The organism is Paludibacterium sp. B53371 (genome assembly GCF_018802765.1).
Lineage (GTDB): Bacteria > Pseudomonadota > Gammaproteobacteria > Burkholderiales > Chromobacteriaceae > Paludibacterium.
Genome location: NZ_CP069163.1, coordinates 1,433,079 through 1,546,056, shown reverse-complemented (window position 1 = coordinate 1,546,056; position 112,978 = coordinate 1,433,079). Strand labels below are relative to the sequence as shown.

The following is a 112,978-nucleotide window of genomic DNA, read 5'->3' as shown; positions in this document are numbered from 1 at the left end:
TAGCCGGATGCCAGCGCCTGGCCGGACAGTGCCGCGGCGCCGATGGTCATTACCGACAAACTAAGAAGCTTGAGTCTCATGTTATCCCTCTCGATGCATATAGTATTTGATTTCACATTTTTTATGAGAAACGCAAAACGTTTCTGCTGGGATACTACCAGAGAATTAGAGTCTGTCCACTAAAAAACCGAGCACTTGTTCCAAACGCGCGTTTTATATTACAGCTTTGCAACACCATAGCAACAACCCCTGTTTTCGCCGCAAAATCAGGCGATAACACGGGATTTCCCCTGCAAATCGACCGCCACATAGGTCATGATCACTTCTGTCACCGGCACAATGGCGCCATCCGACCGTTCGGCCGAGGCCACAATCTTCAAAACCAGCGAAGAACTACCCTTGCGCAGGCAATCTGCATAAAGTGACAACACATCGCCGAGATACAAAGGCACCTGCAGCTGAAAGGCATTGACCGATACCGCCGCCACCGGTCCGTGCGCCAGACGCTCACCGGCCAGAATGGCCGCCAGATCCATCTGACCGAACAACCAGCCGGCACGGACTCTGCCGCGATCGTCCAGGCTGTCCTGCAACACTGGCACCCGCAAAGCAGGTGCGCCTTGCGGCACCGTGATCATGCACTCTCCCCCGGTACCTTCGGATGGCGGACAGCCACCCGAAGGACACGAATGTTGCGCTGCACTAGAAAATCAGACGTTCCAGCAAGCCAGCGTCGTGTTGCTCAAGTTTCATGTCAAAGTCATCGACCATGATCACATCACGCTTGAGCTTGCGCGCACGACTGATGGCATCGAACTCCTGCTGGGTAATCAGCCCTTGCTGCAGGGCTTCGGCCAGACGTTCGCGCGCAGTCAGGGTATGGAACTTGCCTTCGCGTGCCAGCTTGCGCAGCTTTTGCTCCAGCGGTTCGGTATCCAGAATCGCTTGCAGGGCAATCGGCATCACACCAACGGCATCGCGCTCATCCTTGGAAACAAAGATGCCATGGGTCAGACGGGCACGTGCCGCACCCGGCTCCATGATGCTGCGTGCCACGCGGGTACCCAGCTTGTCGGACGGCGGCGTCAGGGTCAGGCCCCACGGGAAGATCAGGCGACGCAGCACCCAGGCCAGACCACGGCTCGGCAGATTGCTGAGGAAGCCGTGCATGGCTTGCTGCACGTCGTACAGCGCCGACTCGACCGCCCACTGCACCAGCGGCAAATCTTCCTTGTGGGCACCATCGCGTTCGAAGCGCTTCAGTGCTGCGGTCGCGATATACAAGCCGGACAGCATGTCACCGAGGCGGGCCGACAGCTTTTCGCGGAACTTGAGCGAGCCGCCGAGACTGAACATGGCCATATCCGACAACAGGGCAAAGGCACTGGAGAAGCGAGTGATTTGCTTGTAGTAAGCGGCCGTCGCCCCGCCCTTCGGGCTGCGCACCAGCGCGGCACCGGTCAGGCCCATCCAGAAGGCACGGACCTTGTTGCTGGCAATGAAGCCAATGTGTCCGGTAAAGGCGTCGTCGAACTCTGCCAGGTTGTTGTCCATGGCGGCACGCATTTCACGCAGCACGAACGGATGGCAGCGGATAGCGCCCTGGCCGTAGATGATCATCGAACGGGTGAGGATGTTGGCACCTTCCACCGTGATGGCAATCGGGATGGCCTGATAGGCACGGCCGAGATAGTTGCGCGGCCCCAGTACCACGGTCTTGCCACCATGAATGTCCATGGCGTCATTGACCACTTTGCGCATGCGCTCGGTGTTGTGATACTTCAGCACCGCCGACAGCACCGAGGGCTTTTCGCCCAGATCCAGGCCGGTCAGCGCCAGATCCTGCGCCGCCTCCATTTGATAGGTATGGCCGGCAACGCGCGCCAGTGCTTCGTCCACGCCCTCGAATTTGCCGACCGGCAGACCAAACTGATCGCGGATACGGGCAAAGGCACCCGTGACGAAGCTGGCCAGCTTGCCGGAAGCCACCGACATGGCCGGCAGCGAAATGCAGCGCCCCACCGACAGACACTCGACCAGCATGCGCCAGCCCTGGCCGACATACTCCTGACCGCCGATGACCCAGTCCATCGGGATGAAGACATCCTTGCCCCAGGTCGGGCCGTTCATGAATACCGCGCCACCGGGGAAGTGGCGACGACCGATTTCAACACCGGCGTGCGCCGTGGGCACCAGCGCGCAGGTGATACCGATATCGTGCTTGTCACCCAGCAACTTGTCCGGGTCAAACAGTTTGAAGGCCAGGCCGAGTACGGTCGCGACCGGTGCCAGGGTGATCCAGCGCTTTTCCCATGTCACGCGGATACCGAGTACGTTGTCGTGGTGTTCGCCGGTATGCGGGTCGGTGTAAGAACCACGGCAAACCACGCCGTAATCCGGAATGCTGCCTGCATCGGAACCGGCATAAGGGCTGGTGAGGGCAAAGCAGGGGATGTCTTCACCACGGGCCAGACGCGGCAGGTAGAAGTTCTTCTGCGCTTCGGTACCGTAGTGCTGCAGCAGCTCACCCGGGCCGAGCGAGTTGGGCACCATCACCGACACGGCGGCCGAGCCGCTGCGGGTAGCGATCTTGGTCACCACCTTGGCGTGACCGTAGTTGGAGAACTCCAGACCACCGTATTTCTTCTGGATGATCATGCCGAGGAAGCCGCTCTTCTTGATGAAGTCCCAGACTTGCGGCGGCAGATCTTTCTGCTCGTGGGTAATCGACCAGTCGTCGATCATGTTGCACAGTTCTTCAGTCGGACCATCGACAAAGGCCTGCTCTTCAGCCGACAGCTTGGGTGCCGGGAAGGATTCGAGGCGGCTCCAGTCCGGCTTGCCGGAGAACAGGTCACGATCCCACCAGACAGTACCGGCGTTGATGGCCTCCTGCTCGGTCTGCGACATGGCCGGGGTGATCTTCTTGAAGATGGCGAACACCGGACCGGTAAACAGCGCGCGACGCAGCGGCGTCAGATTGAGGATCAGGGCAATGGCAACAAACACGCCCCAGACCCACGGTGCAACGACCGTACCGGCCGCCAGGAAGGGCAAGGCGCCCAGCCAGCCGGCCACCACCACACTCCAGGCGAGCACCGGCGCGCGGAAGTAAGCCAGCGCGCCCAATAGTGCAATCAGGATGACAGCAGATAACAACATAGACTTCTCCTCGTGTTGAGCCTTTTTCCGGCTTGTCGGGTGTACTCACCCTGATCTGCCGGGATTATTGTGGGCCGGCGGGCAAGCCGGCCGGGACTGCAAAATCAGCTGCGGGCAGGCGCCACCAGCGCACTGACCACATAGGGCAGCAGGTGTTTGACGATCATGTCCGGATCCCGGGCACTGACCACCTGACTGCGGGTAAAGATCTTCAGCACGTCATTGCCGGCAAAGGCATTGAACATCACGCTGAAGGAGAAATGCATGCGCCAGGCCAGCTCTTCGGCCGGCAGTTCCGGCAGGACGCGACTGAAGGCGGCGCTATACCGTTCAACAAACACGCTGTACTGCTGCGACAGGGTATCGCGCAGTACGCGGTGGTTTTCCACCAGGGTCCGCGACAGCAGGCGCACAAACATGGCACCGCCCCGCGACGGATCCTTGGACAGCATCAGACAGGGACGAATGAAGCTCATCACCAAGCCTTCCACACCGGGTTCCGGCAGGGCTTCCAGCTGGTCCAGCTCGGACAGACAGGCCGAGATCAGGGGCGCCAGGCGGCGCAGAAAAACCGACTCGAACAACTTGTCCTTGGAGCCGAAGTGATAATTCACCGCGGCCAGATTGACCCCCGCCTGCTGGGTGATCATGCGCAGCGAGGTGCCCTCGAAACCATGCTCGACAAAAAGTCGCTCGGATACATCCAGTATCCGGCTCGTCGTATCGGGTTTGCTTGCGACTTCCATTGAATCTCCTGGTCCTGTCATTTTGTTTTGTTTGATTGTGTTCACTGCGTTTCGAACAGGTGTTTGAAACTTACGTTTTAATTTGACCCATGTCAATAGCCAACCATTCGAGGCCCGCTCTGGGACAAACGTTTGACCCTCTTGTGATGACAATATAATGAAAAACGGCAGCTTAACAAGCTGCCGTTTTAAACGCCCGAGCAAATACCCGATTGACGCGCTACAAGCCGCGCAGCAGGTCGTGTTTCAGGTCCTCGACATGCTCCAGGCCGACGGCCACGCGCAGCAAGCCTTCAACAATACCGGCGCGCTCGCGGGCCTCCGGCGTCACCCGGGCGTGGGTCGTCGAGGCCGGATGCGTCAGGGTGGTTTTGACATCACCCAGATTGGCAGTGCGCGAGATCAGCGTCACGCCGTCCACGACACGCCAGGCCGCTTCCCTGCCCCCTTTGACCACAAAGGACAGCACCGCCCCGCCCTGGCTTTGTTGCCGCATGGCCAGTTCATGCTGCGGGTGGCTGGCCAGCCCCGGATAGTAGACGCGCTCGACCTGTGGCAGCCCCTGCAGCCATTCGGCCAGTTGCCCTGCGGTGGCACACTGACGTTCCATGCGAATGAACAAGGTCTCCAGCCCCGAAAGCAAAACCCAGGCATTGAAAGCCGAAAGCGACGGGCCGGCGGTGCGGACGTGCAGATAGATGGGCTCGATCAGTTTGTCGCTGCCCACCACGGCACCACCCAACACCCGGCCATGGCCATCCAGGAACTTGGTGGCCGAATGCACCACCAGGTCGGCCCCGTGCCTGAGCGGCTGCTGCAGGGCCGGCGAGCAGAAGCAGTTATCCACCACCAACAGGGCGCCGTGTTCGTGCGCCAGATCCGCCAGGGCACGCAAGTCCGCCACCTCGGTCAGCGGATTCGACGGCGTTTCCACAAACAGGATCTTGGTATTCGGCCGCATGGCGGCACGCCAGGCGCCCAGATCCGTCGGGGCCACAAAAGTCGTATCGATGCCGAAGCGCGACAAGGTGCCGGCAAACAGGTTCAGCGTCGAGCCAAACAGGCTTTGCGACGACAGCAGATGGTCCCCGGCCTGCAGGTTGGTCAGCATCACGGCCTGAATGGCCGCCATGCCGCTGGCGGTGGCGATGGCGCGCTCGCCGCCTTCCAGCGCAGCCAGCCGCGACTGGAAGGCACTGACCGTCGGGTTGGTAAAGCGGGAATAGGTATAGCCCTCCTGCTCGCCGAGAAACAGACGGGCACCTTCTTCGGCACTGCCAAAAGTGAAACTGGAGGAGAGATACAAGGCCTGGCTGTGTTCGCCGAACGCGCTCAGCTCGCTGCCACTGCGAATCGCCAGGGTTTCCGGATGGTAACTTGGTTCGGTGATGCTCATGATGTCTCTTTCTTGTTTTCGGGGTATGGCAAAACAAATCCCCCGGCACGATGCCTGCCGACATCATACCGGGGGATCCGGTCTGTCACGGGGCCGGAGGCCGCCGTGCGACTCAGATCAGATTCTGCTCAGCCACGTTGAGGTTCAGGTCGATGAACTGTGACGTGGCCTCCTCGTCGCTGGCCTTGCCGGCCAGACGCGAGCATTCGACGGCCTCCAGATAGGCCTGCGAGATGTCGCCGGTAATGTAGTTGCCGTCGAAGCAAGAGGTTTCAAATTCGCTCAGTGCCGGGTTGACACTGTGCACCGCCGCCATCAGCGCCGAGAGATCCTGGTAGATCACGGCGTCGGCACCGATTTCCCGCGCAATCTCGTCCTCGGTGCGGCCGGTGGCCAGCAGCTCGGCACGAGTCGGCATGTCGATGCCATAGACATTGGGAAAGCGTACCGCAGGTGCCGCAGAAGCGAAATAGACTTTTTTCGCACCGGCATCGCGCGCCATCTGCACGATCTCCTTGGAAGTGGTACCCCGCACGATGGAATCGTCCACCAGCAGCACATTGCGCCCCTTGAACTCGGTGGCGACCGGGTTGAGCTTTTGTCGTACCGACTTCTTGCGCACGGCCTGTCCCGGCATGATGAAAGTCCGGCCGATATAGCGGTTTTTGATGAAACCTTCGCGATAGGGCAAGCCCAGGGTATTGGCCAGCTGCAGGGCACTCGGACGGCTGGTATCGGGGATGGGCATGACCACATCGATGTCGATTTCCGGCAGCACGCGCCGGACCTTCTCCGCCAGCATGGCGCCCATGGCGATGCGGGCCAGATAAACCGACGCGCCGTCGATCACCGAATCCGGGCGGGCAAAGTAGACATATTCGAACAGGCAGGGCGCCAGGCGGGTCGAGACGGCGCATTGCCGGGCATGCACATCGCCATCGAAAGTGACAAATACCGCCTCACCCGGCTGCACATCGCGCAGCAACTCGAAGCCCGAACAATCCAGCGCGACCGACTCGGAGGCAAACATGGTTTCGGTCTTGCCGTTTTCATGGGTATGCACCCCCATGACCAGCGGGCGAATGCCGCTTGGATCACGAAAGGCCACCAGACCATAGCCGGCAATCATCGCCACCACGGCATAGGCCCCCTTGACCCGGCGGTGCACGGCCTCGACCGCGCCGAACACGGCGTCAATCGACAGCTCGTAGCCTTCCACACGCTGGGCAATTTCGTGCGCCAGCACATTGAGCAGCACTTCCGAATCGGAGCGCGTGTTGATGTGCCGCAGGTCATGCCGGAACATGTCTGCCTTGAGCTCATCGGTATTGGTCAGGTTGCCGTTGTGCGCCAGCACGATGCCGAACGGCGAGTTGACATAGAAAGGTTGCGCCTCGGCCAGACTGGCAGCCGAACCGGCGGTCGGATAGCGCACGTGGGCGATGCCGGCCGTTCCCTGCAGGGAGCGCATATTGCGCGTACGGAAGACGTCACGCACCAGTCCGCTGCCCTTGTGCATGTGAAATGTCTTGCCGGAGGCCGTCACGATGCCCGCGGCATCCTGGCCACGATGTTGCAGCACCTGCAATCCGTCATACAGCAGTTGGTTGACGGCCGACTGGCCGACCACACCGAGGATTCCACACATACTCGCTCTCTTCCACGAAACCGAAATGAACATAAAAAAAAGCGGAAATCTTGAGTTGAAGATATCAAGATATTCCGCTTGTATCACCCGTTATCCGGGTAATGCAGACTGTCCGCCAATATGGGCGGCAGCCAGGGCCTTAATGCCAGCGCCCCGGATTCCAGCGGCGGGGCCAGCAGGGCATTGCGCCAGGCAGGCTCCCGGGGCAGATCGGTCAGTCCGGCAATCAGTGTCAGCACCACCAGCACCAGGGAGCCGCGCGCCAGGCCAAAGCCGGCACCGAGCAAGCGATTCACCCCGCCGAGCCCGGCCGAATCCAGCAGGCCGGTCAGCACGACCCGCAGCAGGCAGGACAGCAGCCAGACGACAAAAAAGACGGCCATGAAGGCCAGCACCATGCGCAAGCCTTGCGCGGCCAGCGCCTTGGGCACGAAATCGGTCACCACCGGCGCCAGTTGCTTGGCACACCAGAAGGCGATCATCCACGCACCCAGCGACAGCACCTCGACCACCAGGCCACGCACCAGCCCGACCACGACGGAACCGGCGAGGATGGCGAAGGCGATGTAATCCAGAACGGTCATGCGCTTATTGCCCCACCACAATGCCGGACACACCGGCGTTGGCCAGCTTCCTCAGGACGGCATTGGCCTCGCTGCGACTGGCGAACGGACCGACACGCACACGGGTGGCAGGCCCCTTGCTGGTTTGCACCTTGCTGAAGCGGGCATCGACACCGAGCCCGGCCAGCTTGGCCTTGAGTGCATCGGCCTTGGCCGGGTCGGACAGGGCGGCGAGCTGAATGACGTACTTGCTGCCGTCGGCGGACGGCTTGGCCGCCGCGACCGAGTCGGCACCATCGGCGCGACCTTCCAGAATGGCGGCAGGATCAACCGCCTTGTGCGGCTTGGCATCCGGGGTTTTCGGACGGGCAGGTTTGCCGTGGGCGGCAGAGGCCTCTGCCGGCTTCCTGTGCACCGCCGCCGAGGCTTCCTTGCCACGGGCGGCAGCGGTGACGTGCGGCGCGGAGCCGTCGCTGCGGGCGGCAACCGCCGGATTGACCGGTTCGGACAGGGTGGAGAGCGATTCGGGCAGCGCCGTGGCTTCTGGACGCGAGGCATCCTGCGGGGCCGAGGCGGCCGCACGCGCTGCCGGGGTCTTGGCGCCCGGCGCCGTCTGCGTGCCGCCGGAGGCGACCCCCACGACCAGCACCGACTCGGGACGCATCGGTTGATCCTGCACGCGCCCCAGCACCTTCCACAGCACCACGGTGGCGATCAGCACCAGCACAATGGCGCCCACCAGGCGGCGGCGTGCACGCTTCTTCATCAGCAGCAGCTCTTCTTGAGCAGACAGACCGGCCATGCAATCCTCAGGGTAGTGACTGCCGGGCAGACATCACCTCGGCAACAGTATGGAATGACCCGAAAACGACGATTCTATCATTCTCTGCCGCAACAGATAAGGCACTCTTCCAGGCATCGGAAACCGTATCGAACAGACGCAGGTTTTTCGCTCCGGCCGTTTTGAGGATCGCAGCGATCTCTTCCGCACGCTGACCGCGCGGCATGTGCAGCCCGCCAACGAACCAGCCGTCGAACTCGCCGGCGGCCAGCGCCGCGACGGCAGCCAGGTCCTTGTCGGCCAGCATGGAGAAAACGGCATAGCGGTTTTCAGCAAACGGCAGCTGGCGCAGATTGGCCACCAGCGCCCGCACGGCGTGGGGATTGTGACCGACATCCAGCACCACCTGCGGCCGGCCGGGCAGCACCTGGAAACGGCCGGGCCAGTCGACCTCCAGCAGCCCGCGCTTGATGGCGCCCAGATCGACCGGCAACTGCGTGCGCAGTTGCGCCAGCACGGCCAGCGCCGCCGAGGCATTCGCCAGCTGATAGCTGCCTCGCAGCGCCGGGAACGGCAAGGCATGCCAGTGACGCTCCCCCATGCTGAACGACCATTGCTGCTCCATGCGGGTAAAACCGAAGTCACGCCCGATCAGGAACAGCGGCGCACCGATGGCGGCAGCATGGTCAAGCAACTTTTGCGGCGGATGGGCATCGGCACAAATGGCCGGCTTGCCGGCACGAAAAATGCCGGCTTTTTCGAATCCGATGGTTTCCCGGTCATCGCCCAGATAATCCTGATGATCCAGGTCCACACTGACCACCACCGAAACATCGGGCTCAAAGACGTTGACGGCATCGAGCCGGCCACCCAGACCGACCTCCAGCACCATCACATCGACCTCGGCCTGCATGAAGCACTGCACGGCCGCCAGGGTGCCGAACTCGAAATAGGAGAGCGGCACCTCGGCGCGCCCCGCCTCGACCGCCGCAAAGGCCTCGACCAGACGGGCATCGTCCACCGGCTGCATGTCGATGGCGACACGCTCGTTGTAACGCAGGATATGTGGCGAGGTATAGGTACCGACCCGGTAGCCGGCACGCATCAGCATGGTCGAGAGCATGGCACTGACCGAACCCTTGCCATTGGTGCCGCCGATCATGATCACCGGACAGGCCGGCGTCAGCTTCATGGCGGCGCGCACACGCCCTACCCGCGCCAGCCCCAGGTCGATGACCTTGGTGTGCAGGGTTTCGAGATAAGAGAGCCACTCGGGCAAGGTACGGACGGTCATGATCGTGATACCTGATGCAGCGGCACCGCCGGGTGCCAGCGAAGAAAAACCCGCAGTCGGCGCAGGGCATCGGCTGCGGCGGAGTCGGCCAGCAGCACGCAATGGTAGCGCCGGCCGGCCAGGGTGTAGTGCAGGATGATCAGCCAGGGCAAGACCACACTGTCCGCCCCCGGCTGCACCGGCACCCAGTCGGCACCCTGGCGGACAGACAGCTGGCGGCCATCGCGCACGGCCAGTGCAACCGGTCCCTCACCCAGCTGCCACAGCCGCCACAGTGGCCACGGCAGCAGCAACAGCCACCAGACGGAAACCGTCCCCGGCCAGGCGAACAGCAAGATCAGGGCGCACAGCGCCAGCAGGACACGCCAGGCCAGCGAGGGGCGCAACGCGACACGGAAGTCGGCGGCGGATGCGCAGGCCACCGTGTACGGGGTCATTCCACCCCTTCGGCAGCCCGGTTGGTGATGTCGCCTTCGACGCTGTCAAAGACCTGCGAATGGATCTCGACATCAAACCACTCCCAGAAAGCCTTGAGCGACAGATCCTGCGGCCACAGGGCGCTGTCTTCGCACCAGCCTGCCAGCTCCATGCGGAAAAGCTGGTCGTAAATCTCGTCCAGATAGGCCACGCATTGCTCGGGCTCTTCGAAGTCCGGCAGCAGGATGGCATTGCAATTGCTGCGCAGGGTATCGAGCGTCAGATCCAGATCATTGTCCGGCAGGGCATGCAGCCACTGATGGAACGGTTGCTTCGGCTTGATGACTGCCACGGAGCGATCGACGAAATACATGGGGTCGTCCTTCTACTGTTTTGACCAGGTCGGCATTGTAGCAGCGACGGCGCATGGCCTGAACAAGTTATTCGGTTCCCGCGGCGGCGCACGCGGCAGAAGGCCCGGTCCGTGCTACAATCCAGCCGGTTTTCTCCCCCGGACTCACTCTGCAATGGCACTCATTACCGTCGAAAAGGCCTGCCTGGCCTTTGGCCACCACGCCCTCCTGGATCACGTCGATTTCGCCCTGGAACCGGGCGAGATTGTTGGCCTGATCGGCCGCAACGGCGCCGGCAAGTCCTCGCTGCTCAAGGCGATCGCCGGTACGGCCAGACTCGACGACGGCCGCATCAACATCAAGGGGGACATCCAGCTGGCCTATGTACCGCAGGAACCGGCGCTCAACCCCCAGCACACGGTATTCGAAGCCGTGGCCGAGGGGCTGGGCGAGCTGCAACAGCTGCTGACCGAATACCATCGACTGACCAGTGGCCTGGAGCAGCCCGATGCCGATCACGATGCCCTGCTGGCGCAAATGACGCCGATCCAGCACAAGCTGGAGGCCCTGGACGGCTGGCAATTCGATGCCCAGATCCAGACCACCCTCAGCCACCTGCAATTGCCGGCCGACACCCTGGTCAGCGCCCTGTCCGGCGGCTGGAAAAAACGCGTGGCCCTGGCCCGCGCGCTGTGCGCCCGGCCGGATGTCCTGTTGCTGGACGAACCGACCAACCACCTGGACGTGGAGGCCATCGTCTGGCTGGAAAACCTGCTCAAGTCCCATGGCGGCAGCGTGCTGCTGATTACCCATGACCGACGTTTCCTCGACAATACCGTCACACGCATCGTCGAACTCGACCGCGGCCTGCTGCGCAGCTATCCGGGCTCGTTCGCCAGCTATCTGAGCAAAAAACAGGAAGAACTGGCGGCGGAAGAGGAACAGAACCGCGTGTTTGACAAATTTCACGCCCAGGAAGAAGTCTGGATCCGCAAGGGCATCGAGGCACGACGCACGCGCAATATGGGTCGGGTGCGGCGTCTGGAAGAACTGCGGCGCCAGCGCGCCGCACGCCGTGAGCGGGTGGGTCAGGTCAACTTCCAGCTGTCCAGCGGCGAGCGCTCCGGCAAACTGGTGGCCGAGCTGGAGCATGTCGACAAGGGCTTCGGCGACAAGCAGCTGATCCGAGACTTCACCACCCGCATCCTGCGTGGTGACAAGATCGGCCTGATCGGTCCCAATGGCATCGGCAAAACCACGCTGCTGAAGCTGATCCTGGGCGAACTGGAGCCGGATCGCGGCACGGTTCGGCGCGGCACCAACCTGCAGATCGCCTATTTCGACCAGTTCCGCGAACAGCTGGATGAAGAGGCCAGCGTGGCCGACATCATCAGCCAGGGCAACGAATTTCTGGACATCGGCGGCCAGCGCAAGCATGTGATGAGCTATCTGGAAGACTTCCTGTTCGAGCCGGCCCGCGCCCGCAGCCCGGTGCGCTCGCTGTCCGGCGGAGAACGCAACCGCCTGTTGCTGGCGCGGCTGTTCACGCGTCCGGCCAACGTCCTGGTGCTGGACGAACCGACCAACGACCTGGATATCGACACGCTGGAACTGCTGGAAGAGCTGCTGGCCAACTACAGCGGGACAGTCTTCCTGGTCAGCCACGACCGTGCCTTCCTCGACAATGTCGTGACCCAGGTGATTGCCTTCGAGGGCAACGGTCGCCTGGAAGAAGCCCCGGGCGGTTATCAGGACTGGATCGACACCAAGGCCCGCATGGCCACCCTGCAGCCGGCCACCCCTGTCAAAGCCAGCCAGCCGGACAGCGCCAGGCCGCGCCAGGACAAGCCGAAAACCGGCAAGAGCAAGCTGTCCTACAATGAAAACCGGGAACTGGCCGAGTTGCCGGACTTACTGGAAAAACTGGAAACCGAACAGCAGGACCTGAACCAGCGTCTGCTCGACCCGAACTGTTATCGCGACACGCCGCTGGAGGCGCGCGCCTGGCAGGCTCGCATCGAAGAGATCGAATTGCTGCTGCTGGAAAAGCTGGCGCGCTGGGAGGAACTGGAGGCCAAACAGAAATGATGCGTCGTTGCGGCTACTACTGCTTGCTGATTGCCCTGCTGACTGCCTGCAGCAGTGCGCCACCGCTGAAACAGCATGCGCGCCCGCCTGCGGGCAGCCAGTATGGCCTGTCGCACCTGCAGGCCGATGGTGCCGGACGCGAAATTCTGATGTACACCCTCAGCCTGCTGGATGTCGGTTATCAGTTCGGCGGCAGCAATCCGGCGGCCGGCCTCGATTGCAGCGGCATGGTCAGCTACATCTATTACAACGCCGTCGGCGTGAAGCTGCCGCACAATGCGGCCCAGATCGCCGGCCTGGCCCGCCCGATCGACATCAACGACCTGCGCGTCGGCGATCTGGTGTTCTTCAACACGCTCAACCGCCCGTTCTCGCACATGGGCATCTATATCGGTGACGGCAAATTCGTCCACGCACCACGCAGCAACAGCGTGATCCGGGTCGACCGTCTCGACAACCGCTATTTCGCCAGCCGCTTCGAGGGCGCGCGCACGCTGTTCAGCCAAGGCTGAGCCCCCGGGCGGCAGACTGGCCTCGCCCGGGCTTTGGCGGTATGATCTGAATCATTGCGGCTTCATTTCTCACTCCCAGATCAGACCGATAGGAAACCAAAAGTGGAACTGTCCCAGCGCGTACTCGCCATCAAGGAATCCCCGACGCTCGCCATCACTGCCAAGGCGCAAAAACTCAAGGCCGAAGGCCGTGACGTGATCGCCCTGGCCGCGGGCGAACCGGATTTCGACACCCCGGATCACATCAAGGCTGCCGCCATCGAAGCCATCAACAAAGGCTTCACCAAATACACCCCGGTGGCCGGTATCCCCAGCCTGAAACAGGCCATCATCGCCAAGTTCAAGCGGGACAACGGGGTCGAGTACAACGCCAAGCAGATCCTGGTCTCGGTCGGTGGCAAGCAGAGCTTCTTCAATCTGTGCCAGGCACTGATCGGCCGGGGCGACGAAGTCATCATCCCGGCGCCTTACTGGGTGTCCTATCCGGATATCGTGCTGCTGGCCGAAGGCAAGCCGGTCATCGTCGAATGCGGCATCGAGCAAGGCTTCAAGCTGACCGCCGCACAACTGGAAGCGGCCATCACCCCGCACAGCAAGCTGCTGGTACTCAACAGCCCGTCCAATCCGACTGGCGCGGTCTACACGCTGGAAGAACTGCAGCAACTGGCCGAGGTACTCAAGCGCCACCCGCAGGTGATGATTGCCTCGGATGACATGTACGAGCATGTTCTGCTGGGAGACACCCGCTTCTGCAACATCCTCAACGCTGCCCCCGGGCTGAAGGACCGCACCATTCTGCTCAATGGCGTGTCCAAGGCCTATTCGATGACCGGCTGGCGCATTGGCTATGCGGGTGGTCCGGAGTGGCTGATCAAGGCCATGGAGAACATTCAGTCGCAATCCACCTCCAACCCGACCTCGATTTCGCAGGTCGCTGCCGAAGCGGCGCTCACCGGCGATCAGGGCTGCATCACCCCGATGCTGCAGGCCTTCAATCAGCGCCACGTCTTCGTGGTCGACTACTTCAACCGCATCCGCGGCCTGAAGTGCCTGCCGGCCGGCGGCGCGTTCTACGCCTTCGTCGATGCCCGTGACGCCATCCGCAACCTGCATGCCGAAGGCAAGATTGCCGAAGCGACCGATATGGCACTGGGCAGCTATCTGCTGGAAACACAAGATGTGGCCGTCGTACCCGGTTCGGCTTTTGGTGCCGAGGGTTATTTCCGCATCAGCTTTGCCACCAGCATGGGCAATCTGGAAAAGGCGCTGGCCCGTATCGAAAAAGCCCTGGCCTGAGCCCTTCTGCTGCCCGCGTACACCCCCTGACCTCAGGGGGTGTTTTACATTCCATGCCAGATAAATATTGATCCGCACCCGCCACCTTGTCTAAGCTTGAGACACCACAACGACAAGGAGAACCATCATGCGCAAGACCATCCTGCTATTCTGGCCCTCCTTCATCATCGCCTGCCTGGCTTCGGTCACGTTCTTTGCCCTGTTCGACCCGTACGAACTGAAGCTCCACGGCACCCAGCTGTTCAGTGACAAGCGGGCCGCCTATACCTTCTTCCTGCTGGCGGCCTGGGCCTTTGGCGCGCTCAATACGGCGGTCGTCTTCCTGCTGGAAAAAAACGCCCGCGAAGTGAACGGTTTTGTCCCCCAACCCCGTCCGGAGGCCAGCGTCGGCGACCCGGACGCGCCAAACTGACTGACCATCCAATAAAAAAGGCAGCCGAAGCTGCCTTTTTTCATGCGGCACATCACCGGCTCAGAACAGGCCCAGCCCCTTGAGCATCACCACCAGGATCAGCACGGGCGACACCCAGCGCAGAACGGTAAACAGCGCATTGAGCAAACCCTGATTCTGCAGTTGCCCCTGATTGCTCAAAGCCTCGCTCATGCGTTGCTTGCCCCATACCCAACCGACAAACAGACACAGACCAATGCCACCAAGCGGCATCATGACGTTGGAGGTGACAAAGTCGAACAGATCGAAGGTTGTCATGCCGAACAGCTTGACCCCCGCCATGCTGCTGTTGGACAAGGCGCAGGTTGAGCCGACCAGCGCCAGCATGGCCAGCGACAGCCAGGTGGCCACCGGGCGCTTCATCTTGAAATGCTCGCTCAGCAGGGCAATCGGCACTTCGAGAATCGACAGCATGGCGCCCATGGAGGCCACGGCGGTCAGTACGAAAAACACCACCATGAACAGATGGCCGAAAGGCATGTTGTGGAATACCGCCGGGATAGTGATAAACAGCAGCGAAGGACCGGCTGAAGGCTTGAAGCCGAAGGCAAACACCGCCGGAAAAATGGCAATGCCGGCCAGCATCGAAACAAACAAGTCGGCACACATCACCCGGAATGCGGTAGCCGGAATGTTTTGATCATCACGAAAATAGCTGCCGTACGTCATCATGGTACCCATGCCGATCGACAGCTTGAAGAACGCCAGACCGACCGCAGTCAGCACCACGGCGCCGGTAATCTTGCTGAAGTCGGGCTGAAACAGGAACTTCAGTCCTTCCGAAGCACCAGGCAGCATCAGACTGCGCACCCCGACCACCACCAGCAACACGAACAGCAGCGGCATCAGCTTCTTGGTTGCCGCCTCAATCCCCTTGGAGACACCCAGCAGCAGGATGCAGCCCATCAGGCCCAGCACCAGCCACTGCCACAGCAAGGACTGCCAGGGATCGGAAATCAGCTGGCCAAAAACCCCTTCCGTCACCTTGGGATCACTGGTCAGCAGGCCACTGCCCAGCGACTTGAACACATAGGCAAACACCCAGGCAGCCACTTCCGAGTAGAAGGCCATGATCAGGAAGGCCGCCAGCACCCCGGCGATGCTGATCAGCCACCAAGGCTGACCGGGAGGGGACAGCGTCTTCATGGTGGTGTAGGCATTGGCCTTGACCTTACGGCCCAGCATGATTTCGGCAATCATCACCGGCAGCCCCACCAGCAGGGTGGCCAGAATGTACACCACCAGGAAACCGGCGCCCCCGTTGGTACCGGTCAGATAGGGAAACTTCCAGATATTACCCAGACCGACAGCCGACCCCAGCGTGGCTGCCAACACCCCGAAACTGGAGGTAAATCCGTCCCGGGCGGCCACTGATGCGGCCTTTTTTTCATTTTTCATTTAATTTTGTCTCTCTTTACCCCGAATACATGGCCTGCTCAACCACCAGCAAGCCCCTTTGCCCAAAAAACCGTCGGGCAGGCGTGATTTTGCAGGATATCCACGCCGAGGCAAAGAGACTATTTGCCGCCGCCGGCCGATCGGCACACGATTTCTCGCAGACCATCGAGCCAGACCATGCATTCCTGCAGCTGCGTCCGCTCAATATACTCGTCGGGGCGATGCGCCTGCTCGATCGAACCTGGCCCGAGTACCACACTGGGGAACCCGGCCGCGCTGAAACAACCGGCTTCGGTGGTATAGGCCACAGCCTGATGTGACCTGCCCGGGCACAGCTCATGAATGTAGTCCAGCAACGAACTGCCCTGCGGTGACTCGAAGGGCTGACAATCTACCAACTGTTCAAAGGTGATGTCGGCTTCGGGCGCGGTACGACGCATTTCTTCAACCAGCGTGGCGGCGTAATCACGCACGGTATCGATATAACGTGCCAGCGGTTCGCCCGGCAGCCAGCGACACTCGAAGACAAACTCGCATTCACGCGGCACGATATTCGGCACGGTACCGCCGTGAATGGTCCCCGTCTGCAGCGTGGCATAGGGCACATCATAGAGAGGACGGGCGCGGCCAAAATGCGCTTCGGTATCCGCCAGTTTGCGGATATGGCTGATCAGTCGAGCCGCGTACTCGATGGCATTCACACCCTGCGGTGTCAGCGAGGAGTGCGCCGAACGCCCGGTCACCCGGCAGCGGAAGTGGGCGATGCCCTTGTGGGCAACGACCGGCTGCATCCGGGTCGGCTCGCCGATGATGCAACCGGACACAGGTATACCACGGGCAAGCAGATCGGCGATCAGCCGCGGCACCCCCAGGCACCCGACCTCTTCATCATACGAGAGCGCCAGACCGATCTGCTGCTGCAGTCGCCCTTCGGCATGCGCCGCCAGTACCGAAGGCAACCACGCCAGTACGCAGGCAATGAACCCCTTCATGTCGGCGGCACCGCGCCCGTACAGACGACCATCGCGCTCGCTGAGCACGAAGGGGTCGCTCGACCAGCTTTGCCCATCCACCGGCACGACATCGCTGTGACCGGACAAAATGAGCGCAGGCTGAGCGACCGGGCCGACCAGGGCAAAAAGATTGGCCTTGCTGCCATCATCGTTATAAGTCAGCTGGCTGGAGATGCCGAGCCCGGCCAGATGCTGCCGCACCCATTCGATCAGGCTCAGATTGGAATGGCGACTGGTGGTATCAAAGGCCACCAGCGTGGCGAGCAGGGATTCCGGTTCGTTGGACATGTCATTTTCCTGAAGGCAGTCTGGAACGCAGCGTAAGTCAGATTCCGATACCGACATCATACTTCGCTGAACATGAAATGGTAGACCCGGCAAAACGGAAAAAGATCGTGACACTTCAAGCCCGAGTGGCTATACTCTGCCTCTCTATGGCGGGTCTCCCCGCATTGCATCGTGGTTCACCTGGTCAGGTCCGGAAGGAAGCAGCCAAAATCACATCGTGCAAGTGCCGGGGGTCAGGCTCGCCACCCCTCCCCTCTCCCTATCATGCAAATTCATGTCATGCACGTATGTCATTGCGACATTGGCATAAAATCCCATTGTTCTCAACCATAAGATTCAGCTAACATTACGCAAAATTACTTACGCCAAGGCTTTACTATTTTTTTACAAAGTTTTGGGATACCCAATTTAGATATTTTGCTACTGTTAGATTGTCGGTCATGCCGAACAACTATTAGACAGCCGATTTCGCATTGCCAATGAGAGGACATCAAAAATGAAACTATTCGAAAAGATCACCAACCCGCGTGAAATCCGTCGCAAACTCGGCCTGAACCAACAAGAGTTCTGGAGCCGTATCGGCGTCACCCAATCCGGTGGCTCGCGCTATGAAAGCGGCCGCAACATGCCGAAGCCGGTGCGCGAACTGCTGCGCCTGGTGCATGTTGAACAGATTGACCTGTCGAAGGTTCGTCGCGAAGACTTCGAAATCGTGGAATATCTGAAAGAAACCCACCCGGACCTGTACAAGAGCCTGCGCAAGGCCGTACGTGCCAAGATGGAAACCCAGGAAGGCGGCGCAGAAGCGCTGCTGGGCTAAGCAGGCACGCCAGTCAGACAGACAGACAAAGGGCGGAAGCGCATGGCGCTTCCGCCCTTTTTCATGACCGACCGGTCACCCATTACTCGCCGTTATAGCGCACCAGCAGCACCGGCACATCGCAGGTCTTGAGCAGACCCTCGGCCACGCTGCCCATCAGCAGATGCATCACCCCGGTCCAGCCGTGGGTCCCCATGACCACCAGATCGGCCCCCCAGCTATTGGCATCCTCTTGCAACACCGAGGCAATCTTGTCGCCCCAGCTTTCCAGAATTTTGCACTCCGGCTTCACGCCCAGCGACTCGGCCTTTTCATGCGCCTGACGCAGCACCTGCTCGCCGGCCTCCTTGACCGATTTCTGCAATTCGGAGGCGTCGAGGAACTCGGTCCCTCCCCAGCCAAACTGCGCCAGGTCCACCACGTGCACCATACGCACCTGTGCGCCACACTCGCTGGCCAGCTTGCAGGCCTCTGTCAGCGCCAGATTCGAGGTTTCACTATCGTCTACCGGCACAAATATCCGTTGGTACATGATGCCCCTCCTTCATTGGGGAATGTGTCCCCTGTCAGTACCAGTCTAGCAAAGCGGGTTGCCAAACGGTTGATGCAGATTAAAACAGTCCATTAGACTGACGGCTTGCTACCGAGAGATGCCCATGGCCCGAATTCAGATCAGTTTACCCGACCCCGTGCTCTTCGAAACCCTGCTCGAAGTTCGCATCGGCGACATCAATTATGGCAATCACATGGCCAATGATGCAATTTTAAGATATGCACATGAAGCGCGACTGCGATTCCTGCAGTCGCTCGGCTATAGCGAACTGGACGTCGCCGGCAGTGGGATCATCATGGCAGACGCAGCCATCAGCTATAAGGCCGAGGTCTTTCATGGCAACCGCCTGCGCCTGAAGCTGGGCATTACTGATGTCAGCCACCATGGCTTTGACATGATTTACCAAGCTGTCGATGACAACTCAGGCAAAGAAGTGGCAAGATTGAAAACAGGTATCGTATTTTTCGATTACGCCCACAGAAAAATAGCGCCGATTCCGCCAGCTTTTCTGGCGAGACTGCCGCAGCTAGCAGGAGGAACACCCGCATGAGACCCTACCGCGTCAACTCCCCACAGGCGATGGCCCGCTTCATCGCCATGTTCATGATCACCGATGGTGAAATGGACGAGCGTGAACTCGATGCGCTGGAAAAGATCATGACCTACGACCTGCTCGGCCTGAGCCGCAAGCAGTTCACCCAGGTGCTGGTCGACTATTGCGATGATATCTCCGACGAGGCCGAGCAAGACGGCACCATCCATCTGATCGACCGCCAGCGCATCGACACACTGCTGGAAGAAGTCACCGACCGCAGCAAGCGTCTGCTGACTTGCGCCCTGGCCATGGACGTGGCCAAGGCGGATGGCGACATCAGCCCGCCGGAAATGGCCCTGCTGCGCTACCTGATGCAACGCTGGGACATCACCCTGAGCGACATCGAGGCCGCCATCATCAGAAAACCGCGGTCAGCCGGCAGCCAGCAACCGCAAAATGCCCTGGACTGAAGACTGCGCGGACTTTCTTGCCGCGCTGCAACGCGAAGGCAAGAGTCGCCATACCGTCGGCGCCTACCGGCGCGACCTGCACACCCTGACCGAGCTGGCCGGCGACAAGCCGGCCGGGCAGCTGAGCGTCAGCGACATCCGTCACTACATTGTCCGGCTACATGCCGGCGGTCTGTCCGGCCGCAGCATCGGTCGCATGCTCTCCGCCTGGCGCGGCCTGTTTGGCTGGCTGATCGGGCAGCAACGAGCCAGCCACAACCCCTGCCAGGGACTGCGCCCGCCGAAAGAAGGCAAACGACTGCCCCATGCCCTGGCCGTCGATGCCACGGCAGCACTGCTGGATGGGGTCACGCCGGACACCCCGCTGGCGCTGCGCGACAAAGCCATGTTTGAACTGATGTACTCTTCGGGATTGCGACTGGCCGAGCTGGCCGGACTGGACCTGGAAGATATCGACTTCGAGCAGTCGCTGGCACGCGTCACCGGCAAAGGCAACAAGACCCGCATCGTGCCGGTCGGCAGCGTGGCCAGGGCCGCCCTGCAGGACTGGCTGGGTCAGCGTCAGGCCGAACCGGGGGAAAGTGCCCTGTTCACCGGCCAGAGCGGCCGGCGGCTCGGTGCACGCCAGATCGAAAAGCGACTTGCCGAGTGGAGTCTCAAGAGCGGCGCCACACAGCACGTCCATCCGCACATGCTGCGTCATTCCTTTGCATCGCACCTGCTGCAATCCTCCGGGGACTTGCGCGCCGTACAGGAACTGCTCGGCCACGCCAACCTGTCGACCACCCAGATCTATACCAGCCTGGACTACCAGCATCTTGCCCAGGTCTACGATGCCGCTCACCCCAGGGCGCGCAAGCCGAAGACCTCAGACGACTGAGGTGGCGGCCGCGCAGCGTGCCAGCAAACGTTGCAACGCCATCAGCACGGTCTGCCCGCGCACCTCATCGCGATCGCCATCGAAATGGCAGACGAAAGCTTCATCACCATCCGGCCCTGCCAGGCCAAACCACACGGTACCGACCGGCTTGTCTGCCGAGCCGCCTCCGGGGCCGGCCACACCGGACACCGCCACCGCCCAGTCGGCTTTGGCCGCCCGGCAGGCCCCGCGCGCCATCTGGCGCACCGTCGCCTCACTGACCGCACCGTGGCACCGCAAGGTGTCGCCGTCCACGCCCAGCAATTGCTGTTTGGCTTCATTGCTATACGTCACAAACCCAAAACCGAACCAGGCCGAAGAACCGGGCACGGCCGTCAGCGCCCCGCTGATCAGCCCGCCGGTGCAGGACTCTGCCGTCGCCACGCATTGCGCGCGCGCCTGAAGTTGCAGCCCCAGACGCTGCGCCAAGGCCGCGGCCTGCTCAAACCAGTCTGCTGCACCATGCTGCATCGCCCTGCTCCTCTTGATGCCGTCCTTAACCGCGACGTTGCTGAAAATGCCGGATCAGTCCCTGCGTGGAACAATCATGGTGCGGATCGGCATCGCCGCCATCGAGCTGAGGCAGAATCACCCGGGCAAGTTGCTTGCCGTACTCCACCCCCCACTGATCGAAGGAGTTGATCCCCCAGATCACCCCCTGCACAAACACCTTGTGCTCATACATCGCCATCAGCATCCCCAGGGTATAGGGCGTGAGCTGATCAAGGGCGATGGTATTGGACGGCTGATTGCCCGGAAATAATTTCTGCGGCATCAGCATGTCGATCACATCGCCCGGCAGATCACCGATTTCCGCCAGGACCTCCGCTTCCGTCTTGCCATGCATCAGCGCCTGAGTCTGAGCCAGACAGTTGGCCACCAGCACCCGATGCTGCTGGTCACAGCCATCATGGCTGTTCATCGGCACGATGAAATCGCACGGCACCAGCCGGGTCCCCTGATGCAGCAACTGGAAGAAGGCATGCTGGCTGTTGACCCCCTCCTCACCCCAGATCACCGGGCCGGTATCGAAGTCCAGCCGCTCGCCATAGCGGCCGACCCGCTTGCCGTTGGACTCCATGTCCAGTTGCTGGATATGCGCCGGCAAACGGCGCAGGCCATGGTCATAGGGCATGATGGCATGGGTATGCGCACGGTAGAACGTGTTGTACCAGATCCCGAGCAAAGCCAGGATGACCGGGATATTGCGCACGAAGGGAGCTTCGAAGAAATGCCGGTCCATCGCATGACCACCGGCCAGAAACTCACTGAAACGCTCGAAGCCGACCGACAGCATCACCGGCAGACCGATGGCCGACCAGACGGAGAAACGCCCGCCGACCCAGTCCCAGAATTCGAACATATGCTGCGCATCAATACCGAACTGTGTGACGGCCTCGCGGTTGCTGGACACCGCCACAAAATGCTGTGCCACTGCGGCCTCGCCCAGATGACCGACCAGCCAGCGACGCGCCGCCTGGGCGTTGAGCAGGGTTTCCGGCGTGGTAAACGACTTGGACGCCACGATGAACAGCGTCGACTGCGGATCAAGCGGTTTGAGCGTGCGGGCAATATGCTGACCGTCGACATTGGAAACATAGTGAATGCGCAGCGTCTCGCTGGCATAAGGCGCCAGCGCCTCGGTCACCACCAGGGGGCCGAGATCCGAGCCACCGATCCCCAGATTGACGACATCGGTGATGGCCTTGCCGGTGGCACCGCGCCACTGGCCGCCACGGACACGCTCGCTGAAGTCCCGCATGCGCTGCAGCACGGCATGCAGTGGCGCCACCACATCCTTCCCGTCAACCTCGAGCCGGGCATCCCGAGGCAGACGCAGCGCCGTATGCAGCACGGCGCGGTCCTCGCTGACATTGATGCGCTCGCCGCTGCGCATACGCGCCATCCAGCCCGACAGCTCGGCCGCATCGGTCAGGTCGATCAGCAGTTCGAGCGTGCGTTCGGTAATGCGGTTTTTGGAGTAGTCGAGCAACAGGCCGTCCAGCTCGATGGAGAAACGTTCAAAACGGTGAGCATCGGCCTCGAACAGCTGGCGCATATGCATGTGGCGCGTGGCACGCTGATGCTGGTGCAGGCGCGCCCAGGCGGCAGAGGCATTGATATCGTTCTGGCGAAAAACAGGCATGCAGGGATTCCGGCGCACGCCCGCACCGTCGGCACGGGCGTGCCAGTAGCTTACAGTTTGATGAAATTGTCGCGGTAGTAACGCATTTCCTCGATCGATTCGAGAATGTCGGCCAGCGCCTCGTGCTTGCCCTTCTTGACCACGCCGCGGGCCAATTCAGGCTTCCAGCGCTTGCAGAGTTCCTTCAGGGTAGACACATCCAGATTGCGGTAGTGGAAGTGGGCCTCCAGCGCCGGCATCCAGCGTGCCATGAACCGGCGATCCTGGCAGATCGAGTTGCCACACATCGGCGACGTGCGCGCCGGCGTGTACTGCTGCAGGAAAGCCAGCATTTGCGCTTCGGCCTCGCCCTCGCTCAGCGTCGATGCGCGCACGCGGTCAATCAGGCCGGAACGGCCATGCGTGGACTTGTTCCAGTCATCCATGCCGTCGAGCACGCTGTCCGGCTGATGCACGGCGAACACCGGCGATTCGGCGACAATATTCAACTGGCTGTCGGTAATCACGACAGCCAGTTCGATAATCCGGTCGGTATCCGGGTTCAGGCCCGTCATTTCCATGTCGAGCCAGATGAGGTTGTTCTGATCTTGTGCCATACTTACTCGTCTTTGCTAGTATCCGGTCATTTTCCGCTATTGCCGCCTATCCGGCAAACCTCAAAGAAAAGATATCTGATGGCTGCCGTCTTTACCAAGGTGTTTATCGCTGTTGTTCTGCTGACGTTTTTCCTGCGATTGTGGCTGGCCCTGCGTCACAGTCGCCACATCCTGGCCCATCGCGACAGCGTCCCTCAGGCCTTTGCCGCCGACATGCCGCTGGAGGAACATCAGCGCGCCGCGGATTACACACGCGCCAAAATCCGCCTGAACATCTTCTCCGGCAGCCTCGATCTGTTGCTGACCCTGATGCTGACCCTTGGTGGCGGCTTCAATCTGCTGTGGTCGCTGGCCGGACTCCTCAGCCAGCACCCCATCTGGCAAGGTACGGCCTTCATCGCCATCAGCCTGATGCTGACCAGCCTGATTTCCCTGCCGCTGTCGCTCTACGCCACCTTCGTCATCGAAGCACGCTTCGGTTTCAACAAAATGACCCTGGGTCTGTTCCTGCTGGACGGCCTCAAGGGTGTGCTGGTCGGCGCCATCGTCGGCCTGCCGCTGATCGCACTGGCCATCTGGCTGATGATGGCGGCAGGACAGAACTGGTGGCTCTGGCTCTGGTTAGTCTGGATGACCTTCAGCCTGTCCTTGCTGGTCATCTACCCCAGCGTGATCGCTCCGCTGTTCAACCGCTTCTCCCCCCTTGCGGACGAGGCGCTCAAGCAGCGTATCGAACAACTGCTGCAACGCACCGGCTTTCGCAGCCAGGGGGTATTCGTCATGGACGGCTCGCGCCGCTCCAGCCATGGCAATGCCTACTTCACCGGTTTTGGCAGCGCCAAACGCATCGTGTTTTTCGACACCCTGATCGAACAGCTCAGCCCAGCCGAAATCGAGGCCGTACTGGCCCATGAACTGGGCCACTTCAAACTGCGCCACGTCATCAAGCGCATCACCACCACCTTCCTGCTCTCCCTGGTCTCCCTGTGGCTGCTGGGACAACTGGTCGATGCCGCCTGGTTCTATCAGGGACTGGGACTGGCCAGCCAGGGACCGGCTCAGGCCCTGCTGCTGTTTTTCATGGTGCTGCCGGTCTTTACCTTCCCGCTGACCCCGCTGATGAACCGCATGTCGCGCCGCCACGAATACCAGGCGGACGACTTCGCGGCCAGCCAGACCGATGCCCGCGACCTGATCAGTGCACTGGTAAAGATGTATCGTGACAATGCATCGACCCTGACCCCCGATCCGCTGCATTCCGCCTTTTACGACTCGCACCCCCCGGCGGCACTGCGTATCGCCCACCTGAAAGGAGAGCACGCATGAACCTGGCCACCCTGCAATGCACCCCGCACACCGTGCGCGAGCGCCCTGCGGCCAGCGAGCTGCCGGCCCTGATGGCTCAGTTGCCCGGCTGGCAAATCGAGGGGCAGACACTCAGCAAGACTTACCATTTTGCCGACTACCACCACACCATGGCCTTTGTGAACGCGCTGGCATGGATTGCCCACCAGCAGGACCATCACCCCGACCTGTCGGTGCACTACAACCGGGTACATGTGACCTGGAACACCCATGATGCCAACGGACTGACCATGAACGACTTCATTTGCGCCGCCCGCTGCCAGGCCCTGCAGGCGGAGACCGCATGAGCGACACCCTGAACGGACAAATCATCCGCAGCCATGGCCGACGTTTCGTCGTCGAGGCCGGCGGCCAGGAATACGACTGCACCACCCGCGGCAAACGAGTGGATTTTGCCTGCGGCGACCGGGTACACATCCTGGTACAGAACCGTGAACAGGCCGTGATCGAAAGCGCCGAAGAGCGCCGCAGCCTGCTCTACCGTCAGGATGACTGGCGCACCAAGATCATTGCCGCCAACGTCACCCGCATCCTGTTCGTGACCGCTGCCGTCCCGACGCCGAGCGAAGACCTGCTCAACCGCTGCCTGATTGCCGCCGAGGCCGCCGACATTGAGCCGGTGATTGTCGTCAACAAGGCTGACCTGCCCGAAAGTACAGCCTATCTGACGGCACTGGCGCCCTATCAGGCGCTGGGTTACCCCTTGGTCACCCTGTCGGCCAAGCAGGATGTCAGCCTGCTGCTCCCCTGGCTGCAAGGCCAGACCAGCGTCATGGTCGGCCAGTCCGGCATGGGCAAATCCACGCTGACCAATGCGCTGCTGCCTGCCGCACGGGCACGGACGGCGGAAATTTCCGAAGCACTGGATTCCGGCCGCCACACCACCACACATGCCACGCTCTATCACCTTGACGCACAAAGCCATTTGATCGATTCCCCCGGACTACAGGAATTCGGCCTGAAACATCTGCAGGCCACCGAGCTGATCCATTACTTCCCGGAAATGCGCCCCCTGATCGGTCAATGCAGATTTCATAATTGCAGCCATCGGGCCGAACCCGGCTGTGCCATCAAGCAGGCGGCTGAAAATGGCGGCATCCGCCCGTATCGATTGGCTTTGTTGCAACGCCTGATCAACGAACTGGATTAACAAAGCTTTACAATCTACCTTAAAGTCATAAATTTCGAAGTAGAACGACCCATTTACAATTTTTTACCCTCCTGTATTCTTGGTCACAGAAGAAGAAAGACGCATTCGGCAGGATCGCTGTTAATCTTTGGAGGATAGAAATCATGACAAAACGAATTGCACTGGTCACCGGCGGCATGGGTGGCATCGGCACGTCCATCTGCAAGGCGCTCGGACAGGCCGGTCACATTGTGGTGACCACCTACAGCAAGCCGGGCAAGGAGGCCGCCTGGCTGGCCGACATGAAAGAAGCCGGCATCGAGGCGCATGCCTACCAGTGCGACGTGACGGATGCCGATCTGTGCAGCCGCATGGTCGATCAGGTGCACGAGGAGATCGGCCCGATCAGCATCCTGGTCAACAATGCCGGCATCACCCGCGACGGCACCTTCCGCAAGATGACCTTCGACGACTGGCATGCCGTCCTGCGCACCAATCTGGATTCAGTATTCAACATGACCCGGCCGGTGATCGAAACCATGATCGAGTGCAACTGGGGTCGCGTCATCAATGTCTCGTCGATCAATGGCCAGAAGGGCCAGTTCGGCCAGACCAACTATTCCGCAGCCAAGGCCGGCATGCATGGTTTCACCATGGCCCTGGCACAGGAAGTGGCCCGCAAGGGCATCACGGTCAACACCATCTCGCCGGGCTATATCGCCACTGACATGGTGATGGCCATTCCGGAAGATGTCCGCGAGAAGATTGTGGCGCAGATTCCGGTCGGCCGACTGGGCAAGCCGGAAGAAATCGCCGCCCTGGTGACCTTCCTCGCCTCCGACATCGCCGGCTTCATCACCGGCGCCAATGTGGCGATCAACGGCGGGCAACACACCAAGTAAGGACATCCCCAAAAAAACCGGCGGACTGCCTGTCCGCCGGTTTTTTTGCCTCAATCCTCCTCATTCGCGCCGCCCGGGTCCGGCATCCAGCACCCTCGACACGCGCGAGCCCAGACGCATCAGCCGCTCCAGCGTCTGCGGCGACAGCTTCTGCACATCGTCAAACCAGCTACAGAACAAATCGAGCAGATCATACAAGGCGCGCAGCCTGGCCTGATCCTGCCGCTCTGCCCCATCCTGCGCCGACTGGCGCAGCGCCTCCCCGAGAAACTCGAGTGTCGGCAGCAGCTCTCGGCGGCGCTTCTCCAGCGCCAGGCGCCGCAGCACCTCCCAGGCATCCTCCGGCACCGCGAAGAACTCGCGACGATCCCCGGCCAGCGGAACCGGGTGCACCAGACGCCAGCCCGCCAGATCCTTCAGGCCTGCCCCCACATTGGAACGCGAGATGCCAAGGATCTCCACCAGCTCATCCGCATTGAGTGCCCGGCCGGACACAAACAGCAAGGCGAAGATCTGCGCCACACTGCGGCTCATGCCCCAATGGCGCCCCATCTCACCAAAGTGCAGCACAAACCGCTCGGCCATCGGGGACAATTGATTCATTTTCCGGTTATTCCTGACATTCCTGACAAAAGTGGAAGCACGCGACGCCTCATGACGCAGACGCGGCCGCGCGCTATTATCTTAGTCCGTTAAATTTGAGTATGACACCATGGCAGAAACACTGATCATCTCTGACACCACCGACAAGCGTGAGCGCTACCAGACCCTGTTGCCGCAAGCCGAGGCCCTGCTGAGCGGAGAAACCGACCTGATCGCCGGACTGGCCAACGTGGCTGCCATGCTGAAAATGAGTTTTGACTGGCTGTGGGCCGGCTTCTATCTGGTCAAGGGCGAACAGCTGGTACTGGGACCGTTCCAGGGACCGCTGGCCTGCACGCGCATCCCGCACGGCAAAGGGGTCTGCGGTACCGCCTGGGCCAGCGCCCGGACACAGGTGGTCGCCGACGTCGACGCCTTCCCGGGACATATCGCCTGCTCCTCGGCAGCCCGTTCGGAGATCGTCGTTCCCCTGTTCGACCAGACCGGCAAAGTGGCTGGCGTCCTGGACATCGACAGCGACCAGCTTGGCAGCTTCGACGACGAAGATGCCCGTCAGCTGGAGAAACTGGCCGCCCTGCTCAGCCCGCTGTTCTGAGCAGCCGAGGCAGCTGACAACAAAAAAGCCCGGAACCTGTCCGGGCTTTTTTCATCGGCATCGCTCAGCGATGAACGACAATGCGCTCCACATCGCGCAGCGCGGCCAGATCGCGGCCACCGGCATAGCTGATCGACGACTGCAGGTCTTCCATCAGTTCGACCAGCAGCTTCTGCATGCTGCCCTTGTACTCGACCAGAATCTTCTTGCCCTCGACGTTGACGTAGGCACCCTTGTTGTACTGCGAAGCGCTGCCGAAGTATTCCTTGTAATGCTTGCCGTTGATTTCGACGATATTGCCTGCCGACTCGTCATAACCGGCAAACAGCGAGCCCGCCATCACCATGGCAGCGCCGCAGGACATGGCCTTGGCCACATCGCCATGCTCGACAATGCCGCCGTCGGCAATCACCGGCACGCGCACGGCATGGGCGCAATCCAGCGTGGTCGACACCATCGGACGATGGAAACCGGTCTTGTTCTTGGTGATGCAGACACGGCCACCGGCGATACCGGCCTTGATGGCGTCGCAGCCCCAGCTTTCCAGATCACGGGCCGCTTCGGCGGTGGCAATATTGCCGCCAATCAGGAAGCTGTCCGGGAACATGTCCTTGATCACCTTGATCATGCGTTCCGCCTTGACGCACCAGGCATTGGCCACATCCATGGTGATGTACTCCGGCGTCAGGCCGGCAGCCTTCAGCTCGTTGAGCTGCACCAGCGTGTCTTCATTCACCCCGGCGCTGATGGAGGCAAACAGCCCCTTGGCCTGCATGTCGGCCACGAAACGCACCACATCAACATTGAAGCGATGCATGGTGTAGAACCAGCCCTGGCGCGCAAAAAACTCACACGTATCGGCATCGACCACGCTCTTCATGTTCGAGGCGTAAACCGGCATGACAAAACGGTGTTTACCCAGCTGCACGGAGGTATCGCACTCCTTGCGGCTGTCCACCACAGTCTTCTTCGGCACCAGATAGATATCGGCGTAGTTCAATTCGGTGTTCATGTTCGTGATCGTCCAGGTTCGGGATTAAAAAGAGAGGGCCCCAAACAAAAAGGGAGCCGTGATGGCTCCCTTGTTGCAACTTGCCCTGCGCTTCCGTTCGTCGGTCGCACACGCAATTACGAAGCGAATTTAAGCGCACAAACGCTTCACGTCAAGCGATTTTTTTGCCACTCACTCCATTCATAGCCCCAGCCAGCAAAAAAACAACAAGCAATTATTTGTCACACCAGTCACCGTCATGATCCTGCCCCAGCCAACGCAGGATCGGCGCCCAGGCCTCCCGGTCACGCGCACTGCGTCCTGGCGGCAAATCGAACAGACTCAGACCGCCGGCAGCAGCCTGCACATACAACTGGGTATCACGCAACCAGCCCAGCACCGGCACCTCATAGCCGGCGAGGAACTGCTCCAGCTCGCGTGCCGAGCGCGTGCGCGGATCGACACGCATCCCCACCACCCCCAAAAACACCTTGCTCTTGCGCAGCGCCTTCTCGGCCAGAATCTGCTGAAAAAAATCTTCTGTCGCCCACATATCGAACGGCGACGGCTGGATCGGCACCAGGACTCGATCAACCCGCCGCAAAAGCGCCGTCAGCTTCTTGCCATGCAAACCCGCCGCACTGTCCAGCACCATCACCTGAGTACCACGCGGCGGCCGGGCGGGCTCGCCGGGCACCACTTCCCAGCCATGAATCGCCGGCAGCGCCGGATCACGTCCCGCCAGCCAGCGCAGGGAGGACTGCTGTCGGTCCACATCCCCCAACATCACCTGACGCCCGGCATTGGCGTAATACCCGGCCAGATTGGTTGCCAGCGTCGATTTGCCACTCCCGCCTTTCGGATTGGCCACCAGAATTGATCGAACCATTGATCCTCCCTAAGGATTCCCTGACTCAAGAACCCTCTGAACAGACCGCTCCAACGGCAACTCTCTGTTCAGAGCTTTCTCCAGCCGGTCACTATACCATATGCATCTTCTCCGGCCAGATTGCCATCCATTCGTCACAACCCGCCTCACAGACGACAGGGCAATGGCTATACTATGACATCGTCAGACACCGGGACCCTCCGCATGGATGCGTTTGATTCCCTGCTCAAAACCCTGTTTGCCATGGCCTGGATGGTGGAGGCAAGAGACCCCTATACAGGGGGGCACTTATGGCGCGTTTCGCAGTTCGCCCGGCGAACGGCAGAGGCTGCCGGTCTCCCGCCTGTCGATGTCATGCGCATCATGCTCGGCGGTTTCCTGCACGATCTGGGCAAGATCGGCGTCCCCGACGCCATTCTGCGCAAGCCGGACAAACTGACCGACGAGGAATACGCCATCATCAAGACCCACCCGGAGGTGGGGCAACGCATCCTGGCCAATCACCCGCTGCGACACCTGGTGGAGGCCGCCGTGCGCATGCACCACGAACGGCCGGACGGACGAGGCTATCCGGCCGGCCTGCCCCTGGACAGCATTCCGGTCGATGCCCGCATCGTCGGCATCTGTGACGCCTTCGATGCCATGACCAGCAGCCGGCCGTACCGCCAGGGCATGCCGATCGACAAGGCCCTGGCCATCATCAGCGACAACCTGGGCAGCCAGTTCGACCGCCAGCATGGCGAGCATTTCCTCCGGCTCGCCCAGCTCAACCAGCTGGCCGATATCGTTGGCCACAGCGAACCGGGCATCCCGCTGGAGCACTGCCCCGCCTGCGGACCGATCATTCTGCGCACCCGCCACCACCATGCCGGCGACCATCTGTACTGTCCCAACTGCACCAGCGAGGTCGTCCTCCACCTGGAGCACGGCCGGGCCCGGATCGAACCCACCGGCCGCAAGGGCACACCGGATCAACTGATCCCGGCGCTGAACATCGAGCTGTGCGACACCTTGATTCGAGAGGCTGAAATCACCCTGCCCGGCAGCAGACAGCCTCCGGCTTCATGGTGGCGTCGCTGGTTTAATGCATGAAATCAAGATAAATCAACGTTCTGAAGGATCTTTTTCCCATGCTGAGCGACTAAGCATCGCCAGGGCCGACATCTGCAGACACGCCACGGCCGTTCGCAGCCCCTGGCCGGCCATGACTGTTTGTGATATTGAACACCCCGGGGCGCCGCCCGCAGCAGAGCAAGGCCGCGCCAGATAAAGCACTCACCCCGGACCGACTTGCCATGTCCCTCCAGACCCTGCTCGACACTCATGCCACGTTCTGGCTGGTCGGCGCCCTGATTGCCCTGGGCGTCGAGTTCATGACCGGCACGCTGTACCTGCTGGTCTTTGCCATCGCCCTGACCGGCGGCGGCATCGCCGCGCTGTACGCCTGGCAACCGATTCCCCAATTCTTCATCGCCAGCGTGGCCGGCCTGCTGGCCCTGTTCGCCGTGAGCGCCTGGAAGCGGCGCCAGCCGCCTGCCCCACCCCGCCCGGTCGACGACCCGGACATCGGCCAGCCGGTCCGCGTCCTGCACCTCCGCCCGGAGGATGCTCAGCGCGCACGGGTCCTTTACCGCGGCGCCGAATGGGATGCCCTGCTGCTAGCCCCTTACCCGGCCGCCGGACAGACGGCCTTTATTGTCGGACGTGACGGCAACCTGCTGCACGTCTCCCTCCAACCTGCAGAAAGTCGATAAAAACATGGAATTCGCCATTGCACTGTTCGTCGTTGTCCTGCTGTTCGTGCTGCAATCCGTGCGCGTGGTCCCGCAGCAGACCGCCTTCGTACTGGAGCGGCTCGGCCGCTTTCACGGCGTGCTCGGCCCGGGCCTCAACATCATCGTGCCCTTCGTGGATCGCATTGCCTATCGCCACAACCTGAAGGAAATCCCGCTCGACGTCCCGAGTCAGATCTGCATCACACGCGACAACACCCAGCTCAAGGTGGACGGCATCCTGTACTTCCAGGTCACCGATCCGCAGCGCGCTTCCTACGGCTCCAGCGATTACGTCCTGGCCATTTCCCAGCTGGCCCAGACCACGCTGCGCTCGGTCATCGGCAAGATGGAACTCGACAAGACCTTCGAAGAACGGGATGAAATCAACGCCGCCGTCGTCGCCGCCCTGGACGAAGCCGCCTTCAGCTGGGGGGTCAAGGTGCTGCGCTATGAGATCAAGGACCTGGTACCGCCGCAGGAAATTCTGCACGCCATGCAGGCGCAGATCACGGCTGAACGCGGCAAACGTGCGCGCATTGCCGAATCCGAAGGCCGCAAGATGGAACAGATCAACCTGGCCACCGGCGCCCGCGAGGCAGCCATCCAGGAGTCGGAAGGTCGTCGTCAGGCCGCCATCAACCAGGCCCAGGGTCAGGCGGAAGCCATGCGCCTGGTGGCGGACGCCACGGCAGAAGCCCTCACCCGTGTCGGCAGCGCCATCGGCAACGAAGGCGGCATGGCTGCGGTCAACCTCAAGGTGGCCGAGCAGTATGTTGCCGCCTTCAGCCAGCTGGCCAAAGAGGGCAACACGGTCATCATGCCGGCCAACGTGGCGGATCTGGGCGGACTGATCGCCAGCGCCATGAGCATCGTCAAGCCGGCAAAATCTTAATTGCACCAGGCCGGCCGGATGCTTGAATTGCCGGCCGGCAACCCCCATAATCACCCCAACCTCTACCGCAGCTGCGCTAATGAAATTCTTATCCGATCTGTTCCCGGTACTGCTGTTCTTTGCAGCCTATTCCTTCAGCCACGACATCTTCCTTGCCACCAAGATCGCCATTGCCGCGACTGCACTGCAAGTGGCCTGGTCCTGGATCCGTCACCGCAAGGTCGACAAAATGCTGTGGCTGAGTTTTGCCCTGATCACCGTGTTTGGCGGTGCCACCCTGATCTCCAAGAACCACCATTTCATCATGTGGAAACCCACCATCCTTTACTGGATCATGGGAGCAGGCTTGCTAATCGGGCGTCATGTAGGTAAAAACGGCATACGCGCACTACTGGAAAAGCAGATCCAGCTGCCCGACACGATCTGGGACCGGCTGTGTCAGGCCTGGGCGGTGTTCTTCCTGCTGCTGGGGGGCGTCAACCTGCTCGTGGCCTATTCTGTCGACGAGCCCATGTGGGTCAAATTCAAACTGTTCGGTACCACGGGATTGCTGCTGGCCTTCGCCATCGGCCAGAGCCTGCTGGTATCCAAGTACATCAAGGAAGACTGAGACATGCTGTACGCCATCATGGCGCGTGACGTGCCCGATTCGCTGTCTCGTCGCCTCGCGGCCCGACCGGACCACCTGGCGCGCCTGACCGCCCTGCAGGAGCAAGGCCGGCTGCTGCTTGCCGGCCCCTTTCCGGCCATCGACGCCAGCGACCCGGGTCCGGCCGGATTCAGCGGCAGCCTGATCGTTGCCGAATTCAGCGACCTGAACGAAGCACGGGCCTGGGCAGACGCCGACCCCTATGTGGCGGCTGGCGTCTATGCAGAGGTCGAAGTCAAACCCTGGCGCAAGGTCTTCCCGGCATGAGCGATACGGTCAGCCTCATCGAGCAACGCCTGACGGCATTGTCGCCGCAACAACTGCTGGTTCGTGACGACAGCCACCTGCACGCCGGCCATGCCGGTGCCCGTGCCGGCGGCGGCCACTACCAGCTGACCATCGTCAGTCAACAATTCAGCGGTCTCAACCGCCTCGCAAGGCATCGCCTGGTCTACCAGACGCTTGGCGATCTGATGCAAAACCGGATTCATGCGCTGGCCATCCTTGCGCTGGCACCCGAAGAATCCTGATTTCAACTTCAAGGGGTAACTATGAAACTCAACAAACTGGCCAGTCTTCTGCTCGCCGCCTCCATCGCCCTGCCAAGCATGGCTTTTGCCGACTCGGTTGCCGTCGTCAATGGCACGCCGATCGACAAGAGCAAGGTTGACCAGATCGTCAGCCAGATCGTAGGCAACAGCAACGGCCAGGCCCAGGACACGCCGGCACTGCGCGAAAAGATCAAGAACTCCCTGATCAACCAGCAACTGGCACTGGATGAAGCCAAGCGTCGCGGCCTGGACAAGGCCCCGGCGGTACAGGAACAGATCAAGCAGGCCACCGATGGCATCCTGCAGGAAGCGCTGGCAGCCGACATCGTCAAGCAAAGCCCGATCGACGATGCCGCCGTGAAGAGCCGCTACGACGAGTTTGCCGCCAAGCTCAAGGGCTCGACCGACATGCACCTGCAACAGATCGTCGTTTCGAGCGAAGCCGACGCCAAGAAGGTCATTGCCGACCTGAAGAAGGGCAAGGCATTTGCCCAGCTGGCTAAGGAAAAATCGATCGATCCGAATGCCAAGCAGTCTGGCGGTGAAATGGGCATCCTCAACACCGCCAGCATGCCGCCGGTGCTGGCCGATGCCGTGAAGAACCTCAAGGCAGGCCAGGTCACCACCATTTCTGCCGGCAATATCTGGCACGTCGTCAAGCTGGTTGAGTCGCGCCCGGCCGTACCGGCGCCGCTGGACCAGCTGAAACCGCAAATCGTGCGCCAGCTGCAGGAAGAGAAAATTGAGCAGGCCATGAGCGATCTGCGCAGCAAGGCCAAGATCCAGTAACCGATTCACTCATACGGAACACATATGAAAAAGACCCTGATTGCCGGCACCATTGCCTGCGCCCTTGCCGCCGGTGCCGTTCTGGCTGCCGACATTCAAGTCAACGGCACCACCATCTCCCAGGCCCGTTTTGACGCAGTCGCCAAGATGATGAATGCCCAGGCTCAGGCCCAGGGCCAGCAGGCTGATCCGCGCCTGCCGGAAATGATCAAGCAGCAACTGATCACCGCCGAAGTCCTGCGCCAGGAAGCCGTGCGCAAAGGCATCGACAAGCTGCCGGAAGTGCGCGCCGAGCTGGACAACGCCGAAGCCATGACCCTGGCCAACCAGCTGATCAAGCAGTTCGTTGCCAGCAACCCGGTATCGGAAAGCGACCTGAAGGCCGAGTACGACAAGCTCAAGGCGGCAACGCCGGAGAAGAAGAGCTACCATGCCCAGCACATCCTGGTGAAGACCGAAGCCGAAGCCAATGCCGTGATCGCCGCCCTCAAGAAGGGCAAGCCGTTCGCTCAGCTGGCCAAGGAAAAGTCCATCGACCCGGGCAGCAAGGCCAATGGTGGCGATCTGGGCTGGAACGAGCCGGAAACCTTCGTGCCGGAATTCGGCCAGGCCATGGCCAAGCTGGCCAAGGGTCAAATCACGGCCAAGCCGGTGAAGACCCAGTTCGGCTGGCACATCATCAAGCTGGACGACGTCCGCACCGAGGAATTCCCGAAGCTGGAAGCCCTGCGTCCGCAACTCGAACAGCAACTGCAAGGCGAGCGCATCCAGAAGTACATTGCCGATCTGAAGGCCAAGGCCAAGATCCAGCAATAAGCGCCGACCGCTGCCTCACCCGACGCCACGGCATGCCGTGGCGTTTTTTTATGCCTGCGCGACAAAGGCAGCAGGCGTCATGCCGAGTTGACGACGAAACACCTGAATAAAGGCACTGGGACTCTGATAGCCCACCGTCAGCGCCACCTCGGTGACCGAGCGCCCCTCGGCCAGCAGGCGCATGGCATGCCAGACTCGCAACTGTTGACGCCACACCCCGAAGGCCAGTCCGGTCTCGCGCCGGAAATGGCGCATGAAGGTACTGCGTGACATGCCTGCGTGCAAAGCCCAGTCATCCAGCCCACGCTCATCATCGGGGACCGCCAGCAACTGCTGCACCACAGCCAGCAGACGACTCGATTGCGGCAAAGCCATGCCGCTGGACAGAGAAGGCGCATACGACAGCCCATCCGCCAGCACCTGCCAGTACAACGCACGTCGCCGCGCAGGCAAACCCTCATCCAGACAAAACGGCAGCACCGCCATCAGCAAGGGCGACAAGCGAACGACCTTGAGTGCCAGCGGCAAATAGCGACTGCTCCAACCATCATCGACATAGACAGACTGCCCGCTGACCGCGCAGGGAAACAGCGCCTCATGCGCACAAATGGGCGGCACCCAGCCCAGACACCCCGAAGGCACCAGCCACTGCCCTTCACTGCTGCGCAGATGAATCGCCCCTTCGCGCACCACAAAAAGCTGACCAGTCGCATGCACATGGCTGCCGGTACGCTCGCGCACACCATGTTGCAAGGACATCACTGTGGCATTTGGCATCATGAACCGATCAAGACATAAATAGAGACAATATCGAAATATTACCAGAGAAAAAAACCGGACAATACCGGCTCACACACCAAGGAGCTCACATGTCCCCACAGCACATCGTTCGCCAGGCCCTCGAAACCATTCTGAGCGGGCAAGCCAGCCGCAGCGAAATCGAGCAATACATCGCCCCGACCTACCAACAATGGGTCGACGGCCACCAGCTTGACTACCCCGCCTTCCTGCAACATCTGGCCACACTGAATCAGCGCGCCGACAAGATGACGCTGCAGATTGATCACTTGATTGCGGAAGACAAGCTGGTTTTCAGCCAACATCAGGTCAGGGTAGACAAAACAGACGGCGGCCAGGCCCACTACCGGGTCATGGCACTGTTCACCCTGCAGGACAGTCGCATCGTACGCTGCGAAGAATTGACCTACATGCAACAAGGACAGGGCGCTGATCGCGACATGGGGTCACGCTAGGCCACCCGGCAGCGAGGCCCGGATACTCAGTCGTCCTCGTCTTCACACCAGGATGGCGCCCGCTTGTCGAGAAAAGCCGCCACCCCCTCACGCTGCTCCTCGCTGCCGATCACCTGCATATAGGCCAGACGTGCCTGCTGCAGGTGATCATCCAGAGACTGCGAAGGCGCCGTATCGATCAACCCCTGCGCCAGACGCACCGCCTGCGGCCCCTGACGTGAAATCCGGTCGGCCAGACTGACCGCCACAATCTTGGCAAAGCCGGCGTCCACCACCTCCTCCACCAGGCCGATCTGCCAGGCCTTGCCGGCATCCAGCACCTCACCACACAGCGCCATGCGACGTGCCCAGGGCTGCCCGATCTTGTCGGTCAGAAACTTCAGCCCTCCCGCCCCCGGAATCAGACCCACCCTGGCCTGCGACATCCCCAGCATGGCCCCGCGTTCAGCGACGATGACATCACAGCAAAGCGCACACTCCAGCCCAGCCCCGAGCGCAAAGCCATTGACGGCCGCCACAGACAAACCATGAAAAGAACGCAACTGCTGACAAACCGTCAGCAGCGCATCAATCAGCCCTTCGGCCTGGGCCCAGTCGCCCCCGGCCAGTGGCGGCAACGCCAGGCCCGCTGAAAAATAGCGCTCTCCGGCACCGGTCAGGACCAGCGCGTGCAGAGAATCGTCGGCCTGCAAGACCGACAGCTGCTGCGACAAAGCCTGCAGCACCTCCACCGTCAGCAAATTGGCCGGCGGCTGCTGAATGGTCACAATCGCAGTACGCCCCAGCTGCTCCAGCGTCAGGAATGAAGTCATGGTAATCCTCGCCTCGATCTGGCGGGAAAGGCGCCGCGCCCCCGCAACGGGCCACCCCTGCTTTGTTTCTAGCCGCCAGCCCCTCAAATGCAACAAGAATCACAAACTGCCCCATTCATGACAAACAGCAAAAGGTTGGGCATCAATCCAGACCGCAAGGCTGCTAGAATGCGCTTTTCATGGTGAATACCCGATGATCGAAACCAGTCTGTTGGTCATGTTTCTGGCCGGGCTGCTGGGCGGCGGCCACTGCATCGGCATGTGCGGCGGCATCGTCACCGCGCTGAGTATCAAGCTGCCCGCCGGCCAGCGCCGGCTGCCCATGCTGCTGGGCTACAACCTTGGCCGGCTCGGCAGCTACAGCCTGATCGGCGCCCTGTTCGGCGGTCTGGCCGGCGCCGCCATGCAGCATGCCAGACCGCTGCAAATCGCGCTCTATCTGCTGGCCAACCTGATGATCATCGCCATTGGCCTCTACCTGGCAGGCCTGTCTGCTCTGGTGACTCGCATCGAACGCCTGGGGCAGCCGCTGTGGCGCCGCCTGCAACCGCTGCTGGGCCGCATTTTGCCGCTGCGCCACCCTGGCCAGGCCTTTCTGGCAGGCATGATCTGGGGCTGGGTTCCCTGTGGACTGGTGTATAGCGCCAGCCTGTCTGCCCTCGCCAGCGGCCATGCCGCGCAGGGCGCACTCATCATGCTCTGCTTTGGTCTGGGCACCCTGCCCAACCTGCTCGCCATGGGATTGTTCGCCGATGCACTGCGCCAGCAGATGCAAAAACAGGCCGTGCGACTGGGCACCGGCCTGCTGGTCTGTCTGCTGGGGGTCTGGCAGCTGCTACATCTGATTCCTCTCTGAGCGCTCAGGCGAAACAGGCGCGCAGCGCCTGCTCGACATCGGCAATATCGATCTGCGGTGCAATCAGTTCAAAACGGCTGTCGCGCCGCCATGCCACCTGAGTGGCGCCCCACTGGCCATCCACCCAGTTGAGCCAGACCCGGTCTCCCAGCACCGAAAACACCCCTTTGGCGCGCTGCAAGCCAGGGACCCGCCGCGGCAAGTCATCAAAAAACGCCGTCAGCCGCTCGGCATCAAAAGCCTGACCGGCATCAAACGTCCAGCCATGCGACTGCCAGTCGGCAGGCATCTCACGGTTCAGGCGCGGCCGGTAAGCCTGCTGTTGCGTCACATTGGCCAGCGTCAGCCAGCCAGCCTCCAGCGCCCCGTCACGGACCTCGGCAATCAGCCGCTTGGGCGGGAACAGGGCCTCGGCCTGACGACGGAAGGCCGCCATGGTCGGCACATCGGCCAGATCAATCTTGTTGGCCACCAACACATCCGCCAGCGTGATCTGGTCACGGTACATGGGTTGGCGCTGATAGTTCGGATCGACAAACTGACGCGGATCCACCAGCGTCAGTACCGCCCCCACCTCCAGCGCCTCGGCCAGCGGCTGCTGGCGCAGTTCGTCAATCACGCCGGCGGCATGCGCCAGCCCGCTGGCCTCGATCAGCAACCGGTCCGGCCTGGCCCGGCGCAGCAGGGTCGCCACCGTGGCCGTCATCTGCGGCCCGGCCACACAGCACAGGCAACCACCGGCGATCTCCGCCACCGGTACCTCGCCGCCGGAAAGCACGGCGCCATCAATCCCGATCTCGCCGAACTCATTCACAATCAGCGCCCAGCTTTCCTCGGCCGGACGATGCGCAATCAGGTGGCGCAGGGCCGTGGTCTTGCCCACACCGAGAAAGCCGGTAAACAGGTTGACAATGGTTTTCTTCATGGACGACACCGTTGACAGGTGCCGGTCAGTACCAGATTTTGCGCCTGCAGTTCAAAACCGACCTCCGCCGTGGCCGAGGCCAGGCTGGACAGACTGGAAGCGGCATCCAGCTCACAGATCGCACCACAATCGCGACAGACCAGAAACAGCGACTCATGCTCACAGCCGAAATGGTCGCAGACGATATAACCATTCAGCGCCTCGACCCGGTGCAACAAGCCCTGCTCCACCAGAAAATCCAGCGCACGATACACGGTCGGCGGCGCGGCCTGGCCCCCGCGCTCCTGCTGCAAATCGGCCAGCACCTGATACGCCTTGACCACCCCGTCATGACGCAGCACCAGCTCAAGCACCTGACGGCGCAGTGCGGTCATCTTGCAGCCACGCGTCAGACAGTGACGCTCGGCCTCGGCCACAAAGCTTTGCACATCCATTCGAGGCGATCCATTTCAGAAAAAAACCCATGTTATATTATAACATTTCCTCTTTACAAGTTTTAACACCCCGTACCGGCAGCAACATTCCATTGTGATAAAATCGCCGTCATTCAACCTGACACCGTGACATCATGAAAAAACTGCTTCTGACGACCCTGCTGACCGCCTTTACCCTCCCCGTACTGGCCAATCCGGGCGGCGCCGAACGCCAGCAGGCCTTCAAGAAAATGTTGCTGCAATTCGAGCCGATGGGGGTGGTCGTTCGTGGCCGAGACCCCTACAACAAGGCCACCTTCATTCAGCATGCCGATGCCTTCAAGCTGGCGGCCGAGCAGCCCTTTACCCTGTTTGTCCCCAACAGCATCGATGCCAAGAGCCGGGCCAAGCCGGAAATCTGGAGCCAGCCCGCCAAGTTCCAGGGCGAAAAGGACAAATTCTTCAAGGCGGTCGACGCCCTGAATGTCGCCGCGCACAGTGGCGACCTCGCCAGCATCAAGAAAAACTACGACCTGGTGTCGCAGAGCTGCAAGTCCTGTCACGACACCTTCCGCGGCCCGAAAGTCGAATAAGCCGCCATCAGGCATAAAAAAACCGCAAGTCAGCCGACTTGCGGTTTTTTTCTTGCTGACAACCCGCTGCGAGCTGCCGGTCAGGCGCCACCGACGACCAAGACCAGCGCGGCCACCGCTCCCACCGCCAGTGCCAGACTGAGCAAGGCCAGCCGCAACGGTGCGAAATACAGCGGGGCAACCTCACCCTCAATGGCCTTGCGCCCGGACAGCATGGCATGCACCAGGTTCTGTTTTTTGAACACCTTGTGCGCCAGCACGGCAGCCACATGCAGCACCACCAGCACCATGATCAGATCAAAGAACAGCTTGTGCACCGAAGTAATGCTCTCCGAGGCCGAACTGCTGACCAGATGCGCCAGCGGACCATCAAACAGATAGCTGTCCACATCCGAAGACAGCATGCCACTGGCAACCTGAAACAGCAGCGTCAGGATCAGCGCCAGCACCATCAGTCCGCCCAGCGGGTTATGACCGGGCTGCTGCGCCTCCGGCAAATGGCCACGCAGATAACGGCGAATGACGCCGGGTCCCTTGAGAAAGTCGCTGAAGCGCGCGGTCTGGCTGCCGAGAAAGCCCCACAGCAGGCGGAACACCAGCAGCACGGCCACGCCTTCACCGCACCAGATGTGATATCTCAGCCAGTCACCGCCCTGCGTGCCAGTCCACCACATGCCGGCAAACAACAACACCAGCGTCCAGTGAAAAACCCGTGTCGGCACATCCCACACCGATACCATTTGCTTCATCGCGACAATCCCTTCTGCCCTGCCACCATCAAGCACTTCATGCTCATGCACAAAAAAGCGGGGTGACATCAAATTTTTCTGAAATAGAATCCTAAGATAAACACATATTTATTAAAAGCGCCTTATGACCTCCACCCTGTCACGCCTGTGGCGCGGCTTGCTTGCCAACCAGATGGCCTTGCTGATCGCACTGCTGACCCTCGGCATCGGCGGCATCGAGGCCATTCAGTTCAACAGCGCCATGCAGGAGGACACCGAATATCGCACCCTGCTGCAGCAACAGCTGGCCAACAGCATGCAGCAACAGCGGCTGGCACTGGAACGCCAACTCTCCGATTACGCCATCTGGGACGAAGCCAGCAGTCGCATCAACCGCAGCGAGCCGGACATGGTCTGGATTCGCTCGGCCCTCACCCGCTCGGTGTATCTGAACCTGCGCATTGACAGTGCCCTGATCGTCGATCCGGCCAGCAGAAAGGTGATCTTTGCCCTGCAGGATGGCCACGAAGTCGCCGACGGCCAGGATCCGCTGGCGCTCGACGACACCGCATGGCGCTGGCTGCACTCGGTACTGCTGCAGCAGGCGCGCCATCCGACCAGCGGCTACATCCTGACCCATGCTGGCGGCCCGCTGCTGCAGGGGGACCTGTCGCTGCTGGTCGCCCAGCCCGTCCTGCAGGAAAACGGCCCGACCGTGATGAACCACCGCAAGGTCATGATTTTTGCCCGCCGCGTCGATCGCGTGCTGGCCCGCCAGATCTCGTTCAACAGCGCCATCAGCAACGCCTGGATCGCCCTGCGCCCCTCGGGCCAGGCAGACATCCTGCAACAGCCGGTTCACGGGATCGACGGCCGCCCGCTCGCCTGGCTGAGCTGGCAGTTTCACGCCCCGGGCAGAGACATGCTGCACCGTCTGGTGCCTGCGACCACGGCACTGTGCAGTTTGCTGCTGCTACTGGGCTGGTTGCTCGGGCGCCAGGCCAACCGGCTGCGGGGCCGTCAGGCCGCCACACTGCAGCGACTGGAAAGACAAGGACAGGCTTTGCGTGACATCGTCGAGCAGAGTCAGTCGCAGCACAGCGGCGGGCTGTCGGCACTGTGCCGCAAACTGGCAGAGACCCTGGAAGCCAGCCGGGTCGTCATCTGGCAACACGCGCTGGATACACATCGACTGCACCGCGTGGCCGGCAGCGACAGCCAGACCCATCTGGCGGACGAACAAATCACCCTGATGTCCGACGCGGCACGCATCGAACGGCTAGATCGCCTGCGCTTCATGGCCATCCGCGAAATCGATACCCGCCCGCTGCATGAGAGCTTCGTCAGCTACATCCGGCGCTACCGTCTGCAGAGCGCACTGATCGCCACCATCCGTGTCGGCCACAAGATGCACGGCATCATCAGCGTCGAACACCAGCAACCCCGGCGCTGGCACCAGGATGAAATCAACTTCATCTGCTCGGCAGCCAATGCCATCGCCCTGCAAACCGAAACCGGCGCCAGACAGGCCGCGGAAAACGAGCTGGCCAACCTGTTCTACTTCGACTCGCAGACCGGCCTGCCCAACCAGCACCGCCTGCTGCTGCACCTGGACAACCTGGCCCTGACCGGCAAAGACCGCCAGGGCATCTGTTGTGCCATCGAATTAAGTGATCTGGCCCAGATTATCGAAGGATTCGACAAGGCCACCGGAGCCGCACTGACCAATGAAGTCGCCCGTCGGCTGCAAAACCTGATCCGCGTCGGCGAAATCGCCGCCCGGCTCAGCGACACCCGCTTTGCCGTCTGGCTGGAAGGGCAGGATGACGAGGAGCTGAACGCCCGACTCTCCGGTTTGCACCAAAGCATCCGCGCCCCCTATCTGTTGCCGCCACATGCACTGCACCCACGCTTCCAGCTGGGGGTCAGCTTCTTTCCCGACGACGGACCGGATGCCGAAACCCTGGTACAGCGTGCTCAGGCGGCCCTGCAGCAGACACCCGGGCCAAGCCCCCAGCCCTGGTCACGCTTTGACAGCCACCTCAACGACCAGCGCAAACAGAGCCAGCAGCTGCGCATGGAATTGCGCCAGGCAATGGACAAGGGGCAGCTGTCACTTCACTTCCAGCCGCTGATCGATCTGCGCAGCGGGCAAGTCAGCGGCGCCGAGGCCCTGCTGCGCTGGCAGCATCACGAACACGGCGCGATCTCACCCGCGCTGTTCATCCCGCTGGCCGAAGAAGATGAAGTACTGATTTGCGCCATCGGCAAATGGGTGCTGGATCAGGCCTGTGCCCATGCGGCACGCTGGCGCCTCAGTCATGCGCCGACCCTGCGCATCTCCGTCAATGTCTCGGCCAGACAAATGGAGTCTCCCGGCTTTCATCAGCTGGTGCGCGAGATACTGGCACGTCACGCACTGCCGCCCAGCGCCATCGAACTGGAACTGACCGAAAGCATTGCCATGAGCCATACCAGCGAGGTCGAAACCAATCTGCGCGAACTACAAGCCCTGCAAGTCGAAATGGCCATCGACGACTTCGGTACCGGCTATGCCAGCTTCAGCTATTTACGCCGCTTCCCGGTGAACCGTCTCAAAGTTGACCGGCAATTCTTCGAATCCGTCCCGCAAGACCTGCAGAAAAGCAATCTGGTGAAAATGATTGTGGCCATGGGACATGCCATGGGGGCCAGCGTGATCGGAGAGGGGGTCGAACAGGCGGAACAAGTGCGCTTCCTGCGCGCTATCGGCGGTGATTACGCCCAGGGCTACTACTTCAGCAAGCCGCTCCCGGCCGCCGAGATGGAAGCTTTCCTGCAGCACCCGGACATCGGGCTGCCCTGAGGGGAACGCGCCGTTCAGCGCTTCACGGCCAGCAACAGCAGACCATCCACCGGCAGGGCCAGCTCCTCTCGCACCACCAACTGCGTCAGCTCAACCGGCTGCATCCCCGCGGACTCAAGACCCTGATGCAGATAAGCCTGCGCATGTTGATAGCGTCCGCTCGGCGTAATGCCGAAATCGCCCGCCACAAAGCGCTCTTCCGCCGAGGCCAGCAAGTAGCCACCGGGGCGCAATACCCGCGCCATTTCCCTTAGCAACTCATCCAGCGCGCCAAAATAGATGAAAGTGTCGGCACTGGCGATCAGATCGAGACTGTCCGCAGGCAGCGTACGCAGGTAAGCCACCATTTCCACCTGCTGCAGCTGGTGATAGCACCCCTTGCGGGCAGCCAGAGCCAGACTCCTGGCCGACAGGTCCACACCGACCAACTGACGGGCTCGTGCCGCCAGATAAGGGCCACACAAGCCCGTACCACACCCGGCATCGAGAATCGTCAGCCCCTCGCCCACCCCGTGGCGTGTCAGCATCTCGTCCAGACGGGCCGGAATGCTGTACTCCAGCGTGCCGATCATTTTGCTGTCGAACACATCAGCGGCCTGATCGAAATACATCTGCAGATAGGCATCCGAAGCCCGCGCCGGCACATTTTCCACCGTACAGGCCGCCAGCATATGGGCCGCAATCGGATTCTCCGGCTCCTGCGCCAGCCACTGCCGATAGATCTCGGCGGCCTCATCGATCCGTCCCAGAACATAAAAGGCAATCGCCAGGATATGGTGAGCCTTGTCGTCATGCGGCGGCAGCACATAGGCCTGACACTGGCACCGGGCGGCTTCCAGCACCTCGCCCAGCGCGGCATAGACCGTACCCAGACTGTTCCAGCTCTCGGCCTGAGCCGGGTCCAGGGCCAGCGCCTGCTCAAACGCCGTTCTGGCCTCGGCGGCCTTGCCCGCGGCCAGCAGGACACTGCCCAGATTGCGCCAGACCTGCACCTGACGGGCGTCACGCTCCAGCGCCAGAATAAAGGCGGCCGCCGCCTCATCGTGACGCCCCTGGGCTGCCAGCATATTGCCCAGATCGTTCGGCCACGCAGTCTGATGCGGCGCCAGCGCGACCGCCTGATGCAGCGCCTGCACGGCATAATCGCCCTGCCCGGTCTGATACAGCCACAAGCCAAAGCGATAGTGCAACTCGGGCCAGCACGGCCAGTCGGCCAGCAAGCCCTGATAGCCCTCCCCCGCCCATTGCAGGCGACCGTCGCACTGCGCCTGCCAGGCGGCCGCCAGGGCGGCCTGGGCTTCCGGCGAGATCGACCGGTAATCCGAAGAGCTCATGTCACACTCCCGTCCGCTGTGTCGACAGCGGGGTTCAAGTTCACAAAGTGGGGCATTATATTTGTTTATCACAACCAATGTGATAGCTCTATTTTCCTTGCATTCCTGCCGACGCTATCGATAATGACATCTGGGAGCCAATAGCCCGATTCAAAGACAACTCAATACCACTGATGCACATGGCCGCAAGGCTGACGGCTTGAGGAAAACATGCCGCTTCCATTGATTTTACTGGTCGATGATGACGTCGCCGCACTCAGTCCGCTGGTGCTGTTTCTCCAGCAGGCTGGCTTTCGCTGCACCGGCGTACACAGCGGCCAGGAGGCGCTGGCATTCTGCCAGAATCATCGTCCGGATCTGGTGGTGATGAGCCTGCAGATGACCGGCATGGATGGTCTGCAGCTCACCGACCAGCTGCGCAAGCAGTTTGTCGACGAATGGATGCCGATTATTTTCCTGTCGTCAGACGACGACGCCGACCACATCCTGGCGGGTCTGACGGTGGGGGGCGACGACTACCTCTGCAAACCGGCCAATCCCGACATGCTGCTGGCGAAGATCCGTGTTTTCCTGCGGATCTCCCGTCTGCAACGCCAACTGACCGACGATGCCGTGCGGCTGGCACGCTATTACGAAGAGAACGAATTCGAGCAGACCCTGGCACTGGAACTGATCCAGCGCCTGACCTACCGCTCCTTTGTCGGCCAGGCCCACATCTGGCACACCCTGCACCCGGCCGGCATCTTCAACGGTGACATCATCTGCCGCAGCCACTCCGCCCCGGGTCTGGAGCACTTCCTGCTGGCAGACTGCACCGGCCACGGCCTGACCGCCGCCATCAGTGCCCTGCCGGTCATCGACGGCTTCTACGAACTGGTGAAACAGTTCCTGTCGACCAGCTTGCTGGCTGGCGGCATCAACAAAAAATTGCACAGCCTGCTGCCCACCGGCCGCTTTGTCGCTGCCGCCCTGTGCTCGATCGATTACCTGCACCGCACCCTGTCCATCTGGAACGGGGGCATTCCCTGCGCCCTGCTGATCGGGCGCGGCGGGCAACTCAAGCATGGCTTCCCCTCGCGCTACCCGCCGCTGGGCATTCTGGACGAAGCCGATTTCGACAACACCTTGCAGCAAGTCCACTGGGAAGACGGTGATCTGCTGGTACTGTCCTCCGACGGCATCACCGAAGCCAGCAACCTGAAAGGTGACCAGTTCGGGCTGAGCGGTGTTCAGCATGCCATTGAGCATGGCTGGCCGGATGCGGTAGGCAACAGCATCCTGGAAGCACTCAGCCGCCACCTGGATGGGGACGATGCCAAGGATGATGTCTCCCTGCTGGTCGTCCGGCTGCACGTCCCCAGCGACTAAGCCCCCGCCCTCGTCACCGCATCGTCATATTGCTTCCCTTCGTCAAGAATAGGTAGTTATACTTATGCAACTATTCTTGCCGCAAGGATTGGCCATGCGCCCCGACCTGAAGCGCTTTCTTCCGCCAGTGCTCTCTCTGCTGCTGGCCTGTGCCGCCTCAGGTCAATCCTTTACCCCGGTCCTGCTCTACGACAGCACCTCGGGGCGTTTCGACAAAGGCTACGGCCAGAATGCCTGGCAGGGGGCGGAGCGCTTCGCGCACGAGTCCCATCTCGCCTATCGCCAGGTCAGTCTGCGTCATGGCATGACACCGGAAGCACTGCTTGAGCAGCAGGCACGCCGCCATCCGAGCATGATCGTGGCAGTCAGCTTCCTCTTCGCACCGGCGATCGAAAAGGTGGCGCCCCGCTACCCGCACACCCGGTTCACGCTGATTGATGCTGCCGCCCCCGGGCGCAACGTGCAAAGCATTCTGTTCAAGGAGCACGAAGGCTCGTTTCTGGCCGGCATGGCCGCCGCACTCAAATCACGCAGCGGCACCATCGGCTTCGTCGGAGGCATGGATACCCCGCTGATTCGGGCATTTGGCTGCGGCTACGCCCAGGGAGCGCGCTACATCAACCCGCGCATCCGGGTATTGCAGGACATGGCCGGCAACACCCCGGCCGCCTTCAATGACCCGGCACGCGGCAAGCAACTGGCCCAGGCACAATTGCGCCACGCTGCCGACGTCATCTACGCCGCCGCGGGCCATACCGGTCTGGGCTCGCTGCAAGCCGTGGCCGAGGCCGGCAAATTCGCCATCGGGGTAGATATCAATCAAAACGCCCTCTTTCCCGGCGTCATGCTCAGTTCCATGGTCAAACGCATCGACCTGGCGGTCTATCAAACCCTGCGGGACGGCCAAAGGGGGCGCTGGCATGCCGGTGTCCGGGTGCTCGGCCTGCGTGACGATGCGCTCGGGCTGGCCATGGATCGTTACAACCAGGGGCTGATTGATCTCGACATGCAACAAAAACTGGCACAGGCCCGGCGGAACATCGTCAGCGGACGCCTGTCCGTCATCGATTACCGCACCACCCATCAATGTCCGACGATCCCGGCAACCCTGCACCCGTAGCTTTTGCCGGCTTCAGGCAAACGGGCGCCCGGACAACAGGACAGCCGGCGTGTCCCTAAGCCCAGTGGACAGCGCACGGCAGGCACGCCATTCTCGCCTATACTGAATTCTAAACAGGTTCACAAAAAACAATTTAAATCGAATAGCATAATTTGCCAGTCTGACTTGGAAAGGGAGGGACATGGCGGATTCCCCTTCGGTTGCGGACCCGACACAGTTGGCGCTGGCGCTGGCCCATTGCGCCTCGGAGCCGATTCATCTTTGCGGCACCATTCAGCCGCATGGCATCCTGCTGGCGCTGGATGATCAAGGCCTCATCCGCATGGCCAGCGACAATCTGCACCTGCTGCAGGACAAAGCCACCGCAGACTGGCTGGACCAGCCGGCCGAGGCCCTGCTCGGGACGGACAATACCCGACAGTGCCTGGCCCTGAGCGACAGCGCCGTCCTGCCACTGCGCATTGGCGTGCAATCCTGGCTGGCCCAGGCACATCGCAGTCAGGCATGGACCCTGATCGAACTGACCCGCCAGTCCGACGCCGACCCCCTGCAACAGAACCAGCTGCTCGGCCTGATGCGCCAGACCCTGACCCCGCCGGCGCAGGATGGTTCACTGGAAGCTTACTGCCAGTTCATCTGCGAACAGGTACGCCAGCTCAGTGGTTTTGACCGGGTGCTGCTGTATCGCTTCGACGACAAATGGAACGGCGCCGTCATCGGCGAAAGCCGCAGCCCGGTGTTTCCTTCCCTGCTGCACCACCATTTCCCGGCCTCCGACATCCCCCCGCAGGCGCGCGCACTGTTCAGCAAAAAAATGCTGCGCGAACTGGTCGATGCCGAAGCCGAGAACATCCCGATCCTGCCCCGGCATCCGCCGGTCGAAGGGCAGGCACTCGATCTGGGGCGCTCGCGCTTGCGCGCCATGTCACCGATCCATATCGAGTACCTGCGCAATATGGGCGTCCGCGCCACCGTCACCGTCTCCATCCTGCACAACCAGCAGCTCTGGGGCCTGATCGCCTGCCATCACCAGCAGGCCAAAGCCTTGCCGATGCAGCAGCTGGAAGCCCTGGAGTGTATCGGCACCGCGGTCAGCCTCAAGATCGAGTCTCTGCAATCGCGCGCTTACAGCCGCTCGATGGAACGGGTCCGCCAGAGCCTGAGCAAGCTCTATCGCCTGATCCGCCACAGCGACAATCTGGAGCGTGTCTTGCAGATGTATGCCGAGGACTACCTGAGCCTGGCGCAGGCCGGTGGCAGCTCCATCCTGTTTGCCGGCAAACGCCATCGCATCGGCAACACCCCGACAGAGCAGGAAATCGCGGCACTGGAAACCTGGCTGCAGCAACAGTCTTTCGTCGATGGCGTGTTCAGTTGCGACAGCCTTGGCGAACGATACCCGCCCGCCCGTGACTGGTTTGACCTGGCCGCCGGGCTGCTGGCCATCGACCTGGACAACACCCGCAGCAACTTCATCTGCTGGTATCGGCCGGAAGTGGTGCGTGACATTGCCTGGGCCGGCAACCCCTATGCAAAGGTCGTCTCCGACCAGGGCGGGCAGCCCCGTGTCGAGCCGCGACGATCCTTTGCCGTCTGGATTGAAACCGTCATGGGCACCGCCGAGCCATGGCGCCAGGCCACCATTGATGCCGTGCGCCTGTTCTCCCTGTCCCTGATGCAGCTTCTGGTCGAGCAGGCTCGCCAGCACAGCGATGCGGCCGAAGCCGCCAGCCGGGCCAAAAGTGATTTTCTGGCCAATATGAGCCATGAAATCCGCACGCCGCTCAACGGCATCATCGGCTTGACCCATCTTTGCCTGCAAACACCACTCGACCCGCACCAGCGAGATTACCTGGGCAAAGTGATGGATACCTCGCAGACCCTGCTGCAGGTCATCAATGACATTCTGGATTTCTCGCGCATCGAGGCCGGCAAGCTGAAGATCGAGACGGTCCCCTTCCGCCTGAGCGACACCCTGGACAAGATTGAGCCGATGATCCGCCTGGCCGCCGAAGGCAAGGGGCTGGCTTTCCAGGTCGAATCGGACAAGGGCAGCGAAGTCGAGCTGTCCGGTGACCCGCTGCGCTTGCAGCAGATTCTGCTCAACCTGCTGAGCAATGCAGTGAAGTTCACCGAGCGGGGCTCGATCACCCTGCGCATCAAGGTCATGGAATCCGTCGCGCGCCGGCTGCGGCTGCGCTTCGAGGTCCAGGATACCGGCATCGGCATGACGCCGGCCCAGCAGGCCAGGATCTTCGAAGCGTTCGAGCAGGCCGATACCTCGACAACCCGTCGCTATGGCGGCTCAGGGCTCGGTCTGGCGATCGTGCGCCGCCTGGTCGCGCTGCTGGGCGGCAGCCTGCAACTGGACAGCCAGCCCGACGCCGGCACGCGCTTCAGCGTGCAGCTGTGGTTCGAACAGACCCCCGGCAAGGTCGCCAACGCTCGCGGCAAAGCCGCCTTGCGCCACGAGAAAATCCTGGTGGTGGCCGACGCCGGTTTTACACGCTCCATGCTGGCCCACCTGCTGCAGGAACTGAGTTACCCCTTCAGCTATGCCGAACGCCAGGCACATCAGTGCCATATTGATCCTGAACAGCAGGACGACCTCTACCGGCTGTTGCTGATCGATGGCGCCGAGCCCGATCAGGATCTGGCCCTGATCCGTCAACTGCGCCAGCACGCCCGGTTTCAGTCACAGCCCATTCTGTTGCTGAGCGACGACCCCGCTGCCCTGCAATCAGCCGTGGCTGCCAAAGACATCCAGGGCATCTTGCCGCGTCCGCTGGAGCGCAGCGCACTGTGCGAGGCACTGGATCGCCTGCTGGTCACGCCGCTGCGGCGCGCCGACAAGCCACCCCAGGCACCCCCTGTCAGCGCGCTGCGCGGCAAGCGGGTATTGCTGGTCGAGGATAACGAGGTCAATCGCCTGGTGGGCAAGGGCCTGCTGGAAGAGGTCGGCATCGTGGTCACGCTGGCCTCGGACGGGGTGGAAGCGCTGCAACGCCTGCAACAGCAGACAGTTGATCTGGTGCTGATGGACATCCAGATGCCGAATATGGACGGTATCACGGCCACAAGAGCCCTGCGTGGTCAGCCCGCCCTGGCCTCCCTGCCGGTCATCGCCATGACCGCGCATGCCATGCCGGAGGAACATGCCCGCTGCCTGGCAGCCGGCATGAACGATCTGATCACCAAACCCGTCTCGCCGCCCCTGCTGCAGCAGATGCTGCTGCAGTACCTGTGTGCGGGCAAACACCCATCAGTCAAGGCGAAGCCACAAGAGGACGCCGCACAGGCAAGCAGCCCGGGACTGGATCTGCAAGCGGGTCTGGCGCATGTCAGCAACAACACCATCGCCTATCACAAAATGCTGACCGTGTTCCGTATCCAGCATGGCAATGCCATCCCACTCATCGAGGAGGCGATCCGCCAGCGCAAGATCGATGCCATGCGCCAGCTGATTCACAAGCTGAAGGGGGCGGCCGGCACCATCGGGGCCATGCAGCTGTTTCAACAGGCGGCCACGCTGGAATCCCTGCCGCAGGACGAGCGCTTCAGCGCCCAGCTGGAGACCATGCGCGTCGAAATGCAGCAGGTCTTGCAGCAGATTGACCAGACCCTGGCCGAACAGGCGCCCAAACCATGAGGGATACGTCCATGTCTTCCTTGCAGCAGTACCTGCAGCAGGCCACCCGGGCGGCACACCAGCATCTCGACCAGCATGCCTTGCTGCGCCCCCTGCTGCACAAGGCGCTGAGCCGGCAAAGTTATGGCGATGCGCTGGCAGCCCTGCATGGCCTCTATGCCGAAAGCGAACGCGTGATTCTCGCCAGCCAGGCCCTCATGGCCAACGGTTTCGACTACCGGCCCCGACGCCGGCAGCCCTCCCTGCAGCAAGACCTGCAGGCACTGCAGCGGCAACCCTGGGCACTACGGCAAGCCCTTCAGACGCCGAGCGACACGGCGGAATGGATCGGTTATCTGTACACCCTGGAAGGCTCGGCACTGGGCGGGCAGTTCATTGCCCGCAAGGTGAGAGAAACACTGGGGGAGACCATTCCCCTGAGGTTTTTTCATGGTCGCGGCAGACAGACCGAGGCGCTGTGGCGGGACTTCCTGCATTATGCCGAGGCGACCTGCCCGCCCGCTCAATACCCGGCAGCGGCGCGCGGTGCCGACAGGGTCTTCCGGCTGTTCGCCGCACATCTCGACCGGCTGACCGGACAACACACTCAGAACAACTCGATGTCGTCGGCTTTGGGCGCCACCGGCTGAGGCAGGACATCACTGGCCAGATCGGCCTTGACCTGGGCAATGGCCTGCTGCAGGTCATGCAGAATGGCCGCCGTGTCGACCTTGTCCTGATACAGATCCTGGGCAGACTGCACCGCATCGCGCGTCATGCGCTGCAACTCGAACTCCTGTCGCTCACTCAGCCCCAGATGCAGGAAGGCGTCCTCGATATCCTTGACCAGCTTGCCGAGAATCTGCTCGCTGGCATGGCGCTGCTGGCCATGGTGCTGCTCGATCCCGGTCATCACCTGGCTATTGTGCTCGAGGATCTGCAGCAGCCGTTCGCTGCGCTCGCGCGTGGCCAGATACAGACCCAGCGTACTCATGCGAATATCGACCGACTCCGCCAGCATGGCCGCCACGTCCTTGATGCGAGCGTAACGTTCCGGCTCATCCGTTGGCATATTGTCGATGATCAGCGTCACGGCCGGGTAGTTGAACGCCGAGCGGGAACCAAGATCGACGATGCGATCCTGATTGGCCATATTGCTCAGCACGGAGACTTCCAGTGGCGAACAGGGGCCATGATGGCTAAAGGACCATGAGGCCTCTCGGCTGCGCAGCTGAATGCTGGCGGTGAGCTGATAATCCGACAGCGCCGACAGCGCGGCCTCGGCCAGCGCGGGATAGGCGTGCAAGGTGGCGGCACGTCGCAGAAAACCCAGTATGCGGCCGGCATCGCCGGCACTTTCCAGCGCCACATTGGCGGTCTTTGCCGCCGCCTGCGCCAGGGACTGCAAGGCTCTCTGCTGACGAATGTATTGCTGCATGGCCTTGAGCTTTTCCCGCAGCTCTTCGGCGGAAAACGGCTTGGTGATATAGTCCTGCCCCCCGGCCTCATAGCCCCTGAGACGATCTTCCAGCCCGGTGCGGGCCGACACGAAGATTACCGGAATGTGGGCCACGCCCTCTTCTGCCTTGAAGCGCCGGCAGACGCTGTAGCCATCCAGGTCAGCCAGTTGCACGTCGAGCAAAATCATATCCGGCTGCATCGTGCGTGCCTGCACCAGCCCATCACTGGCCGTCGCCGCGTGGGCAAGCACGAAATCCTCGCCAAGAATGGCCTCCAGCTGAATGGCAATCAGATCATCGTCATCCACCAGCAAAATTTTCTTGCCCATGCGCCGACTCCCTGTTCAGCGAGGCCCGCCCTGCAAGGCCCGCAGTGCACGCAAATGCCCGGCCACATCCAGACCATTCAGATACAGACCGGAAATCTGTTCGGCCGTCTGACGCAGCATCTGCGCCACCGCCGCCTCCTGTTGCTGCGTCAGGCTCAGCCGGATAAAGGTGTTTTCCATCTCGATCAGCATGCTGTCCAGAATCTGCTCGGTCTGTGCCCGATTGGTCTGGTGGCGTGCATCAATCTCGGCCAGCGCGGTCATCGCGGCCTGCAACAGCTGTGACTGTCTGGCGGCCGCGGCATCCTTTTCCTGTTGCAGACCGGCGGCCAGTTCGCGTTCACGCAACAGTGCCTCGGCGCCCAGGGCCTCGAGCCGCGCCTGGCAACCTTCAACGATCAGGGCCAGATTGTCGCGCAGGCGTCCGGCACGCTCACCATCCTCCACCGGCATGTTCTTGATCAGCAGCGTAATGCCATGATCGTTGAAGACGGTCTGGCGACCGAGGCTGCGAATGCGGTCTGTACCGGCCAGATGGGTCAACACCCCTTCTTCCACGGCAGACACGGCACCGCGCTGGCTGCGAAACAGGCAGTCATCCATGCTGCGCAGAGCGACACAGGCATCCAGCTGATATTCGCTGCAGGCCTGCAACAGCACCTCGGCCAGTTCCGCCAGGCCATGGCAGGAAAATCCCTGACGCAGGCTTTGCAAAACCACGCCAAGCTCGGCCACCGATGACATGGCGGTCATGGCGGTCTGGAAGGCTTCGCGCGAGTTGTCACTCAGGCGCACCCGTTCGCTGGCATGCTTGAGCACCACCCCGACCTTGGCCAGCAATTCGGCAGGATTGACCGGCTTGCTGACAAAATCATCACCACCGGCCTCATAGGCCGCCAGACGATCTTCTTCCGACACGCCGGCCGAGACGAACAGCACCGGGATTTCACTGGTCTGGCCATCGGCACGCAGAGCGCGGCAGACACTGAAGCCATCCTGTCCCGGCATCAGGATATCCAGCAGCACCAATTGCGGCAGATGCTGCTGGGCCATGCTCAGGGCCATCTCGCCGTTTTCAGCCTCCAGCACCTGGTAGTCCTGCTGCAAGGCGGCGCTGACAAAGGCCCGCGGCAGGGCTTCATCGTCCACAACGAGAATCGTTGGCCGTTCTGTCATGCACGCCTCCTGTCGCGGATGAGCGATGTGAAAATCACCTCGTCTGCATGAAATATAGTGAGGCACCTGCTAGGAAGGCAATTTGCCCATGAGGGCAGTCAGGCTGCTGCCAAAATGAAACTGGTAGAAGGCATCGAGGCTGCCGTCGCTGCGCATTTTCTGTATTTCACGATCAATCCGGTCACGCAGCGCCGCCAGCCCCGGGCGCAGGGCCAGGGGCTGGGGACGCATGGCCACCACCTCCGGCAGGCGGCGGATGCCATTGGCCAGATCCGGGTCAATGCCCTGGGTCAGGAAAGGGTCATCCAGGATCAGGTCGACCCGGCCGCGGGCCAGCAGGCTGACCGCCTCGTCCGCGTCCAGCGCCTCGACCCGCTGATAGCGATGATCGTTTTGCACACTGAAGGGATAATCATAGGCATTGACCCAGGCAAGGCGCCGGTTGCCAAATTGTGCCGCATCGAAATGCGAGTCCTGACTGGTGGCGGGCACCCAGGCATACAACACCCAGCTCACCAGCGTCTGACGCGTGGTCAGCCATCCGGCCGGCGCATGCTTGCCGGCGGCAAAAGCCACCATGTCCACCTTGTCCTGCTTCATCAGTTTCTGACAACCGGACAAAGACATGAAACGGTAGTGAACCGAGACATCCGGCAGACGTTGCAGCGCATTGGCCAACAAACCACGCACCTGACCCTCTTCCTGATACACAAAGGGATACCAGGGCTCGGCACAGAGCAGCAGCGGATGCGCTGTCACGGGCGCCAGCCAGGCGCCCAGCAGCCATAAGCAGCCACGTTTCATCCGGTTCTCCTGAAAAACACGCTGACCACCTTTATCTGTTTAATCCAGCATCGACTATAAGCGCAGCGGCATCCGCTCATTATGACATTTAGCAACTCACAATAGATATTTCAGGACGTAGGCAACTTACCCTGTTCCATCATGGCTGCACGTTGCCGGTACTGCGCCACGATATTGTGATAGTCCGCCGTCTGACGAAACGCCTGCAAGGCACGGCGCAGACGTTCGACCTCCGCAGCGGGCGTCCCGCGCGACACCACCATCCACAGCGAGATGGCCTGCAAGGCCGTACGCTGCACGCCATGCAGACCGGTACCAAATTGTTGCCGATAGGGGCTTTGCATCATTTGCTGCCAGCTGGCATAGACATCCATTTCCTGCGTCAGCAACACCCCGGCCTGACCATTGATCAGGGCCAGGTAGTTGCTGCTCATGTCATCCGCCGTCTGCAGCGGCAGACCGGCGGCGCGCGCCATGGCGGCAGAGGCACTGCCCAGCCGGGTCACGACCTTGACCCCGGCGCGCTGAATGGCCGCCCAGTCGCGATAGACCGGACGGCCCTGCAAGGTAAAGGCCAGCACCCTGTCTTCCACCATCACCCCCACCCACTGCCAGTGCGCCTCACGTTCCGGTACGCGCGCCAGCCCGACCAGCAGGGCGCAGGGGCTTTCCTCGGCCTCTTTCTGCGCTCGGAGCCAGGGAGCGGGTCGTGCCAGCTGCACCGGCAGATTGGCCTGCCGCAATGTCCCTGCGGCAATTTCCAGCGTCAGACCGCGCAGATCATTCAGCGACGGCCCGAGCACCCGCTGATAGTCCCCGAGCGGCGAGACATGCAAGACCAGCGGGGAGGCCAGGACACTCATGGCACTGAACCACAGCAACATGCCAGACAGACAGGACCTGAGGCGCATGAGCCACTCCGATGTTAAGTGTTCTGATTGAGGTATAAGCGCTGCCACCGCACAGTCAACGTAGGGATCAGCGGCCTTCGGGAGCGGGTGCCTGCGCCCCCAGCCAGGCGGCCACCGCCTGCCAGGCCTGAGCAACCGGCACCAGCGCCCCGGCCAGCTGCGCCGGCGGCTCGCTCTCCTGCTCCAGCCTCTGCGCCGCCTCCCCCAGCGCCATGGCGCCCACCATGCGGGCAGCACCCTTCAGCCGATGGGCATACCAGCGGACCCGCTCCGGCTGCTGCTCGTGCACGGCCTGCTGCAAGGCTTGCCAGTCATCGGCTTCACTGTCGAGAAAATCCCGAATCAGGTCGGCCTCGATCGCCGCATCCCCCTGGCTGTACATGGCCAGCACCTGACGATCGATCACCCCGCCGGCAGCGCCTTCAGGCGGCGGCACCACAGACGCTGCCACGCCGTCCGCCATCGCCAGTTGCCGGGTCGGCAACCAGCGCGCCAGTGCCTGCTGCAGCACCTGCAAACCGAGCGGCTTGCCCAATACTTCATCAATGCCGCTGGCCAGCGCCTGCGGCAAGGCATCACTGGCGACATCCGCCGTACAGGCCAGAATCGGAATCCGTGACGGGCTCGCCCGCATCGCCTCCACCTGACGAACCTCGCGTGCCAGCTGCAATCCATCCATCACCGGCATATGGCAATCGGTGAGGATCAGCGAGACGCGCTGTGCCAGCCAGCAATCCAGCGCCTGGCGACCGTCCTCGGCCAGCAAGCAGGGAATGCCGAGGCGCTCGAGCTGCATGGCGATCAATTTGCGGTTGACCGGGTTATCCTCCACCACCAGCAGCGGTGCGGGGAGGTCGAAAGCCAGTGCGGTATCGATGGCCGGTGCGACAGCCATCGAATGAATCCGGGCGGCATCGGCCAGCCGCAGACGCAAGGTCAGGCTGATCGCGGTCCCCTCGCCCGGCCGGCTTTGCATGGCGACTTCACCCGCCATCAGCCCCGCCAGACGACGACAGATCGCCAGGCCCAGCCCGGTGCCGCCAAAACGCCGGGTGGTACTGCTTTCTGCCTGAGTAAAGGGCTGAAACAGCTGCGCCTGCTGTTCCGGCGCGATGCCGATCCCGCTGTCGCGGCAGGAGAAGCGCAGCGTCTGGCTGTGGTCGTCACCTGCCAGCACCTCCAGACACAACAACACCTGCCCCTGCTCGGTAAACTTGACCGCATTGCTGAGGAAATTCTGCAGAATCTGCCGCAGGCGCAGTGGATCCACCTCATAAGCCGGTGCCAGGGTAGCCGGCAGCTCAAGCCGGTACTGCAACGACTTGCGCTCAGCCGTTTCGCGATACAGCGCATGCACGCTGCGCAACAGGGCGACGAGATCGACCGCTTCCGGACTCAGCTGCATGCGTCCGGCCTCGATCTTGGAGAAATCGAGAATATCGTCGATCAACCGCAGCAAGGTGTGGGCCGAAGTCTGGACCGACGTCAGCGAATCGAGACGCTGAGCATCGCTTTCGCCCAGCCGCAGTAATTCCAGCAGCCCGAGAATGCCATTCAGCGGCGTCCGGATCTCGTGGCTGATGGTCGCCAGAAAGGCACTCTTGGCGGCATTGGCCTGATCCGCCTGCTCGCGCGCGACTTCCAGTGCCTGCTGCTGGCTCTTCAGCTCGGTGATATCCGCACGCAGGCACACCGTGCCCAGCCCGGGAATCTGCCGGTCATTGGCCATATACCAACGAGTCCCGATCTGCAGCACAAAGGAGGCTTCCGGCAAACGGTGGCGCCTGACCCGTTCGGCCAGCCAGCCCTCCGGGGTATAGCCCGGCTCGGTCTGCTCGTCTGCCCGCATCATCGACAGGCGCACCAGCGACTCAAAGCTTTCACCCACCACCTGATCTGCCGCGATGCCGTCGAAAAACAGATCGGTGTATTGCTGATTACAGATAATCAGCAAGTCCTCGACGTCGTAGAAGGCAAAGGCCTCCGGCAAGGCCTCGATGGCCGCGCCCAGGCGATGCCGGGCCTGAGCCGCGCTGTCGCGCGCCTCGCGCAAGGCCAGCTCATTGCGCTTGATGGTGGTGATGTCGGTACAAGACAAAATCACACCATCGGCCGGATGGCCATCATGCAGCAGCCGCGACTCGAACAACAGCCAGACCTCATCGTGCGTGCGGGCACGGCAGGCCAGCTCACAGCGCTGAGCCGGCACCCCTGACCGGACATGCTCGATTTGCTGCTGCAGTGCCGGCCATTGCTCGCTCTCGCCCAGCAAGCGCGCCAGATCCCCCAGCACCAGCGCCGACGCCTCCACACCCAGCATCTGGCACACCGGATGATTGACCTTGAGGAGACGGTTGCGATCGTCGAGCAAAATCAACCCGGCCGGCGACGCCTTGAAAATGCCGTCGAGTTCGCGCATAACCTGCCCCAGGCGCTCGCTCGACTGCTTGCGCGCCTCCTCCTCCAGCACGAAGCCCAGCAGGCTGACATACAGGGCCAGCAGGGCATCATCGCTGCCATGCAGCGCTTTGACGTCAGGCCCCCACAGGGCAATGATGCCCCCCGTTCCCTGCTGCAGGGAGACCGGATAGACATGCCAGCGCGCATCCGCGCGCCACCCGGCCTGCAGCTCACTCAGTGGCCCGCGCTGATCGCGCGTCACCCCCGTCGGGCCGGCACTGGCACGGCATCGATACATGACGGCCTGATGCAGTCCCCGGGTTTCCAGCAAAACCCCGCCTTCGCTGCCGGCATAGCGCTGCAAGACCGCCAGCAACTCATCGAAGATCGCTTCGCGCAAAATCGGGGTAAACAGCAGGTTTTGCAGCCGCGAAACATCAGACAACAGCCGCAGGCTGTATTGCCGTGCCTGCTCGGCATGAAAGCGCTGCTGGTCATCGCGCACAATGACCAGCACCCCCTGCAGCAAGCCCCCCAGACGGATCCGGCTGGCAATCAGACTGATGTGCAAGGGCTGCGCATTCCCGCCTCTCGCCTGGGTTTCGATCTCCTGCCCGCTCTCGGCCAGTTGCAGCAAGCGCCGGTGATCCAGCCCGGGTTCAGAGATCAACTCCTGCAGATAACAGGCGGTCAATTGCGCTTCACTCAAGGCGAACAGGCTTTGTGCCCCCCGATTGGCCATGAACAGCCGACCGGCCGGATTGACCAGCATGATGGCTTCGCGCGCCGCATCCTGAACCGCACTGAACAAATCGAGAGGGCGCAGCACCCGGCGCAGCAGCCAGAGAAACAGTACCGCATTCAGCAAGATGGCCAGCAGCAGAATCAGCAGATGCCCCATCAGGGCATTCACCGCGCCGGCCGACTGACGCGCAATATGCTGTTGCAGCAGACGATCGGCCTGCTGGCGAAGATGCTGCAACACGTTGGTTAGCGCGACAACCGACTGCACATAGCCGGTATCGGCCACCCCCGAGGGCGGCATGTCATGACTCCGCGTCATGAAGGCCTGAAACGCTTGCGCCAGTTCACCGCCCTGCCAGCCGCCGGCCACCGGCGGCAAGGACGGGAGATCCTCCTGCAGCTGACTGAGCACATTGGCGGCCAGTTGACGATTGATTTCCTGTCCCGCCTCCATCGTGTCATTCAGGGGATGGCCCAGCTGATGACGCGCCAGACGCGCCGTCTGATCGGACTGCACCCGCTGATGAATTTGCCAAAGTGACAATTGCAGCGACTGCAGCCGGGCGGTCTCCTCATCGACATCACCACTCATCTTGCGCCGCAACTGGTTGGCGATTTGCCAGGAGGGAGACAGCAGGCGTTCGGAGGCCAGCATCAATTCGAACGACAGGGTTTCATCCGGCAGCGGCGCCGCACCCGCCAACCGCTGCCAGATCGTCAGACGCAAGCTCTGCATATGCGCCAGACTGGTCTGCAGGCGCAACAGCCTGGCCCGGTCGGCCAGTGCCGGCCGGGCCAGCCACAAACTCAAAGCCTGACCATAGCCTGCCTCGGCTAGCGCGGCCTGGCGCTGCCACGACAATCGTTGTGCCGGCGCCGGCAGGACGCGGCCGGTCAGCCAGGCCTGGTACTGCTGCGACTCGAGCGCGACGCCATCGGCAGACTGCATCAGCAGGCGATTGATCTGGTCGACCGTATCCGTCAGCTGCACATGGCGATAGGCTTCGATGGCACGGGAGATCAGCAGGCCGTAGCCGACTAGCTGGATCAGCGTGATGACCAGCATGATCAGCAACAGACTGCGCTTGATCTTGCGGATGGCACTTTCGTCGCGGACCGGCTTGTCCATGTGCAGGCTCGTCAAAGGGCGGTGCCGAACAGGGCCTGAACCTGCGCCATCTGTTCCTGCGGCAGATCGGCAATCGCCAGACTGGCGATGCCATACACCGACTGAAACCGTTGCAGCACATCCAGATGTTGGGCGGACAAACGCACCCCGCGATCCAGTAGTTCGCGCCCGGCCTGGTCCAGCAAGGGACGCGCCAGCATGTCGCCGGGCCTTGCCTCTGCCAGCGCACACGGTCGCAGATAGCGCTCCAGCAACTGAGTCAGGTCCTGACTCTGCTTCGGCACCATTGGCCGCTCGAAGGTCAGGCTGTCATATTCACTGCCGGTAGCGATCGCAAAGTAGGAAAACGGGTCAATGGCAGGCCGCGGCCGCGACAGCGCCGCCTGCAGATTCTTTTCAATATCGTTGGGTTTGGGCGGCTTGATAATGAAACCGTCGGCATGCAGCTTCGCAGCCAGCAGGATATTGCTGCGATCGGGATGCGCAGACAGAAACACGAAAGGCAAATCGGGAGACTGGGGGGTCGCTGCACAGCGCAGCATCTTCAGCAGATCCATGCCGTTGACCGGCGACATCTGCATGTCGCACAGCACCAGATCGGCCTTGCGCACCGCCAGCACATGCAAGGCATGGTTACCATCCGTGGCTTGCAGAATATTGTCCGGCACGACACCGAAACTGCGCAGAACCTGGCCAACCAGTGTACGGACCAGCAACTGGTCATCGACCACCAGAATTCTTGCGTGTGGCAAGTCCACACTCATCGCCGTCCCCTCGTGTCGCCTGATGCCTCAGGCAGCATGCCAGGCCATGCATATACTATATGTCATTAATTGTTTTTTATTGCCATGCAATAAAGATACTCAGCCGGTCGGCGCGTTCAACACCTTGGCCAACTCGGCATCCGTGACGAGGATATGCTGCTGCAGCCAGTCGGTCAGAAAGGCCAGCAGGCCATCCAGCTCGGCGGGCGACAGCGCGGCCAGTTGCGCCGCATAGAGATGCACCCTTTCGCTGAAGGCACGATGTGCCGCGAGATGCCGTGCCAGATAGTCGGGATCCAGTGCGGCACCGCGCATCAGCGACTCTTCCGTCTCGAAGTGGAAAAGGACGTAGTGCTCCAGCCGCCGGACAATCAGCTTCAGCGCGGCCAGATCGCCGGCCTGCTCACGCCAGCGCTGCAGATCATCGAGAATGGCAAACAGCGCCTGGTGCTGCAGGTCGATGGTTTGATGGCCGATGGCGAAACGGGCATCCCAGCTGATGGGCATCGGAAGTTCCTCCGCACGGCCATGAGAAAGCCGTCAGTTTTCTTCCTATATGTAATCGCTGCGGCGGACAAGGCAATCACCTTCCGCACAGTCTCTGATGCAGATCAGCCGGCAGGGCAATTGGCGGGAACGTCAGGCGGGAGAAAGGATGTCCGGCCACGGCGGGCACCGGACGGACGGGCGATCAGGGTTTGACCCGCTGCACGCAAGCCTGGGCCTCATTGGCCAGCTTGACCGCCTCGGCTACCGCCTGGGCGGCGCGCTGCGAGGCACTGGCCGCCAGGGCCGAGGCCTGCAGGGCGGTTTCTTCGGCTTGCTGGGCGGCCGCCTCTGCCGCAGCCGCCGCCGCGGCAGAGGCCGATGCAGCGGCTTCGGCCGCCGCTTCGGCGGCCATCTGCGCCGCCCTGGCAGCCGCCTCGGCAATGGGAATGACGGCACCGAGCGAGGCCTCGCGCGCGGCATTGGCCGCCCAGCGTGCCGCCAGCGCCGACATCTCCGCTGCCACCGCCGCACGCTCGGCAGCCTCCCTGGCATGCTCAGTCAGTTCGCTCAGCGAGCGCAAGGTCTCGCCATAGCGGGCATTCACCACCAGATAGCCCTCACGCAGACTACCCATTTCCGTTTCCAGCGAGATCAGTCTTGCTTGAATCTGTTCCAGGGCTTCAGACATGGAATCCTCATCATCGGGGGCAATGGCTGCCAGACAGGGGGACTGGCATGCAGGAGCGCAGAGTGTAACCCCTTTCGCGCGGTAATGCAGGCAGCGGCATCCGGCATAAAAAAGTCCAGCCAAGGCTGGCTGGACCGGATCAGGCGAATACTGAGCGCGGAGAGCGGGACGTGCTCAGGCTCCCGCCCCGTGCGCCTGCACATCGGCATGGTAGCTGGAGCGCACCATGGCACCCACCGCGGCATGCTTGAAGCCCATGGCATAGGCCTCGCGCTCGAACATGGCGAAGGTGTCCGGGTGCACATAGCGCAACACCGGCAAATGGCCGTCAGACGGCTGCAGGTACTGGCCGATGGTCAGCATGTCGACGTTGTGGGCGCGCAGATCACGCATCACCTCGAGAATTTCCTCGTCCGTCTCGCCCAGACCGACCATTAGACCGGACTTGGTCAGCACGTCGGGGCGCTTGGCCTTGTAGTCGCGCAGCAGTTGCAGCGAATGCGCGTAATCGGCCCCCGGGCGGGCCTGCTTGTACAGACGCGGCACGGTTTCCAGGTTGTGGTTCATCACATCCGGCGGGGTCTGGCCCAGGATGTCGATGGCGATCTCCAGCCGGCCGCGGAAATCCGGCACCAGCACTTCGATCTGGGTATCGGGCGACAAACGACGCACTTCACGGATGCATTCGGCAAAATGCTCGGCACCGCCATCGCGCAGGTCATCGCGATCGACCGAGGTCACCACCACATAGCGCAGACGCATCGCCAGCACCGACTCAGCCAGATGCAGCGGCTCATTGGTGTCCAGCGGATTAGGACGGCCGTGGCCCACGTCGCAGAACGGGCAGCGACGGGTGCAGATATCGCCCATGATCATGAAGGTTGCCGTGCCCTTGCTGAAGCACTCGCCAATATTCGGACAGGTCGCTTCCTCGCAGACGGTATGCAGCTTCTGCGAGCGCAGGATGGCCTTGATTTCGTGGAAACGTTCGCCGGTCGGCAGCTTGGCGCGAATCCATTCCGGCTTCTTCAGTTTCTGTTCCAGCGGCACGACCTTGATCGGAATGCGTGCGGTCTTGGCAGCGCCCTTGTGCTTGACGCCCGTGCTGTTTTCCGGCTTCAAACTGCTCTCCTCGTTACACCGTCAGCTGGCGTTCCAGATGCGGCAGCAGCCTGTCGGCCACCTGCTGCACGGAATCGCTCACACCGAGGTCTTTCAGTTGCGTCACCCGCAGGTCGGGATAACCGCAGGGGTTGATCCAGCCAAATGGCGTCAGATCCATGTCCACATTCAGTGACAGGCCGTGATAGACCGCACCGTTTTTGATGCGCAGGCCCAGCGAGGCCACCTTGGCACCCGCCACATACACCCCGGGGGCATCCACGTCGCCATTGGCACGGATATCGTATTCGGCCAGGGTGTCGATGACGGTCTGCTCCAGCCGGCGCACCAGTTCGCGCACGCCAATGTGCATGCGCTTGAAATCGATCAGCGGATACACCACCAACTGACCCGGCCCGTGATAGGTGACCTGTCCGCCGCGATCAGTGCGCACGACCGGAATCGGCAGATCACTGCGCAGCAGGTGCTCGGTCTTGCCGGCCAGGCCGAGGGTGTACACCGGCGGATGCTCCAGCACCCAGATCTCGTCCGGGGTACGGTCATCACGCGCATCGGTAAAGGCCTTCATGGCTTCCAGCGTCGGCGCGTACTCGACCTGGCCAAGGAAATGGATGGCGCGGCTCACTTACAGCACCACCTTCACCATGTGGTGACTGGTCAGGGCCAGGTAAATGGTGTCGAGCTGCTGGCGCGAGGTGGCGGTCACCGTCACCGTTGCCGACAGGTAGCGGCCGCTGCTGCTTTCGCGCAGCACGACATCATGCTCGGCCAGATCGGGAGCATGCACCCGCACCACCTCGAAGATGGTTGCGGCAAAGGCGTCATGCCGTTCGCCCATGATCTTGAGCGGAAAACGGCAGGGGAATTCAAGGAGTTCCTTGCTGGGCTGGGTCATGGCTTGTTCTTTCACTTCAGGCGCAGCGTGCGTCAATCCCCAGCAGATGCGGGCATTTTTGCGCAGTACAACCGTTAATGCGGCAAGCATTATACACCCGTGTACGCTCAGACCGACAGCCAACACATGACGCAACGCAACAAGCGCCTTTCGGCCCGCGCACGATGCTGATAATCTGCTCAGACAAATCAAAGAAATCAATCAGGACAAAGAGATATGAAGCAAGACTATCTGGAGCGCATCCTCACCGCCCGCGTCTATGACGTGGCGGTTGAGACCCCGCTGGAAGAAGCCCCCAATCTGTCGCGTCGCTGCAGCAACCGCATCCTGCTCAAGCGCGAAGACCTGCAGCCCGTGTTCTCCTTCAAGATTCGCGGCGCCTACAACAAGATGTCGCGCCTGACAGCGGAAGAACTGGCTCGCGGGGTGATTACCGCCTCGGCCGGCAACCATGCCCAGGGGGTCGCCCTGTCGGCTCAGCGCCTGGGCTGCAAGGCCACCATCGTCATGCCGGTCACCACACCGCAGATCAAGATCGACTCGGTCCTGCGCCGCGGCGGTCAGGTAGTGCTGCACGGCGACTCCTTCTCCGACGCCTATCAGCACGCGGTACAACTGGAAAAACAGACCGGCGCCACCTATATCCCGCCATTTGACGACCCGGACGTGATTGCCGGTCAGGGCACGGTCGGCATGGAGATCCTGCGCCAGCACCCCGGCCACATCGATGCCGTCTTTGTCGCCATCGGCGGCGGCGGCCTGGCGGCCGGCGTGGCGTCCTACATCAAGCGACTCAAGCCGGAAATCCGTGTTATCGGGGTGCAGCCGGTCGATTCCGATGCCATGAATCAGTCGATTCGCCAGGGCGAACGCGTCGAACTCAAGGATGTCGGCCTGTTTGCCGATGGCGTGGCCGTCAAGCTGGTGGGGCAGGAAACCTTCCGCCTGTGCCGTGAGCTGCTGGATGAAATCATCCTGGTCGACACCGATGCCATCTGTGCCGCCATCAAGGACATTTTCGAAGACACCCGCTCGATCGCCGAACCGGCCGGCGCCCTGGCCGTCGCCGGTGCCAAGGCCTATATCGAACGCGAGGGAGTCAGCAATCAAACGCTGGTGGCCATCAACTGTGGCGCCAACATGAACTTCGACCGGCTGCGCCACGTCTCCGAGCGCTCGGAACTGGGCGAGCGACGCGAAGCCATCCTGGCCGTCGCCATCCCGGAAAAACCCGGCAGCTTCAAACAGTTCTGCAGCCTGGTTGGCACGCGCAACATCACCGAGTTCAACTACCGCTATGCCGATACCCAGCTGGCGCATGTGTTTGTCGGCATCCAGATCAGCAAGCGCGAAGACGTGACGCAACTGCTGGGGGAGCTGTCCGCGGCCGGCCTCGAAGGGCTGGATCTGACCGACAATGAACTGGCCAAGCTGCATATTCGCCACCTGGTCGGGGGGCATGCCCCCTCGCTGCGCGACGAGCGCGTGGTGCACTTCGAATTCCCCGAACGCCCCGGCGCCCTGATGCGCTTCCTCGAGGCCATGCGCACCGACTGGAACATCAGCCTGTTCCACTACCGCAACCATGGTGCCGATTATGGCCGGGTGCTGGTTGGCATCCAGGTGCCGGTCAGCGACAATGTGGCCTTTCAGCAATTCCTGGACCAGCTTGGCTACCCGTATGTCGACGAAACCGACAACCCGGCCTACAAGCTGTTCCTCGGCCAAACCCGCTAACTCAAGGAAGATGACGGACAGAACCGAATCAGCAAACCCGGGGTCAGGTCTTTCTTTTTGCATCCAGAGGCAAAAAGAAAGACCTGACCCCGACTGTCTGACACCGTTCGAAACACCGTCTCAAACCGCATCATGATCAAAGCCGTTTTGTTTGACCTGGATGGTACGCTCGCCGATACCGCACTCGACCTGGGCGCCGCCCTGAACCATCTGCTTGCGGAAGAGGGCTTGCCGCCGCGGCCGGATGAACAGATCCGGCCGATTGCCTCGCATGGTGCCCGTGCCCTGATCCGGCTCGGTTTTGACGTGCAGCCGGAAGACCCGGCTTTCGAGCCGCTGCGCCAGCGTTTCCTGGCTCATTACGACCTCCACCTGACCGATCGCACGCGTCTGTATGACGGGGTGGTCGAGCTGGTCGCGGCGCTGGATGAACGTGGGCTGAAGTGGGGCATCATCACCAACAAACCGATGCGCTTTACCGACCGCCTGCTGCCCTCCCTGCCATTCCCGGTCCCGCCGGCGGTGGTCGTCAGCGGCGACACGGTGGGCGTCGCCAAGCCGGATCCGCGCCCGATGCATCATGCGACGCAACAGATCCGCATCGACCCGCAGCACTGCCTGTATGTCGGGGATGCCGAACGCGACATACAGGCCGGGCGCAATGTCGGCATGCGCACCGCACTGGCCAGCTGGGGCTACATCGCCGACAGCGACCGGCCACTTGAGTGGGGGGCGGACATCGTCATCGACTCCCCCCTCGAATTGCTGCCATTCCTCTGACCTTTCGACCGGCGGCCACGCCCGAATCCCGCCTGACAGGTTCTGTCTAACCGGCATACTCACCCGGAGGACCTGTCATGCTCCCTGCCCTGCGCCGCCTTTGCCTGCTACTCACCTTGCTGCTGCCTCCCGCCATCGCCGCGCCGATGCAGGAGAGCACCCGACCCGCCTCCCCGGCACAACTGCTCGGCACCCCGCCGGACAGCGCCAACCCCAGACTGTTGCGACAACTCGAACAACTCATGCTCAACAGTGCCCATCAGGAGCGCGCCTTCACCCACAGCTGGCTGCGCTACCTGACCGTCGTCATGCAGCATGGCGAACAACAACGTGCGGCGCGCTTTTTACAGCGCCTGAGCCAGCGCCACCCGACCGCATGGGTACGCGGCGCCGCCCTGGTCAGTGACACGCTGGCGCAGTCGGCACGCCTGAATGAAGCCTTTGCCCTGCGCATGCTGGCCGACACCGGACAACCCCTGCTGTCGGTACACCTGCTGGCCCTCTACGAACTGGCCTTGCCCAGGCTGCTGACGGACGCCCGACACAACAAGGACGATTTGATCGATGCACTGCGCACGGCCTGGGGCAGTGGCTTTGACCCCGGCGGCCTGATCGCCATCCGCCAGGCCCATGACCGGCCGATCAGTCAGGCACCGCCCGCGGTCGATCCGTCGCCCCTGCGGCAGGCGCTGCAGCAGGCCTCACCGGCCATACTGGTGACCGCACTGGCGCACTACTACCACCAACTGATCGCCAGCAACACCCTGAGCCACGGCCTGATCTGGCTGGCACAACACCGCCCGCCCCATGCGGCCCTCCCCCTGATCGAAGATTTGCTGCAAACCACGCGACAGAATCAGCAGATCTTCCAGCAGGCACTGTCCAGGCTGCAGCCGCTGCGCCAGGATCAGCCTGCCAGCCTGCAGCTGGCCCTGAGCGAGAGCCTGCTGCAGTTTCACAACCCGGTCAGCAACGCCCAGCAGGCTCGCCGAACCATGCAGCTATTTCGCCAGCAGCACCACGCCGATCCGTCTACCGCCCAGTTGCTGACGATCTTTGACCAGCTGCTGCAAGGCACGGGCAGCGACTAGCCGGCGCACCAGACGGCGACATGCCCTGCGGGAGGTCAAAGGCAACAGCCGGCGCCTCCCGTCCGGCGACAACCACAGGAACAACATGGACTTTCCTCGGCTAGCACATTGAAAAAAAAGACTATATTGCTTACCGCAAGACGTCATTTCTGGCACAATGCGCGTCTGCCTGAAAACCCGAGTTGTCATGACGCAAGTACAAGCCACCCCCAAGCCGATTTTTTCCTATCGCAAATACTGGGCCGAGCGCTTCGGCACCGCCCCGTTCCTGCCGATGAGCCGTGCCGAAATGGACCAGCTCGGCTGGGACAGTTGCGACATCATCCTGGTATCCGGTGATGCCTATATCGACCACCCCAGCTTTGGTGCCGCCCTGATTGGCCGCCTGCTGGAGGCCCAGGGTTTCCGTGTCGGCATCATTGCCCAGCCGGACTGGCACAGCGCCAGCGATTTCCGCCAGCTCGGCAAGCCGAACCTGTTCTTCGGCGTCACCTCGGGCAATATGGACTCGATGATCAACCGCTACACCGCCGACCGCAAACCGCGCTCGGACGATGCCTACACGCCGCATGGCGCCCCGGACAAGCGACCGGACCGGGCCGTCAGCGTCTACGCCCAGCGCTGCCGTGAAGCCTATCCCGGCATCGGCGTGCTGATCGGCAGCATCGAAGCCAGCCTGCGCCGCATCGCCCACTTCGACTACTGGAGCGACAAGGTGCGCCAGTCGGTGCTGGTCACCTCCAAGGCCGACCTGCTGGTCTACGGCAACGCCGAGCGCGCCATTGTCGAGATCGCCCACCGTGCCGGACGTGGCGAAAAGCTGTCGGAAATGCGGGATATCCGTGGCACTGCCTTCATGGTGCCGCACGGCTGGCGTCCGGACGAGGCGTGGCAGGAGATCGACTCCACCACCGTCGACGTCCCCGGCGTGATCGATGCCCACAAGAACCCGTACGAGATGGAACCGGCCAAGCCGGAAGCCGGCGAAGCCGCCGCCAGCGGCGTACAGCCGGTCCGTTTCATGAATCTGCAGGAACGGGTCGCCGCGCGCCGCGAAGCCCGCAGCCGTACCGTGGTGCGCCTGCCTGCCTATGAGGCCGTGGCCTATGACCCGGTACTGTATGCCCACGCCAGCCGCACCCTGCACCTGGAGTCCAACCCCGGCAACGCCCGTGCCCTGGTGCAGCTGCATGGCGAACGCGACGTCTGGCTCAACCCGCCGCCGATTCCGCTCACCACCGAAGAAATGGACTACGTCTACGGGCTGCACTATGCACGCAACCCGCATCCGGCTTATCAGGGCGCCCGCATTCCCGCCTGGGAGATGATCCGCTTCTCGGTCAACATCATGCGCGGCTGTTTCGGCGGTTGCAGCTTCTGCTCCATCACCGAACACGAGGGCCGCATCATCCAGAGCCGCTCGCATGAATCGATCCTGCGCGAGATCGAGGAGATCCGCGACAAGACCGACGGCTTTACCGGCCATATCACCGACCTGGGCGGGCCGACCGCCAACATGTACCGGCTGGCCTGCAAGGACAAGAAAATCGAGACCTCCTGTCGCCGGCTCAGTTGCGTCTATCCGGACATCTGCGACAACCTCAACACCGACCACAGCTCGCTGATCGAGCTCTACCGCAAGGCGCGTGCCCTGCCCGGGGTCAAGAAAATCAGCATCGGCTCCGGCCTGCGCTATGACCTGGCGGTCCGCTCGCCCGAGTACATCAAGGAACTGGTCACCCACCATGTCGGCGGCTACCTGAAGATTGCCCCGGAACACACCGAGGAAGGCCCGCTGTCGAAAATGATGAAGCCGGGCATGGGCGCCTACGAGAAGTTCAAGGAACTGTTCGAGCGCTTCTCGCGTCAGGCCGGCAAGGAGCAGTACCTGATTCCCTACTTCATCGCTGCCCACCCGGGCACCACCGATGAAGACATGGTCAACCTGGCGCTGTGGCTCAAGCGGCACAACTTCCGCCTCGACCAGGTGCAGGCCTTCGTGCCGACGCCGATGGCGCTGGCCACCACCATGTGGCACACCGGCCGCAATCCGCTGAAAAAACTCGGCCGCAGCTCGGAAAAGGTCGACGTGGTGCGCGACGCCTACCGCCGCAAACTGCACAAGGCCTTCTTGCGCTATCACGACCCGAACAACTGGCCGATGCTGCGCGAGGCGCTGTACAACATGGGGCGCGAAGACCTGATCGGCTACAGCAAGCAACACCTGATTCCGCCGCGTCAGCCGGCCGAAGGCCGCAACGAGCGCAACGGGCGCTTCAATCCGGCGCACACCAAACACAGCGGCGAGCCGCGCGTACCGGCACGCAAACCGCAAGGCAAGGGCCGTCGTTAACTTACTCAGCAAAGAACCTGACATGTCACAAAGCGAACACTTCATCCCGGGCAAGGACGCCGCACTCGAAACCACGATCGCGCGCCTGCAAGGCCAGCTGGCAGCGCTCGGGCTGGAGGTGGAAGAGCAACTCTGGCTCAACTCGGTAGATAACGTCTGGTCGGTGCATCTGGCCAACAAGCACTGCCCGCTGATCTACGTCAACGGCAAGGGCGCCAGCGAACTGGCCGCCCGGGCCAGCGCCCTGGGCGAGTTCTTCGAGCGCGTCAGCAACAATTACTTCTGGTCGCACTACTACCTGGGCAGGGAGATCGCCAACCGGCCGCATGTCTTCTTCCCGCAGGAGCGCTGGTTTGCCCTCGACGACGGCGATACCTGGCCGCAGGGGTTGCTCAACGAGACCCTGCAGGCGCTGTACAACCCGGAAGGCAGCATTCCGGCCTCCGCACTGGTGGAGCTGAACTCCGGCAACCACGAGCGCGGTATCTGCACCCTGCCCTATGTGCGCCTGCGCGATGGTGAAACCACCTGGTTCCCGATCAACATCATCGGCAACCTGTATGTCAGCAACGGCATGGCCGCCGGCAACACCGCGCCGGAAGCCCGCACCCAGGCGCTGTCGGAAATTCTCGAACGCCATGTCAAATTCAAGGTCCTGCGCGAAGGCCTGTGCCTGCCGGACGTGCCGCAGGCCGTCATCGACCGCTACCCGAAGATCGCGGCCGGCATTCAGGGGCTGCGTGATGCCGGCTTTGGCATCCTGGTCAAGGATGCCTCGCTGGGCGGCGAATTCCCGGTCATGTGCGTCACCATGCTCAACCCGCGCGACCAGGGCGTCTTCGCCAGCTTCGGCGCCCACCCGCGCTTCGAGATCGCCCTGGAGCGGGCGCTGACCGAACTGCTGCAAGGACGTGCCCTGGCACAACTGGACGGCTTCCCCGAGCCGGGCTTCGACATGGACGAAGTCGCCGACCCGCAAAACCTGGAAATCCACTTTGTCGATTCCAGCGGCGTGATCGCCTGGCGCTATTTCAGTGACACGCCGGACTTCACCTTCTGCGACTGGAACTTCAGCCAGACCACCGCCGACGACTATGCCTGGATCTGCAACTGCATCCAGCAGGCCGGCTTCGACATCTACGTCGCCGATTTCGAGCATCTCGGTGTCTACGCCTGCCGCATCCTGGTGCCGGGCATGTCCGAGATCTACCCGCTGGAAGAGCTGGAATGGGAAAACAACAGCGTCGGCAACCAGCTGCGCCCCTACCTGCTGCGCCTGCCGTCGCTCGACAATGACGAATGCCGGACACTGCTCGAGCTGCTGGAAGAGCATGGCCTGGACGACCTACGCCCCGTGCCGGCGCTGATCGGCGTGGCCGCCGATGCCGACAGCCCCTGGAAGGAACTGCGCGTCGGCGAGCTGAAAACCCTGCTGGCCCTGGCGCTGGGCGACGAAGACGGCATCCGCGAAGGCTGCGACTGGATCCGCCACCTCGGCCACATGACGCCGGCCCGTCACAAGGTTTACCGCGCCCTGGCGGCGCTGCTCGACCTGCAGGGCGATGCCGAACACAGCCTGACCCTGCTGTACGGCCACGACACTGTGGCGCAGGCGAAACAACTGCTGAACGGCGAGACCCGCTTCTTCGGCCTGCAGGAACTGGGCGCCAACGTGGAACACAGCCGCCTGCACCAGAGCTTGCTGAACGAATACCGCAAACTCTGGCCGTAAAAATCGCTGGCCGGGAGCGCGTGACGAACCCGGCCCTGCCTCTTTGCGCTATAGTGAATCCAGATCCATGACGAATGGATGGCGCACGACCGCAACAAGAGGAGGGCCGCAACATGCAAATGGAACGCTGGCTGCTCGAGTTTCCGGCTACAGTCCGCAAAGCCACGCTGCAGCAGGACCTGGCCCTGGCCAGAACGGCCATGGACAAACTGACCAGCCACTATGCCGGCAAAAGCAGTGCTGAACGCCAGGCCATCTACCTGAGCCTGGCCCATACGATTCTGGAAGACCTGGACATGGAGACCTACCGCCAGGCGGAAGCCTTCCTGCTCCAGATCGGCTTGCTGCAACATCAGAAGGCCTGAATACGGCCCGCCATGCCCGACATGGCGGGCTTTTTATTTGTCATTAAAAATAATCGATTTTATTCGCAATATCCCGTTGTCAATTCCGCCTACCCCTGCTAACTTGACGCACTTCCCGCCACGCCGACCGACAGACAACCTGCCGGTCGACCTCCTGGCTCAGGCAATCGGAGACAACATGAGCACCCAACGCAGCAGCGTCCAGAGAAGACTGATCACCCCGGCCTCGTGGGGCAAAAAAGATCCGCGACAGCAACACCTGGATGCCGAACAGCGCACCTGCAGCCACTGCTCGCACCGTGGCCTGCGCGGCGAAACCACCATTGCCGGCCAGATGTTTCGCTGCCCGTCCTGCAAGAAACTGCAGTTCTGAGTTGCGGCCCCGGCTGAGATGCATCAAACCGTCCGCAGGCGCTTTGTGCCATAGTGAGACGATACTGAACTACCCCCTGGATAGCAGCCCATGCGCGCTCTGTTGAAACGCCTTTCGGACAGGATTTTCGGTCCCGACCCCGAACCCCTGCCCACTTTGTCACCGGAAGAACTGGCCGCCGCCGAGCACTTTCTGTTCGAAATCTTTGCCCAGCAAAACGCCAAAGCCTGGCAGCCGGTCGGCGCCGTCATGTTCTCGCCGCGCCTGCGCCGCCTGAGCCCGCAGGTTCAGCACATGGAACAAGCCATGAGCTCACTGTTCGAAAAGGGCTGGATCGAAACCCACAATGCCCGCTTCCTGGTCCTGACGGACGCCGGCTACGAACGACTGCGCTTTCTCGGCCTGGAGCGAACGTCCTGACACATCCCACAACAAACAAAACGGCAGCCCAGGCTGCCGTTTTTCATGTGCGCACTGAACTGCGCCACCGCGGCCAGGTCAGCGCGTCATTACCGCACCCTGGCAATTCTCGTAGCGGGTCAACCCGGCCGGACAAGCCATGGCATTGAGCCCCTTGTCGACACACAGCCAGACACCACTCAGATATTTATTCTGCTGCGCATCCTTATCGCAGGTCGCAAACTGACTGGCCGCCGGATACTGCGGATTCAGCTCGGCAAACTTCTGCTTGATGGCCACGATATCACTGACCGTATCCAGCTGCGGCACCTTAATCTGCCGGAAGCGCGCCAGCGCATCACCAAAATACTGATTCACCTTGCGATAGTAACCGGCAGGATCGCGCTGCTCCGACCCCGGCTGATAGAACGGCGTACAGGTCGCATGCTTGCCCCATTCGTGATCGACAAACTCGACCGCATTGGCCAGATAGGGCTTGAACGGATTGGCAAACGTCAGACGTTGCGGATCGAGCGGCGGAACGACATGGCAATCATGCGGATAACTGCCATCCATGCGTTCAGGCCACAAGCCATGGAACATCAGGGGCGACACATCGGCCCGGCAGGCCTGGGCCTGATCCAGCGTGGCACTGCTCTTGCCCGCACTCCCCGCCTGGCACCAGCCCGGCACCCACTGCGTGGACAACAGATAATAATCAAACCCGTCTCCGGACGGCACATCCTCCGCCACAGCCGCCGCCGAGCTCAGTGCCAGCACCGCCCCCAGCGACACGGCAAACATACTGCACTTCATATCAAGCCCCTATTCCAATTGTCATCAGACGCCGAGGATCATCACATCGCGTCAGTATATTCCAAACGGATAAAGGATACCGGCAAGACATTAAACTAATTGGACAGGCAAAAAAAAACCCGCGAACGCTCACGGGTCACAACCTTGGCGCAGGGAGGCCCCTACTGAGGACAGCATAGAGCAAAGCCGGGCGGTCTGGCTGCGACATATTGCCTCAGGACGATCGCTTCGTGGCGGCCACAATGCTGCCGACTGATCGGCAAAATTATGATAGTCTAGCCAGACTGATTTCCCGAGTACGCCATGAACGCCTCTCAGATCCTCAGCTTCATGATCCAGGCCAAAACCGGCCAGCAAATCAAATGGGCCGCCATCCCTGCCCTCTACGCAGTCACCCTGGCACAGATCGCCCCCAAACTGAGTGAAGAAGAGCTGTTCAGCATGATCGCCATCGGCTCGGTGCTCTATGATCACAGCAGCAAAGAGATCGTCGCCCAGGCCGCCACCGACCAGCTCCTCAAGTCCCTGATGAACCCCGGCAACACCCCCGTCTGAACGACAAACGGGCAGCACCTTGCGGCACTGCCCGCTACCGGCATGGCCGACACCGACTACTTGGCCGGACGACCCGTCTTGATTTTTTCCAGCCGCGACAAAGCCTGCAGCAGCTGCGCATCCGACAAGGCCGTCAACGCTGCCAGCCCGGCCCGCAGCAACTCGCTTTTCTTCACTTCCTGACCCAGCGACAAGACACGCTGCTTCAACTGCGGAATCTGCTGGTACTCGCCTTCCGGCATGGTAAAGCTGTCTCGCACCAGCTTTGCCTTCTTGCCGCCGGCTTTCTTCTTGCCGCGAGCGGCGTCCTCAAACGGCGCCACGACCTTGGCAGCCACCACCTGCGGAGCGCTCACTGGCTGGGCTACAGCGGGTTTGGCAGCAACAGGCTTGGCAGCAACAGGCTTGGCGGCAGCAGGCTTGGCAACAGCAGGCTTGGCAACGGCAGGCTTGGCAACAGCAGGCTTGGCTACAGCAGGCTTGGCGGCAGCAGGCTTGGCAACAGCAGGCTTGGCAACAGCAGGCTTGGCAACAGCAGGCTTGGCAACGGCAGGCTTGGCAACGGCAGGCTTGGCAACGGCAGGCTTGGCGGCAGCAGGTTTGGCGGCAGCAGGTTTGGCGGCAGCAGGTTTGGCGGCAGCAGGCTTGGCGGCAGCAGGCTTGGCGGCAGCAGGCTTGGCTACGGCAGGCTTGGCTACGGCAGGCTTGGCAGCAGCAGGCTTGGCGGCAACAGGTTTGGCAACAGCGACAACAGCTTTGGTATCTTTCATGGCGGACCCTTGTGCATGAACGTGCATAACAGTATAAACAATTTATACTGTATATCAATGATGCAGCGCTCAATGCGCATTTTTTGATCGTCATATCCGCACAACGATGCGACAAGCACTTGCTGCACTTTCCCACAGCCTTATCCACAATATCTGTGGGTAAGGACGACAGAAAGACTCAGAAATGTCTTTTCGTGCAAGGCCTCATCAGACTAAAGTTAAGATCAGGATCACTACGCCGCCGCAAAGGTTGCCATGGCCGCAAAACGCCATCTGACGGAACGCCTGCTGCACCTCCTGGCCATCACCCTGGCGGTCGCGGCCATTCTGGCCGGTTGGATATGGGTCCATCAGTTCCGCACCTTCAGCGAACAAGACAACGCCATCGATCAGCAGCGCATCCTGCAAAAAACCAGTCAGCAGGTCAACCAGCTGGCCCGCGAGGTCAAACTGGCACTTGGTCTGGCCGACAGCATCATGGCACACCACCCTGACCACGACCCGCGCACCGATCCGCTGATCCAGTCCATGGCCAGACAATTCCATGACGAAACCAACGGCATGATCACGCTGCGCGTGCTGGACCGGCAAAACCAGATCACCTTCCCGCGCGAAAAAATCAACGGCCCCCTGCACCCGGGGCCACCGACAGCATTCTTCCAGTGGCTGAGAAAGAAACCCGTGGGCAGCGTGTCGTTCAGCAACCCGGTATTCAACAGCGAGACCCGGCAATGGAACGTCATTGCCGGCCGCCTCCTGCAACACCAGAGTCACGGCATCGACATTGTCTACGTCGCCTTTGACATGAACAGCATGACCAACGCCCTGGGCCTGACCGGCCCCGGCCCCGACATGGCCATACAGCTCACGGGAACCGATGGCACCGTACTGGCACACTGGCCGGCCTCACCCGGCCTGATAGGCAAAAACATCAAGAACAGCCTGCTGATGCAGGCCGCCAGTCAACAAAGCGCAGGCCAGATCAGCAACCTAGAAGACACCGAAGGCGAGACCTTTACCAGCTTCATGCACGACCCCAACCATCCGCTGATCCTGTCGGTATCGACCCCCAGACAGGCGGTAGAAGAACCGATCGCCGACGAAAGACAGCGCATCATCCTGGCGGTCACCATCTTCATCCTGACCGAAGTTGCGGCGATTGGCTGGATCAACCAGCTGCTGGGCAAACTGCGCCAGCGCCAGCAACGACTGGAATCCGAACTGGTCGACAAGATCGAACATGTCACGGCCCTGGATCGCCACGCCGCGCAGCTGGAATCGGCCAAATCCACCCTGGAGCGCCTGTCGCAGACCGACCCGCTGACCTCGCTGTATAACCGGCGACATTTTATGGATGTACTGGCGCAATGGCTGCGGCGATATGCCGGAGATGGGCAGACTTTCTGCATGGTGTATCTGGATATCGATCACTTCAAGGCCATCAACGACCAGCATGGACATGCCATCGGTGACGAAGTGCTGATCAAGGTCGCCAGCCTGCTGCAAACACAGATCCGGCCGGGCGATCTGGTCGCCCGCATCGGCGGGGAGGAGTTTGGCCTGCTCTTACCGGAGACATCGATTCCACAGGCCGTGAGCGCCATGGAGCGGATCCGCCAGGCACTCGGCGCCCACACCTTCGACAGCAGCGCCGGCGCCCTGCACATCACCTTCAGCGCAGGCGTCAGCCTGGTGCGCCCGGGCGACAGCACCGCCAGCCTGATGCAACGCGCAGACCAGGCGCTGTACCAGGCCAAGACTCAGGGACGCAATCGCGTCCTGAGCGAATGAGCAGAAAAGCGGTCTAGCGCCGGCGCAATACCGCCGCCGCCTCACGCAGCGTTGCCGCCGTGGTCTCCCAATCCAGACAGGGATCCGTGACCGAACAACCATAGCGCAAGGACGACAGATCATCCGTCAGCGGCTGGTTACCTGCCTCGATGAAGCTCTCCAGCATCAGACCGACAATGCTTTGATTGCCGTGTTCGATCTGCCGCAACACATCCTTCACCACCAGCGGCTGCAGCGACGCCTGCTTGCCACAGTTGGCATGCGAACAGTCGATGACAATATTGCTGGGCAGGCCGGCCTTTTGCAGCGCCGCCTCCGCCATGGAAACACTGACGCTGTCATAGTTCGGCCGCCCGCCACCGCCGCGCATCACCAGATGACCATAGCGATTACCGCGCGTGCGGATAATTGCCGAGCGCCCCTGACCGTTGATACCGAGGAAGCTGTGCGGATACGAGGCCGACATGATGGCATTCACCGCCGTGGCCACCGAACCATCCGTACCATTCTTGAAGCCGACCGGCGTCGACAGCCCGGAGGACATCTCGCGATGCGTCTGCGACTCGGAGGTGCGGGCGCCGATCGCCGTCCAGGCAATCAGATCCCCGATATACTGCGGCGCAATCGGATCCAGCGCCTCGGTGGCCGTCGCCAGCCCGAGGCGGTTGATCTCCAGCAGAAACTCACGCGCCCGGAACACCCCTTCATCGATCTTGAACGAGTCATCCATATGCGGATCGTTGATGAACCCCTTCCAGCCGGTTGTCGTGCGCGGCTTCTCGAAATACACGCGCATCACCAGGTACAACACATCCGACAACTCATCCGCCAGCTCACGCAAACGGCGGGCATAGTCAAGACCCGCCACCGGATCGTGAATCGAGCACGGCCCGACAATGACAAACTTGCGCGCATCCTGCCGGTCAAGAATGGCCTGCAGCGTCTGACGGCCGGCCAGTACCCGGGCGGCCAGCTCATCACTGAGCGGCAAGCGTTGGTGAATATCGTCCGGTGTCGGCATGGCATCGAACGATTCAATATTGAGGTTTTCTGTTCGCAGCATAGGAATATTAGGGAAATTATTTCAGTACAGTGTACCAGAAGTCCCCCTGCGACCATGATCCTTTCTTACGGCACACGCTTACTCATCTCTGAGCGAGAGTCGCATCAAGACCGCAAGCGCCCATCGTCCTACCCTGCAGCCGTCGGCAATCCGCCGACTGACCAAGAGGAAGCTTGAACATGTTTCGCTCTGCACCCTTGTTTCTCTCCACACTGCTGCTGACCAGCACCACCTTCGCCTCCCCAGCCGTCAACAACCAGACTGACGCACTCAGCCAGGCCGCCATCAGCCTGCAACAGGCCATCCAGCTATCCGAACAGCAGGTCGGCGGCAAGGCGGTCAGCGCCGATTTCGAACACAGCCTGACCGGCTGGCAATATGAAGTCAACGTGCTCAAAAACGGCCTGAAATATGAAGCACAGGTCGATGCCGACATGGGCGCCGTTTCCGTCAAGGCACCGACCAGCCACTAAGCCAGGCAAGATCGTGCCCTTCACCGGCACGGCCGGAAACAAATAAAAAAGGGAGCTGACCTCAGCTCCCTTTTCTCTGCGCCATGTCAGCGCATCATGACCCGCTTACTGCGCCGGCGGCGTGCCTTCGGCGTTCGAAACCACGACGTCGATTTGCACCAGGGCATCGTGCGGCAGTGCCGAAACACCCACCGTGCGACGAGCCGGTACCCCACCCGGGAAGAACTCGCCATACACTTCGTCCACTGCAGCCATATCGTCGATCTGCTTCAGGAACACATTCACCTTCACCACGTCAGCCATGCTGTGGTTGATGCTCTCGACAATCGCCTTGACGTTCTTCAGGCACTGAGCAACCTGCTCCTTGACACCACCAGCCACCAGCTTGCCGGTCTTGGCATCGATCGGCAGCTGTGCCGACAGGTTGTTGTAATGCGAGAAGGCCACGGTTTGCGTGTGCAGCGGGCTCTTCGGTGCATTGTCGGTATTGTTGGCCTTGATCACGATGCCGTGACGGTCTTCAACGGCTTGCGGCGGGGTGCCGTCGCCATGCGAAACCACGACTTCGATTTGCACCAGAGCATCCATCGGCAGCGCGGCAGCGGCAACCACGGTACGAGCCGGGAAGTAAGCCACGGCACGGGCGATGGCCGAATCCGGGAAGAAGGTGGTGTACACCTCGTTGACGGCGTCGATATCCGACAGATTCTTCAGGAAGATGTTGACCTTGACGATATCGTCAAACGGCACATCGATCCCTTCCAGAATCGCCTTGACGTTCTTCAGACACTGAGCAGCCTGCTCCTTGACGCCACCGGCCACCAGCTTGCCGGTCTTCACGTCGATCGGCAGCTGTGCCGACAGGTTGTTGTAGTGCGAGAAAGCCACGGTTTGCGTCGACAGCGCGCTGATCGGCGCGGTTTCCACATTCTTGGCGATCTTGATCAGATCGCCGGCTTGCGGTGCATTCGGGATGGTACCCACGCCATTGGATACCAGCGCTTCCACTTGCACCAGTGCATTCATCGGCAGTGCGGCCACGGCCACGGTGGTCAGCGCCGGGACATAGCTCTGGAAGAAAGACTTGTGAACAGCGTGAACGGCATCGATGTCAGCAATATTCTTGAGGAAAATCGTGATGCGCACGATATCAGTCATCGAATGATCGATGCTTTCCACGATGGCCTTGATATTCTTGAAGCACTGCTCGGCCTGCTCTTTCACACCGCCAGCAACAAAAGCGCCGGTTTTCGGATCGATCGGCAGTTGAGCCGCCAGATGGTTGTAATGCGAAAAAGCGACGGTCTGGGAATAAGGACCGATTGCCTTGTGTGCGTTTTCCGTATTACGTGCCAGGACTGCGTTGTAGCCACTCATAAATAGACTCACTTATTAGTTCGAATTCAGCGGGCTACGTGGCTTGCACGAGCCCCACTATTTTTATCGGCCGCCCCGGTTTTTTGACCGGGGAAAGGGTCATGAACCAGCGTTGATGCATGTCAGTAAATGCAGGAGTGGAGGCTACGTTAAGCCCAATAGACGGTCAATATAAGGGAACGTCGGTATTTGTAGCTTTGGCGACAATACATCGGCATGCGGCGATACAATGCCACACAAATCAAATAAGCTGCGGCATATCATCAAAATCCATTCATCTCATTTAAATCCCCCTCCCCGCTCAAATCCGCCAACGCTTTATTCGCACATCATTTTTATATCCTCTCAAAATAGTGCACTGATTTTCCTTTTAATGCATTTCCGGAGTTATATTTAGATTGAGTAACGAAAAAATCAGCGCCACAAAGAACATTCCACCCGAAAAACACCTTTCCACCTTCGCAAACACCGGCCAATCGGCGAACGACCACTCAATTCATGCCCTCATCCACCCGAACAAATACACCCGCCTGACACGCCTCGCCCCAAGATGCACGATGGTCATTTTCCAGCACCAGACGCAGGGCAAAAATCATGAAGTGTGACTGAGGCGACCGGGAGATTTGTCGCCGGATTGCGCCTGAAGCGCGCGTTGACGGAGGGGGCTTGCGACCAGCGATACGACAGGGGTAAGGGGGGATGGGGTCGTGTGGGGGGGGATGGGATGGGATGGCGCACTTGAAGAGTGCGCCCTACGGTTGAGCGTCCTACGGTTGTGCGTCCTACGGTTGTGCGTCCTACGGTGATACGCCTTGCGAATGCTTTTATTCCGACAAACGTGACAGTTGGATACAATGGTCTCACACACACTCACACTGCACCGGGAAACAAGATGAGCGATTCAGTCCAAGAAGTGGCCAAAGCCAGGCAAATCCTCAACCAGGGTGGCGGCGAGCACAATGGATATACCTTGTACTCCAGCGGCCTGCTGGTTCAGACCATCCAGATCACCGTGACCAGCATCGAAAAGGAAATCGTCTTCCCGGCCACCTTCCCGTGCGTCGTCACCTCGGTGCAACCGATCGGCGGCAACGTCAAAGTGCTCAAACTGGGCAAGAACAAGGCACTGTTGCAATTCGACCCGGCCGATGTCGGCACCAAGATCAAGCTGATCTTCTCCGGGCAGTAAACCCGGGGCCGGGCGTGCGCCAGACGGGCCGGCCCTACGCCAGCGCCACGCCCGGCAAGGGCCGCAGATAATCCTGCAAGGCCCGGGTGACGGTGTCAGCCAGACGGCCGACCCCGGGAGACGGGACGTCCTCGGCGCGGCAAAGCAGACAACGAATCGCCGGCAAGGGCGGCAGATCGTGACGGATCATCAGCGTCTCCGGCAAGCCCGCCGGGGTGCGCACTGTCACCCCCAGCCCGGCAGCCACCGCCGCCCAGAGACTACTCAGACTGCCACTGCTAAACGCCTGGCGCCAGGCATGACCAGCCTGCTCCAGCGCCGTACAGGCCGCGGCACGTATCAGGCAGGGCGCCTCGAACAACACCAGCGGCACGGGCGCAGCGCCCGGCCACGCACAGGGACTTTCCCGGCTGTCGATCCAGTGCAATGGCAGCGTCCCCATTGCCTGTCGGTGCGGCCAGGACTCACCACCATCCCAGACCAGGGCCAGATCCAGCTCCCCGCGCGTCAAACCATCCAGCAAAGGCTGGTTACGCGCCACCTTCACGTCCAGGCCAAACTGCGGATGCGCACGGGAAAACCGCCCCAGAATCGTCGGCAGCAGCGTCTCGGCAAAATCTTCCTGCATCCCGAAACGCAGCCAGCCCCCCTGCACCCCACTCCCCTGCACCGCCTGTACCGCCTCGTCATTCAAAGCCAGCAGCCGCCGCGCATAGGCAAGCATCACCTCACCCGCCGGTGTGAGCACCAGGCCACGGCCAGCCTTGCGCAACAGCGGCTGCCCCGCCTGCTCTTCCAGCTTCTTCAATTGCGCACTGACAGCCGACGTGGAGCGACTGACTCGCTCTGCTGCCTGCGCAAAGCTGCCCAGCTCGACACCCGCCACAAAGCTGCGCAACACCTCCAGATCCAGACTGACTCGGCCCATGCAACCATTCCAAATAACAGGACGATTTGTTTAAAAAATCTCAATTTTCAAAACAATTATCGGTCGCTAAGCTGAACCCTGTCAAAACCTGCCACGGAATCCATCATGCAGACCACCCCCTCCAGCCTCGACAATCTGGGCCGACTGGCGCCGAAACTGGCCGAACTGAGCCAAAGCCTGCTGTTTGACGACATCTGGCAGCGCGCCGGACTCAGTCCGCGCGAACGTAGCATCGCTACGGTCTCCGCCCTGCTGGCGCTCTACCGACCACAGCAACTGCCGTTCCACCTGCAAAAAGCCCTCGACCACGGCGTCAGTCGCAGCGAACTGGGTGAACTGATGACCCATCTGGCGTTTTATGCCGGCTGGCCGGCGGCGGTCTCCGCGATCGATATCCTGGCAACCCTTCCAGAAGCAAAGTGAGACCCATCCATGCCCTATGCACGCATCGCCCTGAACGCCGGCAAGCCGGCACACTGGCTAAACGCCATTTCCACCAGCCTGCAGCAGGCACTGGAAGAAAGTTTCGAGGTCCCGCCAGGAGATTGTTTCCAGATATTCCAGCCATGCCAACCCGGCGAACTGGTATACGACCGCCACTACCTGGGCGGTCCGCGCAGCGACAACTTCCTGCTGATCCAGTTGACAGCCGGCCGGCCGCGCAGCGCTGAGTGCAAAAAAGCCTTCTACGCCAGGCTGGCCGAACATCTGGCGGCCAGCCCGGGCATTGCGGTGGAAGACATCATGGTCGTCATCACCACCACCGGGCTGGAGGACTGGTCGTTTGGCGGCGGACGTTAGCGCGGGCGGACCAGCTGCCAGGCACGCGTCAGATAACCCACACTGGCGAATCCGCTCCAGGTATGCACCATGCGAGTAAATGGAAACAGCATAAAAAAGGTCAGACCGCAGAAAATATGCAGACGAAACACCATGGGCGCATCTGCCACCAACTGCGCGGCATCGCCACGGAAGGTTAGAATATGTTGCGCCCAGAGCATGAAGCGCAACATGGTCTGACCATCCAGATGACCGGCAGACTCCGGAATGGTAGCCAGCCCCAGGCACAGTGTCAGCAACAACCATAGCAGCAGCACCTTGTCGCGCAGCGGCGTCTGAACCGCCAGGCGTCGATGAGCCAGACGACGCAACAACAGCAACACCAGGCCAATCAGCCCCACACCGCCCAGCGTGCCGCCGGCCATCATGGCCAGCAGCTGCTTGGCGGTCAGGGGGACGCCCAGCCACTCCCAGACGGCAAGCGGCGTCAACAGCCCCCCCAGATGCCCCAGGAACACGCCGATGATGCCGATGTGGAACAGATTGGACCCCAGGCGCAGATTGCCGCGATGCAAGAACTGGGTCGACTCCGCCCGCCAGGTATATTGTTCGCGCTCGAACCGCACCAGGCTGCCCAACAAAAACACCACCAGAGCCAGATAAGGGTAGATGCCAAACAGAAATTGTTGGAAGTAAGACATGATCAGGCTCCTTGCCGCGCCGGGCGCGGATAAAAACGGACGGGCTCAACAGACATGGCGGGGGCGGGGGTCAGCAGCGGCTCGATGCCATCCGGAGCCGGGCCAAACCGTTCCATGGCCTCGTCCATGTCTCGTACCGGCGGTTCACTGATCGGCAACGGCGCCACAGGGCTGAGCGACACCAGCGCTGACATCGCCCCAGCATACGGACTTTGGCGCGCCAGCAGACGCCCGGCCAGCAGCTCAATCACATGGACAGCATCGCCCAGCATGCACAGGGCAGCGTCCGGTTCGATCTGGCCGAGACACTCCAGAAACAAGGGCAGATAATCCGGCAGTTCATCAGCCTGCATGGCCAACCCATGCTCGGCATAGGCCGCCATCAGGCTGACCATCGCGCCACCACGATCGCGGCTTTCGCCATAGACATGCTCGAACAAATGCAGACTGAGCGAGCGCTGCCGGTCGAACATCGCCACATAATCAGCCTGCAGTTCGAGCAAGGGCTGCGACATCAGATAATCCAGCAGCGGCCGCAGCCGCCCCTGCTGCTCGGCGGGCAACGCATCCAGTGCCTGATACAGTTCGGCACTCGCCGCCTGCAAGGCAGGTTCGGGGTATTGCAGCAAGACTGAAATCAGCGCAAATACTCGCATCTTGGCCTCCCTTATTCCGCAGCGCGCTTACGCGACTTGGGCATGGAAGCAAAAAACACCGAGCCCTGCTTTTTCTTGCCGAACAAAGTGCCATCCGATACGCCACCAGAACAGCCATTTCCAAAGCTGAAACCGCAGCTTCCCTTATCGTTGAAGCTATCCTCTACCATCTCCTTGTGGCTGGACGGGATCTCAAAGCGGTCTTCGTAATTGGCAATCGCCATAATGCGGTACATATCCTCAACCTCGGCCAGCGTCAGGCCGACCTGATCGAGTACGGCGACATCATCCTGCTGATCGACATGGCGGCCGCGCATAAAAGCACGCATCGCCAACATCCGCTCCAGCGCCTGCCGCACGGGCTCCTCCTTGCCAGCCGTCAGCAGGTTGGCCAGATAGCGCAGGGGAATACGCATCTCGCTGACATCCGGCAATATGCCCTGCTTGCCCAGCACCCCGCTTTGAACCGCCTTCTGGATCGGCGAGAGCGGCGGGATGTACCACACCATCGGCAAGGTCCGGTATTCAGGATGCAGCGGGAAAGCGACTTTCCAGGTCACTGCCATCTTGTAAACCGGCGACTGCCTTGCCGCCGCCAGCCAGCTTTCCGCGATGCCCTGGCGGCGAGCTTCTGCCTGCACCTCGGGATCGTGCGGATCGAGGAAGATTTCCAGCTGACTTTGATACAGATCCTGCTCATCGCGCATCGAGGCCGCAGCGGCGATCTTGTCGGCGTCATATAGCATGACACCAAGATAACGAATACGACCAACACAGGATTCGGAGCACACGGTGGGTTGCCCAGCCTCCAGCCGTGGATAGCAGAAGGTGCATTTCTCCGCCTTGCCGGACTCCCAGTTGAAATACATCTTCTTGTACGGGCAGCCCGAAATGCACATGCGCCAGCCGCGGCACTTGTCCTGATCGACCAGCACAATGCCGTCATCCTCACGCTTGTACACCGAACCGGACGGGCAGGATGCCACGCAGGACGGATTCAAACAGTGCTCGCACAAGCGCGGCAGATACATCATGAAGGTGTTTTCAAATTCGGCATAAGCCTCTTTCTCGATATCCTTGAACAACTGGTCCCGGCTGCGCTTGGCAAACTCTCCGCCCAGGTCGTCCTCCCAGTTCGGTCCTGAAGTGATTTTGTCCATCTTTTGACGAGTCAGAATCGAGACTGGCCGTGCTGTCGGCGGCGTCTGCATGCGGCCCGCCGACTGCAGATGATCATAGTCGTAGGTGAAGGGCTCGTAATAGTCATCCACCTCAGGCAGGTTGGGGTTGGCAAAGATATTGGCCAGAATTTTCATCCGGCTGCCCTGCCGCGGCTCCAGCTGCCCATCCGCGCGCAGACGCCAGCCTCCCTGCCATTTTTCCTGATTCTCCCACTCGGTCGGGTAACCGGTGCCTGGCTTGGTCTCGACATTATTGAACCAGGCATATTCGACACCATCGCGGCTGGTCCAGACGTTCTTGCAGGTGACGGAACAGGTATGACAACCAATGCATTTGTCGAGGTTCAACACCATGGCTACTTGTGCACGAATCTTCATGATTTTCCTCACACCTTCCCTTGTTCATCTGCCTGATCCAGCCAATCCACCCGCTGCATCTTGCGCACAATGACGAACTCGTCCCGATTACTGCCGACCGTACCGTAGTAATTGAAGCCATAAGCCTGCTGAGCATAGCCACCGACCATGTGCGTCGGTTTGGTCACAGTACGCGTCACCGAGTTATGAATCCCGCCGCGCTTGCCACTGGTCTCCGCCCCCGGCACATTCACAATCTTTTCCTGTGCGTGGTACATCAGGGTCATCCCTTCGGGAACCCGCTGGCTGACGACTGCCCGGGCGGTCAGCGTGCCATTGACGTTGAACACCTCAATCCAGTCGTTGTCGACAATACCGGCCTTGGCGGCATCGATTTCGGACAGCCACACATGCGGTCCACCGCGGCTAAGGGTCAACAGGCGCAGATTGTCGGAATAGGTCGAGTGAATGCCCCACTTCTGATGCGGCGTAATGAAATTCAGCACAATCTCCGGCTGACCATTGGCATGGCGCCCCAGCATGCTGGCGGTGGTCTTCAGGTCCACCGGCGGCTTGTAGACCGTTAACCCCTCACCAAAATCCAGCATCCATCGGTGATCCTGATAAAACTGCTGACGGCCGGTCAGGGTGCGCCAGGGAATCAGCTCGTGCACATTGGTATAGCCGGCGTTGTAACTGACCTCTTCGCTCTCCAGTCCTGACCACGTCGGGCTGGAAATGATTTTGCGCGGCTGTGCCTGGATATCACGGAAGCGAATTTTGTCGTGTTCACGCCCCAGGGCCAGATGCGTGTGATCACGCCCGGTGATTTTCGACAGTGCCGCCCAGGCCTTGACCGCCACATGACCATTGGTCTCGGGCGCCAGCGTCAGCACCACTTCCGCGGCGTCAATCGCTGTTTCAATACGCGGCTGACCATTGGCAGCCAGCCCGTTGAGTTGCCCCAGTTCCTTCACCTCACTGGCCGTGGACCAGGCAATCCCCTTGCCGCCATTGCCGACCTTGCTCAGCAGCGGGCCAACACTGACAAACTTCTCGCCAATCAGGCGATAGTCCCGCTCGATCACCGTCATCTGCGGCGCAGTCTTACCCGGAATCAGATCGCACTCGCCCTTCTTCCAGTCCTTCGGTTCGAACGGCTGCCCCAGTTCACCGGGGGTATCGTGCATCAGCGGTGTCATAACCAGATCTTGCTGAACCCCCAGAACCGGCCCGCCGATTTCAGACAGACGCTCAGCCAGAAGCTTGTAGATTTCCCAGTCTGTTTTGGACTGCCACAGTGGTTGGACGGCTTCGGACAAAGGGTGGATGAATGGATGCATGTCTGAGGTATTCAGGTCATCCTTTTCGTACCAGGTTGCCGTCGGCAGAACAATGTCGGCATACAGACAGGTGGTGCTCATACGAAAATCCAGTACCGTCAGCAGATCCAGCTTGCCCTCGGCGGCTTCGCGCACCTGAACTTCTGTCGGCTTGATGCCCTGGCTTTCATCGTCAAACAAGGCATTCTGCGTACCCAGCAAATACTTGAGGAAGTATTCATGCCCCTTGCCGCTCGATCCGAGGATATTCGAGCGCCAGACAAACATATTGCGCGGGAAGTTTTTCGGATTGTCCGGGTCTTCGCATGACATGCGCAAACTGCTGTTCTGCAAACCTTCCACGGTATAGGCCACCGGGTCCTTTCCGGCCTTTGCCGCATCGCGGGTCAGTTGCAGCGGGTTAGTCTCAAGTTGCGGTGCAGAAGGCAACCAGCCCATGCGCTCGGCCCTGGCATTGAAGTCGATCAGACTCAAACCGGCATAGCGCTGACTGGCTGTCGGGCTGAGAATTTCGTCCACGCCCAGCTTCTCATGACGCCACTGACTGGTATGCGCATAGAAGAAACTGGTGGAATTCATCTGGCGCGGCGGACGCTGCCAGTCGGTGGCGAACGCCAGCGGCGCCCAACCCTGCTGAGGCCTCAGCTTTTCCTGCCCGACGTAGTGAGCCCAGCCCCCGCCACTTTGGCCGATACAGCCGCAAATCATCAGCAGATTGATGATGGCGCGATAGGTCATGTCCATGTGATACCAGTGATTCAGCGCGGCACCGACGATGACCATGCTCTTGCCCTGGGTTCGATGAGCATTGTCGGCAAACTCTCTGGCCACGGTGATCACATCAAGGGCAGCCACACCGGTATGCTTTTCCTGCCAGGCAGGGGTGTAGGCCACATCATCCTGGTAATCAGCAGCCACATTCGGCCCGCCCAGTCCGTTATCCACGCCATAATTGGCCAGCATCAGGTCATAGACAGTGGCCACATACACCGTCTTGCCATTGCCGAGGGTCAGCTGCCTGACGGGAACATGGCGCGCCAGCACGGCATCCTGATCTGCCCCGAAATACGGAAAGCTCACCGGCACAATGTGGTCATGCTGATCCTTCAGAGACAGCAGCGGATCGATCTCCCGGCCATCGGTGGCATGCAGCGACAAATTCCATTTGCCGACCTGCGCACCCTGCTCTCCCCAGCGCAGACCAATCGTTCCGTTCGGTACGACCAGATCGCCGCTGTGACCGTCAATCAGCAGGGTCTTCCAGTCAGGGTTATTCACCTCGGCATGGTCGCTGAGTTGTGAAGCACGCAGATAGTGATCCGCTACCAGGCCCTGCTCGCTTTCGCGCAAGGTCACCAGCATGGGGAAGTCGGTGTACTGCTTGCCATATTGGCGGAAATAGTCGCTCTTCCCGGTCTTGTGAAATTCGTTGAGCACCACATGCCCCATCGCCAGGGCCAGGGCCGCATCGGTACCCTGCTTTGGGGCCAGCCAGATATCACCGAACTTGGCCATTTCGCCAAAATCGCTGGAGACCGCCACTGTCTTGGTGCCCTTGTAACGGACTTCGGTATAGAAATGCGCGTCAGGGGTCCGGGTCATCGGAACATTGGAACCCCAGACCATTAAATAGGTCGAGTTGTACCAGTCAGCCGACTCGGGTACGTCAGTTTGTTCACCCCAGACCTGCGGCGAAGCCGGTGGCAAATCACAATACCAGTCATAGAAGGACATACAGACGCCGCCAATCAGGCTCAAATAGCGGCTGCCGGCGGCATAGGACACCATGGACATGGCTGGAATCGGCGAAAAGCCGATAATGCGGTCAGGCCCGTACGCCTGAATGGTATGCGCATTGGCGGCCACAATGATCTCGGTGGCCGTATCCCAGTCTGCACGCACAAAGCCGCCCAGACCACGTGCCTGCTTGTAGCGGAGAGCCTTTTCCGGATCATTCGTGATGGCGGCCCAGGCATCGACCGGAGCCATCGTCTGGCGCGCTTCGCGCCACAGAGCCATCAGTTCGGCCCGCACCATCGGATACTTCACGCGCTGGGCTGAGTAGACATACCAGGAGTAGGAGGCACCGCGCGGGCAGCCACGCGGCTCATGATTGGGCAAATCGGGACGGGTGCGCGGATAATCGGTCTGCTGCAGTTCCCAGGTAATCAGACCGTTTTTGACAAACACCCGCCAGCTACAGGAACCGGTGCAATTCACGCCATGCGTGGAGCGCACGACCTTATCCTGCTGCCAGCGACTGCGATAGGCGTTCTCCCACTGACGATCTTCTTGTACGACAGCGCCATGGCCATCGGCAAAGGGCTTGCTGGTTCGGGTCAGGAACTTCAGGCGATCCAGAAAATGACTCATGACGTCTCCACGGCAACAATGGTGTACGTTATGAGCCTACGCGCCTGCCGGGAGGTCACCCATTCGCCATTGGCATGGCAGGCGGTGGCGAGAAGAACTAGTTCACCTAGTCATTTCGTACAGGCAGCCAGACACAGTCCTGCTCGACCTTGACTGGCCAGGCACGGACAGACCGAACGCTGTCCTCCATGCATCGCCCATCCTGCAGACAAAAATGCTGTTTTTTCAGAGGACTCGCCACCCAAAGCAAATGATCGTGCTCGACGATCAGCCCCCTTGACAGCACATTCGCGCCGGAGAACGGATCCAGATTATCCAGCGCATACAAGACGGCTGAATCATCCGGACGAAAAATGGCCACCTGTTGATTGCCCACCAGAGCACACACCCCGGTACCCGGCAAGATCATCGATAAAGGACAGATATTGATCCACGACATGCTCATGACTCCACAGGAACCAGCGGGATGATCCGCCGTTCGTCAGGCGTCGCAGGACGATGCTGATCGCGAACAGCGACATACTGCAGCATCGGATCGGCCTGATCGCTATTAATAAAATCGGCAAAGCGTCTGACGCTACCCGGGTCCTGCAGGGTTCGCTGCCACTCGCAGGCATAGGCGGCTCGCAGCGCCGCCAGTTCCGCCTCCAGCCGCTCGCCCAGGCCCAGCGCATCCGCCACCACCACCCGCCTCACATCCTCGATGCCATGATCCAGGCTCTCGATCCAGCTGGCGGTACGCTGCAGCTTGTCAGCGTTTTGTACATACCACATGACGAAGCGGTCGATATAGCGGATCAGTGTCGCCTGATCGAGGTCTGCAGCCAGCAATTCAGCATGACGCGGCTTCATCCCGCCATTGCCGCCGACATAGAGATTCCAGCCGCGATCCGTCGCAATCACCCCGACGTCCTTGCCCTGCGCCTCGGCGCACTCACGCGTACAGCCAGACACCCCAAATTTCAGTTTGTGCGGGGTACGCAAGCCCTTGTAGCGATGCTCCAGCATCACGCCCAGGCCAACGCTGTCCTGCACACCGAAACGACACCAGGTACTGCCGACACAGGTTTTGACCATCCGCAGCGATTTTGCATAGGCCTGACCGCTTTCGAATCCGGCGGCAATCAGTGCCGCCCAAATCGCCGGTAAATCGCCTTTCCTGGCACCAAACAAACCAATACGCTGTGCTCCGGTGACCTTGGTATACAACTGGTAACGCTCCGCCACGGCGGCCAGCGCTGCCAACTGAGCCGGCGTGACCTCGCCACCCGGCATGCGCGGAATCACCGAGTAGGAACCATCTTTCTGCAGATTGCCCAGCCAGGCGTCATTCGTGTCCTGCAAAGGGGCCAGATCGGCACGTAGGACAGGATCATTCCAAACCCCCGCCAAAATCGAAGCCACGGCAGGTTTGCAGATTTCGCAACCATACCCCTGACCGAAGCGGCTTAGTGCTTCGGCCCAGTGACGAACGTGATGAGCCTTGATGAGATGAAAGAGATCCTGCCTCGAATGAGGAAAGTGCTCGCACAGCTGACGACTGGACTGGATGCCAAGCGTCGCCAACTCCGCCTGCAAGACTTGATGGATCAGCGGCACACAGCCGCCACAACCGGTACCGGCCCGGGTCTGCTTCTTGATGTCCTCGACGCTGCGGCAGCCGTCCGCAACCGCCGCGGCAATGCGGGCCTTGCTGACATCAAAGCAGGAGCAGATCACCGCCGAAGCAGGGAGGGCCAGGGCGCCCCCCATATCCTTCTTGCCCGCCCAGGCGGGCAAAATCAGCACATCCGGATGCTCGGGCAACGTGATGGCATTCTGTTTCAGCTGCAGCAATTCACCATAGTCATCCACATCACCGACCAGCACCGCCCCCAGCAAGTGCTGCCCATTGGCAGACACCACCAGTTTCTTGTAAATGCCGTGATGGTCGTCCTGATAAACATAACTTCTTGCGCCGGGCGTGCGACCGTGAGCATCACCGATACTCCCCACAGACACCCCGAGCAGTTTAAGTTTGGCGCTCATGTCGGCGCCGGCAAACTGGCTCTCGACCCCCATCAGATGATCCGCCACCACCTGGGCCATGCGATAGCCCGGCGCGACCAGTCCGAAGTACTGACCTTGCCAGGAGGCACACTCACCAATCGCGTAGATGGCCGGGTCATCGGTCTGGCAATGATCGTTCACCACAATCCCGCCGCGCTCGGCAACCGCCAGATCTCCGTATCGGGCCAGCGTGTCCTGCGGGCGAATCCCGGTAGAGAACACCACCAGATCCGTATCCAGCGAGTCATCACCGGCAAACAGCAGGCTCAGCCCCGTCCCTTTGCGCACGATCTCACGGGTATTTTTCCCGGTGTGCACGTGGACCCCCATCTGGACAATCTTGTCGCGCAGGACCTCGCCACCGCGTCGATCCAGCTGTTCAGCCATCAGTACCGGCGCAAATTCGACCACATGGGTTTCCAGTCCCAGCGCTTTGAGGGCTCCTGCAGCCTCCAGGCCGAGCAGCCCACCGCCGATGACCACGCCGCGTCGTGCCTGCCGTGCACGACGCTCGATCGCCTGAAGATCATCAATGGTGCGATAAACGAAACAATCCGCCTGCCCTGCACCTTCAATCGGCGGTACCCAGGGATAGGAACCGGTTGCCAGAATCAACTTGTCGTAAGGGATGTGTTGCCCGAGGTTGGTTTCCACAAACTGGCCGGCCCGATCAATCCGTCGGACTGCTTCGCCCAGGCAAAGCCTGATGCCATGCTTCTGGTAGAAATCCGGTTTGGCCAAGGCCAGATCTTCATCCGTGTGGTGCGCAAAATACGAGGACAGGTGAACCCGGTCATAGGCCGCTCTCGGTTCGGCCCCCAATACGGTGATTTTGAACTCACCCGGCCAGCGCTTATCGACCAACTCTTCCAGAAAGCGCTGCCCGACCATCCCGTTTCCGACCACCACTACATGCAATGCAGACATTTTGACCCCGATTCCGGACAATGCGCCGGCCAGCTACGACAAAGGGGTAGTCTGAGCCAGCCTGTCAGCTCACACTACCCCTGCGGTGGAACTAGTCCTTATTGACTACAACACCTGATCAACAAGGCATGGGGGCGTTTCTGCGGGCAAAAAACAGCCAGGTGACCATCATGCAAGTGCAATAAAAGAGCAGGAAGCAATACAGCGCATCTTGCGGGCCAGCGGCCAGTTTCATCGACAGGCCGAAAGTCTGCGGGATGAAATACCCGCCATAGGCCCCGATGGCGCTGATAAAGCCGGCGGCAGCCGCCGACTCCTTGACCCCGCGCTGTCGGGCAGCCCCCGGCTCACCACCACTCGCCGCCGCTTCCGCCAAACAATGCGAAACGAACAGGGTCGGTATCATCTTGTAGGTTGAGCCATTGCCCACCCCGGCAAACAGGAACAAAGCCAGGAAGCTGCCAAAAAACATCGGCCAGTTGCCGGCGGCTCCCGCCGAAGGCAAGGCCGACAGCACGCCCAGCACAGCCAGCCCCATGGCAAAGAACACTGCGAGCGTGACCCGGGCGCCACCGATGCGGTCGGCGATCATCCCACCCACCGGACGGATCAGGGCGCCGAGCAGCGGCCCGACAAACGCGATTTTGGCGATAGGAACCAGCGGGAACAACGTCTTGGTCAGCAGGGCAAAGGCGCCGGCAAAACCGATAAAACTGCCGAAGGTCCCCAGATAGAGGTAGCACATCAGCCAGTTGTGACGGCGGCGGAAAATGGAGGCCTGCTCGGCAAAGGTCGATCGCGCCCCATCCATGTCATTCATACCGAACCAGGCAGCCAATGTCGCCAGCCCAATCAGCGGTACCCACATAAACCCGGCATTCTGCAACCACAGACTCTTTTCCACGCCATCCTTGAGGAAGTGCTGGGCATCACCGGCAAACCCGCCGAACAGCGGCAGCGTCACTGCCAGCGGGATCAGGAACTGGGCCACCGACACCCCCAGATTGCCAAAGCCGGCATTCAGGCCATTGGCCTTGCCCTTTTCTGCGGCCGGAAAAAAGTGGGCGATATTCGCCATCGAGCTGGCAAAGTTGCCACTGCCCAGGCCACACAGCAGCGCAATGGTCAGCATGACCGAATAAGGGGTGTGCGGGTCTTGAACAGCAAACCCCAGCCACAACGCAGGGATCAGAAGCAAGGCAGTCGAAAAGGTAGTCCAGCGACGACCGCCGAAACGGCCGGGCATGAAGGCATAAAAGATGCGCAGCGTAGCGCCGGAAAGCTGCGGCAGCGCCGTCAGCATGAACAGCTCGTCTTTGCTGAAGGAGAATCCGGCATTATTGAGGTTCAGTGTCACCATGGACCAGAGCACCGACACAATGAAACCCAACATCAGGCAGGGAATGGAAATAGACAGGTTTCGCATCGCGACGCTGCGACCCGTATCACGCCAGAATGCAGCGTTTTCCGGCTCCCAGCGTTTCAACGCAGATGAGGAAGAAGACATGAAAGGCTCCCTGGTTATGGCCCGGCAGCGATCTGCCAGGATTCAACACAGAGAGTAGGATGTCGGGAGAAGACAGACTATTCGCCGCAAGCACAGTGCCGGGGCGGCAGGAGAACTAGCCCGATTGGGCGATGCTCAGCTCAGGCCATGCTCGACAGCATAGACCGCCGCCTGAACCCGGCTACTCAGCCCCAGCTTTTTCAAAATACTCTGCACATGAATCTTGACCGTACTCTCGGCCACATCCAGCTTGCGTGCAATCACCTTGTTACTGTCGCCATGCGCCAGACAAGTCAGAATTTCCGTTTCGCGCGGTGTCAACCTGGCCTTCTCCCCTTCGGCCACCGGTGCATGACCCGCCTGGCGAAATTGCTGCACCAGCTTGGCCGTCATGCCCTCGGCAATGACCGCCTCTCCGGCATGGGCACGACGGATTGCCGCGACCAGATAATCCGCATCGATATTTTTCAGCAAATAGCCTCGCGCTCCGACCCGCAGGGCCGCCCCCAGATCATCGGCTTCCTCGGAAACCGTGAGCATGAGCACGGCCAGTGTCGGCATGTCCTGCAGCAGCAACTGCAGCACCTCCAGCCCCGACAGCCCGGGCATGTTCAGATCCAGCAACACCACGTCCGGACTCAGGGCACGCACCTGCTTGACCCCCTCAGCGCCATCTGCGGCCTCGCCGACCACTTGAATGTCTGCCTGTCGGGAAAGCAGCATGCGAACCCCGCTGCGAAACAGCGTATGGTCATCAATCAGCAAAACGCGGATATCACTGCTCATGTCGTCTCCTCTGCCTGCGCAGTCTGTGCAGGCATGACCAGTCGCACAATCACCCCACGCTGCGTTTCAAACTCCAGTCGAGCCCCCAGCCGCCCGGCCCGCTCACGCATGATGCGCAGGCCGACATGCCCGTCCCCCTGATGCTGCAGCTGATCGGGATCAAACCCCGGGCCATTGTCGGCCACGACCAGCGATAACTCGGGACCCTCTGAGAAACTCACCTCGACCCGATCGGCGCCATGTGCATGTTTGCGGACATTCGAGAGCGCCTCCTGCAAAATGAACAGCACCTGAATCTGCAGATCTGCCGGCAAGGGCATACCGTGACCACTCACACGAAAAGAGGTCGCCATACCCGTCTGACGACGGAACTTATCCAGGGTGGCACCCAGCGCACTGCGCAGGTCCTGCTCCCCCAGACGGGAGCGAAAGTTGTGCAGCAAATCACGGACATCGTCGTAGCTTTCCTGAACACCAGCATGCAATAAAGGCACCACCTCGCGCGCCTCGTCCAGCTGTCCGCGTCGCAGCGCATCCTCCAGCATTTGCACCTGCAGATTCAGAAATGACAAACCCTGCGCAATGCTGTCATGCAAACCTTGAGCCAACAGATTGCGCTCCTGGGTGACCGCCAGCTCACGCTCACTGGCTGCCAGGCGCTGATTTTCCAGTGCATTGCCCAAGTGATGGCCCAGACTGTCAAGCAACTGCATTTCCTGAGGCCCGAACTGATGAGGCGTCGAAAAAAACAGCGTCAGCAGCCCGACATGCTGCTGCCTCGAACGAACCGGGAAAGCGGAAACCTGAGCAAACCCCAGCCGGGCACAGAGCGCAGGCACTGGCTCCGGCATCCCAGAGCGGCAATCCTGCATGGCCACAGACGCCTGCCGGACAGTCTGGCCACAGTAGCAATCTGCCAGCTGGCGACAAACCTCTGCCTCCATCAATTCGGCAGGAAGCCCGTCCGCTGCGATCAGATGCGCCTGCTTGCCGCTCGGATCCGTCACCCGGACACTGCAGGCATCCGCCTGGAACCAGGCACGCAAGTGCTCGGCGAATCCCTGACTGAGCTCTTGCGCCGAAAACTTCTCATTTAGCCAGGCAGTCGTGCCATACAGCAGGGACAGCTCGCGATTTTGTGCATTGAGCAAAGCCGTTTTATCTTCGACCCGCGCCTCCAGAGTGGCATACGACTCGGAGAGCCTGTCTGCCATATGATTAAAGCCTTCGGCCAGCGCTCCGAATTCGTCCCGTGTTTCAACCGGCAGACGTACGCTCAGATCGTGGGTGGCCATACGCTGCATGCCGAACTGCAGACGCTCCAGCGGACGAAACACCAGCAAGAACATCAAAATGATTTGGGCCGAACAACCCATGACGGCCATGACGATCAGGATGACCTGGGAACTCTGCAACAACAGCGTACGCTGCTCGTTGTATTGCTCCACCAGCGTCACCAGATCATTCAGACGCGCAACAAAATCGTCAGAAGCCTGGCGCAGGGCGCCCCGGTTAACAGGAAGCCCGGCCAGAACCTTCTGTGCAGGAGGCAGAATCGTCTGTCGGTACTCGTCAACCACTCGCAGATAGCTGGCACGGACTGCCTCATCATGCGGCAGGTAGAGCGGTCTGGCCGGATCCCCCGTACGGAGCACGGTCAGGGTCTGGTCAAACACCGCCAGATCTCCCCTCACCCGTGTATCCAACTCGGCAGAGGGACTGGCGGCATACTCCTCCAGAGACAGTGCCAGGCGATAGGTCTGTTTACGCAGACTGCCGGCCGCATTGATGGCCGCCGCTCCGCCCTCCAGCTGCCAGGAGAGATACAACGTGGCACCAATAGCCAACAGCCCCAGCAACAGCGAAGCGAGTAAAGCGCCAACCACGCGGCTACTCAGACGACGGGCAGGAAATCGTTGCAGATCGGCCGACATGCGATGCTAGCCCCCGGTCTGCGACATGAAACGCACCAGCTGCTCCGGCACCTCGCGGAAAACATGTCGTTCCGGCTTGCGCTGCATGGCCTCGCGGATCAGCGTCATCAACGCCTCCTGACTGGCGCCATCGCGCAGCGGCTGGCGCAAATCCACCCGATCTTCCTGCCCAAGGCAAAGATGCAGCTGGCCATCGACCGAGAGACGCACACGGTTACAGGTGGCACAGAAATGCTGACTGATGGGCGTAATGAAGCCGATCTGCCCGCGGCCGTCAGCCGTTTGCCAGTAACGCGCCGGCCCGCCGCCCAGCGTCACGGCGGAAGGCTTCAGATCGAAGCGCTGCACCAGTGACGGCAGAATCTCCTCGACCGACATATAACCGGACTGCCGCCCCGTATCCCCCATCGGCATGGTTTCGATCACCCGCAGCACAAAACCCTGCTCAAAACAAAAAGCCGCCATGCGCTCGACTTCATGGGCATTGACTGAACGCATCAGCACCATATTCAGCTTGATCAGCGCAAAACCCGCCTCCCTGGCCGCCTGCAAACCGGCCATGACACTCTCCAGCGAGTCACGGCCCGTCACTTGTTCCATGCATTGCTTGTCCAGCGTATCCAGACTGACATTGAGGCGGGACAGCCCGGCCTGACGCAAGGCAGCGGCCTGCGCCGCCAGGCGCGTGCCATTGGTGGACAAAGATAAATCATCCACACCGGGAATGACCGACAACTGTGACACCAGCGACACCAGCCGCGCCCGCATCAGCGGCTCACCCCCCGTCAGGCGGAAACGACGAACCCCCAGCGCCGCAAAGGCGGCGACCAGACGGCCGATCTCCTCAAAGCTCAGCCATTCGGCTGGTTCGGCATAGCCATCGAAGCCTTTAGGCAGGCAGTACTGGCAACGCAAGTCGCACCGATCCGTCACGGAAAGCCGCACATAGTCGATGCGACGCCCGTGAGCATCGAGCAGCGACGGGATCGCGGTAGAGGACATACCCATCTCCTGATACTGGTACGCGACCAGCATGCACAACACCGGCGCGATACATTCTTTAGCGCTAGTGTAAGTGTTTTGCGGCAGCAAAGGCGCAGACAAGAGGAGAAGACACAGATAGTTCGAAAGAACTAGGTGCGGGTTTGCCGCCATATCAGTGTGCCGCCGGGGGGCTTGACGGCAGTCAAGGATTTAAAAAACACCAGGCGCTGACGGATTTTCAATGGGTAATTCCTCGTACACTTTGCGCGTTCTGACAACCCCAAAGCGCGCCCGACTCACGGTTGCGCCGCCACCAGACCGATCTTCACCATGACAAGCACCACCCAGCAACTTGCGCATCAACTCACCCTGCACAGCCTGCGCCAGGAAACGCCGGACGTCTGGACACTGAACTGCCACAGCAGCACCCCATTTGATTACCTGCCCGGGCAATTCGTACTGGTTGAGGTACCTCACCAGCAACTCAGAGCCTATACCCTCTCCTCGTCCCCCGGCATCTCGGCGCACCTGCAACTGACCATCCGCCACCTGCCTGAGGGGCGGGGCTCCACCTGGCTGACCCAGTCACTGCGCCCGGGGGACGCACTCTCTGTTTCCGGCGCACAAGGGCGCTTTACCCCGCAACACGCCCAGGGCCAGGCCTATCTGTTTCTCGCCGCCGGCAGCGGCGTCACCCCCATCATGTCCATGACGCGCTGGCTGCTGAAACATTCACCAGACTGCCATCTGGTGGTGATCTACCATGTGCGGCGCGCCAGTGACGTGATCTTCAGAGAAGAGTGGCAAGCGCTGGCCGAGCGCTATCCGGCGCAGCTGTCGCTGCACATCCTGGTCCGGGAGGACAACCGGGCCGGCACCGCCCTCAGCACCGAACTGCTGCAAACGCTGGTGCCGGACCTGACACGCCGCACCGTGATGACCTGCGCCTCGACAAGCTATATGGACACCGCCCGAAGCCTGCTGCGGACACTGGGCGTCGCGGACAGGCAAATCCATCAGGAAGCCTTTTTTGTCCCGCAGGCCGCCGCCCCGAACGAGGCGGCGGCAGAGACCTGCCAGATCCGCATTCAACCCTGGGGCGACCTGGTGACCACGCCCAAAGGGGGCAACCTGATGTCGGCACTGGAAACAGCCGGCATCCCCCTGATGGCCGCCTGCCGTCAGGGCGATTGCGGCAGCTGCAAGGTCAAGGCCCTGTCAGGCAAGGGGCAGATGGGCAGCCAGACCGCCCTGGGTCAGGCAGAACTCGACGCGGGCTGGCTTCTGGCCTGCTGCTGCACGGTCGATGGCGACCTGGAAATCAGCTTGCTTTAAGCCACCGACGGACACGTACCCCCCAATTTGCGAGGCATGATGTTAATTCACCTGGACGAACCCGGTACGCCGGACACCCGCCTGCCGCTGCTGCGGCTTGGCTTCCGCCCCTTTTATCTGCTGGCAGCGCTCTTCGCCGCCGTCGCCATGCCCTGGTGGTTGTGGCAACGCTTTACCGGCACCTACCCCGGTCAGGGGCTGAACGGCATGGCCTGGCATGCGCATGAAATGATCTTCGGCTACGTCGTGGCCGTGATCGCCGGCTTCCTGCTGACCGCGGTGCGCAACTGGACCGGGGCCGAGACGCCCACGGGCCGGGCGCTGGCCGGGCTTTGCCTGCTGTGGCTGTTACCACGCCTGCTGCTGCCGTTCGCCCCGGTCGTGCTCACCGCCCTGGCCGACCTGCTGTTTTTGCCCATCCTGGCCTGGGTCATCCGCACCCGCCTGCGCGCCGCCAACAACACCCGCAACCGATTCATCCCGCGGCTGCTGGGCGCACTGGCGCTGTTGAACCTCAGCTTCTATCTGGCGCACCTGGGCTGGTTGCCACTCAACGAATTCACCCCGATGGAAGCCGCCCTGATGCTGATTGTCACGCTGGAGGTGGTGATTGGCGGACGCATCATTCCGTCCTTTACCAAGAACGCCCTGCCGGGCATCACACAACGCCATACCCCCGCCCTCGAACGTCATCTGCCCCTGCTCACCGCCACCATCCTGCTCGGCAACCTGTTGCCCTTGCCGGCATGGCTGATCACGTCGGCCGATGCGCTGCTGGCGCTGATGCATGCTTACCGCGTCAGTGGCTGGGGCAGCTGGGCCTGCCGCAAGTCGCCGTTGCTGTGGGTACTGCACGGGGGGTACTGGTGCATCCCGGCCGGGATCGCGCTGCTGGCGCTGGCCCCGCCAGACATCCTGCCCCGACTGGCCGGCCTTCACCTGCTGGCCATCGGCGCCACCGGCGGACTGACCATCGCCATGCTGACCCGCACGGCACTCGGCCATACCGGACGCCCCCTGCGCGCCGGCCCCCTGGAGCACCTCGCCTACCTGTGCATTTTCCTCGCCGCAGCATGCCGCCTGCTGGCCACCCTGCCTGTCCTGTCTGGCGCCTATCAGGCAGAAATCTGGCTCGCGGGCCTGTTCTGGAGCGGCGGCTTTTTGCTCTACCTGATCAAATACGTCCCGATACTCGGCAGCGCACGCGTGGATGGCAAAGCGGGCTAACCCTCAGCCTGGCGCAGGCCAGACGGCTTGCTCCATCTGCGCCGTTTTGACCATATTCACAACAAGGGCATGTCCTGCCGCGGCAGAAAGACCGTCAGCCGTGTATTTGTAAAAAATATATTTTATGATCTTCGTATATTTCATACGGAAATCAACGCCCTATGACCGCCCTCAAGTCCTTTCTGAAAATGTTGTTCAGCTTTGCCCCCTGGATCGCCTTCCTGCTGATCGCCCAGGACTCGCTGTTCCGGCTGAAGGCCGGGATCATCGTCGCGGCGGTGCTGACTGTGCTCATGGCACTGCTGCGCCTGAACCGCGGGGTGATCATGTGGGTGAGCATTGCCTTCTTCTGCTATTGCGTGGTGTTTGTGGTGTTCCTGAATGACTTCTGGAGCGTGCGCTACATGGGCGCCCTGGCCAATGGCTCACTGGCGCTGGGCACCTGGATCGGCATTGCCTGCAAAAACCCATTCACCCTGGCCTATGCGCGCGAGGGCACCAGCCCGGAAATGTGGCAGAACCCGCAGTTCCTGCGTATCAATTACCTGCTCAGCAGCATGTGGGGGGTGGTCTTTACCCTGTGCGCCTTGTTGTCATGGCAACAGAGCGTGCATCCGATGATGCCATCCTGGGCCTACTCCACCCTGAACTACACCCTGCTGGTCCTGGCCATGGTGATGAGCACCTGGTACCCGGAACACCGCAAGCGCCTGCGCGAACGCATGAACGCCAACCCGGCCTGAGACACGACAAAGCCCGCCAATGCGGGTTTTGCTTTCTGTGGGCGATGTCTGGCCCGGAGACCGTCCGGATTGGTTAAAATGGCGCAACTTCATTGCAGCGCCAGAGACAGCCCCCGCTTGCCGCACCACAGGCAGGGCGCGAACGGCCAGCCCACCATGACCACCACCATCCTCATCATTTTTTTTATCGTCTACCTCGGCATGATCCTGGGCGGCCTGCCCTTTTTGCAGCTCGACCGGACCGGGGTGGCGCTGCTTGGGGCAGTCGCGCTGATCGGTGTCGATGCGCTGAGCCCGGAGCAGGCGGTGCAATCCATCCACCTCCCCACCATGATTTTGCTGTTTTCCTTCATGGTGATTTCGGCACAGATGCGCCTGGGCGGCTTCTATGACTGGATACCGCACAAGCTGGCGGGCCTGTCACTCTCCCCGCCGCGGCTGCTGGCCGTACTGATTGTGGTCACCGCCGCCCTGTCCGCCGTCTTCAGCAACGATATCGTCTGCCTGGCCGTCGCACCGGTCCTGATAGACGCCTGCAGAAAACGCCGGCTGGCACCGATTCCCTTCCTGCTGGCGCTGGCCTGTGCCGCCAACATCGGCTCCGCCGCCACCTTGATTGGCAACCCGCAAAACATGCTGGTGGGCCAAACACTGCGTCTTTCCTTCTCAGGGTATTTCCTCGGCGCCATCTTGCCGGTCGCACTGGGGCTGCTCGCCAGCTGGGGACTGATCGTCTGGCAAACCCACGGGCGCTGGCACGAGACACAGCCCGCCGCCGCGCGGACGACCACCGACGAGGCCACGCCATTCAGCGCCTGGCAGACCGGCAAGGGACTGCTGGTGGCCGGCGCACTGCTGCTGGCGTTTCTGTTTGTGCCCGGCCCGCGGGAGCACATGGCACTCATCGGCGCGGGCCTGCTGCTGATGAGCCGCAAGCTGCACTCACGCAAGATGCTGGGCCTGGTGGACTGGGAGCTGCTCGTCCTGTTCATGAGCCTTTTCGTGGTCAATCATGCACTGCAAAGCACCGGCATCACCTCGCGCGCCATCGCCCATCTCGCCGCCATCGGGGTACAGCTGGACCTGCCCGCCCACCTGTTTGCCGTCACCTTCCTGCTGTCCAATATCGTTTCCAACGTGCCCGCCGTGATGCTGCTGCTCCCCGTTGCCCACCATGAGACAGCCGGCCTGCTGCTCGCCCTGGTCAGCACGCTCTCCGGCAATCTGCTGATTGTCGGCAGCATCGCCAACATCATCGTCGTCGATGCCGCCGCCCGACGTGGCATCGACATCGACTGGAAGCGCCATGCCCGCATCGGCATACCGGTCACCCTGATCACCCTGATCATCTCGGGCGCCTACCTGATCTGGGTTAACTAGGGTGGTTTGCGCCGGACCAGGCCTCAAAGACAATGGGTATACCACTAGCATGCAGCAAAGATTCTGGCTATCGTAAGCGCTTCCGCCGGCAGGCCTGTCCGAACCGGCACGCGACCGAATCCACACCATGGCAAGGCCATCACGAAAATGAAAATATTTGTCCACTGCGGGTTGATCGCCATCTTAACGTTCACCCTGGCGATGGCCGGCGAGTTCATCCATGACAGCTACCCGTTTTATGTCAGCCACTCGGGAGAGTTGATCAAGATGATCTCCTCTCTCATCGGGACATTATTCGCCATTGTGCTTGGTCTGCTGATTTCATCTTCATATTCCACATTCAACAATCAGCAGTCCGACTTCAACAGCATGGCCGTGGCCGTGGCCAATATGGATCTGATCCTGAAGCTCTACCAGGACGATACCCGCCACCTGCGCAAACAATTATTGGCGTCCATCGACCGGGTGTTGAAAACCTACTGGCCGGAGCGCAGCCAGGCCGGCCCGAAAGACATCAGTTACGACATTCTGCAAGAAGATGCAGAGGCCATGATCAATATCGGCAGTGCTTTCCACCGACTTGAAGGCGTCAGCCAGGATGACGTCAATGCCATGCGGCAATACACCAATCAATACCTGGCCACCCACACCAACATCATCAGAAACATCTCCAATCAGGTGCCGTCACTACTGCTGGCCATTGTGTTTGGCTGGGCATGCCTGCTGTTTTTTATCTACGGCATACTCGGCAGCGCCAGCGGATTCGAGATTTTTTTCTTGTTCCTGGGCTCGATCGCCATTGCCAGCGCCGATTTTCTCATCCTGGAACTGACCCACCCCTATCAGGGCTTGTTCAAGGTCTCCAGCGCCACATTCGATTTGCTCTACCAGGCCATCCTCGTGGAAGAAGGATTGGACGGCCCCTCTGCTGCGCAAAGCGCCTGAGCCACGACGCTAGAAACGGGGTCAGGTCTTTCATTTTGCGCCTTCCGTGCAAAATGAAAGACCTGACCCCGTTTCTTTGGGCACACACTACCCCGCATGCAACTTTCTGGCATCACCGCAACTCATATCGCATAATGCAACGGCACCCTCAGCCAGCTCTGGCCACACGGCAGACCACGCCTCTGGAGAGACGCCATGCAGACGAACCCCCTGATACGCAACAACGTGACCGTCACCGGCAACACGGCGGCAACGACCTCCATGCTGTTCGTCAATGGGCTCGGCTATGACCAGCACTTCTGGCAGCAAGTCACACCAGCCTTTGCCCGGGACTACCGCCTGATCCTGTTTGATCATGTCGGCGCCACACCGGCGACGCTGGAGCAATATCGCATCCAGCAGGCGCGCTATCTGAATATCAGCGGCTATGCCACCGACCTGCTGGAAATCTGCGCCGAGCTGGCCTTGCCTGGCGAGATGATTCTGGTTGGCCACTCCCTGGGGGCCATGGTCGGTATGCTGGCCGCCATCGAGCAGCCGGCACGGTTTAGCAAACTCATCCTGCTGGGGGCTTCGCCCTGTTATGCCAACGACCGCGACTACCACGGGGGCTTTTCCAAACAAGACATCGATGGCGTCTATGATGCCGTGACCCAGGACCAGATCGTCTGGTCGCGACAACTGGCGCGGGTAGCCATGGGCAACCGCAGCAAACCGGCGCTGGTAGAAGCCTTTGCCAAATCGCTGGCGCGTATCCCGCAGGAAATCATGCTGACCATACTGTGCGCAGTCTTGCAGGGGGACCAGCGGCAGCTGTTGGCCAGAGTGAGCGTGCCTTCGCTCATCATCCACGCTTCACAGGATTTTTTTGTGCCGCAGTCCGTCAGCCACTACTTGCATGCGCACCTGCCGCAAAGCCAGCTGTCAGCCATCGACGCCGAAGGCCACTTGCCGCATGTCACCGCGCCACAGGCGGTGGTCACTGCCATGCAGGCCTACCTGGCTCAGGATCCGGCGACATCGCCGTAGCCAGACACCCGCCTCGTTCACGACGCCCCGAGGCCCCAGTCATTCTCCTCCGCCCCAAAAATGGCGGCGGCCTCGCTGCGGATCAGGTCGATGAAACGGCGCAGGCGTGCCGGATAAAAACGGGCATAGGGATAGACCAGACTGACCGGCAGCGGCGCCGCCCGCCACTTGGGCGCCAGCTGGATTAATTGCCCCTTCGCCAGAGATTCACGCATCACCCAGCGAGAACCGATCCCGACCCCGACCCCCTGCAATGCCGCACTGCGCAAGGCATACAGGCTGTCGGTACTGAAACGCGGCCGGATCGGCAGGCGTTTGCTCTTTCCGGTCTCGGCGTGGGTCAGCAGCACTTCGTTGCGATAGAAGGTGCGCAGGGCCAGCCAGGGCAGCGCAGCCAAGGCCGCAGCGTCTTGCGGCACAGGCTCGCCCTGGAGCAGAGAAGGCGCCGCCACCACGATACGCGGCACTTGCGCCAGCGGAATGGCGACCAGTCCCGGATCGGTCACCTCTCCCACCTGAATGGCACAATCGATACCGGCGGCAATGTAATCCTGAATGGCACGATCATCATGCAGCAGCCACTCCACCGACATCCCGGCATGCTGTTGCAGATAGCGGGCCAGCGGGCCGATCAGCCGCTCCTGGCCGAAGGCATGCGGCACGATCACACGCAGCACGCCCTCCGGTTCCTCTCTGGCGCCTTTCAGCTCGGATTCAAACCGGGCCCAACCCGCCAGCAGCTCCCTGGCGCGCTCATAACAGCGCTCGCCATCCTGGGTTAAGCGCATGGTGTGGGTTGTGCGCTGCAGTAGCCGCAAGCCCAGGGATCGCTCCAGCATTTGCAAACGGCGACTGACCGTGGGCTGGGTCGTCCCCAGTTGGGCCGCGGCCGCGGACATGCTGCCTGCCTCCACAATCTTGAGAAAAGTCAGCATCCACTCCATGCGCTCCCCGGTTCCCGCCTGCAGCGGCGTGGCTATGCGCAGCGCGCTGTGCGATGTTTGCTCGTCATTCATCCTGGGCAGCCTGTCATTATTTATACGTTATATGTATAACAGATCTTCTTTTTAAGCACCTACACATACACTCAATCCACAGCCATGATGACACGGTGTTCTCTTTCTTCATGAGGCTAGCGATGTCATCCACTCAAGTCCTGGCGCATTCAGCGCTGTCCGAGGTCCAGCAGGCTGCTCCTCACCCCCTGTCACGCTCGCGGATCATGCTGATGGCCTGCGGCGCCGGCCTGTCGGTGGCCTCCCTCTACTACAGCCAGCCCATGCTGGGCGTGCTGGCGGGCGATATCGGCGCCTCGGGTCAGGCGACCGGTCTGCTGCCCACGCTGACACAACTGGGCTATGCCCTGGGCATTCTCTTGCTGGCGCCCCTGGGGGACCGCCATGACCGGCGTCATATCATGCTCATCAAAGCGGCTTTACTGGTGCTGGCCTTGCTGCTGGCCGGGCTGTCCCCCTCGCTGACCTTCCTGCTGCCGGCCTCGCTGCTGATCGGTCTGAGCGCCACACTGGCGCAGGATATCGTGCCGGCCGCCGCCACCCTGGCGACAGAAGACCAGCGAGGCAAAGTGGTAGGAAGCGTGATGACCGGTTTGCTGACCGGCATCTTGCTGTCACGCGTCATCAGCGGTGTGGTGGCCGAGCAATTTGGCTGGCGCGCCATGTTTTTCATCGCGGCCGGGTCCATTCTGCTGACCGGTCTGGCGATCTACCGTTACCTGCCGCGCTTTCAGCCCAGCACGGCGCTCCCCTATCGCGCCCTGCTGGGGTCGCTGCTGACCTTGTGGCGCCAGCATGCGGCCTTGCGTCGTGCCGCCATGGCACAAGGCTTGCTGTCGGTGGGCTTCAGTGCCTTCTGGTCCACGCTGGCCATCATGCTACACGCCAGCCCCTTCCACCTGGGCAGTGCGGCCGCCGGTGCCTTTGGCCTGGCCGGTGCGGCGGGTGCGCTGGCCGCGCCGCTGGCGGGCCATCTCGCTGACCGCCGAGGGCCGGAGATTGTCACCCGCGTGGGGTCGGCACTGGCGGCAGCGGCGTTTGCCCTGCTGAGCCTGGCCCCCTTGCTGCCGCTGAGCGTGCAACTGAGCCTGTTGGCGGCAGGGGCCCTCCTGTTTGACCTGGGCGTACAAGCCAGCCTGATCGCCCACCAGGCGGTGATCTACCGCATTGACCCGGCGGCCCGCAGCCGACTGAATGCAGTGCTGTTTGTCTGTATGTTCATCGGCATGTCGCTCGGTTCAGTCGTCGCCAGTGTGCTGCTGGCCAGCGTGGGATGGGTTGGCGTGACGATGTTTGCCGCCGCGGCTTCCTTGACGGCGCTGGTCGTGCGCTGTTTGAAATAATGCGCAAGGGGGAGTCCGTGGGTCTCCGGCCCATGAACCGCCGACGATCCGGCAATGAGTAAGCGCAGCGATCTATCCGGTTCCCGTTTGCGACAAGAGCGGGAACCGACCAATGCAATCCAAGCCATTGAAAAATAAATGTGTTCCCGTAATTCCCGTTGTTCCCGTCCTTTTTATGGCAAAGAGGGGAATAGATACAGTGATCACGTGGAATGCTACGGGAGAGATGTTTAAGGATGACAAATACATATAAATATATAAGAGCATACATACAAATACTGATTACCTACATCACAGATCAACTCAACCCTCTCCTATCCCTATCTACTTACTTGCTCAAACAGGACGGGAACAACGGGAATCACGGGAACAGCCTTGTCTGGCAAGGGTTTCAGTCGGGTACACCGCATTCCCGTGCCTGAATGCAACGGGAACATGGGGGCTTCATACGCCGATGCAATGCGGACGAAGGACACATTCGCGTAGGGTGCATTCGCGTAGGGTGCATTCGCGTAGGGTGCATTCGCCGAAGGCAATGCACCGCAGCAATGCACCGCAGCAATGCACCGCAGCAATGCGCCAATGGTGCATTCGCCGAATGGCAATGCATCAATGCAATCCGCCGCCATGAAACATGGCGTCCTACCGCGCAAACTTGCGGATCTGTCATCGCTTTCGCTAGGGTATGTGGCGCGGCATGGTGCCGCTGAAACGGGCGCGGGCCCGGAGGTGTCATCAGCACCCCCGAGCCCGCTAACCAAACCAACTCATCACAGGAGTCAGTATGGCTGCCAAGTATGGTAATTCACCCCTGTCCCACTTCACAAATCGCCGTCTACCGCATCGCCCTTTGTTACCGCTGTTTGAGCTGGTTTCCGAGCTGTGTCCACCGCGTGAGGCACTGGCCGAGCCCGGCTTGTGCCGCCTGATCGTCGATGGCCGGCTCGACTGGTCGCTGGCCAGGGTCAATGGCCAGAGCTGGCTGTATCTGCCGCGTGCGGTACCGATGCGGCAATTGGCGGGTTGCACGGTGTTGCTGGCGGAGTAGGCATTCAACTGGAGGCCGGGGGGCGAAAGCTCCCCGGAGGGGTTGCTGGATGGATTGCATGCCCTCTGCCACGCCCTCTTCCCTATGTCACCGCCGTGCCCTTAGCGTTGTCTGCCTCCGCCATCACTCAGGGGCGCAACCGCATGGCCTCCCCCGCCCGGCACAACCCGGATACCGCCCGCAACCGCCTGCGCTTTCACCTGCCGCCCGACCTGCAGCGGCTGCGCGATCTCGACAGCCTGCGGCTCGCCCCGAACCACGGGGATGCATTCGCGTAGGGTGCATTCGCCAACGGCAATGCACCAACAGCCGATCACAGACAACAAAAAACCCAGAGAGCCTTGAGCTGTCTGGGTTTTCTGGTACTTCCCGAAACTGCCGGGAAGTGAATGTGGTGGAGGCGGCGGGAATCGAACCCGCGTCCGAAAGCCCTCTGCAGTGAGTTCTACATACTTAGCCGTGTCATTTGGATTTAACCTCTCCCCCGCCGACGGGCAGGCTGGTTTGAGGCGAGTCACCTAAATTTAACCCTGGATCAAGTAACCCGAACCAAGGCGAGCTGATGTGGAATGACTCTGCGGGAGTTGCCTCCACGGCCCATCAGCGAGCCGCTGCAGAGTCCGGCCTTAGGCGGCCAGAGCGTAAACGTTGTCGTTTGCGGTTATTACAGTTTCAGCGTTTTACGGGGTAACTGAAATCCCGGTATGCCCTCATCCGCTTCGCAACCCTCGTCGAAACCAGGTCGCCCCCAGATGATCCGCCAGTATACCGCTTGCTGCGCCGCACGTCCATCGGCCGGCCAGACGGATTAGCGCCGGCCGTTTCCGGCATTTTTTATGACGAATGCCTGCCACCAAACAACTTAACGAATATTTTGCAATTCACATGATGCAATTAGATAAAAAAATTGCTTATACTGAAATCACCCCGCACCTGCCCATGAAAGAGAGGCACATGATGAAGACCTTCCATAACGGACAATCCTCCCGTGGCCATGTGCCACAATCGTCTTCAGCCCGCGGGATGCAGCTGCGCCGTCAACAGATGAAGGTGGCACTGCTGTCGCTGCCGCTGATGGCCCTGCTCTACACGCTGTGCATGTTGTTGCTGCGCGGCTGATATTCAGCGTCAGACTCCACCACAATGCCCGGCCGAAGCCGGGCATTTGTTTTGCCGCAACCCTGCTGCGCGCCACCCTGCCACACCGGACAGAAACTAGAGGCAGATCAACACACCATCAAATTCCGGCCACGCATAATGGCCCATCTACAGCCAAAGGGCACCCTCATGCAAACGACCGTCAGCGCCGCCATTGACGCGGCCATCAAGGAACAGGCCGTCGCGATTCTCTCTCGTGAAGGACTGACCTTGTCGCAGGCCATCCGTGCCCTGCTCGGCTATATTGCCCGTGAAGGTCAGTTGCCGCAGGGGCTGCCCTTTTTCGGGCTGGACAGCCTGCCCTCGGTCGGCGAAGACCAGGAAGGGCCGATCGAAACCTACGCCAGTTTTGCCGAACTGATGCGCGCCATTACCGGCGAGCCCTGACTCAGACCAGCTGCCACAGACCGCTTCCCGCCACATAGAACCCCACCAGCACAATCAGGCTGCCCGACAGATAGGGCGCCTTGCGGGCGAATTGCCCGAAGCCCTGCCAGCGCCCGGCAAGGTGCTTGAGACTCAACGCGGCCAGCACCCCTGAGGCCACCAGGGTCAGGGCCAGGCCGACACTGAAACACAATACCAGGACAGCCCCCAGTGCCAGTTGCTTGAGCTGCAGGCACAGCAACAGCACCGTGATGGAGGCCGGGCAGGGAATCAACCCGCCGGTCAGGCCGAACAGCACGATCTGCCCGGTCGTCACCTGACGGTGAGCAAAGCGGCGCCGGATCTCCTCGGCATGCGCCCGCTCATGGGCGTCCTGCGCCTCGTGCGTGATGTGCAGCAGGCCGGGCTGGGCCACCGCGGCCGCCGGGACGGGACGGTAGCGGACCGCACCTGCCACGCGGGGTGTGGCATGGGGTGCGTGGTCATGGTGGTGATGATCATGGTCATGATGGTGATGGCCGTGCTGGTCGCGCCAGGTGCGCCACAGCATCCATAGCGCCACACCGAGGATCAACAGGCCGGAGATCAGCTGAAAATACGGCTCGCTGGTTTCGGCGCTCCAGCGCCCGCCGAAGGACAGGCCGGCCATGGCCACGGCCCAGACCACGGCGGTATGGGACAGGGTGGCGGACAGGCCGAGCAGCACGGCCTGTGCCACGGTGCCGCGAATGGCCACGATGAACGCGGCCATCATGGTTTTGGAGTGGCCTGGTTCCAGGCCATGCAGGGCGCCCAGCAAGATAGCGCTGGGGACGAACAGCCAGGCATTACCCTGCTGCAGTAAAGCAATGAAGCTCGGCATGACACGCCTCGATGAGTAAAATCATGCGGCCCATCATACTCCCCCTGAGTATAAAAATACTACCCCCCTGTATTTTTATGCTAAATTCTGATACTCATTAAGATTGGAGCATTGTCGTATGTCGCACACCATCCGCGATCAGGCCAAGTTACTGGCGCGCGTGCGCCGCCTGCATGGCCAGACGGCCGCCCTGGAGAAGTTGCTGACCAACGGCACCGAGTGTGGTGCGGTGTTGCAGCAGATTGCCGCGATTCGCGGCGCGGTGAACGGTCTGATGGGGGCGGTCATCGAGGGTCATCTGAGCGAGCATCTGGTCAATCAGCCGGATCAGACTCAGCGTGAGCAGGATCTCGATGTGGTGCTGCAGGTCATCAAGTCCTATCTGAAATAATGGCCGGGTGCGGCAGAATCCTGTCACACCCAAGCCCATGATTCCGTTATAATTCCGCCCCTCGCTTGTCTTTGCAGGAATGTCCCATGAGTCTGTTGTCGCATCAGGTCGAGCTGCTCGCGCCGGCCAAAACCGTCGAAATCGGCCGCGAGGCCATTTTGCATGGCGCCGACGCCGTGTATATCGGCGGTCCGAGCTTTGGCGCGCGCCACAATGCCTGCAACAGCGTGAGCGACATTGCCGGGCTGACCCGCTTTGCCCATCAGTACCATGCGCGCATTTTTGCCACGCTCAATACCATCCTGCACGACGCCGAGCTGGAGGCCGCACGCAAGCTGATCTGGCAGTTGTACGATGCCGGGGTGGATGCCCTGATCATTCAGGACATGGGGATTGTGGAAATGGATCTGCCGCCGATCCAGCTGCATGCCTCGACGCAGTGCGATATTCGTGACGCAGCCAAGGCCCGCTTCCTGGCGGATGCGGGTTTCTCGCAGCTGGTGCTGGCGCGCGAGCTGTCGATTGCGCAAATTCGCGAGATTGCCGCCCGGCTGGACGGCGAAACCACGCTGGAATACTTCATCCACGGGGCCTTGTGTGTGGCGTTTTCCGGTCAGTGCTATATCAGCCACGCCGAAACCGGCCGCAGCGCCAACCGTGGCGATTGTTCGCAGGCCTGTCGCCTGCCCTATACCCTGACCGACCAGAAAGGCGGGGTGATCGCTTTCGACAAGCATCTGCTGTCGATGAAGGACAATAACCAGAGTCGCAATCTGGAAGCCCTGCTGGACGCCGGTGTGCGCTCGCTGAAGATCGAGGGTCGCTACAAGGACGTCAGCTACGTCAAGAACATCACCGCGCATTACCGTCTGTTGCTGGATGAAATTTTCGAGCGCCGCCCGGAACTGGCGCCGGCCTCCAGTGGCAGCAGCGAGATCTTTTTTACCCCGGACCCGGACAAGACCTTCCACCGCGGCAGCACGGATTACTTTGCCAGCGGCCGGCAGATCGATATCGGTGCGTTTGACTCGCCGAAGTTTGTCGGCGTGGCGCTGGGCACGGTGCATCAGGTCGGACCGAACTGGCTGGAGATCGCCACGCAGGAGGCCATGAGCAACGGTGATGGCATCAGTTATCTGCACAAGCGCGAAGTGATCGGCATGCAGCTCAACACCGTCAAGGCGGTTGGCCATGACAGCGAGGGCGTGCCGGTGTGGCGCTGCCAGCCGAACGACCCGGCCCTGCTGGCGGGCCTGCGCCCCGGTATCGAGCTGAGCCGCAACCGTGATCATGCCTGGGAGCTGGCGCTGCTCAAGCCGTCGGCCGAGCGCCGCATCGGACTGTGGGCAAGGCTGCGCGAGCAGGCCGACGGGCTGACGCTCAGCCTGACCGATGCCGATGGCTGCATGGCCGAGGCCAGCGTCGCCATCGCCCTGGAGCCCGCCAAGGATGCCGGGCGTGCACGCCAGTCATTGCTGGATGGTCTGGGCAAGCTGGGCAACAGCTGCTTTATCGCTCATGACATCCAGCTTGAGTTGTCTCAGCCCTGGTTTGTCCCGGCGTCGGTCATCAACGGCCTGCGCCGGGATGCCGTGGCCGCGCTGGAGGCGGCGCGTCTGGCTGCCTGGCAGCGTCCACCGCGCAAGGCGGCGGCCTCGCCTGCCCCGGTCTATCCGGAAAACACCCTGAGCTATCTGGCCAATGTCTATAACGAGCTGGCCTGGCAGTTTTACCGCAAGCATGGTGTTGAAGTGATTGAGCCGGCCTACGAGGCGCACGAGGAAGCCGGCGAGGTGAGCCTGATGATCACCAAGCATTGCCTGCGTTTCAGCTTCAATCTGTGTCCGAAGCAGGCCAAGGGCGTCAAGGGGGTGATGGGTCAGGTGCGCGCCGATCCGCTGGTGCTGAAATCGGGCAGCGAGACCTATACCCTCAAGTTTGAATGCCGTCCGTGCGAGATGCACGTGATGGGCAAGATGAAAAAGCATGTCCTGAAGTCACCACCGCCGAGCGAGATTCCGGCGGTGGCACCCCTCACCTTCTTCAAGCAGCGCCCCTGAGCGGCGTCAGGGCAGCCTGCACCCGCTCGGCGGCTGCCAGCAGCGCTGACTCGTTACCCGGTGCGCACACCAGCATCACGCTGGGCGGCAGGCCGGTTGCCGGGTCGGCAAAGCGCCAGCCCGGCACGGCGATGGCCGGCAGATCGGCGTAGTTGCACAGCGCCAGCGGGCTGAGCTGGCGATTCAGGCCAGGGCGCAGGCTGCGGCGATTCATTTCGCCGTGCGGCGGCGCCAGCAGCCCCATGGTCGGCAACAGCAGGATGCCATCTTCTCCCAGAATGCTGCGGTAGAGTTCACGCACGGTCTGGAAACGACCGATCAGCCGCTCGGCCTGGGCCGCGCTGCGCGGCCGGGTCAGTCGCCCGCTGGTCGCGGCGTACACCAGCCACATGAACATGCCGCGATCAATGCCCGGTCGTCCGGTGAGCTGGCGCCAGGCCTCTGCCAGCAGATGGAAGGAGCGCCCGCCACTGCGCAACAGCCCGTACCAGTCGTCCTGCAAGTCGT

Annotated in this window: 112 protein-coding genes and 2 other RNA genes (2 of these 114 only partly in view); 57 read left to right on the top strand and 57 right to left on the bottom strand. The window is 61.3% G+C overall.

What is annotated here, in order from left to right; translation table 11 throughout:
* The 11 genes from JNO51_RS07365 to JNO51_RS07315 form a co-directional block, all read right to left on the bottom strand.
* On the bottom strand, window positions 1–80 hold the 5' portion of the coding sequence (locus JNO51_RS07365; protein ID WP_215782363.1) for an OmpP1/FadL family transporter. It extends 1,360 nt beyond the left edge of the window; only the first 80 of its 1,440 coding nucleotides appear in the window; the start codon lies at window positions 78–80; its stop codon lies off the left edge, out of view.
* Between the two features lie 186 nt (window positions 81–266).
* Window positions 267–638: an acyl-CoA thioesterase gene (locus tag JNO51_RS07360; protein ID WP_215782362.1), complete on the bottom strand. Its 372-nt coding sequence runs from the start codon at window positions 636–638 to the stop codon at window positions 267–269.
* Between the two features lie 64 nt (window positions 639–702).
* On the bottom strand, window positions 703–3,162 hold the full coding sequence (locus JNO51_RS07355) for an acyl-CoA dehydrogenase (protein WP_252346208.1): 2,460 nt from the start codon (window positions 3,160–3,162) through the stop codon (window positions 703–705).
* 104 nt (window positions 3,163–3,266) lie between these two features.
* Window positions 3,267–3,908, bottom strand: a complete 642-nt coding sequence (locus JNO51_RS07350) for a TetR/AcrR family transcriptional regulator (protein ID WP_215782361.1) — start codon at window positions 3,906–3,908, stop codon at window positions 3,267–3,269.
* A gap of 220 nt (window positions 3,909–4,128) precedes the next feature.
* Window positions 4,129–5,304, bottom strand: coding sequence for an O-succinylhomoserine sulfhydrylase (locus JNO51_RS07345; protein WP_215782360.1), 1,176 nt, complete (start codon window positions 5,302–5,304; stop codon window positions 4,129–4,131).
* 112 nt (window positions 5,305–5,416) lie between these two features.
* A complete protein-coding gene (gene purF / locus JNO51_RS07340; protein ID WP_215782359.1) occupies window positions 5,417–6,952 on the bottom strand; it encodes an amidophosphoribosyltransferase in 1,536 nt (511 codons plus the stop codon).
* Window positions 6,953–7,035: 83 nt separating this feature from the next.
* Complete coding sequence (locus JNO51_RS07335) at window positions 7,036–7,536, bottom strand: CvpA family protein (protein WP_215782358.1); 501 nt, start codon at window positions 7,534–7,536, stop codon at window positions 7,036–7,038.
* A 4-nt stretch (window positions 7,537–7,540) separates the two neighbouring features.
* On the bottom strand, window positions 7,541–8,317 hold the full coding sequence (locus JNO51_RS07330) for an SPOR domain-containing protein (RefSeq protein WP_215782357.1): 777 nt from the start codon (window positions 8,315–8,317) through the stop codon (window positions 7,541–7,543).
* A 7-nt stretch (window positions 8,318–8,324) separates the two neighbouring features.
* Window positions 8,325–9,590, bottom strand: coding sequence for a bifunctional tetrahydrofolate synthase/dihydrofolate synthase (gene folC / locus JNO51_RS07325; RefSeq protein ID WP_215782356.1), 1,266 nt, complete (start codon window positions 9,588–9,590; stop codon window positions 8,325–8,327).
* Window positions 9,587–10,027 carry a protein YgfX gene (locus JNO51_RS07320; RefSeq protein WP_215782355.1) on the bottom strand — a complete coding sequence of 147 codons (441 nt, stop codon included), beginning with the start codon at window positions 10,025–10,027 and terminating at the stop codon, window positions 9,587–9,589. The genes folC and JNO51_RS07320 overlap by 4 nt, the downstream gene beginning before the upstream one ends.
* Window positions 10,024–10,380, bottom strand: coding sequence for a hypothetical protein (locus JNO51_RS07315; protein ID WP_215782354.1), 357 nt, complete (start codon window positions 10,378–10,380; stop codon window positions 10,024–10,026). Before JNO51_RS07315 ends, JNO51_RS07320 begins: the two co-directional genes overlap by 4 nt.
* Window positions 10,381–10,534: 154 nt before the next feature.
* On the opposite strand from JNO51_RS07315, the gene JNO51_RS07310 reads away from it, so the two are divergent.
* From JNO51_RS07310 to JNO51_RS07295, 4 genes are all read left to right on the top strand, one after another.
* Window positions 10,535–12,448, top strand: a complete 1,914-nt coding sequence (locus JNO51_RS07310; protein ID WP_215782353.1) for an ATP-binding cassette domain-containing protein — start codon at window positions 10,535–10,537, stop codon at window positions 12,446–12,448.
* Window positions 12,445–12,960, top strand: a complete 516-nt coding sequence (locus tag JNO51_RS07305; protein ID WP_215782352.1) for a C40 family peptidase — start codon at window positions 12,445–12,447, stop codon at window positions 12,958–12,960. The genes JNO51_RS07310 and JNO51_RS07305 overlap by 4 nt, the downstream gene beginning before the upstream one ends.
* Before the next feature lie 102 nt (window positions 12,961–13,062).
* Window positions 13,063–14,256 carry a pyridoxal phosphate-dependent aminotransferase gene (locus JNO51_RS07300; protein ID WP_215782351.1) on the top strand — a complete coding sequence of 398 codons (1,194 nt, stop codon included), beginning with the start codon at window positions 13,063–13,065 and terminating at the stop codon, window positions 14,254–14,256.
* 127 nt (window positions 14,257–14,383) lie between these two features.
* Window positions 14,384–14,668, top strand: a complete 285-nt coding sequence (locus JNO51_RS07295) for a hypothetical protein (RefSeq protein ID WP_215782350.1) — start codon at window positions 14,384–14,386, stop codon at window positions 14,666–14,668.
* Between the two features lie 60 nt (window positions 14,669–14,728).
* On the opposite strand, the gene JNO51_RS07290 is transcribed toward JNO51_RS07295, so the two are convergent.
* Together JNO51_RS07290 and argE are read right to left on the bottom strand one after the other, a co-directional pair.
* Complete coding sequence (locus JNO51_RS07290) at window positions 14,729–16,105, bottom strand: sodium-dependent transporter (RefSeq protein ID WP_215782349.1); 1,377 nt, start codon at window positions 16,103–16,105, stop codon at window positions 14,729–14,731.
* 119 nt (window positions 16,106–16,224) lie between these two features.
* The gene (gene argE, locus JNO51_RS07285; RefSeq protein ID WP_215782348.1) at window positions 16,225–17,406 is read right to left on the bottom strand and encodes an acetylornithine deacetylase; all 1,182 of its coding nucleotides are present in this window, start codon (window positions 17,404–17,406) and stop codon (window positions 16,225–16,227) included.
* A 148-nt stretch (window positions 17,407–17,554) separates the two neighbouring features.
* On the opposite strand from argE, the gene ffs reads away from it, so the two are divergent.
* An RNA gene (gene ffs / locus JNO51_RS07280) (signal recognition particle sRNA small type) lies at window positions 17,555–17,653 on the top strand.
* Between the two features lie 249 nt (window positions 17,654–17,902).
* Window positions 17,903–18,226, top strand: a complete 324-nt coding sequence (locus JNO51_RS07275) for a DNA-binding transcriptional regulator (protein ID WP_215782347.1) — start codon at window positions 17,903–17,905, stop codon at window positions 18,224–18,226.
* Between the two features lie 82 nt (window positions 18,227–18,308).
* Here the strand turns inward: JNO51_RS07275 and JNO51_RS07270 are convergent, their stop codons facing one another.
* A complete protein-coding gene (locus JNO51_RS07270; protein WP_215782346.1) occupies window positions 18,309–18,758 on the bottom strand; it encodes a universal stress protein in 450 nt (149 codons plus the stop codon).
* A 124-nt stretch (window positions 18,759–18,882) separates the two neighbouring features.
* Between JNO51_RS07270 and JNO51_RS07265 the strand changes: the two genes are divergently transcribed.
* From JNO51_RS07265 to xerC, 3 genes are read left to right on the top strand one after another with little or no spacing between them, the layout of a single operon-like run.
* Window positions 18,883–19,329 carry a thioesterase family protein gene (locus JNO51_RS07265; protein WP_215782345.1) on the top strand — a complete coding sequence of 149 codons (447 nt, stop codon included), beginning with the start codon at window positions 18,883–18,885 and terminating at the stop codon, window positions 19,327–19,329.
* Window positions 19,326–19,784, top strand: a complete 459-nt coding sequence (locus JNO51_RS07260; RefSeq protein WP_215782344.1) for a TerB family tellurite resistance protein — start codon at window positions 19,326–19,328, stop codon at window positions 19,782–19,784. The genes JNO51_RS07265 and JNO51_RS07260 overlap by 4 nt, the downstream gene beginning before the upstream one ends.
* Window positions 19,771–20,664 (top strand): tyrosine recombinase XerC, encoded by an 894-nt coding sequence (xerC, locus tag JNO51_RS07255; RefSeq protein ID WP_215782343.1) that lies wholly within the window; start codon window positions 19,771–19,773, stop codon window positions 20,662–20,664. The genes JNO51_RS07260 and xerC overlap by 14 nt, the downstream gene beginning before the upstream one ends.
* Here the strand turns inward: xerC and JNO51_RS07250 are convergent.
* Genes JNO51_RS07250 through orn form a run of 3 tightly spaced genes read right to left on the bottom strand, consistent with a single transcriptional unit; the run spans window position 20,653 to window position 23,445 of the window.
* Window positions 20,653–21,174: a CinA family protein gene (locus tag JNO51_RS07250; protein ID WP_215782342.1), complete on the bottom strand. Its 522-nt coding sequence runs from the start codon at window positions 21,172–21,174 to the stop codon at window positions 20,653–20,655. The two genes, xerC and JNO51_RS07250, sit on opposite strands and share 12 nt — an antisense overlap.
* 25 nt (window positions 21,175–21,199) lie before the next feature.
* Window positions 21,200–22,849 (bottom strand): glucose-6-phosphate isomerase, encoded by a 1,650-nt coding sequence (gene pgi, locus JNO51_RS07245; RefSeq protein WP_215782341.1) that lies wholly within the window; start codon window positions 22,847–22,849, stop codon window positions 21,200–21,202.
* A 50-nt stretch (window positions 22,850–22,899) separates the two neighbouring features.
* Window positions 22,900–23,445: an oligoribonuclease gene (gene orn, locus JNO51_RS07240; RefSeq protein WP_215782340.1), complete on the bottom strand. Its 546-nt coding sequence runs from the start codon at window positions 23,443–23,445 to the stop codon at window positions 22,900–22,902.
* 78 nt (window positions 23,446–23,523) lie between these two features.
* Here orn and JNO51_RS07235 point away from each other — a divergent pair, with 78 nt between their 5' ends.
* The 4 genes from JNO51_RS07235 to phbB all read left to right on the top strand — a co-directional run bounded on the left by JNO51_RS07235 (window position 23,524) and on the right by phbB (window position 26,841).
* Window positions 23,524–24,771: a M48 family metallopeptidase gene (locus JNO51_RS07235; protein WP_215782339.1), complete on the top strand. Its 1,248-nt coding sequence runs from the start codon at window positions 23,524–23,526 to the stop codon at window positions 24,769–24,771.
* On the top strand, window positions 24,768–25,097 hold the full coding sequence (locus tag JNO51_RS07230; protein ID WP_215782338.1) for a 4a-hydroxytetrahydrobiopterin dehydratase: 330 nt from the start codon (window positions 24,768–24,770) through the stop codon (window positions 25,095–25,097). The genes JNO51_RS07235 and JNO51_RS07230 overlap by 4 nt, the downstream gene beginning before the upstream one ends.
* Window positions 25,094–25,960: a ribosome small subunit-dependent GTPase A gene (gene rsgA, locus JNO51_RS07225; protein ID WP_215782337.1), complete on the top strand. Its 867-nt coding sequence runs from the start codon at window positions 25,094–25,096 to the stop codon at window positions 25,958–25,960. Before JNO51_RS07230 ends, rsgA begins: the two co-directional genes overlap by 4 nt.
* A 143-nt stretch (window positions 25,961–26,103) precedes the next feature.
* Window positions 26,104–26,841 (top strand): acetoacetyl-CoA reductase, encoded by a 738-nt coding sequence (gene phbB, locus JNO51_RS07220; protein WP_215782336.1) that lies wholly within the window; start codon window positions 26,104–26,106, stop codon window positions 26,839–26,841.
* 60 nt (window positions 26,842–26,901) lie between these two features.
* Here phbB and JNO51_RS07215 read toward each other — a convergent pair whose 3' ends face one another.
* Window positions 26,902–27,444: a GbsR/MarR family transcriptional regulator gene (locus JNO51_RS07215; protein WP_215782335.1), complete on the bottom strand. Its 543-nt coding sequence runs from the start codon at window positions 27,442–27,444 to the stop codon at window positions 26,902–26,904.
* Window positions 27,445–27,553: 109 nt separating this feature from the next.
* On the opposite strand from JNO51_RS07215, the gene JNO51_RS07210 reads away from it, so the two are divergent.
* Window positions 27,554–28,039 (top strand): GAF domain-containing protein, encoded by a 486-nt coding sequence (locus JNO51_RS07210; protein ID WP_215782334.1) that lies wholly within the window; start codon window positions 27,554–27,556, stop codon window positions 28,037–28,039.
* Window positions 28,040–28,103: 64 nt separating this feature from the next.
* Here JNO51_RS07210 and JNO51_RS07205 read toward each other — a convergent pair whose 3' ends face one another.
* Together JNO51_RS07205 and JNO51_RS07200 are read right to left on the bottom strand one after the other, a co-directional pair.
* Window positions 28,104–29,051, bottom strand: a complete 948-nt coding sequence (locus tag JNO51_RS07205; RefSeq protein WP_215782333.1) for a GMP reductase — start codon at window positions 29,049–29,051, stop codon at window positions 28,104–28,106.
* A 214-nt stretch (window positions 29,052–29,265) separates the two neighbouring features.
* The gene (locus tag JNO51_RS07200; RefSeq protein ID WP_215782332.1) at window positions 29,266–29,919 is read right to left on the bottom strand and encodes a ParA family protein; all 654 of its coding nucleotides are present in this window, start codon (window positions 29,917–29,919) and stop codon (window positions 29,266–29,268) included.
* Window positions 29,920–30,123: 204 nt separating this feature from the next.
* Here JNO51_RS07200 and JNO51_RS07195 point away from each other — a divergent pair, with 204 nt between their 5' ends.
* From JNO51_RS07195 to JNO51_RS07160, 8 genes are all read left to right on the top strand, one after another.
* Window positions 30,124–31,011 (top strand): HD-GYP domain-containing protein, encoded by an 888-nt coding sequence (locus JNO51_RS07195; protein ID WP_215782331.1) that lies wholly within the window; start codon window positions 30,124–30,126, stop codon window positions 31,009–31,011.
* A gap of 203 nt (window positions 31,012–31,214) precedes the next feature.
* Entirely contained in the window at window positions 31,215–31,673 is a 459-nt protein-coding gene (locus JNO51_RS07190; protein ID WP_215782330.1) for an NfeD family protein, read from the top strand.
* Between the two features lie 4 nt (window positions 31,674–31,677).
* Window positions 31,678–32,586: an SPFH domain-containing protein gene (locus JNO51_RS07185; RefSeq protein WP_215782329.1), complete on the top strand. Its 909-nt coding sequence runs from the start codon at window positions 31,678–31,680 to the stop codon at window positions 32,584–32,586.
* A 79-nt stretch (window positions 32,587–32,665) separates the two neighbouring features.
* Complete coding sequence (locus JNO51_RS07180) at window positions 32,666–33,196, top strand: septation protein A (RefSeq protein WP_215782328.1); 531 nt, start codon at window positions 32,666–32,668, stop codon at window positions 33,194–33,196.
* A gap of 3 nt (window positions 33,197–33,199) precedes the next feature.
* Window positions 33,200–33,502, top strand: coding sequence for a YciI family protein (locus JNO51_RS07175; protein ID WP_215782327.1), 303 nt, complete (start codon window positions 33,200–33,202; stop codon window positions 33,500–33,502).
* The gene (locus JNO51_RS07170; RefSeq protein ID WP_215782326.1) at window positions 33,499–33,765 is read left to right on the top strand and encodes a BolA family transcriptional regulator; all 267 of its coding nucleotides are present in this window, start codon (window positions 33,499–33,501) and stop codon (window positions 33,763–33,765) included. The genes JNO51_RS07175 and JNO51_RS07170 overlap by 4 nt, the downstream gene beginning before the upstream one ends.
* A 21-nt stretch (window positions 33,766–33,786) precedes the next feature.
* Entirely contained in the window at window positions 33,787–34,575 is a 789-nt protein-coding gene (locus JNO51_RS07165; protein WP_215782325.1) for a peptidyl-prolyl cis-trans isomerase, read from the top strand.
* A 24-nt stretch (window positions 34,576–34,599) separates the two neighbouring features.
* Complete coding sequence (locus JNO51_RS07160) at window positions 34,600–35,391, top strand: peptidylprolyl isomerase (protein ID WP_215782324.1); 792 nt, start codon at window positions 34,600–34,602, stop codon at window positions 35,389–35,391.
* A 48-nt stretch (window positions 35,392–35,439) separates the two neighbouring features.
* Here JNO51_RS07160 and JNO51_RS07155 read toward each other — a convergent pair whose 3' ends face one another.
* Window positions 35,440–36,150, bottom strand: a complete 711-nt coding sequence (locus tag JNO51_RS07155) for an AraC family transcriptional regulator (RefSeq protein ID WP_215782323.1) — start codon at window positions 36,148–36,150, stop codon at window positions 35,440–35,442.
* 110 nt (window positions 36,151–36,260) lie between these two features.
* On the opposite strand from JNO51_RS07155, the gene JNO51_RS07150 reads away from it, so the two are divergent.
* Window positions 36,261–36,644, top strand: coding sequence for a nuclear transport factor 2 family protein (locus tag JNO51_RS07150; protein WP_215782322.1), 384 nt, complete (start codon window positions 36,261–36,263; stop codon window positions 36,642–36,644).
* A 26-nt stretch (window positions 36,645–36,670) separates the two neighbouring features.
* Here JNO51_RS07150 and JNO51_RS07145 read toward each other — a convergent pair whose 3' ends face one another.
* Window positions 36,671–37,456 carry an enoyl-CoA hydratase-related protein gene (locus JNO51_RS07145; RefSeq protein ID WP_215782321.1) on the bottom strand — a complete coding sequence of 262 codons (786 nt, stop codon included), beginning with the start codon at window positions 37,454–37,456 and terminating at the stop codon, window positions 36,671–36,673.
* A gap of 193 nt (window positions 37,457–37,649) precedes the next feature.
* On the opposite strand from JNO51_RS07145, the gene JNO51_RS07140 reads away from it, so the two are divergent.
* The gene (locus JNO51_RS07140) at window positions 37,650–38,312 is read left to right on the top strand and encodes a sulfite exporter TauE/SafE family protein (RefSeq protein WP_215782320.1); all 663 of its coding nucleotides are present in this window, start codon (window positions 37,650–37,652) and stop codon (window positions 38,310–38,312) included.
* A gap of 4 nt (window positions 38,313–38,316) precedes the next feature.
* Here the strand turns inward: JNO51_RS07140 and JNO51_RS07135 are convergent, their stop codons facing one another.
* Together JNO51_RS07135 and JNO51_RS07130 are read right to left on the bottom strand one after the other, a co-directional pair.
* On the bottom strand, window positions 38,317–39,246 hold the full coding sequence (locus tag JNO51_RS07135; protein ID WP_215782319.1) for a GTP-binding protein: 930 nt from the start codon (window positions 39,244–39,246) through the stop codon (window positions 38,317–38,319).
* Window positions 39,234–39,671, bottom strand: coding sequence for a Fur family transcriptional regulator (locus tag JNO51_RS07130; protein ID WP_215782318.1), 438 nt, complete (start codon window positions 39,669–39,671; stop codon window positions 39,234–39,236). The genes JNO51_RS07135 and JNO51_RS07130 overlap by 13 nt, the downstream gene beginning before the upstream one ends.
* Window positions 39,672–39,805: 134 nt before the next feature.
* On the opposite strand from JNO51_RS07130, the gene JNO51_RS07125 reads away from it, so the two are divergent.
* Complete coding sequence (locus JNO51_RS07125; protein WP_215782317.1) at window positions 39,806–40,243, top strand: cytochrome c; 438 nt, start codon at window positions 39,806–39,808, stop codon at window positions 40,241–40,243.
* Between the two features lie 80 nt (window positions 40,244–40,323).
* On the opposite strand, the gene JNO51_RS07120 is transcribed toward JNO51_RS07125, so the two are convergent.
* Complete coding sequence (locus tag JNO51_RS07120; RefSeq protein WP_215782316.1) at window positions 40,324–40,992, bottom strand: cytochrome b/b6 domain-containing protein; 669 nt, start codon at window positions 40,990–40,992, stop codon at window positions 40,324–40,326.
* 124 nt (window positions 40,993–41,116) lie between these two features.
* Between JNO51_RS07120 and JNO51_RS07115 the strand changes: the two genes are divergently transcribed.
* Window positions 41,117–43,816, top strand: a complete 2,700-nt coding sequence (locus JNO51_RS07115; protein ID WP_215782315.1) for an EAL domain-containing protein — start codon at window positions 41,117–41,119, stop codon at window positions 43,814–43,816.
* Between the two features lie 14 nt (window positions 43,817–43,830).
* On the opposite strand, the gene JNO51_RS07110 is transcribed toward JNO51_RS07115, so the two are convergent.
* Window positions 43,831–45,150 carry a tetratricopeptide repeat protein gene (locus JNO51_RS07110; protein WP_215782314.1) on the bottom strand — a complete coding sequence of 440 codons (1,320 nt, stop codon included), beginning with the start codon at window positions 45,148–45,150 and terminating at the stop codon, window positions 43,831–43,833.
* Window positions 45,151–45,360: 210 nt separating this feature from the next.
* On the opposite strand from JNO51_RS07110, the gene JNO51_RS07105 reads away from it, so the two are divergent.
* From JNO51_RS07105 to JNO51_RS07090, 4 genes are all read left to right on the top strand, one after another.
* A complete protein-coding gene (locus tag JNO51_RS07105; protein WP_215782313.1) occupies window positions 45,361–46,518 on the top strand; it encodes a PP2C family protein-serine/threonine phosphatase in 1,158 nt (385 codons plus the stop codon).
* Window positions 46,519–46,612: 94 nt separating this feature from the next.
* On the top strand, window positions 46,613–47,638 hold the full coding sequence (locus JNO51_RS07100) for a BMP family protein (protein WP_215782312.1): 1,026 nt from the start codon (window positions 46,613–46,615) through the stop codon (window positions 47,636–47,638).
* A 181-nt stretch (window positions 47,639–47,819) separates the two neighbouring features.
* Entirely contained in the window at window positions 47,820–51,287 is a 3,468-nt protein-coding gene (locus tag JNO51_RS07095; protein WP_215782311.1) for a response regulator, read from the top strand.
* An 11-nt stretch (window positions 51,288–51,298) separates the two neighbouring features.
* Window positions 51,299–51,916, top strand: a complete 618-nt coding sequence (locus JNO51_RS07090) for a biliverdin-producing heme oxygenase (protein WP_215782310.1) — start codon at window positions 51,299–51,301, stop codon at window positions 51,914–51,916.
* Here the strand turns inward: JNO51_RS07090 and JNO51_RS07085 are convergent.
* The 11 genes from JNO51_RS07085 to JNO51_RS07035 form a co-directional block, all read right to left on the bottom strand.
* Complete coding sequence (locus JNO51_RS07085) at window positions 51,874–53,055, bottom strand: response regulator transcription factor (protein WP_215782309.1); 1,182 nt, start codon at window positions 53,053–53,055, stop codon at window positions 51,874–51,876. The genes JNO51_RS07090 and JNO51_RS07085 overlap by 43 nt on opposite strands.
* Window positions 53,056–53,070: 15 nt before the next feature.
* Window positions 53,071–54,231: a PleD family two-component system response regulator gene (locus JNO51_RS07080; RefSeq protein ID WP_215782308.1), complete on the bottom strand. Its 1,161-nt coding sequence runs from the start codon at window positions 54,229–54,231 to the stop codon at window positions 53,071–53,073.
* A gap of 69 nt (window positions 54,232–54,300) precedes the next feature.
* Window positions 54,301–55,035, bottom strand: coding sequence for an ABC transporter substrate-binding protein (locus tag JNO51_RS07075; protein WP_215782307.1), 735 nt, complete (start codon window positions 55,033–55,035; stop codon window positions 54,301–54,303).
* Between the two features lie 110 nt (window positions 55,036–55,145).
* The gene (locus JNO51_RS07070; protein WP_215782306.1) at window positions 55,146–55,946 is read right to left on the bottom strand and encodes a hypothetical protein; all 801 of its coding nucleotides are present in this window, start codon (window positions 55,944–55,946) and stop codon (window positions 55,146–55,148) included.
* Window positions 55,947–56,013: 67 nt separating this feature from the next.
* Entirely contained in the window at window positions 56,014–60,219 is a 4,206-nt protein-coding gene (locus tag JNO51_RS07065) for an ATP-binding protein (RefSeq protein ID WP_215782305.1), read from the bottom strand.
* Between the two features lie 11 nt (window positions 60,220–60,230).
* Window positions 60,231–60,977, bottom strand: coding sequence for a response regulator (locus JNO51_RS07060; protein ID WP_252346230.1), 747 nt, complete (start codon window positions 60,975–60,977; stop codon window positions 60,231–60,233).
* Between the two features lie 105 nt (window positions 60,978–61,082).
* Entirely contained in the window at window positions 61,083–61,490 is a 408-nt protein-coding gene (locus JNO51_RS07055; protein WP_215782303.1) for a bacteriohemerythrin, read from the bottom strand.
* A 184-nt stretch (window positions 61,491–61,674) separates the two neighbouring features.
* Window positions 61,675–62,160: a hypothetical protein gene (locus tag JNO51_RS07050; protein WP_215782302.1), complete on the bottom strand. Its 486-nt coding sequence runs from the start codon at window positions 62,158–62,160 to the stop codon at window positions 61,675–61,677.
* Window positions 62,161–62,334: 174 nt separating this feature from the next.
* Window positions 62,335–63,282: a lipoyl synthase gene (lipA, locus tag JNO51_RS07045; RefSeq protein ID WP_215782301.1), complete on the bottom strand. Its 948-nt coding sequence runs from the start codon at window positions 63,280–63,282 to the stop codon at window positions 62,335–62,337.
* Window positions 63,283–63,295: 13 nt separating this feature from the next.
* Entirely contained in the window at window positions 63,296–63,850 is a 555-nt protein-coding gene (gene lipB / locus JNO51_RS07040; RefSeq protein WP_215782675.1) for a lipoyl(octanoyl) transferase LipB, read from the bottom strand.
* A gap of 57 nt (window positions 63,851–63,907) precedes the next feature.
* Entirely contained in the window at window positions 63,908–64,177 is a 270-nt protein-coding gene (locus JNO51_RS07035; protein WP_215782300.1) for a YbeD family protein, read from the bottom strand.
* 216 nt (window positions 64,178–64,393) lie between these two features.
* On the opposite strand from JNO51_RS07035, the gene ilvA reads away from it, so the two are divergent.
* The 8 genes from ilvA (at window position 64,394) to JNO51_RS06995 (ending at window position 73,028) form a co-directional block, all read left to right on the top strand.
* Window positions 64,394–65,914: a threonine ammonia-lyase, biosynthetic gene (gene ilvA, locus JNO51_RS07030; protein WP_215782299.1), complete on the top strand. Its 1,521-nt coding sequence runs from the start codon at window positions 64,394–64,396 to the stop codon at window positions 65,912–65,914.
* 132 nt (window positions 65,915–66,046) lie between these two features.
* The gene (locus tag JNO51_RS07025) at window positions 66,047–66,694 is read left to right on the top strand and encodes an HAD family hydrolase (RefSeq protein WP_215782298.1); all 648 of its coding nucleotides are present in this window, start codon (window positions 66,047–66,049) and stop codon (window positions 66,692–66,694) included.
* 77 nt (window positions 66,695–66,771) lie between these two features.
* Complete coding sequence (locus tag JNO51_RS07020) at window positions 66,772–67,785, top strand: hypothetical protein (protein ID WP_215782297.1); 1,014 nt, start codon at window positions 66,772–66,774, stop codon at window positions 67,783–67,785.
* Window positions 67,786–67,972: 187 nt separating this feature from the next.
* The gene (locus JNO51_RS07015; RefSeq protein ID WP_215782296.1) at window positions 67,973–70,138 is read left to right on the top strand and encodes a YgiQ family radical SAM protein; all 2,166 of its coding nucleotides are present in this window, start codon (window positions 67,973–67,975) and stop codon (window positions 70,136–70,138) included.
* A 22-nt stretch (window positions 70,139–70,160) separates the two neighbouring features.
* Window positions 70,161–71,870 carry a 30S ribosomal protein S12 methylthiotransferase accessory factor YcaO gene (gene ycaO, locus JNO51_RS07010; protein ID WP_215782295.1) on the top strand — a complete coding sequence of 570 codons (1,710 nt, stop codon included), beginning with the start codon at window positions 70,161–70,163 and terminating at the stop codon, window positions 71,868–71,870.
* 113 nt (window positions 71,871–71,983) lie between these two features.
* Entirely contained in the window at window positions 71,984–72,235 is a 252-nt protein-coding gene (locus JNO51_RS07005) for a hypothetical protein (protein WP_215782294.1), read from the top strand.
* Between the two features lie 178 nt (window positions 72,236–72,413).
* Window positions 72,414–72,608: a hypothetical protein gene (locus JNO51_RS07000; RefSeq protein ID WP_215782293.1), complete on the top strand. Its 195-nt coding sequence runs from the start codon at window positions 72,414–72,416 to the stop codon at window positions 72,606–72,608.
* A gap of 90 nt (window positions 72,609–72,698) precedes the next feature.
* Entirely contained in the window at window positions 72,699–73,028 is a 330-nt protein-coding gene (locus JNO51_RS06995; protein WP_215782292.1) for a hypothetical protein, read from the top strand.
* Between the two features lie 78 nt (window positions 73,029–73,106).
* Here the strand turns inward: JNO51_RS06995 and JNO51_RS06990 are convergent, their stop codons facing one another.
* Window positions 73,107–73,823 carry a hypothetical protein gene (locus JNO51_RS06990; protein WP_215782291.1) on the bottom strand — a complete coding sequence of 239 codons (717 nt, stop codon included), beginning with the start codon at window positions 73,821–73,823 and terminating at the stop codon, window positions 73,107–73,109.
* A 303-nt stretch (window positions 73,824–74,126) separates the two neighbouring features.
* On the opposite strand from JNO51_RS06990, the gene JNO51_RS06985 reads away from it, so the two are divergent.
* Window positions 74,127–74,378, top strand: a complete 252-nt coding sequence (locus JNO51_RS06985) for a hypothetical protein (protein ID WP_215782290.1) — start codon at window positions 74,127–74,129, stop codon at window positions 74,376–74,378.
* 56 nt (window positions 74,379–74,434) lie between these two features.
* Here the strand turns inward: JNO51_RS06985 and JNO51_RS17360 are convergent, their stop codons facing one another.
* Window positions 74,435–75,148, bottom strand: a complete 714-nt coding sequence (locus tag JNO51_RS17360; RefSeq protein ID WP_252346207.1) for a hypothetical protein — start codon at window positions 75,146–75,148, stop codon at window positions 74,435–74,437.
* 255 nt (window positions 75,149–75,403) lie between these two features.
* Here JNO51_RS17360 and JNO51_RS06970 point away from each other — a divergent pair, with 255 nt between their 5' ends.
* Window positions 75,404–76,939, top strand: coding sequence for a diguanylate cyclase (locus JNO51_RS06970; RefSeq protein ID WP_215782287.1), 1,536 nt, complete (start codon window positions 75,404–75,406; stop codon window positions 76,937–76,939).
* A gap of 13 nt (window positions 76,940–76,952) precedes the next feature.
* Here the strand turns inward: JNO51_RS06970 and JNO51_RS06965 are convergent, their stop codons facing one another.
* Window positions 76,953–78,002 (bottom strand): 3-deoxy-7-phosphoheptulonate synthase, encoded by a 1,050-nt coding sequence (locus JNO51_RS06965; RefSeq protein WP_215782286.1) that lies wholly within the window; start codon window positions 78,000–78,002, stop codon window positions 76,953–76,955.
* Window positions 78,003–78,181: 179 nt separating this feature from the next.
* Here JNO51_RS06965 and JNO51_RS06960 point away from each other — a divergent pair, with 179 nt between their 5' ends.
* Window positions 78,182–78,475 carry a PepSY domain-containing protein gene (locus JNO51_RS06960; protein ID WP_215782285.1) on the top strand — a complete coding sequence of 98 codons (294 nt, stop codon included), beginning with the start codon at window positions 78,182–78,184 and terminating at the stop codon, window positions 78,473–78,475.
* 105 nt (window positions 78,476–78,580) lie between these two features.
* Here JNO51_RS06960 and JNO51_RS06955 read toward each other — a convergent pair whose 3' ends face one another.
* Window positions 78,581–79,852, bottom strand: a complete 1,272-nt coding sequence (locus tag JNO51_RS06955) for a RidA family protein (protein WP_215782284.1) — start codon at window positions 79,850–79,852, stop codon at window positions 78,581–78,583.
* Between the two features lie 892 nt (window positions 79,853–80,744).
* On the opposite strand from JNO51_RS06955, the gene JNO51_RS06950 reads away from it, so the two are divergent.
* Window positions 80,745–81,041, top strand: a complete 297-nt coding sequence (locus JNO51_RS06950; protein ID WP_215782283.1) for a hypothetical protein — start codon at window positions 80,745–80,747, stop codon at window positions 81,039–81,041.
* Window positions 81,042–81,075: 34 nt separating this feature from the next.
* On the opposite strand, the gene JNO51_RS06945 is transcribed toward JNO51_RS06950, so the two are convergent.
* Window positions 81,076–81,969: a LysR substrate-binding domain-containing protein gene (locus JNO51_RS06945; protein WP_215782282.1), complete on the bottom strand. Its 894-nt coding sequence runs from the start codon at window positions 81,967–81,969 to the stop codon at window positions 81,076–81,078.
* Between the two features lie 105 nt (window positions 81,970–82,074).
* On the opposite strand from JNO51_RS06945, the gene JNO51_RS06940 reads away from it, so the two are divergent.
* Both JNO51_RS06940 and JNO51_RS06935 read left to right on the top strand, forming a co-directional pair.
* Window positions 82,075–82,392 (top strand): carboxymuconolactone decarboxylase family protein, encoded by a 318-nt coding sequence (locus JNO51_RS06940; RefSeq protein ID WP_215782281.1) that lies wholly within the window; start codon window positions 82,075–82,077, stop codon window positions 82,390–82,392.
* Between the two features lie 9 nt (window positions 82,393–82,401).
* Window positions 82,402–82,770 (top strand): tautomerase family protein, encoded by a 369-nt coding sequence (locus JNO51_RS06935; protein WP_215782280.1) that lies wholly within the window; start codon window positions 82,402–82,404, stop codon window positions 82,768–82,770.
* Here the strand turns inward: JNO51_RS06935 and narI are convergent.
* From narI to moaA, 10 genes are all read right to left on the bottom strand, one after another.
* Complete coding sequence (gene narI / locus JNO51_RS06930) at window positions 82,767–83,450, bottom strand: respiratory nitrate reductase subunit gamma (RefSeq protein WP_215782279.1); 684 nt, start codon at window positions 83,448–83,450, stop codon at window positions 82,767–82,769. The two genes, JNO51_RS06935 and narI, sit on opposite strands and share 4 nt — an antisense overlap.
* Before the next feature lie 2 nt (window positions 83,451–83,452).
* Complete coding sequence (gene narJ / locus JNO51_RS06925; protein ID WP_215782278.1) at window positions 83,453–84,106, bottom strand: nitrate reductase molybdenum cofactor assembly chaperone; 654 nt, start codon at window positions 84,104–84,106, stop codon at window positions 83,453–83,455.
* Window positions 84,107–84,117: 11 nt separating this feature from the next.
* Window positions 84,118–85,665, bottom strand: a complete 1,548-nt coding sequence (gene narH, locus JNO51_RS06920; RefSeq protein WP_215782277.1) for a nitrate reductase subunit beta — start codon at window positions 85,663–85,665, stop codon at window positions 84,118–84,120.
* Between the two features lie 8 nt (window positions 85,666–85,673).
* Entirely contained in the window at window positions 85,674–89,360 is a 3,687-nt protein-coding gene (locus JNO51_RS06915; protein WP_215782276.1) for a nitrate reductase subunit alpha, read from the bottom strand.
* 106 nt (window positions 89,361–89,466) lie between these two features.
* Window positions 89,467–89,799 carry a nitrite reductase small subunit NirD gene (gene nirD, locus JNO51_RS06910; RefSeq protein WP_215782275.1) on the bottom strand — a complete coding sequence of 111 codons (333 nt, stop codon included), beginning with the start codon at window positions 89,797–89,799 and terminating at the stop codon, window positions 89,467–89,469.
* Window positions 89,800–89,801: 2 nt separating this feature from the next.
* Window positions 89,802–92,336, bottom strand: coding sequence for a nitrite reductase large subunit NirB (nirB, locus tag JNO51_RS06905; RefSeq protein ID WP_215782274.1), 2,535 nt, complete (start codon window positions 92,334–92,336; stop codon window positions 89,802–89,804).
* A gap of 118 nt (window positions 92,337–92,454) precedes the next feature.
* Window positions 92,455–93,762, bottom strand: coding sequence for an MFS transporter (locus JNO51_RS06900; protein ID WP_305798425.1), 1,308 nt, complete (start codon window positions 93,760–93,762; stop codon window positions 92,455–92,457).
* A 216-nt stretch (window positions 93,763–93,978) separates the two neighbouring features.
* Window positions 93,979–94,629, bottom strand: a complete 651-nt coding sequence (locus JNO51_RS06895; RefSeq protein WP_215782272.1) for a response regulator transcription factor — start codon at window positions 94,627–94,629, stop codon at window positions 93,979–93,981.
* On the bottom strand, window positions 94,626–96,563 hold the full coding sequence (locus JNO51_RS06890) for a type IV pili methyl-accepting chemotaxis transducer N-terminal domain-containing protein (protein WP_215782271.1): 1,938 nt from the start codon (window positions 96,561–96,563) through the stop codon (window positions 94,626–94,628). Before JNO51_RS06890 ends, JNO51_RS06895 begins: the two co-directional genes overlap by 4 nt.
* 6 nt (window positions 96,564–96,569) lie before the next feature.
* A complete protein-coding gene (gene moaA / locus JNO51_RS06885; protein ID WP_215782270.1) occupies window positions 96,570–97,565 on the bottom strand; it encodes a GTP 3',8-cyclase MoaA in 996 nt (331 codons plus the stop codon).
* A gap of 312 nt (window positions 97,566–97,877) precedes the next feature.
* Between moaA and JNO51_RS06880 the strand changes: the two genes are divergently transcribed.
* Both JNO51_RS06880 and JNO51_RS06875 read left to right on the top strand, forming a co-directional pair.
* Window positions 97,878–98,882 (top strand): 2Fe-2S iron-sulfur cluster-binding protein, encoded by a 1,005-nt coding sequence (locus JNO51_RS06880; protein ID WP_215782269.1) that lies wholly within the window; start codon window positions 97,878–97,880, stop codon window positions 98,880–98,882.
* A 36-nt stretch (window positions 98,883–98,918) separates the two neighbouring features.
* Window positions 98,919–100,109, top strand: a complete 1,191-nt coding sequence (locus JNO51_RS06875; protein ID WP_215782268.1) for an NnrS family protein — start codon at window positions 98,919–98,921, stop codon at window positions 100,107–100,109.
* Window positions 100,110–100,112: 3 nt separating this feature from the next.
* Here JNO51_RS06875 and JNO51_RS06870 read toward each other — a convergent pair whose 3' ends face one another.
* Entirely contained in the window at window positions 100,113–100,253 is a 141-nt protein-coding gene (locus JNO51_RS06870; RefSeq protein WP_215782267.1) for a hypothetical protein, read from the bottom strand.
* A gap of 17 nt (window positions 100,254–100,270) precedes the next feature.
* Between JNO51_RS06870 and JNO51_RS06865 the strand changes: the two genes are divergently transcribed.
* The 4 genes from JNO51_RS06865 (at window position 100,271) to JNO51_RS06850 (ending at window position 104,206) form a co-directional block, all read left to right on the top strand.
* Window positions 100,271–100,852 (top strand): hypothetical protein, encoded by a 582-nt coding sequence (locus JNO51_RS06865; protein ID WP_215782266.1) that lies wholly within the window; start codon window positions 100,271–100,273, stop codon window positions 100,850–100,852.
* Window positions 100,853–101,008: 156 nt separating this feature from the next.
* On the top strand, window positions 101,009–102,232 hold the full coding sequence (locus tag JNO51_RS06860; RefSeq protein ID WP_215782265.1) for an anion transporter: 1,224 nt from the start codon (window positions 101,009–101,011) through the stop codon (window positions 102,230–102,232).
* 147 nt (window positions 102,233–102,379) lie between these two features.
* Complete coding sequence (locus tag JNO51_RS06855) at window positions 102,380–103,177, top strand: hypothetical protein (RefSeq protein ID WP_215782264.1); 798 nt, start codon at window positions 102,380–102,382, stop codon at window positions 103,175–103,177.
* Window positions 103,178–103,372: 195 nt separating this feature from the next.
* On the top strand, window positions 103,373–104,206 hold the full coding sequence (locus JNO51_RS06850; protein WP_215782263.1) for an alpha/beta fold hydrolase: 834 nt from the start codon (window positions 103,373–103,375) through the stop codon (window positions 104,204–104,206).
* A 17-nt stretch (window positions 104,207–104,223) separates the two neighbouring features.
* Here the strand turns inward: JNO51_RS06850 and JNO51_RS06845 are convergent, their stop codons facing one another.
* Window positions 104,224–105,222 carry a LysR family transcriptional regulator gene (locus tag JNO51_RS06845; RefSeq protein ID WP_215782262.1) on the bottom strand — a complete coding sequence of 333 codons (999 nt, stop codon included), beginning with the start codon at window positions 105,220–105,222 and terminating at the stop codon, window positions 104,224–104,226.
* Window positions 105,223–105,344: 122 nt separating this feature from the next.
* Here JNO51_RS06845 and JNO51_RS06840 point away from each other — a divergent pair, with 122 nt between their 5' ends.
* The 3 genes from JNO51_RS06840 (at window position 105,345) to JNO51_RS06830 (ending at window position 107,891) form a co-directional block, all read left to right on the top strand.
* On the top strand, window positions 105,345–106,565 hold the full coding sequence (locus tag JNO51_RS06840) for an MFS transporter (RefSeq protein WP_215782261.1): 1,221 nt from the start codon (window positions 105,345–105,347) through the stop codon (window positions 106,563–106,565).
* Window positions 106,566–107,349: 784 nt separating this feature from the next.
* The gene (locus JNO51_RS06835; protein ID WP_215782260.1) at window positions 107,350–107,613 is read left to right on the top strand and encodes a hypothetical protein; all 264 of its coding nucleotides are present in this window, start codon (window positions 107,350–107,352) and stop codon (window positions 107,611–107,613) included.
* Window positions 107,614–107,708: 95 nt separating this feature from the next.
* The gene (locus JNO51_RS06830) at window positions 107,709–107,891 is read left to right on the top strand and encodes an Rpn family recombination-promoting nuclease/putative transposase (protein ID WP_215782259.1); all 183 of its coding nucleotides are present in this window, start codon (window positions 107,709–107,711) and stop codon (window positions 107,889–107,891) included.
* Window positions 107,892–108,005: 114 nt separating this feature from the next.
* On the opposite strand, the gene ssrA is transcribed toward JNO51_RS06830, so the two are convergent.
* Window positions 108,006–108,363: a transfer-messenger RNA gene (gene ssrA, locus JNO51_RS06825) on the bottom strand.
* A gap of 204 nt (window positions 108,364–108,567) precedes the next feature.
* On the opposite strand from ssrA, the gene JNO51_RS06820 reads away from it, so the two are divergent.
* Both JNO51_RS06820 and JNO51_RS06815 read left to right on the top strand, forming a co-directional pair.
* Window positions 108,568–108,732: a hypothetical protein gene (locus JNO51_RS06820; RefSeq protein ID WP_215782258.1), complete on the top strand. Its 165-nt coding sequence runs from the start codon at window positions 108,568–108,570 to the stop codon at window positions 108,730–108,732.
* 168 nt (window positions 108,733–108,900) lie between these two features.
* On the top strand, window positions 108,901–109,158 hold the full coding sequence (locus JNO51_RS06815; RefSeq protein ID WP_215782257.1) for a type II toxin-antitoxin system RelB/DinJ family antitoxin: 258 nt from the start codon (window positions 108,901–108,903) through the stop codon (window positions 109,156–109,158).
* A gap of 1 nt (window position 109,159) precedes the next feature.
* Here the strand turns inward: JNO51_RS06815 and JNO51_RS06810 are convergent, their stop codons facing one another.
* Complete coding sequence (locus JNO51_RS06810) at window positions 109,160–110,020, bottom strand: nickel/cobalt efflux transporter (RefSeq protein ID WP_215782256.1); 861 nt, start codon at window positions 110,018–110,020, stop codon at window positions 109,160–109,162.
* Between the two features lie 118 nt (window positions 110,021–110,138).
* Between JNO51_RS06810 and JNO51_RS06805 the strand changes: the two genes are divergently transcribed.
* Window positions 110,139–110,411, top strand: a complete 273-nt coding sequence (locus JNO51_RS06805; protein ID WP_215782255.1) for a metal/formaldehyde-sensitive transcriptional repressor — start codon at window positions 110,139–110,141, stop codon at window positions 110,409–110,411.
* 86 nt (window positions 110,412–110,497) lie between these two features.
* Window positions 110,498–112,471, top strand: coding sequence for a U32 family peptidase (locus JNO51_RS06800; RefSeq protein WP_215782254.1), 1,974 nt, complete (start codon window positions 110,498–110,500; stop codon window positions 112,469–112,471).
* Here JNO51_RS06800 and JNO51_RS06795 read toward each other — a convergent pair.
* A protein-coding gene (locus JNO51_RS06795; protein WP_215782253.1) for an amidase crosses the window boundary here: on the bottom strand, window positions 112,455–112,978 show its 3' portion. The gene runs 898 nt beyond the window's last position; 524 of the gene's 1,422 nt are visible here — the last part of the coding sequence; its start codon lies off the right edge, out of view; its stop codon occupies window positions 112,455–112,457. The two genes, JNO51_RS06800 and JNO51_RS06795, sit on opposite strands and share 17 nt — an antisense overlap.

Excerpts from the sequence above, each read along its gene's own strand:
- JNO51_RS06895 (WP_215782272.1), bottom strand. The coding sequence starts at position 94,629 with ATGAGCAGTGATATCCGCGTTTTGCTGATTGATGACCATACGCTGTTT.
- JNO51_RS07250 (WP_215782342.1), bottom strand. The coding sequence starts at position 21,174 with ATGCAGCATGGTGCAGCAGACTGGTTTGAGCAGGCCGCGGCCTTGGCG.
- JNO51_RS07265 (WP_215782345.1), top strand. The coding sequence starts at position 18,883 with ATGGCCCGAATTCAGATCAGTTTACCCGACCCCGTGCTCTTCGAAACC.
- JNO51_RS07105 (WP_215782313.1), top strand. The coding sequence starts at position 45,361 with ATGCCGCTTCCATTGATTTTACTGGTCGATGATGACGTCGCCGCACTC.
- JNO51_RS06875 (WP_215782268.1), top strand. The coding sequence starts at position 98,919 with ATGATGTTAATTCACCTGGACGAACCCGGTACGCCGGACACCCGCCTG.
- JNO51_RS07050 (WP_215782302.1), bottom strand. The coding sequence starts at position 62,160 with ATGTCTGAAGCCCTGGAACAGATTCAAGCAAGACTGATCTCGCTGGAA.
- JNO51_RS06880 (WP_215782269.1), top strand. The coding sequence starts at position 97,878 with ATGACAAGCACCACCCAGCAACTTGCGCATCAACTCACCCTGCACAGC.
- JNO51_RS07170 (WP_215782326.1), top strand. The coding sequence starts at position 33,499 with ATGAGCGATACGGTCAGCCTCATCGAGCAACGCCTGACGGCATTGTCG.
- JNO51_RS06870 (WP_215782267.1), bottom strand. The coding sequence starts at position 100,253 with ATGAAATATACGAAGATCATAAAATATATTTTTTACAAATACACGGCT.
- JNO51_RS06935 (WP_215782280.1), top strand. The coding sequence starts at position 82,402 with ATGCCCTATGCACGCATCGCCCTGAACGCCGGCAAGCCGGCACACTGG.
- folC (WP_215782356.1), bottom strand. The coding sequence starts at position 9,590 with ATGACCGTCCGTACCTTGCCCGAGTGGCTCTCTTATCTCGAAACCCTG.
- JNO51_RS07330 (WP_215782357.1), bottom strand. The coding sequence starts at position 8,317 with ATGGCCGGTCTGTCTGCTCAAGAAGAGCTGCTGCTGATGAAGAAGCGT.
- JNO51_RS07065 (WP_215782305.1), bottom strand. The coding sequence starts at position 60,219 with ATGGACAAGCCGGTCCGCGACGAAAGTGCCATCCGCAAGATCAAGCGC.
- xerC (WP_215782343.1), top strand. The coding sequence starts at position 19,771 with ATGCCCTGGACTGAAGACTGCGCGGACTTTCTTGCCGCGCTGCAACGC.
- JNO51_RS07230 (WP_215782338.1), top strand. The coding sequence starts at position 24,768 with ATGAACCTGGCCACCCTGCAATGCACCCCGCACACCGTGCGCGAGCGC.
- JNO51_RS06845 (WP_215782262.1), bottom strand. The coding sequence starts at position 105,222 with ATGAATGACGAGCAAACATCGCACAGCGCGCTGCGCATAGCCACGCCG.
- JNO51_RS07175 (WP_215782327.1), top strand. The coding sequence starts at position 33,200 with ATGCTGTACGCCATCATGGCGCGTGACGTGCCCGATTCGCTGTCTCGT.
- JNO51_RS07000 (WP_215782293.1), top strand. The coding sequence starts at position 72,414 with ATGAGCACCCAACGCAGCAGCGTCCAGAGAAGACTGATCACCCCGGCC.
- JNO51_RS06915 (WP_215782276.1), bottom strand. The coding sequence starts at position 89,360 with ATGAGTCATTTTCTGGATCGCCTGAAGTTCCTGACCCGAACCAGCAAG.
- JNO51_RS06810 (WP_215782256.1), bottom strand. The coding sequence starts at position 110,020 with ATGCCGAGCTTCATTGCTTTACTGCAGCAGGGTAATGCCTGGCTGTTC.
- JNO51_RS07150 (WP_215782322.1), top strand. The coding sequence starts at position 36,261 with ATGTCCCCACAGCACATCGTTCGCCAGGCCCTCGAAACCATTCTGAGC.
- narJ (WP_215782278.1), bottom strand. The coding sequence starts at position 84,106 with ATGCGAGTATTTGCGCTGATTTCAGTCTTGCTGCAATACCCCGAACCT.
- JNO51_RS07110 (WP_215782314.1), bottom strand. The coding sequence starts at position 45,150 with ATGAGCTCTTCGGATTACCGGTCGATCTCGCCGGAAGCCCAGGCCGCC.
- JNO51_RS06800 (WP_215782254.1), top strand. The coding sequence starts at position 110,498 with ATGAGTCTGTTGTCGCATCAGGTCGAGCTGCTCGCGCCGGCCAAAACC.
- JNO51_RS06850 (WP_215782263.1), top strand. The coding sequence starts at position 103,373 with ATGCAGACGAACCCCCTGATACGCAACAACGTGACCGTCACCGGCAAC.
- JNO51_RS17360 (WP_252346207.1), bottom strand. The coding sequence starts at position 75,148 with ATGAAAGATACCAAAGCTGTTGTCGCTGTTGCCAAACCTGTTGCCGCC.
- orn (WP_215782340.1), bottom strand. The coding sequence starts at position 23,445 with ATGGCACAAGATCAGAACAACCTCATCTGGCTCGACATGGAAATGACG.
- JNO51_RS07115 (WP_215782315.1), top strand. The coding sequence starts at position 41,117 with ATGACCTCCACCCTGTCACGCCTGTGGCGCGGCTTGCTTGCCAACCAG.
- JNO51_RS07185 (WP_215782329.1), top strand. The coding sequence starts at position 31,678 with ATGGAATTCGCCATTGCACTGTTCGTCGTTGTCCTGCTGTTCGTGCTG.
- narH (WP_215782277.1), bottom strand. The coding sequence starts at position 85,665 with ATGAAGATTCGTGCACAAGTAGCCATGGTGTTGAACCTCGACAAATGC.
- JNO51_RS06835 (WP_215782260.1), top strand. The coding sequence starts at position 107,350 with ATGGCTGCCAAGTATGGTAATTCACCCCTGTCCCACTTCACAAATCGC.
- JNO51_RS06945 (WP_215782282.1), bottom strand. The coding sequence starts at position 81,969 with ATGGGCCGAGTCAGTCTGGATCTGGAGGTGTTGCGCAGCTTTGTGGCG.
- JNO51_RS07130 (WP_215782318.1), bottom strand. The coding sequence starts at position 39,671 with ATGGATGTGCAAAGCTTTGTGGCCGAGGCCGAGCGTCACTGTCTGACG.
- JNO51_RS07310 (WP_215782353.1), top strand. The coding sequence starts at position 10,535 with ATGGCACTCATTACCGTCGAAAAGGCCTGCCTGGCCTTTGGCCACCAC.
- JNO51_RS06820 (WP_215782258.1), top strand. The coding sequence starts at position 108,568 with ATGATGAAGACCTTCCATAACGGACAATCCTCCCGTGGCCATGTGCCA.
- JNO51_RS07190 (WP_215782330.1), top strand. The coding sequence starts at position 31,215 with ATGTCCCTCCAGACCCTGCTCGACACTCATGCCACGTTCTGGCTGGTC.
- JNO51_RS07020 (WP_215782297.1), top strand. The coding sequence starts at position 66,772 with ATGCTCCCTGCCCTGCGCCGCCTTTGCCTGCTACTCACCTTGCTGCTG.
- JNO51_RS07075 (WP_215782307.1), bottom strand. The coding sequence starts at position 55,035 with ATGAAACGTGGCTGCTTATGGCTGCTGGGCGCCTGGCTGGCGCCCGTG.
- JNO51_RS07315 (WP_215782354.1), bottom strand. The coding sequence starts at position 10,380 with ATGTATTTCGTCGATCGCTCCGTGGCAGTCATCAAGCCGAAGCAACCG.
- JNO51_RS07055 (WP_215782303.1), bottom strand. The coding sequence starts at position 61,490 with ATGCCCATCAGCTGGGATGCCCGTTTCGCCATCGGCCATCAAACCATC.
- JNO51_RS07005 (WP_215782294.1), top strand. The coding sequence starts at position 71,984 with ATGCAAATGGAACGCTGGCTGCTCGAGTTTCCGGCTACAGTCCGCAAA.
- JNO51_RS06805 (WP_215782255.1), top strand. The coding sequence starts at position 110,139 with ATGTCGCACACCATCCGCGATCAGGCCAAGTTACTGGCGCGCGTGCGC.
- JNO51_RS07270 (WP_215782346.1), bottom strand. The coding sequence starts at position 18,758 with ATGTACCAACGGATATTTGTGCCGGTAGACGATAGTGAAACCTCGAAT.
- JNO51_RS07035 (WP_215782300.1), bottom strand. The coding sequence starts at position 64,177 with ATGACCCAGCCCAGCAAGGAACTCCTTGAATTCCCCTGCCGTTTTCCG.
- lipB (WP_215782675.1), bottom strand. The coding sequence starts at position 63,850 with ATGAAGGCCTTTACCGATGCGCGTGATGACCGTACCCCGGACGAGATC.
- JNO51_RS07350 (WP_215782361.1), bottom strand. The coding sequence starts at position 3,908 with ATGGAAGTCGCAAGCAAACCCGATACGACGAGCCGGATACTGGATGTA.
- JNO51_RS07320 (WP_215782355.1), bottom strand. The coding sequence starts at position 10,027 with ATGACCCCGTACACGGTGGCCTGCGCATCCGCCGCCGACTTCCGTGTC.
- JNO51_RS06970 (WP_215782287.1), top strand. The coding sequence starts at position 75,404 with ATGGCCGCAAAACGCCATCTGACGGAACGCCTGCTGCACCTCCTGGCC.
- JNO51_RS06865 (WP_215782266.1), top strand. The coding sequence starts at position 100,271 with ATGACCGCCCTCAAGTCCTTTCTGAAAATGTTGTTCAGCTTTGCCCCC.
- JNO51_RS07260 (WP_215782344.1), top strand. The coding sequence starts at position 19,326 with ATGAGACCCTACCGCGTCAACTCCCCACAGGCGATGGCCCGCTTCATC.
- JNO51_RS07235 (WP_215782339.1), top strand. The coding sequence starts at position 23,524 with ATGGCTGCCGTCTTTACCAAGGTGTTTATCGCTGTTGTTCTGCTGACG.
- JNO51_RS07335 (WP_215782358.1), bottom strand. The coding sequence starts at position 7,536 with ATGACCGTTCTGGATTACATCGCCTTCGCCATCCTCGCCGGTTCCGTC.
- JNO51_RS07200 (WP_215782332.1), bottom strand. The coding sequence starts at position 29,919 with ATGGTTCGATCAATTCTGGTGGCCAATCCGAAAGGCGGGAGTGGCAAA.
- ilvA (WP_215782299.1), top strand. The coding sequence starts at position 64,394 with ATGAAGCAAGACTATCTGGAGCGCATCCTCACCGCCCGCGTCTATGAC.
- nirB (WP_215782274.1), bottom strand. The coding sequence starts at position 92,336 with ATGTCTGCATTGCATGTAGTGGTGGTCGGAAACGGGATGGTCGGGCAG.
- JNO51_RS06985 (WP_215782290.1), top strand. The coding sequence starts at position 74,127 with ATGAACGCCTCTCAGATCCTCAGCTTCATGATCCAGGCCAAAACCGGC.
- JNO51_RS07125 (WP_215782317.1), top strand. The coding sequence starts at position 39,806 with ATGAAAAAACTGCTTCTGACGACCCTGCTGACCGCCTTTACCCTCCCC.
- JNO51_RS07140 (WP_215782320.1), top strand. The coding sequence starts at position 37,650 with ATGATCGAAACCAGTCTGTTGGTCATGTTTCTGGCCGGGCTGCTGGGC.
- phbB (WP_215782336.1), top strand. The coding sequence starts at position 26,104 with ATGACAAAACGAATTGCACTGGTCACCGGCGGCATGGGTGGCATCGGC.
- JNO51_RS07120 (WP_215782316.1), bottom strand. The coding sequence starts at position 40,992 with ATGAAGCAAATGGTATCGGTGTGGGATGTGCCGACACGGGTTTTTCAC.
- JNO51_RS07090 (WP_215782310.1), top strand. The coding sequence starts at position 51,299 with ATGTCTTCCTTGCAGCAGTACCTGCAGCAGGCCACCCGGGCGGCACAC.
- JNO51_RS06840 (WP_215782261.1), top strand. The coding sequence starts at position 105,345 with ATGTCATCCACTCAAGTCCTGGCGCATTCAGCGCTGTCCGAGGTCCAG.
- JNO51_RS07155 (WP_215782323.1), bottom strand. The coding sequence starts at position 36,150 with ATGTCCTTGCAACATGGTGTGCGCGAGCGTACCGGCAGCCATGTGCAT.
- JNO51_RS06950 (WP_215782283.1), top strand. The coding sequence starts at position 80,745 with ATGAGCGATTCAGTCCAAGAAGTGGCCAAAGCCAGGCAAATCCTCAAC.
- JNO51_RS07305 (WP_215782352.1), top strand. The coding sequence starts at position 12,445 with ATGATGCGTCGTTGCGGCTACTACTGCTTGCTGATTGCCCTGCTGACT.
- JNO51_RS07290 (WP_215782349.1), bottom strand. The coding sequence starts at position 16,105 with ATGAAAAATGAAAAAAAGGCCGCATCAGTGGCCGCCCGGGACGGATTT.
- JNO51_RS07025 (WP_215782298.1), top strand. The coding sequence starts at position 66,047 with ATGATCAAAGCCGTTTTGTTTGACCTGGATGGTACGCTCGCCGATACC.
- JNO51_RS06990 (WP_215782291.1), bottom strand. The coding sequence starts at position 73,823 with ATGAAGTGCAGTATGTTTGCCGTGTCGCTGGGGGCGGTGCTGGCACTG.
- JNO51_RS06815 (WP_215782257.1), top strand. The coding sequence starts at position 108,901 with ATGCAAACGACCGTCAGCGCCGCCATTGACGCGGCCATCAAGGAACAG.
- pgi (WP_215782341.1), bottom strand. The coding sequence starts at position 22,849 with ATGCCTGTTTTTCGCCAGAACGATATCAATGCCTCTGCCGCCTGGGCG.
- JNO51_RS07205 (WP_215782333.1), bottom strand. The coding sequence starts at position 29,051 with ATGAACACCGAATTGAACTACGCCGATATCTATCTGGTGCCGAAGAAG.
- narI (WP_215782279.1), bottom strand. The coding sequence starts at position 83,450 with ATGTCTTACTTCCAACAATTTCTGTTTGGCATCTACCCTTATCTGGCT.
- JNO51_RS07210 (WP_215782334.1), top strand. The coding sequence starts at position 27,554 with ATGGCAGAAACACTGATCATCTCTGACACCACCGACAAGCGTGAGCGC.
- JNO51_RS07215 (WP_215782335.1), bottom strand. The coding sequence starts at position 27,444 with ATGAATCAATTGTCCCCGATGGCCGAGCGGTTTGTGCTGCACTTTGGT.
- JNO51_RS06860 (WP_215782265.1), top strand. The coding sequence starts at position 101,009 with ATGACCACCACCATCCTCATCATTTTTTTTATCGTCTACCTCGGCATG.
- JNO51_RS07080 (WP_215782308.1), bottom strand. The coding sequence starts at position 54,231 with ATGACAGAACGGCCAACGATTCTCGTTGTGGACGATGAAGCCCTGCCG.
- JNO51_RS07345 (WP_215782360.1), bottom strand. The coding sequence starts at position 5,304 with ATGAGCATCACCGAACCAAGTTACCATCCGGAAACCCTGGCGATTCGC.
- JNO51_RS07165 (WP_215782325.1), top strand. The coding sequence starts at position 33,787 with ATGAAACTCAACAAACTGGCCAGTCTTCTGCTCGCCGCCTCCATCGCC.
- purF (WP_215782359.1), bottom strand. The coding sequence starts at position 6,952 with ATGTGTGGAATCCTCGGTGTGGTCGGCCAGTCGGCCGTCAACCAACTG.
- JNO51_RS07095 (WP_215782311.1), top strand. The coding sequence starts at position 47,820 with ATGGCGGATTCCCCTTCGGTTGCGGACCCGACACAGTTGGCGCTGGCG.
- JNO51_RS06960 (WP_215782285.1), top strand. The coding sequence starts at position 78,182 with ATGTTTCGCTCTGCACCCTTGTTTCTCTCCACACTGCTGCTGACCAGC.
- JNO51_RS06855 (WP_215782264.1), top strand. The coding sequence starts at position 102,380 with ATGAAAATATTTGTCCACTGCGGGTTGATCGCCATCTTAACGTTCACC.
- ycaO (WP_215782295.1), top strand. The coding sequence starts at position 70,161 with ATGTCACAAAGCGAACACTTCATCCCGGGCAAGGACGCCGCACTCGAA.
- rsgA (WP_215782337.1), top strand. The coding sequence starts at position 25,094 with ATGAGCGACACCCTGAACGGACAAATCATCCGCAGCCATGGCCGACGT.
- JNO51_RS07100 (WP_215782312.1), top strand. The coding sequence starts at position 46,613 with ATGCGCCCCGACCTGAAGCGCTTTCTTCCGCCAGTGCTCTCTCTGCTG.
- JNO51_RS07145 (WP_215782321.1), bottom strand. The coding sequence starts at position 37,456 with ATGACTTCATTCCTGACGCTGGAGCAGCTGGGGCGTACTGCGATTGTG.
- JNO51_RS07355 (WP_252346208.1), bottom strand. The coding sequence starts at position 3,162 with ATGTTGTTATCTGCTGTCATCCTGATTGCACTATTGGGCGCGCTGGCT.
- JNO51_RS07085 (WP_215782309.1), bottom strand. The coding sequence starts at position 53,055 with ATGGGCAAGAAAATTTTGCTGGTGGATGACGATGATCTGATTGCCATT.
- nirD (WP_215782275.1), bottom strand. The coding sequence starts at position 89,799 with ATGTCGTGGATCAATATCTGTCCTTTATCGATGATCTTGCCGGGTACC.
- JNO51_RS06995 (WP_215782292.1), top strand. The coding sequence starts at position 72,699 with ATGCGCGCTCTGTTGAAACGCCTTTCGGACAGGATTTTCGGTCCCGAC.
- argE (WP_215782348.1), bottom strand. The coding sequence starts at position 17,406 with ATGTCCAACGAACCGGAATCCCTGCTCGCCACGCTGGTGGCCTTTGAT.
- JNO51_RS07160 (WP_215782324.1), top strand. The coding sequence starts at position 34,600 with ATGAAAAAGACCCTGATTGCCGGCACCATTGCCTGCGCCCTTGCCGCC.
- JNO51_RS06955 (WP_215782284.1), bottom strand. The coding sequence starts at position 79,852 with ATGAGTGGCTACAACGCAGTCCTGGCACGTAATACGGAAAACGCACAC.
- JNO51_RS07180 (WP_215782328.1), top strand. The coding sequence starts at position 32,666 with ATGAAATTCTTATCCGATCTGTTCCCGGTACTGCTGTTCTTTGCAGCC.
- moaA (WP_215782270.1), bottom strand. The coding sequence starts at position 97,565 with ATGTCCTCTACCGCGATCCCGTCGCTGCTCGATGCTCACGGGCGTCGC.
- JNO51_RS07360 (WP_215782362.1), bottom strand. The coding sequence starts at position 638 with ATGATCACGGTGCCGCAAGGCGCACCTGCTTTGCGGGTGCCAGTGTTG.
- JNO51_RS07295 (WP_215782350.1), top strand. The coding sequence starts at position 14,384 with ATGCGCAAGACCATCCTGCTATTCTGGCCCTCCTTCATCATCGCCTGC.
- JNO51_RS07070 (WP_215782306.1), bottom strand. The coding sequence starts at position 55,946 with ATGCGCCTCAGGTCCTGTCTGTCTGGCATGTTGCTGTGGTTCAGTGCC.
- JNO51_RS06965 (WP_215782286.1), bottom strand. The coding sequence starts at position 78,002 with ATGCTGCGAACAGAAAACCTCAATATTGAATCGTTCGATGCCATGCCG.
- JNO51_RS07015 (WP_215782296.1), top strand. The coding sequence starts at position 67,973 with ATGACGCAAGTACAAGCCACCCCCAAGCCGATTTTTTCCTATCGCAAA.
- JNO51_RS06900 (WP_305798425.1), bottom strand. The coding sequence starts at position 93,762 with ATGCGAAACCTGTCTATTTCCATTCCCTGCCTGATGTTGGGTTTCATT.
- JNO51_RS07195 (WP_215782331.1), top strand. The coding sequence starts at position 30,124 with ATGGATGCGTTTGATTCCCTGCTCAAAACCCTGTTTGCCATGGCCTGG.
- JNO51_RS06940 (WP_215782281.1), top strand. The coding sequence starts at position 82,075 with ATGCAGACCACCCCCTCCAGCCTCGACAATCTGGGCCGACTGGCGCCG.
- JNO51_RS07275 (WP_215782347.1), top strand. The coding sequence starts at position 17,903 with ATGAAACTATTCGAAAAGATCACCAACCCGCGTGAAATCCGTCGCAAA.
- JNO51_RS06890 (WP_215782271.1), bottom strand. The coding sequence starts at position 96,563 with ATGTCGGCCGATCTGCAACGATTTCCTGCCCGTCGTCTGAGTAGCCGC.